The organism is Streptomyces yokosukanensis, assembly GCF_001514035.1.
Lineage (GTDB): Bacteria > Actinomycetota > Actinomycetes > Streptomycetales > Streptomycetaceae > Streptomyces > Streptomyces yokosukanensis.
In genome coordinates this window covers 111508-223654 of record NZ_KQ948208.1, presented here as the reverse complement: position 1 = coordinate 223654, position 112147 = coordinate 111508, and the positions used below count along the sequence as shown (strand labels likewise).

At 70.6% G+C, this 112147-nt stretch carries 106 protein-coding genes, 4 tRNA genes, 1 pseudogene and 1 riboswitch (2 of these 112 running past the window's edge); of the genes and pseudogenes, 38 read left to right on the top strand and 73 right to left on the bottom strand.

The window, feature by feature from the left end; all coding sequences use genetic code 11:
• Together secE and AQI95_RS07570 are read right to left on the bottom strand one after the other, a co-directional pair.
• Positions 1-25, bottom strand: the 5' end (the start) of a protein-coding gene (gene secE / locus AQI95_RS07575; RefSeq protein WP_067119395.1) for a preprotein translocase subunit SecE. It extends 263 nt beyond the left edge of the window; the window shows 25 of its 288 coding nt (coding positions 1-25); the start codon lies at positions 23-25; its stop codon lies beyond the left edge, outside the window.
• 106 nt (positions 26-131) lie between these two features.
• Positions 132-204, bottom strand: a tRNA-Trp gene (locus AQI95_RS07570).
• 262 nt (positions 205-466) lie between these two features.
• Between AQI95_RS07570 and AQI95_RS07565 the strand changes: the two genes are divergently transcribed.
• The gene (locus AQI95_RS07565; RefSeq protein ID WP_067120390.1) at positions 467-1693 is read left to right on the top strand and encodes a pyridoxal phosphate-dependent aminotransferase; all 1227 of its coding nucleotides are present in this window, start codon (positions 467-469) and stop codon (positions 1691-1693) included.
• Between the two features lie 174 nt (positions 1694-1867).
• Entirely contained in the window at positions 1868-2908 is a 1041-nt protein-coding gene (locus AQI95_RS07560) for an adenosine deaminase (RefSeq protein ID WP_067119392.1), read from the top strand.
• On the opposite strand, the gene AQI95_RS07555 is transcribed toward AQI95_RS07560, so the two are convergent.
• Positions 2853-3581 (bottom strand): hypothetical protein, encoded by a 729-nt coding sequence (locus AQI95_RS07555; RefSeq protein WP_067119389.1) that lies wholly within the window; start codon positions 3579-3581, stop codon positions 2853-2855. The genes AQI95_RS07560 and AQI95_RS07555 overlap by 56 nt on opposite strands.
• Before the next feature lie 45 nt (positions 3582-3626).
• The gene (locus AQI95_RS07550; protein ID WP_067119388.1) at positions 3627-4238 is read right to left on the bottom strand and encodes a TetR/AcrR family transcriptional regulator; all 612 of its coding nucleotides are present in this window, start codon (positions 4236-4238) and stop codon (positions 3627-3629) included.
• Positions 4239-4342: 104 nt separating this feature from the next.
• On the opposite strand from AQI95_RS07550, the gene AQI95_RS07545 reads away from it, so the two are divergent.
• Entirely contained in the window at positions 4343-4975 is a 633-nt protein-coding gene (locus AQI95_RS07545) for an NAD(P)-dependent oxidoreductase (protein WP_067119387.1), read from the top strand.
• A 104-nt stretch (positions 4976-5079) separates the two neighbouring features.
• Here the strand turns inward: AQI95_RS07545 and AQI95_RS07540 are convergent, their stop codons facing one another.
• The 9 genes from AQI95_RS07540 to AQI95_RS07505 all read right to left on the bottom strand — a co-directional run bounded on the left by AQI95_RS07540 (position 5080) and on the right by AQI95_RS07505 (position 10741).
• Complete coding sequence (locus AQI95_RS07540; RefSeq protein ID WP_067119386.1) at positions 5080-6135, bottom strand: UDP-N-acetylmuramate dehydrogenase; 1056 nt, start codon at positions 6133-6135, stop codon at positions 5080-5082.
• A gap of 378 nt (positions 6136-6513) precedes the next feature.
• The gene (locus tag AQI95_RS07535; protein ID WP_067119383.1) at positions 6514-6897 is read right to left on the bottom strand and encodes a DUF3291 domain-containing protein; all 384 of its coding nucleotides are present in this window, start codon (positions 6895-6897) and stop codon (positions 6514-6516) included.
• A gap of 28 nt (positions 6898-6925) precedes the next feature.
• Positions 6926-8410: a DHA2 family efflux MFS transporter permease subunit gene (locus tag AQI95_RS07530; protein WP_079071120.1), complete on the bottom strand. Its 1485-nt coding sequence runs from the start codon at positions 8408-8410 to the stop codon at positions 6926-6928.
• An 84-nt stretch (positions 8411-8494) separates the two neighbouring features.
• Entirely contained in the window at positions 8495-9064 is a 570-nt protein-coding gene (locus AQI95_RS07525) for a TetR/AcrR family transcriptional regulator (protein WP_208614099.1), read from the bottom strand.
• 147 nt (positions 9065-9211) lie between these two features.
• The gene (locus tag AQI95_RS07520) at positions 9212-9640 is read right to left on the bottom strand and encodes a MaoC family dehydratase (RefSeq protein ID WP_067119380.1); all 429 of its coding nucleotides are present in this window, start codon (positions 9638-9640) and stop codon (positions 9212-9214) included.
• 7 nt (positions 9641-9647) lie between these two features.
• Entirely contained in the window at positions 9648-10100 is a 453-nt protein-coding gene (locus AQI95_RS07515) for a MaoC family dehydratase N-terminal domain-containing protein (RefSeq protein ID WP_067119377.1), read from the bottom strand.
• 194 nt (positions 10101-10294) lie between these two features.
• Positions 10295-10459, bottom strand: a complete 165-nt coding sequence (gene rpmG, locus AQI95_RS44600; protein ID WP_003948671.1) for a 50S ribosomal protein L33 — start codon at positions 10457-10459, stop codon at positions 10295-10297.
• Between the two features lie 90 nt (positions 10460-10549).
• Positions 10550-10622: transfer RNA gene (locus tag AQI95_RS07510), tRNA-Met, on the bottom strand.
• A 46-nt stretch (positions 10623-10668) separates the two neighbouring features.
• Positions 10669-10741 (bottom strand) — tRNA-Thr (locus AQI95_RS07505).
• A 534-nt stretch (positions 10742-11275) separates the two neighbouring features.
• On the opposite strand from AQI95_RS07505, the gene AQI95_RS07500 reads away from it, so the two are divergent.
• Entirely contained in the window at positions 11276-12541 is a 1266-nt protein-coding gene (locus AQI95_RS07500) for an amidohydrolase family protein (RefSeq protein WP_067119373.1), read from the top strand.
• A gap of 340 nt (positions 12542-12881) precedes the next feature.
• Positions 12882-13538, top strand: coding sequence for an SDR family oxidoreductase (locus AQI95_RS07495; protein ID WP_067120384.1), 657 nt, complete (start codon positions 12882-12884; stop codon positions 13536-13538).
• A 122-nt stretch (positions 13539-13660) separates the two neighbouring features.
• Here the strand turns inward: AQI95_RS07495 and AQI95_RS44595 are convergent, their stop codons facing one another.
• On the bottom strand, positions 13661-13873 hold the full coding sequence (locus AQI95_RS44595) for a hypothetical protein (protein WP_079071119.1): 213 nt from the start codon (positions 13871-13873) through the stop codon (positions 13661-13663).
• Between the two features lie 41 nt (positions 13874-13914).
• Complete coding sequence (locus AQI95_RS07490) at positions 13915-14139, bottom strand: hypothetical protein (RefSeq protein ID WP_208614098.1); 225 nt, start codon at positions 14137-14139, stop codon at positions 13915-13917.
• Between the two features lie 259 nt (positions 14140-14398).
• Between AQI95_RS07490 and AQI95_RS07485 the strand changes: the two genes are divergently transcribed.
• On the top strand, positions 14399-14881 hold the full coding sequence (locus tag AQI95_RS07485; protein ID WP_067119370.1) for a carboxymuconolactone decarboxylase family protein: 483 nt from the start codon (positions 14399-14401) through the stop codon (positions 14879-14881).
• A 108-nt stretch (positions 14882-14989) separates the two neighbouring features.
• On the opposite strand, the gene AQI95_RS07480 is transcribed toward AQI95_RS07485, so the two are convergent.
• Positions 14990-15071: transfer RNA gene (locus AQI95_RS07480), tRNA-Tyr, on the bottom strand.
• Between the two features lie 225 nt (positions 15072-15296).
• On the opposite strand from AQI95_RS07480, the gene AQI95_RS07475 reads away from it, so the two are divergent.
• Complete coding sequence (locus AQI95_RS07475; protein WP_067119367.1) at positions 15297-15785, top strand: YajQ family cyclic di-GMP-binding protein; 489 nt, start codon at positions 15297-15299, stop codon at positions 15783-15785.
• 95 nt (positions 15786-15880) lie between these two features.
• Here AQI95_RS07475 and AQI95_RS07470 read toward each other — a convergent pair whose 3' ends face one another.
• Positions 15881-16147 (bottom strand): GlsB/YeaQ/YmgE family stress response membrane protein, encoded by a 267-nt coding sequence (locus AQI95_RS07470; protein WP_067119364.1) that lies wholly within the window; start codon positions 16145-16147, stop codon positions 15881-15883.
• A gap of 154 nt (positions 16148-16301) precedes the next feature.
• Between AQI95_RS07470 and AQI95_RS07465 the strand changes: the two genes are divergently transcribed.
• Complete coding sequence (locus AQI95_RS07465; RefSeq protein ID WP_067119361.1) at positions 16302-17552, top strand: APC family permease; 1251 nt, start codon at positions 16302-16304, stop codon at positions 17550-17552.
• A 64-nt stretch (positions 17553-17616) separates the two neighbouring features.
• Here AQI95_RS07465 and AQI95_RS07460 read toward each other — a convergent pair whose 3' ends face one another.
• The 12 genes from AQI95_RS07460 to AQI95_RS07405 all read right to left on the bottom strand — a co-directional run bounded on the left by AQI95_RS07460 (position 17617) and on the right by AQI95_RS07405 (position 29219).
• Positions 17617-18009 carry a YccF domain-containing protein gene (locus tag AQI95_RS07460; protein WP_067119358.1) on the bottom strand — a complete coding sequence of 131 codons (393 nt, stop codon included), beginning with the start codon at positions 18007-18009 and terminating at the stop codon, positions 17617-17619.
• The gene (htpX, locus tag AQI95_RS07455) at positions 18006-18869 is read right to left on the bottom strand and encodes a zinc metalloprotease HtpX (protein ID WP_067119357.1); all 864 of its coding nucleotides are present in this window, start codon (positions 18867-18869) and stop codon (positions 18006-18008) included. The genes AQI95_RS07460 and htpX overlap by 4 nt, the downstream gene beginning before the upstream one ends.
• Before the next feature lie 245 nt (positions 18870-19114).
• The gene (locus AQI95_RS07450; protein ID WP_067119355.1) at positions 19115-20632 is read right to left on the bottom strand and encodes an NADH-quinone oxidoreductase subunit N; all 1518 of its coding nucleotides are present in this window, start codon (positions 20630-20632) and stop codon (positions 19115-19117) included.
• Complete coding sequence (locus AQI95_RS07445; protein WP_067119349.1) at positions 20629-22203, bottom strand: NADH-quinone oxidoreductase subunit M; 1575 nt, start codon at positions 22201-22203, stop codon at positions 20629-20631. The genes AQI95_RS07450 and AQI95_RS07445 overlap by 4 nt, the downstream gene beginning before the upstream one ends.
• A 6-nt stretch (positions 22204-22209) precedes the next feature.
• Positions 22210-24231 (bottom strand): NADH-quinone oxidoreductase subunit 5 family protein, encoded by a 2022-nt coding sequence (locus tag AQI95_RS07440; protein WP_067119346.1) that lies wholly within the window; start codon positions 24229-24231, stop codon positions 22210-22212.
• Positions 24228-24602, bottom strand: a complete 375-nt coding sequence (gene nuoK / locus AQI95_RS07435; RefSeq protein ID WP_067119343.1) for an NADH-quinone oxidoreductase subunit NuoK — start codon at positions 24600-24602, stop codon at positions 24228-24230. The genes AQI95_RS07440 and nuoK (AQI95_RS07435) overlap by 4 nt, the downstream gene beginning before the upstream one ends.
• Entirely contained in the window at positions 24602-25288 is a 687-nt protein-coding gene (locus AQI95_RS07430; protein ID WP_067119341.1) for an NADH-quinone oxidoreductase subunit J family protein, read from the bottom strand. Before AQI95_RS07430 ends, nuoK (AQI95_RS07435) begins: the two co-directional genes overlap by 1 nt.
• Positions 25285-25779 (bottom strand): 4Fe-4S binding protein, encoded by a 495-nt coding sequence (locus tag AQI95_RS07425; protein WP_067120381.1) that lies wholly within the window; start codon positions 25777-25779, stop codon positions 25285-25287. Before AQI95_RS07425 ends, AQI95_RS07430 begins: the two co-directional genes overlap by 4 nt.
• Positions 25780-25859: 80 nt before the next feature.
• Positions 25860-26828, bottom strand: a complete 969-nt coding sequence (locus AQI95_RS07420) for a complex I subunit 1/NuoH family protein (protein ID WP_067119333.1) — start codon at positions 26826-26828, stop codon at positions 25860-25862.
• The gene (locus tag AQI95_RS07415; protein ID WP_067119331.1) at positions 26825-28138 is read right to left on the bottom strand and encodes an NADH-quinone oxidoreductase subunit C; all 1314 of its coding nucleotides are present in this window, start codon (positions 28136-28138) and stop codon (positions 26825-26827) included. The genes AQI95_RS07420 and AQI95_RS07415 overlap by 4 nt, the downstream gene beginning before the upstream one ends.
• The gene (locus AQI95_RS07410; protein ID WP_067119328.1) at positions 28135-28809 is read right to left on the bottom strand and encodes an NADH-quinone oxidoreductase subunit B; all 675 of its coding nucleotides are present in this window, start codon (positions 28807-28809) and stop codon (positions 28135-28137) included. Before AQI95_RS07410 ends, AQI95_RS07415 begins: the two co-directional genes overlap by 4 nt.
• On the bottom strand, positions 28800-29219 hold the full coding sequence (locus AQI95_RS07405; RefSeq protein ID WP_067119325.1) for an NADH-quinone oxidoreductase subunit A: 420 nt from the start codon (positions 29217-29219) through the stop codon (positions 28800-28802). The genes AQI95_RS07410 and AQI95_RS07405 overlap by 10 nt, the downstream gene beginning before the upstream one ends.
• Before the next feature lie 221 nt (positions 29220-29440).
• On the opposite strand from AQI95_RS07405, the gene AQI95_RS07400 reads away from it, so the two are divergent.
• The 5 genes from AQI95_RS07400 (at position 29441) to AQI95_RS07380 (ending at position 36382) form a co-directional block, all read left to right on the top strand.
• Complete coding sequence (locus AQI95_RS07400; RefSeq protein ID WP_067119323.1) at positions 29441-30640, top strand: sensor histidine kinase; 1200 nt, start codon at positions 29441-29443, stop codon at positions 30638-30640.
• Between the two features lie 231 nt (positions 30641-30871).
• Positions 30872-32215: a sensor histidine kinase gene (locus tag AQI95_RS07395; protein WP_067119320.1), complete on the top strand. Its 1344-nt coding sequence runs from the start codon at positions 30872-30874 to the stop codon at positions 32213-32215.
• Between the two features lie 213 nt (positions 32216-32428).
• Entirely contained in the window at positions 32429-33088 is a 660-nt protein-coding gene (locus AQI95_RS07390) for a LuxR C-terminal-related transcriptional regulator (protein WP_279616998.1), read from the top strand.
• 311 nt (positions 33089-33399) lie between these two features.
• A complete protein-coding gene (locus AQI95_RS07385; RefSeq protein ID WP_067119317.1) occupies positions 33400-35328 on the top strand; it encodes a 2-oxoacid:acceptor oxidoreductase subunit alpha in 1929 nt (642 codons plus the stop codon).
• Entirely contained in the window at positions 35321-36382 is a 1062-nt protein-coding gene (locus tag AQI95_RS07380; protein WP_067119314.1) for a 2-oxoacid:ferredoxin oxidoreductase subunit beta, read from the top strand. Before AQI95_RS07385 ends, AQI95_RS07380 begins: the two co-directional genes overlap by 8 nt.
• Before the next feature lie 31 nt (positions 36383-36413).
• Here the strand turns inward: AQI95_RS07380 and AQI95_RS07375 are convergent, their stop codons facing one another.
• Positions 36414-36818, bottom strand: coding sequence for a winged helix-turn-helix transcriptional regulator (locus AQI95_RS07375; RefSeq protein ID WP_067119311.1), 405 nt, complete (start codon positions 36816-36818; stop codon positions 36414-36416).
• A gap of 100 nt (positions 36819-36918) precedes the next feature.
• On the opposite strand from AQI95_RS07375, the gene AQI95_RS07370 reads away from it, so the two are divergent.
• The 3 genes from AQI95_RS07370 to AQI95_RS07360 all read left to right on the top strand — a co-directional run bounded on the left by AQI95_RS07370 (position 36919) and on the right by AQI95_RS07360 (position 39689).
• Positions 36919-37773 (top strand): SDR family oxidoreductase, encoded by an 855-nt coding sequence (locus tag AQI95_RS07370; RefSeq protein WP_067119308.1) that lies wholly within the window; start codon positions 36919-36921, stop codon positions 37771-37773.
• Between the two features lie 176 nt (positions 37774-37949).
• Positions 37950-38996, top strand: coding sequence for an EamA family transporter RarD (gene rarD, locus AQI95_RS07365; RefSeq protein ID WP_079071118.1), 1047 nt, complete (start codon positions 37950-37952; stop codon positions 38994-38996).
• Positions 38997-39209: 213 nt separating this feature from the next.
• Entirely contained in the window at positions 39210-39689 is a 480-nt protein-coding gene (locus AQI95_RS07360; protein WP_067120377.1) for a VOC family protein, read from the top strand.
• Positions 39690-39755: 66 nt separating this feature from the next.
• On the opposite strand, the gene AQI95_RS07355 is transcribed toward AQI95_RS07360, so the two are convergent.
• On the bottom strand, positions 39756-40979 hold the full coding sequence (locus AQI95_RS07355; protein WP_067119305.1) for a hypothetical protein: 1224 nt from the start codon (positions 40977-40979) through the stop codon (positions 39756-39758).
• Between the two features lie 198 nt (positions 40980-41177).
• Between AQI95_RS07355 and AQI95_RS07350 the strand changes: the two genes are divergently transcribed.
• On the top strand, positions 41178-41765 hold the full coding sequence (locus AQI95_RS07350) for a flavodoxin family protein (RefSeq protein WP_067119302.1): 588 nt from the start codon (positions 41178-41180) through the stop codon (positions 41763-41765).
• Between the two features lie 14 nt (positions 41766-41779).
• On the opposite strand, the gene AQI95_RS07345 is transcribed toward AQI95_RS07350, so the two are convergent.
• The 4 genes from AQI95_RS07345 to AQI95_RS07330 all read right to left on the bottom strand — a co-directional run bounded on the left by AQI95_RS07345 (position 41780) and on the right by AQI95_RS07330 (position 46364).
• Complete coding sequence (locus AQI95_RS07345) at positions 41780-42679, bottom strand: ABC transporter permease (RefSeq protein ID WP_067119299.1); 900 nt, start codon at positions 42677-42679, stop codon at positions 41780-41782.
• The gene (locus AQI95_RS07340) at positions 42666-43679 is read right to left on the bottom strand and encodes an ABC transporter ATP-binding protein (protein ID WP_067119297.1); all 1014 of its coding nucleotides are present in this window, start codon (positions 43677-43679) and stop codon (positions 42666-42668) included. Before AQI95_RS07340 ends, AQI95_RS07345 begins: the two co-directional genes overlap by 14 nt.
• Positions 43680-43769: 90 nt before the next feature.
• On the bottom strand, positions 43770-44963 hold the full coding sequence (locus AQI95_RS07335) for a LolA family protein (RefSeq protein WP_067119293.1): 1194 nt from the start codon (positions 44961-44963) through the stop codon (positions 43770-43772).
• Positions 44964-45353: 390 nt separating this feature from the next.
• Positions 45354-46364 carry a polyprenyl synthetase family protein gene (locus AQI95_RS07330; protein ID WP_067119289.1) on the bottom strand — a complete coding sequence of 337 codons (1011 nt, stop codon included), beginning with the start codon at positions 46362-46364 and terminating at the stop codon, positions 45354-45356.
• 590 nt (positions 46365-46954) lie between these two features.
• A riboswitch (cyclic di-AMP (ydaO/yuaA leader) is annotated at positions 46955-47135 on the top strand.
• Between the two features lie 4 nt (positions 47136-47139).
• Here AQI95_RS07330 and AQI95_RS07325 point away from each other — a divergent pair.
• Entirely contained in the window at positions 47140-47634 is a 495-nt protein-coding gene (locus AQI95_RS07325; RefSeq protein ID WP_067119286.1) for a transglycosylase SLT domain-containing protein, read from the top strand.
• 136 nt (positions 47635-47770) lie between these two features.
• On the opposite strand, the gene AQI95_RS07320 is transcribed toward AQI95_RS07325, so the two are convergent.
• From AQI95_RS07320 to AQI95_RS07310, 3 genes are all read right to left on the bottom strand, one after another.
• Complete coding sequence (locus tag AQI95_RS07320; protein WP_067119283.1) at positions 47771-48583, bottom strand: Cof-type HAD-IIB family hydrolase; 813 nt, start codon at positions 48581-48583, stop codon at positions 47771-47773.
• A gap of 213 nt (positions 48584-48796) precedes the next feature.
• A complete protein-coding gene (locus AQI95_RS07315) occupies positions 48797-49999 on the bottom strand; it encodes an FAD-dependent oxidoreductase (RefSeq protein ID WP_067120375.1) in 1203 nt (400 codons plus the stop codon).
• Positions 50000-50044: 45 nt separating this feature from the next.
• Positions 50045-51289 carry a carboxylate--amine ligase gene (locus AQI95_RS07310; protein WP_067120373.1) on the bottom strand — a complete coding sequence of 415 codons (1245 nt, stop codon included), beginning with the start codon at positions 51287-51289 and terminating at the stop codon, positions 50045-50047.
• A gap of 305 nt (positions 51290-51594) precedes the next feature.
• Between AQI95_RS07310 and fahA the strand changes: the two genes are divergently transcribed.
• The 10 genes from fahA (at position 51595) to AQI95_RS07260 (ending at position 62271) form a co-directional block, all read left to right on the top strand.
• The gene (gene fahA / locus AQI95_RS07305; protein ID WP_067119280.1) at positions 51595-52812 is read left to right on the top strand and encodes a fumarylacetoacetase; all 1218 of its coding nucleotides are present in this window, start codon (positions 51595-51597) and stop codon (positions 52810-52812) included.
• Positions 52813-52929: 117 nt separating this feature from the next.
• Positions 52930-53709: a hypothetical protein gene (locus tag AQI95_RS07300; RefSeq protein WP_067119277.1), complete on the top strand. Its 780-nt coding sequence runs from the start codon at positions 52930-52932 to the stop codon at positions 53707-53709.
• Positions 53706-54092, top strand: a complete 387-nt coding sequence (locus AQI95_RS07295) for a GntR family transcriptional regulator (RefSeq protein ID WP_067119274.1) — start codon at positions 53706-53708, stop codon at positions 54090-54092. Before AQI95_RS07300 ends, AQI95_RS07295 begins: the two co-directional genes overlap by 4 nt.
• A gap of 204 nt (positions 54093-54296) precedes the next feature.
• Complete coding sequence (locus tag AQI95_RS07290; protein ID WP_067119271.1) at positions 54297-55235, top strand: M56 family metallopeptidase; 939 nt, start codon at positions 54297-54299, stop codon at positions 55233-55235.
• Between the two features lie 132 nt (positions 55236-55367).
• Positions 55368-56156, top strand: a complete 789-nt coding sequence (locus AQI95_RS07285) for a GntR family transcriptional regulator (RefSeq protein WP_067119268.1) — start codon at positions 55368-55370, stop codon at positions 56154-56156.
• A gap of 48 nt (positions 56157-56204) precedes the next feature.
• Positions 56205-56432 (top strand): 4Fe-4S dicluster domain-containing protein, encoded by a 228-nt coding sequence (locus AQI95_RS07280; protein WP_067119265.1) that lies wholly within the window; start codon positions 56205-56207, stop codon positions 56430-56432.
• A gap of 14 nt (positions 56433-56446) precedes the next feature.
• On the top strand, positions 56447-57805 hold the full coding sequence (locus AQI95_RS07275; protein ID WP_067119261.1) for an ABC transporter substrate-binding protein: 1359 nt from the start codon (positions 56447-56449) through the stop codon (positions 57803-57805).
• The gene (locus tag AQI95_RS07270) at positions 57802-58716 is read left to right on the top strand and encodes an ABC transporter permease (protein ID WP_067119259.1); all 915 of its coding nucleotides are present in this window, start codon (positions 57802-57804) and stop codon (positions 58714-58716) included. Before AQI95_RS07275 ends, AQI95_RS07270 begins: the two co-directional genes overlap by 4 nt.
• Positions 58700-59491: an ABC transporter ATP-binding protein gene (locus AQI95_RS07265; protein ID WP_067119256.1), complete on the top strand. Its 792-nt coding sequence runs from the start codon at positions 58700-58702 to the stop codon at positions 59489-59491. Before AQI95_RS07270 ends, AQI95_RS07265 begins: the two co-directional genes overlap by 17 nt.
• An 11-nt stretch (positions 59492-59502) precedes the next feature.
• On the top strand, positions 59503-62271 hold the full coding sequence (locus AQI95_RS07260; RefSeq protein WP_067119253.1) for a fumarate reductase/succinate dehydrogenase flavoprotein subunit: 2769 nt from the start codon (positions 59503-59505) through the stop codon (positions 62269-62271).
• 45 nt (positions 62272-62316) lie between these two features.
• Here the strand turns inward: AQI95_RS07260 and recQ are convergent, their stop codons facing one another.
• The 15 genes from recQ to AQI95_RS07185 form a co-directional block, all read right to left on the bottom strand.
• Positions 62317-64293 carry a DNA helicase RecQ gene (gene recQ, locus AQI95_RS07255; RefSeq protein ID WP_067119249.1) on the bottom strand — a complete coding sequence of 659 codons (1977 nt, stop codon included), beginning with the start codon at positions 64291-64293 and terminating at the stop codon, positions 62317-62319.
• 218 nt (positions 64294-64511) lie between these two features.
• Entirely contained in the window at positions 64512-66161 is a 1650-nt protein-coding gene (nuoN, locus tag AQI95_RS07250; protein ID WP_067119246.1) for an NADH-quinone oxidoreductase subunit NuoN, read from the bottom strand.
• Complete coding sequence (locus AQI95_RS07245) at positions 66158-67729, bottom strand: NADH-quinone oxidoreductase subunit M (RefSeq protein ID WP_067119243.1); 1572 nt, start codon at positions 67727-67729, stop codon at positions 66158-66160. Before AQI95_RS07245 ends, nuoN begins: the two co-directional genes overlap by 4 nt.
• A 5-nt stretch (positions 67730-67734) precedes the next feature.
• A complete protein-coding gene (gene nuoL / locus AQI95_RS07240; protein ID WP_067119241.1) occupies positions 67735-69630 on the bottom strand; it encodes an NADH-quinone oxidoreductase subunit L in 1896 nt (631 codons plus the stop codon).
• Between the two features lie 15 nt (positions 69631-69645).
• Positions 69646-69945 (bottom strand): NADH-quinone oxidoreductase subunit NuoK, encoded by a 300-nt coding sequence (gene nuoK / locus AQI95_RS07235; protein WP_023547474.1) that lies wholly within the window; start codon positions 69943-69945, stop codon positions 69646-69648.
• Positions 69942-70784, bottom strand: a complete 843-nt coding sequence (locus AQI95_RS07230; RefSeq protein WP_067119238.1) for an NADH-quinone oxidoreductase subunit J — start codon at positions 70782-70784, stop codon at positions 69942-69944. The genes nuoK (AQI95_RS07235) and AQI95_RS07230 overlap by 4 nt, the downstream gene beginning before the upstream one ends.
• Positions 70781-71383, bottom strand: a complete 603-nt coding sequence (nuoI, locus tag AQI95_RS07225; protein WP_067119236.1) for an NADH-quinone oxidoreductase subunit NuoI — start codon at positions 71381-71383, stop codon at positions 70781-70783. The genes AQI95_RS07230 and nuoI overlap by 4 nt, the downstream gene beginning before the upstream one ends.
• On the bottom strand, positions 71376-72743 hold the full coding sequence (gene nuoH / locus AQI95_RS07220; RefSeq protein ID WP_067119233.1) for an NADH-quinone oxidoreductase subunit NuoH: 1368 nt from the start codon (positions 72741-72743) through the stop codon (positions 71376-71378). Before nuoH ends, nuoI begins: the two co-directional genes overlap by 8 nt.
• Positions 72740-75244 (bottom strand): NADH-quinone oxidoreductase subunit G, encoded by a 2505-nt coding sequence (locus AQI95_RS07215; RefSeq protein ID WP_067119230.1) that lies wholly within the window; start codon positions 75242-75244, stop codon positions 72740-72742. Before AQI95_RS07215 ends, nuoH begins: the two co-directional genes overlap by 4 nt.
• A complete protein-coding gene (gene nuoF, locus AQI95_RS07210; RefSeq protein WP_067119227.1) occupies positions 75241-76587 on the bottom strand; it encodes an NADH-quinone oxidoreductase subunit NuoF in 1347 nt (448 codons plus the stop codon). Before nuoF ends, AQI95_RS07215 begins: the two co-directional genes overlap by 4 nt.
• Positions 76587-77369, bottom strand: coding sequence for an NADH-quinone oxidoreductase subunit NuoE (nuoE, locus tag AQI95_RS07205; RefSeq protein ID WP_067119224.1), 783 nt, complete (start codon positions 77367-77369; stop codon positions 76587-76589). Before nuoE ends, nuoF begins: the two co-directional genes overlap by 1 nt.
• Positions 77366-78706, bottom strand: coding sequence for an NADH-quinone oxidoreductase subunit D (locus tag AQI95_RS07200; protein ID WP_067119221.1), 1341 nt, complete (start codon positions 78704-78706; stop codon positions 77366-77368). Before AQI95_RS07200 ends, nuoE begins: the two co-directional genes overlap by 4 nt.
• The gene (locus AQI95_RS07195; protein ID WP_067119217.1) at positions 78703-79467 is read right to left on the bottom strand and encodes an NADH-quinone oxidoreductase subunit C; all 765 of its coding nucleotides are present in this window, start codon (positions 79465-79467) and stop codon (positions 78703-78705) included. Before AQI95_RS07195 ends, AQI95_RS07200 begins: the two co-directional genes overlap by 4 nt.
• Positions 79464-80018, bottom strand: coding sequence for a NuoB/complex I 20 kDa subunit family protein (locus tag AQI95_RS07190; RefSeq protein ID WP_055493096.1), 555 nt, complete (start codon positions 80016-80018; stop codon positions 79464-79466). The genes AQI95_RS07195 and AQI95_RS07190 overlap by 4 nt, the downstream gene beginning before the upstream one ends.
• Before the next feature lie 15 nt (positions 80019-80033).
• Complete coding sequence (locus AQI95_RS07185; RefSeq protein ID WP_003992243.1) at positions 80034-80393, bottom strand: NADH-quinone oxidoreductase subunit A; 360 nt, start codon at positions 80391-80393, stop codon at positions 80034-80036.
• Positions 80394-81145: 752 nt separating this feature from the next.
• Between AQI95_RS07185 and AQI95_RS07180 the strand changes: the two genes are divergently transcribed.
• Both AQI95_RS07180 and def read left to right on the top strand, forming a co-directional pair.
• A complete protein-coding gene (locus AQI95_RS07180) occupies positions 81146-81970 on the top strand; it encodes a C40 family peptidase (protein WP_079071117.1) in 825 nt (274 codons plus the stop codon).
• Positions 81971-82122: 152 nt separating this feature from the next.
• Positions 82123-82749: a peptide deformylase gene (gene def / locus AQI95_RS07175; protein ID WP_067119213.1), complete on the top strand. Its 627-nt coding sequence runs from the start codon at positions 82123-82125 to the stop codon at positions 82747-82749.
• Positions 82750-82875: 126 nt separating this feature from the next.
• Here the strand turns inward: def and AQI95_RS07170 are convergent, their stop codons facing one another.
• The gene (locus AQI95_RS07170; RefSeq protein ID WP_067119210.1) at positions 82876-84168 is read right to left on the bottom strand and encodes a geranylgeranyl reductase family protein; all 1293 of its coding nucleotides are present in this window, start codon (positions 84166-84168) and stop codon (positions 82876-82878) included.
• A 97-nt stretch (positions 84169-84265) separates the two neighbouring features.
• On the opposite strand from AQI95_RS07170, the gene AQI95_RS07165 reads away from it, so the two are divergent.
• Together AQI95_RS07165 and AQI95_RS07160 are read left to right on the top strand one after the other, a co-directional pair.
• Positions 84266-84784: a GNAT family N-acetyltransferase gene (locus tag AQI95_RS07165; protein ID WP_067120370.1), complete on the top strand. Its 519-nt coding sequence runs from the start codon at positions 84266-84268 to the stop codon at positions 84782-84784.
• Positions 84785-84893: 109 nt separating this feature from the next.
• A complete protein-coding gene (locus AQI95_RS07160) occupies positions 84894-85202 on the top strand; it encodes a PASTA domain-containing protein (protein ID WP_244188666.1) in 309 nt (102 codons plus the stop codon).
• An 18-nt stretch (positions 85203-85220) separates the two neighbouring features.
• Here the strand turns inward: AQI95_RS07160 and AQI95_RS07155 are convergent, their stop codons facing one another.
• The 15 genes and pseudogenes from AQI95_RS07155 to AQI95_RS07085 all read right to left on the bottom strand — a co-directional run bounded on the left by AQI95_RS07155 (position 85221) and on the right by AQI95_RS07085 (position 99165).
• Positions 85221-85916 (bottom strand): demethylmenaquinone methyltransferase, encoded by a 696-nt coding sequence (locus tag AQI95_RS07155; protein WP_067119207.1) that lies wholly within the window; start codon positions 85914-85916, stop codon positions 85221-85223.
• A gap of 42 nt (positions 85917-85958) precedes the next feature.
• Positions 85959-86558, bottom strand: a complete 600-nt coding sequence (locus tag AQI95_RS07150) for a hypothetical protein (protein WP_067119203.1) — start codon at positions 86556-86558, stop codon at positions 85959-85961.
• 7 nt (positions 86559-86565) lie between these two features.
• Complete coding sequence (gene mqnC, locus AQI95_RS07145; RefSeq protein WP_067119200.1) at positions 86566-87765, bottom strand: cyclic dehypoxanthinyl futalosine synthase; 1200 nt, start codon at positions 87763-87765, stop codon at positions 86566-86568.
• An 84-nt stretch (positions 87766-87849) separates the two neighbouring features.
• Positions 87850-88302, bottom strand: coding sequence for a hypothetical protein (locus tag AQI95_RS07140; protein WP_067119198.1), 453 nt, complete (start codon positions 88300-88302; stop codon positions 87850-87852).
• Between the two features lie 121 nt (positions 88303-88423).
• The gene (locus AQI95_RS07135) at positions 88424-89233 is read right to left on the bottom strand and encodes a prepilin peptidase (RefSeq protein ID WP_067119194.1); all 810 of its coding nucleotides are present in this window, start codon (positions 89231-89233) and stop codon (positions 88424-88426) included.
• On the bottom strand, positions 89230-92172 hold the full coding sequence (locus tag AQI95_RS07130) for a bacterial transcriptional activator domain-containing protein (protein WP_067119190.1): 2943 nt from the start codon (positions 92170-92172) through the stop codon (positions 89230-89232). The genes AQI95_RS07135 and AQI95_RS07130 overlap by 4 nt, the downstream gene beginning before the upstream one ends.
• Before the next feature lie 252 nt (positions 92173-92424).
• Complete coding sequence (locus AQI95_RS07125) at positions 92425-92886, bottom strand: TadE/TadG family type IV pilus assembly protein (protein ID WP_067119169.1); 462 nt, start codon at positions 92884-92886, stop codon at positions 92425-92427.
• Positions 92883-93350: a TadE/TadG family type IV pilus assembly protein gene (locus tag AQI95_RS07120; RefSeq protein ID WP_079071115.1), complete on the bottom strand. Its 468-nt coding sequence runs from the start codon at positions 93348-93350 to the stop codon at positions 92883-92885. The genes AQI95_RS07125 and AQI95_RS07120 overlap by 4 nt, the downstream gene beginning before the upstream one ends.
• Positions 93350-93811 (bottom strand): TadE family protein, encoded by a 462-nt coding sequence (locus AQI95_RS07115; protein ID WP_067119166.1) that lies wholly within the window; start codon positions 93809-93811, stop codon positions 93350-93352. The genes AQI95_RS07120 and AQI95_RS07115 overlap by 1 nt, the downstream gene beginning before the upstream one ends.
• Before the next feature lie 67 nt (positions 93812-93878).
• Entirely contained in the window at positions 93879-94130 is a 252-nt protein-coding gene (locus tag AQI95_RS07110) for a hypothetical protein (RefSeq protein WP_067119164.1), read from the bottom strand.
• Between the two features lie 115 nt (positions 94131-94245).
• Positions 94246-95169 (bottom strand): type II secretion system F family protein, encoded by a 924-nt coding sequence (locus AQI95_RS07105; RefSeq protein WP_067119161.1) that lies wholly within the window; start codon positions 95167-95169, stop codon positions 94246-94248.
• Complete coding sequence (locus AQI95_RS07100; RefSeq protein ID WP_067119157.1) at positions 95166-96110, bottom strand: type II secretion system F family protein; 945 nt, start codon at positions 96108-96110, stop codon at positions 95166-95168. Before AQI95_RS07100 ends, AQI95_RS07105 begins: the two co-directional genes overlap by 4 nt.
• A 2-nt stretch (positions 96111-96112) precedes the next feature.
• Positions 96113-97420 carry a TadA family conjugal transfer-associated ATPase gene (locus tag AQI95_RS07095; RefSeq protein ID WP_067119154.1) on the bottom strand — a complete coding sequence of 436 codons (1308 nt, stop codon included), beginning with the start codon at positions 97418-97420 and terminating at the stop codon, positions 96113-96115.
• 119 nt (positions 97421-97539) lie between these two features.
• Positions 97540-98403: pseudogene (locus AQI95_RS07090) on the bottom strand (hypothetical protein); the annotation flags it as partial.
• Positions 98404-98421: 18 nt separating this feature from the next.
• The gene (locus tag AQI95_RS07085) at positions 98422-99165 is read right to left on the bottom strand and encodes a hypothetical protein (protein ID WP_067119150.1); all 744 of its coding nucleotides are present in this window, start codon (positions 99163-99165) and stop codon (positions 98422-98424) included.
• A gap of 539 nt (positions 99166-99704) precedes the next feature.
• On the opposite strand from AQI95_RS07085, the gene AQI95_RS07080 reads away from it, so the two are divergent.
• From AQI95_RS07080 to AQI95_RS07065, 4 genes are all read left to right on the top strand, one after another.
• Positions 99705-100160 carry a hypothetical protein gene (locus AQI95_RS07080; RefSeq protein ID WP_067119147.1) on the top strand — a complete coding sequence of 152 codons (456 nt, stop codon included), beginning with the start codon at positions 99705-99707 and terminating at the stop codon, positions 100158-100160.
• A 378-nt stretch (positions 100161-100538) separates the two neighbouring features.
• Positions 100539-101213, top strand: a complete 675-nt coding sequence (locus AQI95_RS07075; protein WP_067119144.1) for a hypothetical protein — start codon at positions 100539-100541, stop codon at positions 101211-101213.
• Entirely contained in the window at positions 101210-102244 is a 1035-nt protein-coding gene (locus tag AQI95_RS07070) for a hypothetical protein (protein WP_067119141.1), read from the top strand. Before AQI95_RS07075 ends, AQI95_RS07070 begins: the two co-directional genes overlap by 4 nt.
• Positions 102245-102369: 125 nt before the next feature.
• Entirely contained in the window at positions 102370-106833 is a 4464-nt protein-coding gene (locus tag AQI95_RS07065) for an FtsK/SpoIIIE domain-containing protein (RefSeq protein WP_067119138.1), read from the top strand.
• 105 nt (positions 106834-106938) lie between these two features.
• Here AQI95_RS07065 and AQI95_RS07060 read toward each other — a convergent pair whose 3' ends face one another.
• Positions 106939-107217, bottom strand: coding sequence for a WXG100 family type VII secretion target (locus tag AQI95_RS07060; RefSeq protein WP_067119136.1), 279 nt, complete (start codon positions 107215-107217; stop codon positions 106939-106941).
• A 202-nt stretch (positions 107218-107419) separates the two neighbouring features.
• Between AQI95_RS07060 and AQI95_RS47250 the strand changes: the two genes are divergently transcribed.
• Positions 107420-107746, top strand: a complete 327-nt coding sequence (locus AQI95_RS47250; protein ID WP_067119133.1) for a hypothetical protein — start codon at positions 107420-107422, stop codon at positions 107744-107746.
• An 82-nt stretch (positions 107747-107828) separates the two neighbouring features.
• A complete protein-coding gene (locus tag AQI95_RS07050) occupies positions 107829-109754 on the top strand; it encodes a hypothetical protein (protein WP_067119130.1) in 1926 nt (641 codons plus the stop codon).
• A gap of 25 nt (positions 109755-109779) precedes the next feature.
• Here AQI95_RS07050 and AQI95_RS47245 read toward each other — a convergent pair whose 3' ends face one another.
• The 3 genes from AQI95_RS47245 to AQI95_RS07040 form a co-directional block, all read right to left on the bottom strand.
• Positions 109780-110253, bottom strand: a complete 474-nt coding sequence (locus AQI95_RS47245; protein WP_159056482.1) for a hypothetical protein — start codon at positions 110251-110253, stop codon at positions 109780-109782.
• 835 nt (positions 110254-111088) lie between these two features.
• Positions 111089-112129: a hypothetical protein gene (locus tag AQI95_RS07045; RefSeq protein WP_067119127.1), complete on the bottom strand. Its 1041-nt coding sequence runs from the start codon at positions 112127-112129 to the stop codon at positions 111089-111091.
• Positions 112117-112147, bottom strand: partial view of a hypothetical protein gene (locus AQI95_RS07040; RefSeq protein ID WP_067119125.1) — the final stretch only. The gene runs 623 nt beyond the window's last position; the window shows 31 of its 654 coding nt (coding positions 624-654); its start codon lies beyond the right edge, outside the window — the gene reads right to left on this strand; its stop codon occupies positions 112117-112119. The genes AQI95_RS07045 and AQI95_RS07040 overlap by 13 nt, the downstream gene beginning before the upstream one ends.

Sequence of the window (112147 nt, the reverse complement as noted above, 5' to 3'; positions counted from 1 at the left end):
CGATGGAGCCCACGGCGTCCGTCATTCGTCCTCACCTGATCCCGGGTCGTGGCCGTGCCGCGCCCGGTTCCTGAGCCGCACGGCGTGCATTGCTGTACGTACCTGCGCACACATCCTGGCGGTGTGTGTAGCAGGGCCGGAGGGACTTGAACCCCCAACCGCCGGTTTTGGAGACCGGTGCTCTACCAATTGAGCTACGACCCTTTGTGTGTCCCCCAACGTACCGCATCCGGACGGGTGCACGGTGTGCACCGGTTTCGGCGGTGGCAGCTGAAGGCCAACGAGGTGAGAGTGTACGTGGTCCACGGCCCGGCGTCGAACAGAAAAGGCCTCTCCGAAGGCCTCCGGCCAAAGATCGTCCTGGCCGGGGCCCGGATTCGGACCCCTGTTCACGTCTCGCCCCCTGGCTGTTCAGTCCGTGAAACCCGCGTGCCGGGGATGTTTCGGGTCTGGAACGATGGGCTCCATGAGCGCTGCAACCCCTCCCACCGAGCGCCGGGTCTCCGCCCGAGTCGGCGCGATCTCCGAGTCCGCCACCCTCGCCGTGGACGCCAAGGCCAAGGCCCTGAAGGCCGCCGGGCGTCCGGTGATCGGCTTCGGCGCGGGTGAGCCCGACTTCCCGACCCCGGACTACATCGTCGAGGCGGCCGTCGAGGCCTGCAAAAACCCCAAGTACCACCGCTACACCCCGGCCGGCGGCCTGCCCGAGCTGAAGGCCGCCATCGCCGCGAAGACGCTGCGCGACTCCGGCTGGGAACCGGACGTCTCGCAGATCCTCGTCACCAACGGCGGCAAGCAGGCCATCTACGAGGCGTTCGCCGCGATCCTCGACCCGGGCGACGAGGTCATCGTCCCGGCGCCGTACTGGACCACGTACCCGGAGTCGATCCGGCTCGCGGGCGGTGTCCCGGTGGCGGTCGTGGCCGACGAGACGACCGGCTACCGGGTCACCGTCGAGCAGCTGGAGGCGGCCCGCACGGAGAAGACGAAGGTCGTCCTCTTCGTCTCCCCGTCCAACCCGACCGGCGCGGTCTACTCCGAGGCCGAGACCGAGGCGATCGGCCGCTGGGCCGTGGAGCACGGCCTGTGGGTGCTCACGGACGAGATCTACGAGCACCTGGTCTACGGCGACGCCACCGCGGTCTCCCTGCCGGCGCTGCTGCCCGAGCTGCGCGACAAGTGCATCGTGGTCAACGGCGTGGCGAAGACGTACGCCATGACCGGCTGGCGCGTGGGCTGGGTCATCGGCCCGAAGGACGTCGTCAAGGCCGCCACCAACCTGCAGTCGCACGCCACCTCGAACGTCTCCAACGTGGCCCAGGTGGCCGCCCTGGCCGCCGTCTCCGGCGGTCTGGAGGCCGTGGCGAAGATGCGCGAGGCCTTCGACCGGCGCCGCAAGAAGATCGTGGCCATGCTCAACGAGATCGACGGCGTGCTCTGCCCGGAGCCCGAGGGCGCCTTCTACGCCTACCCGTCGGTCAAGGGCCTGCTCGGCAAGGAGATCCGCGGCAAGCGCCCCCAGGACACGGTCGAGCTGGCCGCACTGATCCTGGAGGAGGCCGAGGTCGCGGTCGTTCCGGGTGAGGCCTTCGGCACGCCGGGCTATCTGCGGCTGTCGTACGCGCTCGGCGACGAGGACCTCGTCGAGGGCGTGAGCCGCATCCAGAAGCTGCTGGCGGAGGCGCGGGACTAGTCCCCGTTCGTTCTTCGCGTTCCACGCGTTCTCCCGCGCGTGCGGGCTTTTCGGACTCCACGCGTGCGTGCGGGCCGTTTCCCCCCGGGGAAGCGGCCCGCTTCTGCGTGCGAGCAAGACCACGAACGGGGAAACAGCTACCGGGAGGACACCTCCGTACGGCAGGATCCTGGGATGGAGCGTGTACGTGACCTCTCTGAGCTGCCGAAAGCCCATCTGCACCTGCACTTCACCGGTTCGATGCGACCGGGGACCGTCCTGGAGCTGGCCGACAAGTACGGCGTACGTCTGCCCGAGACCCTGACGGAAGCACTGACCAGCGGCGAACCGCCCAAACTGCGAGCCACGGACGAACGGGGCTGGTTCCGTTTCCAGCGGCTGTACGACGCGGCGCGCTCCTGCCTGCGCGAACCGGAGGACATCCAGCGCCTGGTCCGGGAGGCCGCCGAGGAGGACCTGAAGGACGGTTCGGGCTGGCTGGAGATCCAGGTGGACCCGACGTCGTACGCGCCCCGCCTGGGCGGGCTGCTCCCGGCGCTGGAGGTCATCCTGGACGCGGTGGACACGGCGTCCAGGGAGACCGGACTGGGCATGCGCGTACTGCTCGCCGCCAACCGCATGAAGCACCCGCTGGACGCGCGCACGCTGGCCCGCCTGGCGGTGCGGTACGCGGACCGGGGCGTGGTCGGCTTCGGCCTCTCCAACGACGAGCGGCGGGGCATGGCGCGGGACTTCGACCGGGCCTTCCACATCGCGCGCGAGGGTGGTCTGCTGTCGGCCCCGCACGGCGGCGAGCTGACCGGTCCGGCCTCGGTGCGCGACTGCATGGACGACCTGCACGCCTCGCGGATCGGGCACGGGGTGCGTGCGGCGGAGGACCCGCGGCTGCTGAAGCGGCTGGCCGACCGGCAGGTGACCTGCGAGGTGTGCCCGGCGTCGAACGTGGCCCTCGGTGTGTACGAGAAGCCCGAGGACGTGCCGTTGCGCACGCTCTTCGAAGCGGGCGTCCCGATGGCCCTCGGCGCCGACGACCCACTGCTGTTCGGCTCGCGGCTGGCGGCTCAGTACGAGATCGCGCGGCACTCGCACGGCTTCTCGGACGCCGAACTCGCGGAGCTGGCCCGGCAGTCGGTGCGGGCCTCGGCGGCGCCGGAAGACGTCAGGGCGCGGCTGCTGGCCGGCGTGGACGAGTGGCTGACCGGCCCGGCCTCCTGAAGGGCTCGCCCGGCCGTCTGAAGTGGGCGTAGGGCGGATAGGGCTTGAAGCAGATCAGGACGTCGAGGGGGTGCCCGCCGCCGGGCGGCTGCACCAGCGCCGGGATCTCGCCCATCAGCCTCGAGTACCCCTTGGCGACGTCCTTCTGGTACGGCCCGTGGCCGGCCGCGTGGGCGAACCAGGTGGCCGTCTCGGCGAAGACGTCCCGGCTGCCGAGGAGAAAGCAGGTACGCGCGTGTGTGGCCTGCCGCAGCACGTCCTTGAAGTCGGCACGGCCTGCGCGCTCGCGCCATGCGGCGGCGTCCCGCGCGGTGCGCGCCTCGTCGGTGCGTACGAGCAGCGGGGTCCCCGCGCGCAGCTTGCGGCGCAGTCCGGGCCAGGCCGAGGGGCGCAGGCCGAGCGAGTGGTGGACCAGGACGAGGTCGACCAGCTCGCCGAAGCCCTCGTCGGGCGGGACGCCGTCGCGCAGCGGCACGTGCACGACCGTGTGCCGGGAGTAGGCGGCGAAGGAGAACAGGCCCGCCAGCCTGTTCAGTCCGTCGTGGTCGCCGAGCAGCAGCCCGATCGGCTCGGGGGCGCTGAGCGAGGTGTGGCGCAGGGGGTGCCAGGGCTGGACGATCCGGTGTTCGTACGGCCCGGTGCGAGGCCGGAACTCACGCAGTCTCAGCCGCATACGGTCAGGATCCCCGGGATGTTCGTCATGCCCCCAGCCTGAAGGTCACGCGGGAGGCTGTGCAACGGAGATTCCGCCCAGCAGCGTCTTCGCGAGCCGTGCGGCGAACTCGTCCGCCGGCGGCCGTTCCCCCGCGTCGATCGCGTCGTAGGCGAACGCGCGCTGCGCGCAGGCGCCCAGCAGCAGCGAGGCGGCCGCGTAGGTGTCGGCGTCTGCGCGGACGCGACCGGCGGCCTGTTCGGCCCGGAGGTAGGCGTCGAGGTCCCGCAGGGGCCGGTGCGGGCCGGCACCGAGCTTGTGGAGGGCCTCGTAGTGCCGCTTCTTGAGCTGCGCCTCGGCGTACAGGGAGGCGGCGATCGGGAAGCTCTGCTCGTAGAAGAGGGCCGCCTCGCGGGCGATCTCGGTGAGGTTGCCCGCGAGGGTGCCCTGTCCGGGTTCCGCGGCGAGGCTGCCCAGCAGCGGGGTGAGGCGCGGCAGGCGCTCGGTGAGCACCCGCACGAACAGCTCTTCCTTGCTGTCGAAGTACTTGTAGAGGGCCGCTTCGGAGCAGCCGGCCGCGCGGGCGATCTCCTTGGTGGTGGCGCGGGCGAGTCCGACGGTGAGCATCAGCTCGTGGGCGGCGTCGAGGATGCGGACACGCGCCGGCTTCGGCTCCATGGGACGTCCAATCGGGCTTGACGAGTGGGTGAGTGCTTACCCACTCTAGAAGCAGACAGGGGTGAGTGAATACTCACCCACCAGTCCCGAGCACGGGAGCATTCATGAACCTCACCGTTTTCGGCGCCACCGGCGGCATCGGCCGGGAGATCGTGCGTCAGGCGCTCGGCGCCGGCCACCGGGTGACGGCGGTGGTCCGCGATCCGGCCCGGCTCGCCGTCACGGGCGAGGCGCTGGAGGTGTTCCGCGCCGACCTGACCGACCCCGAGGACCTGCGCGCCGCCGTCCGGGGCCGGGACGCGGTCCTGTCCGGGCTGGGCGCGCGCAGCCGCAAGGACGCCGGGGTCGCCACCCGGCTGACCGGTACGGTCCTGCGCGCCATGGAGGCGGAGGGCGTACGACGGCTGGTCGTGGTCAGCGCCGCTCCCGTCGGTCCCGCTCCCGAGGGCGACGGCCCCCTGGACCGCGCCGTGCTCGGCGTGGTGTCGGCCGTGCTGAAGGACGTCTACACGGACCTGCGCGGGATGGAAGCCGAGTTGGCCCGCAGCAGCACGGACTGGACCTCCGTACGGCCGCCGCGCCTGCAGGACAAGCCGCTCACCGGCCGCTACCGAAGCGTCGTCGGGGGCTTCCCGCGCAAGGGCCGCTTCATCGCCCGCGCGGACGTCGCGCACGCGATGCTGGCGATGGTCGACGACCAGGGCACGGTGAAGCAGGGCGTGGGAGTCGCGTACTAGCCGGGGCCTGTCCGGCGGATCGGGCGGCTGCCGAGGCCGGACCCCGCCCGGCCCTGCGCACCCGCCCCCACGGGCTCTGCGGGCTCGGCTTCCCCCACGGGGTCCTACAGGTCGACGCCCACCGTCACCGGCTCGTTGACGAGCGTGACCCCGAAGGCCTCGCGGACACCGGCGACCACCTCGCGGGCCAGCGCCAGCAGGTCCTCGGTGGTGGCCTCGCCCCGGTTGGTGAGGGCGAGGGTGTGCTTGGTGGAGATGCGGGCCGGTCCGGCGCCGTAGCCCTTGGTGAAGCCCGCCTTGTCGATCAGCCAGGCCGCGGACGTCTTCGTACGGCCCTCCCCCGCCGGGTAGGCGGGCGGCTCGGCGCCGTCGCCCAGCCGCTCGCGCACGCGCGCGTGGAACGCGGCGAACTGCTCGTCGGTGAGGATCGGGTTGGTGAAGAAGGACCCGGCCGACCAGGTGTCGTGGTCCTCGGGGTCGAGGACCATGCCCTTCCCGGCACGCAGCTTCAGCACGGTCGCGCGGGCGTCGGCGAGCGGCACCCGGTCGCCCGGCTCCACGCCGAGCGCGCGGGCCGCCTCGGCGTACTTGACGGGCGCGGACAGCCCGCCCGCGTCCTCCAGCTCGAAACGGACGCGCAGCACGACATGGCGCTCGGGGTCCGCCTTGAAGCGGCTGTGGCGGTACGAGAAGGCGCACTCCTCGTTCGTCAGCGTGACGGTCTCGCCGGTGCGCCGGTCGTAGGCGACGACCTCGGTGAGGGTGGAGGAGATCTCCTGGCCGTAGGCGCCCACGTTCTGGATCGGGGTGGCGCCCGCGGATCCGGGGATGCCGGCCAGGCACTCGATCCCGGCGAGCCCGGCCTCGACCGTGCGGGCGACGGCGTCCGTCCACACCTCGCCCGCCGCCAGCTCCAGCGTCGTGCCGCGCAACTCGACACCGCGCGTGGCGATGCGCACGGCGGTGCCTTCGAAGCCCTTGTCGCCGATGACCAGGTTCGATCCGCCGCCGATGACCAGCAGCGGCGTCCCGCTGTCGTCGGCCTCACGGACGGCGGCGATCACCTCGGCGTCGGTCACCGCGGTGACCAGACGCGTCGCGGGACCGCCCAGCCGGAAGGTGGTCAGCGGGGCAAGAGGGGCGTCGTGGAGTACCTGCACGGGCCCAAGACTACGAGACGGCTCCGACAGCACCGCACCCACGCGGGTGCCACGGAACGGTGTCGGCCACGGCACGTCGTGCGCCGATCGGTTTCGGGGGCGCCTACGGGGTACGGGCACGGGCACGCCGCTATGCCCACCGGGTACGGCCCCAGGGGATCCGGCTCGGCCGCACGCGCGCGTGGCGCAGGCGGGCACCGCGGATCCGGTGTCGGCCGCGCGCACGCGCGATCGGTGTCGGCCTCACATGCCCATCGCCCGCGCCTGCCCGTTCCGCGCCCGCCCTCCGGCGCCGTACGCGCGGACGCACGCGCGCGTGGCCTGGTGACGGGACCACGCGCGCGTGCGGCGAGGTGGGGCACACCGCTGTCCGGCGGGCTACTGCTTCAGCCGCTGCTCGGCCTCCGCCCAACTCGGCGGCAACCGGTCGCCGGCGGTCCGCCAGGTGGCGAAGGAGGCGTCGCGCATCTGGGGGGCCAGGGCGCGGGAGGTCGGCCGGTGGGCGCCGGAGTGCGCGAAGGCCTTCAGAGCGTCGGCGGACTCCCAGGCCGACAGCGTCCAGAAGGTCCGCCGCAGAGGCTGTGCCTTGAGCGTGGCGCCGTAGGCACCGCGCGCGCGGGCGATCTGGCGCCACACCCCAGGGGTACGGGCGAGGAAGCACAGGGCGCCCCACAGAGTGCGGGTCTCGAAGCGCGAGGCGAAGACGTACACCTCGGTGTCCCGCGGCGGAGCGGTCGGCACGACCCAGGGAAGAACGGGCATCACAGGCTCCCTGCGGCGGGGTTCCGGATCAACGGACCGAGGCTTCCAGAGCGGCGGCCTCCGGGGCGCCGGCTTCCAGGGCGTGGCCGGATGCCTGCTCCTCCCCCGCGCCGGCCCGGGCGGCGCTCCGCCGGGCCGGGATCACCAGGGCCGCGACCGCGGCGAGGGCGACCACCGCCGAGCCGGTGACCAGGGCGGGCCGCAGGCCGTCCACGAAGCTCTGCGCGCTCTCGTAGCCGCCCTGTGCGGAGAAGATCGACGACATGACCGCGATGCCGAGCGCACCGCCCACCTCGCGCAGTGCGTTGTTGGCGCCGGAGGCGATGCCCTGCTCCTGCGGGCGGACGCTGGACATCACGAGGTTGGCGGCCGGGGCGAAGTAGAGGGCCATGCCGATCCCGCTGATGATCAGGGCGGGCAGCTGGACGGCGTAGGAGGCGTCCACGGTGGCCACGACGGCCATGTAGCCGAGTCCGACGGCCTGCAGGAACAGGCCCGCGGCGACGACCGGCCGGCCGCCGATGCGGTCGGAGAGGATGCCGGCGACCGGCGCGACGAGCATCGGCATGCCGGTCCAGGGAAGCATCCTCAGGCCCGCCTCGGTGGGCGAGTTGCCGAGCACGCCCTGCATGTACTGGCTGAGCAGGAAGATCGAGCCGAACATGCCGACGAACATGAGCAGGCTGGCCGCGTTGATCCCGGAGAAGGCGCGGGACCGGAACAGCCTCATCGGCAGCATGGGGGCTGCCGCGCGGGAGCTGTACAGGATGAAGCCGAAGAGCAGCGCGGCGCCGGAGAACAGCGCGGTGAGCACCAGGATGTCGGTCCAGCCGTCGGCGGGCCCGCGGACCAGGCCGTAGACGATCCCGAAGAGCCCGCCGCTCGCGAGCAGGGTGCCGGGGACGTCGAGCCGGGCGCCGGCGCCGTAGGACTCGGCGAGGCGCAGGCGGGCGAGCGGCAGCGCGATCAGGCCGAGCGGGACGTTCAGCCAGAAGATCCAGTGCCAGGAGACATGCTCGGTGAGGCTGCCGCCGATGAGCGGTCCGGAGGCGACGGCGAGCCCGTTGACGGCGCCCCAGATGCCGTACACGGTCCCGCGCCTGGCGGCGGGCACGGCCGCCGTCAGCAGGGTCAGCGTGAGCGGCATCATCACGGCCGCGCCGACGCCTTGGACCGCGCGGGCGGCGATCAGCGAGCCGATGCCGGGTGCCATGGCCGCCGCGGCGGAGGCACCGGTGAAGACGGTCAGCCCGGCTATGAAGAGCCGGCGGCGTCCGAAGCGGTCACCGAGCGCGGCGCCGAACATCAGCAGGACGGCGAAGGTGAGCGTGTAGGCGCTCACGGTCCACTCGAGGTCGTCCAGCGCGCCGCCGAGGTCCTTGCGGATGGAGGGCAGGGCGGTGGTGACGACGAGGTTGTCGAGGGCCGCCATGAACCCGGCGACGCTGGTGATGACGAGAGCCCACGCGGCGCCTCCGCGCCGCGCGCTGTGCTGTGCGTTCTGTTCCGACATCTCTCCCCCAGAGAGCACTTCTAGTTAGTTATTGATGACTAACTTCTGCGGACAGGAAAGAGGCGGGAACACCGCCTCGATTCGCTACTTCTCCAGCCGCCCGGTGGTCCGGGCCGACGGATACATCCCCTGCCAGACCCGGTGTTCGGGCGGGAATCCCATGGCGGCGAGGGTGTTGATGAGCATTCCGTACGCCAGGAAGGTCGTGGTCTCGCCGTCGTCGGCTCCCAGCGGCAGGTGAACCGTGTCCCAGAGCTTCATCCAGGCCGCCCGCACGGCCTCTCCGAACTCGTGGTCGCCCTCCGCCTCGGCGGCCGCGACCGTGATGTACGTCTGCATCTGCATCTGGAGGTTCTCGGGCCGCTCCGTGATCAGCCGCACATAGGCGTTCGCCATGGCATACAGAGCCTCCTCGCCCTGCAGCCCCTCGGTCGCCTCCTCGAAGACCCGGCGGGTGTCCTCCACGCACCGGAGCGCCGCCTCGGCGAAGATCGCCTTCTTGCCCGCGAAGAGCCGGAAGAGGTACGGCTGCGAGACGCCCACGCGGGCTGCGATCGCCTCCGTGGAAGTGCCGTAGAAGCCCCTCTGCGCGAACTCGGCGATCGCCGCGCGGATGACGCTCTCGCGTCGCTCTTCTGCGCTCATCCTGACCATGCGGAGAAAGTTAGTGCTCAATCACTAATTTGGCAAGAGGCGCGCTGGGGCGCGGACACGCGTAAGGGGCGCCTCTCTAGGGAGGACGCCCCTTACATCAGCACTTCTTGGCTCGGCACCGCTTGCCGCAGCCCTTCGCGCGCCCCGTCAGGCCAGTCGTACGACCGCCCGGGACATGCCCAGCACCTTCTGGCCGGCGCTGGTAGCCGTCAGATCCACGCGCACGGTGTTGTCGTCCAGCTTGGCCGCGACCTTGCCGCTGACCTCGATCAGGGCGCCCTGGTCGTCGTTGGGCACGACGACGGGCTTGGTGAAGCGGACGCCGTACTCCACGACCGCGCCCGGGTCCCCGGTCCAGTCGGTGACCACGCGGATCGCCTCGGCCATGGTGAACATGCCGTGCGCGATGACGTCCGGCAGACCCACCTCCTTGGCGAACTTCTCGTTCCAGTGGATCGGGTTGAAGTCCCCGGAGGCGCCCGCGTACCGCACGAGCGTGGCACGGGTCACGGGGAAGGTCTGCGCCGGCAGTTCGGTGCCGACCTCGACGTCGTCGTACGCGATGTTCGCCGTCATCAGATCCTCACGCCCCCTCGGCCGCGCGGGCCACGAGCTTCGTCCAGGCGGTCACGACGTGCTCGCCCGCCTCGTCGTGCACCTCACCGCGGATGTCCAGGATGTCGTTGCCCGCGAGGGACTTGATCGCGTCGATGGTGGAGGTGACCGTGAGCCGGTCACCGGCGCGCACAGGGCGGCGGTAGGCGAACTTCTGGTCGCCGTGCACCACGCGGCTGTAGTCGAGGCCGAGTTGCGGGTCCTCGACGACCTGTCCCGCGGCCCGGAAGGTGATGGAGAACACGAAGGTCGGCGGGGCGATCACATCGGGGTGACCGAACGTCTTCGCCACCTCGGGGTCCGTGTACACCGGGTTGGTCTCACCCACCGCCTCGGCGAACTCGCGGATCTTCTCCCGGCCCACCTCGTAGGGCGCGGTGGGCGGGTAGGTCCGTCCAACGAAGGACTGGTCGAGCGCCATGGCCCGGCACCTCCTGGTGTCTGCTGTGATTGCCCCAAATTAGCCCGAACCCAGCCGGGAATTGCGCGGGGGGACGGGTGGCCGCCCAGCGGGTGTGCCGGTGATCGATCAACGGGGGAATCGATCATGGGTGAGCAGGTGAAACGACACGAGGCCGCCCCCTCGGAAGGGGACGGCCTCGTGTACGAGCCTGTTTATCGCGTTTCGCGGTGCGCAGTATGCGCGTTGCAACGCGGGCAGTGCTTCTTCATCTCAAGGCGATCCGGGTTGTTACGCCGGTTCTTCTTGGTGATGTAGTTCCGCTCCTTGCACTCCACGCAGGCCAGCGTGATCTTCGGGCGGACGTCGGTGGCAGCCACGTGAGTGCTCCTAAGACGAACGGATGGGCTAATTCAACGCAAGAAAGAGTAGCCGATCGAAGGACCGACCCCGCAATCGGCTACTGTCAGTAGCGGTGACCGGACTTGAACCGGTGACACAGCGATTATGAGCCGCTTGCTCTACCGACTGAGCTACACCGCTACGATGCGATCAGACCCCGCCTTTCGACGGAAACCTCACGCACCAGAGCCCCAAAACGGAATCGAACCGTTGACCTTCTCCTTACCATGGAGACGCTCTGCCGACTGAGCTATTGGGGCGAGCGATGAAGACATTACACGGTCCGCCGCCGTTCACCCAAATCCGTATCCGGCCGCCCTCCGCACCCCTCATCCCGTCCCCCGCAGCGGCCTCATGAGCCGCAGTGAGGGGTGAGGGAAGGCGCGGAGGAAGACGCCCGACGCTCGGCACGCGCGTGGACGTCACGGGAAGGGCGGGCGCCACGCGGGCGGGCGTAGCGAGGCGGGCGGCGGCCGCCATGCGGGTGGGCGTCCTCCGCGAGCAGGAACCCCGCGCGGGTGGGCGCCGTGGCGGCGCACCGGAGCGACGCAGGGGGCGTCGTGGAAGCAGGCCGGCGCGACGCAGGGGGCTCCGTCGAGGCTCGCCGGGGCCGCACGGATGGGCGACATGCGTGCCACCAAGGGCGGACCACACCGGTACGACTATTGCGCTCCTGCGCGTCCTGCGCGGCTCGCCAGCCTAGGCTCGACCCGATCTGCATGATCTTGGGGCGCACGCGCCCCGATCCGTCAGGCGGGCCCGCCCCGAGCCCCCAGTACCGACCCTGGAGCGCGATGCCCGACAGCCAGCCGCAGCCCCACCCGCCGTCGAACTCATCGGGATCCTCGGGACAGTCCGACCCGGCCGCCCTGCTGTTGTGCGGAGCGCGGCTCACCGACGGCCGGACCGTGGACGTACGGCTGGGCGGCGGACGCATCGAGGCGGTGGGCACGGCCGGGAGTCTGGCGCCCGGTCCGGCCCGGACGGGCGCCACGCGCGTGGACCTGAGCGGCTACCTGCTCCTGCCGGCCCCGGCCGAACCGCACGGCCACGGTGACACCGCGCTGTCCGCCGAACAGCCCGGCCCGGTGTCGTACGCCCCGGACGACGTCCAGCGCCGGGCCACGGAGGCGGCTCTGCTGCAGCTCGGGCACGGAGCGACCGCCGTACGCGCGCACGTGCGCGTGGGCGACGTCCAGGGACTCGGCGCGCTGGGCGCCGTTCTGCACGCCCGGCGCTCGCTGCGGGGGCTCGCCGAGCTGACGACGGTGGCGATGCCACGGCTGCTGACCGGCGCGGCGGGGGCGGACGGGCTGGCGATGCTGCGCGACGCGGTCAAGATGGGCGCCTCCGTGGTCGGCGGCTGCCCCGACCTGGACCCCGATCCCACGGGCTACGTCGAAGCCGTCCTGGAGGTGGCCTCCGAACACGGCTGCCCGGTGGACCTGCACACGGACGCCTCCGACCCGGCCCGGTTGTCCCGGCTCGCGGCCATGGCTGGCGGTTTGCGCCCCGGCGTGACGATCGGACCGTGCGCCGGTCTCGCGCGCCTGCCCTCCGAGGCCGCGTCACGTGCCGTGGACCAGCTCGCCGCGGCCGGCGTGACGGTCGTGTGTCTGCCTCAGGGCGGCTGTTGCGGCGCCGACCGCCGGGGCGCCGCTCCGGTACGGCTGCTGCGCGCGGCCGGGGTGCGCGTGGCGGCCGGCAGCGGCGCCCTGCGCGACGCCTCCAACCCCGTCGGCCGCGGAGACCCCCTGGAGGCGGCCTATCTCCTCGCGTCCGCCCACGGACTGCGCCCGGAGGATGCCTACGAGGCCGTGAGCGCCTCGGCCCGCAGGGTGTTGGGCCTGCCGGAGGTACGCGTGGAAGCGGGCTTCCCCGCCGACCTCCTGGCCGTGCGCGGCGACCGCCTGGCCGGCGCCCTGTCCCTCGCCTACAGCCGGATCGTGGTCCACCGGGGCCGGGTGGTGGCGCGCACGAGCGCGGTGCGGGAGTACTGCAACTCGGCGGCCACGGTGGAACTCGGGCTGCCGCGCCAGGGACGCGGCGAGTTGTCGTGAGAGAGCCGGGGTGTCGGTGGCGCGCGCTGGGCGCATGACCGGAGGTGCGCGCCAGGCGCACCTCCACTGACACACACCCGGCGTGCGCCCTTCTCACCGCGCTGGGCTCGCACCTCGCCCGCGCGCCGGGCTCACAGCGGCGTCCGCGCACCGGATCATGTATGCGTTCGCACGCGGGGCGCGTAGCAGTGCTCATGCGCCGAGCACGCGATCCAGAGCGCGCGCCCCGCGCATGTCTGCGCACGCCGGGCGCGTACCCGCACGAGTGAGCCCGGCGCGCTCCGGCCATGCCAGTGAACTCGTGCGGCGAATGCGCCCCTTCCGGCGTACGGTCGGATTCATGCGCATTGTCATCGCTGGTGGTCATGGTCAGATCGCGCTGCGGCTCGAGCGCCTGCTCTCCGCGCGCGGAGATGAGGTCGCGGGGATCATCCGCAAGGCGGAGCAGGGTGACGATCTGCGGGCGGCCGGTGCCGAACCGGTCCTGCTCGACCTGGAGTCCGCCTCGGTGGAGGCGGTCGCGGCGCACCTCCAGGGCGCCGACGCGGCGGTCTTCGCGGCCGGTGCGGGCCCGGGCAGTGGTGTGGGCCGCAAGGAGACGGTGGACAGGGGTGCGGCGGTGCTGTTCGCGGACGCGGCTGTCCGCGCGGGCGTGCGTCGCTTCGTGGTCGTGTCCTCGATGGGCGCCGATCCCGCGCATCAGGGCGACGACGTCTTCGACGCGTACCTGCGGGCCAAGGGCGAGGCGGACGTGTACGTCACCCGCCAGGAGGCTCTGGACTGGACGATCCTGCGCCCCGGCTCGCTCACGGACGACGCGGGCAAAGGCCTGGTCCGCCTGGAGGCGCACACCGGGCGCGGGGCGATCCCTCGGGACGATGTGGCGGCCGTCCTCGCGGAATTGGTCGACACCCCGGCGACGACCGGCCTGACGCTGGAGCTGATCAGCGGATCGACCCCGGTGTCGGTCGCGGTGAAGTCGGTGGCCGGGAACTGAGGAGTGCCACCGGCCGTTGAACGGTCGATGGCACCATCAAGGCCTCCAGCACCGCCCGTTGGCGCCCCGCCGGATCCCGTCGCCCGGCCTCCCCGGCCCGTCCTCCCTCGCCCCTCCGTCATTCAGAACAGCGGCAGCTGCCCGGGAAACTCCGGTACGGCGTATCCGTCCAACGCTGGCTGGATCGCCCCGAGTTGTGCCTGTCGGCGCGATCCGGCGCAGGAGACGAGTTCTCCGCTCTCCCGCGCCCCGGGCGGGTCGTGTCGCGCGAAGCGGCCCGCGACGACGGCGATGTCGCGGCGGCACACGGGACAGGTTCTGCGTCGGGAGGACATGCCGCCAGTGTGCCCGCAGTCGAGACGGCGGCGACACCGCGTCAGGTGCGGGTCTCGGCTTCCCAGCGGTCGGGGCCCACCCCGCGCCAGTCGATCAGCGGGGAGTCGGCGACCTGCTCCGGCTCGATCTCCAGCCCCGCGCGCCGCAGGAACTCCACGAGGTCCCGCACGCTGTGCGCCAGGCCGAGGATCTCGCCGTCCACCCGCACCCGGCGGCCGCCGGTCGAGGACGGCAGATGCACGACGATGGGTCGCTTCCCGGCCATGGCTCCAGCATCGTCCGAACCGCCCCGACCCGCACCCGGACCCGGGCCGGTCGTTCCGGAGCCCCCGGCGTGGCACCGGGGCGGCACAACGGGCATGTGGGGGCTCCCCCTTCGGCGAGCACGCCTGCCGCCAGGCGGCGCCGCCGACCACTTCCATCACTGAGACGCAGGTCACACCGACCGCTGTCACAGCGTGCGCGGCTGTTCTGTCCAAGAGGGCGAAGCCATCGGACATCGAACAACGACGCAGGAGCACACCGTGGAAGCTCGTCTGAACGTCATGGCCAGCCCGGTCGCCGCCAAGGCGATGAAGCACATCATCGCCGCGGGAATGGCCCTCTCGGAATCCACCGTGCCGGCCTCGACACGCGAACTGGTGATGCTCCGCGCCAGCCAGATCAACGGCTGCGCCGGATGCATCGACATGCACACCAAGGAAGCGACCGCGGCCGGGGAGACCGCCGTACGCCTCCACCTGGTCGCCGCCTGGCGGGAGGCCAAGGTCTTCACCGACGCCGAGCGCGCCGCCCTGGAACTGGCCGAGCAGGGCACCCGTATCGCGGACGCGGCCGGCGGCGTCCCGGACGAGGTCTGGGCGAACGCGGCCAAGCACTACGACGAGGACCAGCTCGCCGACCTGGTGACCCAGATCGCAGTCATCAACGCCTTCAACCGCGGAAACGTCATCACCCAGCAGCCCGCCGGCGACTACGAGGCCGGTATGGCCGCCAAGTTCCACTGACGGTTCCGTCCCGCACGGCCGGTGCACTCGACCGGCCGTGCGGGACGACAACCAACGACGAGAGCCCCGTGATCTGTTCTCACAGATCACGGGGCTCTCGTTCCCGTGTGGCGGCGCCAGGATTCGAACCTGGGAAGGCGAAGCCGGCAGATTTACAGTCTGCTCCCTTTGGCCGCTCGGGCACACCGCCGGGTTGGCCACCAGACCGGACCGCTTTGGGGCGGCGCTTCCTGGCGACGTCGTAAACGATACCCGATACACAGGGGTGCTTCGCCACCCGGTTGATCTCCACCCCTTGGCTCGTGGGGTGGCTAGGCTGGTGCGGATGCGGCCCGGCGTATGCCGGACCCGGCAGCCGCCGCCGCGCACGCCGGCACGCACCCGATTCGCACCCCGATACAAGGAGCCACAGGACATGGCCGACTCCAGTTTCGACATCGTCTCGAAGGTCGAGCGGCAGGAGGTCGACAACGCCCTCAACCAGGCCGCCAAGGAGATCTCGCAGCGCTACGACTTCAAGGGCGTGGGTGCCTCGATCGCCTGGTCCGGCGAGAAGATCGAGATGCGTGCGAACTCCGAGGAGCGGGTCAAGGCCGTCCTCGACGTCTTCGAGTCCAAGCTGATCAAGCGCGGTATCTCGCTGAAGGCGCTGGACGCGGGCGAACCGCAGCTTTCCGGCAAGGAGCACAAGATCTTCGCGTCGATCCAGGAGGGCATCTCCCAGGAGAACGCGAAGAAGGTGGCGAAGATCATCCGCGACGAGGGCCCGAAGGCCGTGAAGGCCCAGGTCCAGGGCGACGAGCTGCGCGTCTCCTCCAAGAGCCGTGACGATCTGCAGGCCGTGATCGCGCTGCTCAAGGGCAAGGACTTCGACTTCGCGCTGCAGTTCGTGAACTACCGGTAAGAGACCGGCAGGACATCGGCAAGAGGTATGCCGAGAGGCACGAAGGGTGGGCACCCCCGAGCGGTGCCCACCCTTGTGCGCTGCCGGCGCCGCGCTCAGTCCCGCGAGTTGCCGAACAGGATGCGATAGACGATCAGCAGCACCAGGGAGCCGCCGATGGCCGCGGCCCAGGTGGCGCCGTCGTAGAAGCTCTTGGTGACCGGGTGGTGCAGCCAACGCGCGGAGATCCAGCCGCCGATGAAAGCTCCCGCTACGCCGATGAGGGTCGTGCCGATGAAGCCACCGGGGTCGCGGCCCGGTAGGAGAAGCTTGGCGATGGCTCCGGCCAGCAGTCCCAGGATGATCCAAGCGATGATGCTCATGCCGTGAACCTGCCCTTCCGTGCTGTGTCCGCACTGCTTGGCCGCTGAGAATCCGGTGAGGACCTGCCGCCCACGCGCGCGTGTTCGTGCTGTGTCGGTGGAGAGGACGCCACGGATCCACCACATGGTTGCCGCGCTCAGTAGGGTGCGGCGCATGACGCCTTCCGGTACCGAACTGCGCCGCACCCTGGGCGTACGGGACGCCGTGGTCGTAGGCCTCGGATCGATGGTGGGGGCCGGTGTCTTCTCGGCTCTGGGACCGGCCGCGCGTGCGGCCGGGACGGGGCTGCTGCCCGGGCTGGCGCTCGCGGCCGTGGTGGCCTACTGCAATGCCATGTCCTCGGCGCGTCTCGCGGCCCGCCATCCGGCCTCCGGCGGGACGTACGTGTTCGGGCGGGAGCGGCTGGGCCCTTTCTGGGGGTATCTCGCGGGCTGGGCCTTCGTGGTCGGCAAGACGGCGTCCTGCGCGGCCATGGCGCTCACCGTGGGCGCGTACGTCTGGCCGGGGCAGGCGCACACGGTGGCGGTCGCGGCCGTGGTGGCCCTGACAGCCGTGAACTACGGCGGTGTGCAGAAGTCGGCCTGGCTGACGCGCGTGATCGTGGCGGTGGTGCTGGCCGTTCTCGCGGCCGTGGTGGTCGTGTGCCTGGCCTCCGGACGGGCCAACGCCGGGCGACTGGACGTCGGGCTGTCGTCGGGCGCCGGCGGGGTGCTCCAGGCCGCGGGACTGCTGTTCTTCGCGTTCGCCGGGTACGCGCGGATCGCGACCCTCGGGGAGGAGGTGCGTGATCCGGCGCGCACGATTCCGCGCGCGATCCCGCTGGCCCTGGGGATCGCACTCGTGGTGTACGCGTGCGTGGCCGTCGCGGTGCTGGGCGTCCTCGGCGCGGACCGGCTCGGGCACACGGCGGCTCCGCTGGCCGACGCGGTACGGGCGGCCGGTGCTCCGGGGCTCGTGCCCGTGGTGCGGGCCGGGGCGGCGGTGGCGGCCCTCGGTTCGCTGCTGGCGCTGATCCTCGGCGTGTCCCGTACGACGCTCGCCATGGCCCGGGACGGGCATCTGCCGGGGGCGCTCGCGGCCGTGCACCCCCGCTTCCGGGTGCCGCACCGGGCCGAGCTGGCCGTGGGCGCGGTGGTCGCCGTGCTGGCCGCGACGGTGGACGTGCGCGGCGCGATCGGCTTCTCCTCGTTCGGGGTGCTCGCCTACTACGCCGTCGCCAACGCTTCCGCGTGGACGCTGAGTCCGGCTCCGTCGGCCCGTGCAGTGCCCGTGGTGGGCCTCCTGGGCTGCGCCGTGCTGGCGTTCGCGCTGCCCACCGCCTCGGTGGCCGTAGGGGCCGCAGTGCTGGCGGTGGGCGTCGCGGCCTATGGCGTACGGCTACGGGCGCGACGCCGCGGCGAGTGACGTGCCGTCAGCGCGGCTGGGACCGTCCGCGCCACCGGTGCGGCCCGGCGTCCCGCCGGAGTGCTCAGCGGGACGCGAACGGCTGGTCCGTGGGGACGATTTCGCGGCCCAGCGGCAGCAGGGAGACCGGGATCAGCTTGAAGTTGGCGATGCCGAACGGGATGCCGATGATCGTGATGCACAGGGCGATGCCGGTGACGATGTGGGCGAGCGCCAGCCACCAGCCGGCCAGGATCAGCCACAGGACGTTGCCGACGCAGGAGGCTGCTCCGGCGTCCCGGCGCTCGACCGTGGTGTACCCGAAGGGCCACAGGGCGTAGAGGCCGATGCGGAAGGCCGCTATGCCGAACGGGATGCCGATGACGGTGATGCAGAGCAGGACACCGGCGAACAGATAGCCGAGGAACAGCCAGAAGCCGCTCAGGACGAGCCAAATGACGTTCAGGATGGTCTTCACCGGGTGCGTCCTGCCATCTTCTCTAGCCGGGCGATGCGATCCGCCATCGGCGGGTGTGTGGAGAACATCTTCGTCAGTCCTTGGCCCGCGCGGAAGGGGTTCGCGATCATCATGTGGCTGGCGGTCTCGATCCGGGGCTCGGGCGGGAGCGGAAGCTGCTGGGTGCCCGCCTCCAGCTTGCGCAGGGCACTGGCGAGGGCCAGCGGGTCGCCGGTGAGCTGGGCGCCGGAGGCGTCCGCCTCGTACTCGCGGGAGCGGCTGACCGCCAGCTGGATGAGGGTGGCGGCGAGCGGCCCGAGGATCATGATCAGGAGCATGCCGAGCAGGCCGGGGCCGTCGTCGTCGTCCGAGCGGCCGATCGGGATCAGCCAGGCGAAGTTCACGAGGAACATGATCACCGAGGCGAGGGCGCCGGCGACCGAGGAGATGAGGATGTCCCGGTTGTAGACATGGCTCAGCTCATGGCCGATGACGCCGCGCAGCTCGCGCTCGTCCAGCAGGCGCAGGATGCCCTCGGTGCAGCACACGGCCGCGTTGCGGGGGTTGCGGCCCGTGGCGAAGGCGTTGGGGGCCTCTGTGGGCGAGATGTACAGCCGGGGCATGGGCTGGCGGGCCTGCGTCGACAGCTCGCGGACCATCCGGTAGAGCGCCGGGGCCTCGAACTCGCTGACCGGGCGGGCGCGCATCGCGCGGAGCGCCAGCTTGTCGCTGTTCCAGTACGCGTACGCGTTCGTACCGAGCGCTACCAGGACCGCGACGACGAGTCCGGTGCGGCCGAAGAAGCTGCCGATGACGATGATGAGTGCGGACAGTCCCCCGAGGAGTACTGCGGTCCTGAGCCCGTTGTGCCGGCGGTGCACCGTGCGCCCTCCAAATCGTGCAGCTGGGGAACACTTTGGTCCAGTGGACCCTCCCACTTGTGACAACGCCAGGCGGCGGTCACGAGTTCCCTGTCGGCTGCGTGGGCACCGGTCGGCCGTACGGGTGACGTGCTCGTTCGCGTGCCCGCGCGCGTGACGGCACGGATGCGCCACGCGCGCGGGCCGGCTTTCCTCGGCGGTCCGGCGTGCGTCGGGAACGGCCCGGTGGCCTTGGCGGATCAGGCTCAGAACAGACCGGTGGCCGCGAAGCGGAGGACCAGCTGGGGTGCTCCGGACAGGGCGACACCGAGTACGCCGGTGAGGGCGAGGGCGGCCGTGAGAGGGGCCGGGACGCGGTGGCGGGCGGTCTCGCCCTCGGGGGCGCGGAACAGCAGCGCCGTCCACTGCAGGTAGTAGAAGAGGGCGATCACCACATTGACGGCCATGACGACGGCGAGCCATCCGAGGCCCGCGTCGACGGCCGCCGAGAACACGGTGACCTTGGCGAACAGCCCGATGATCCCCGGCGGCAGCCCGGCCAGGCACAGCAGGAAGAACGCCAGCAGAAGCGCGGCGAGCGGGTTGGTCGTGTACAGGCCCCGGTAGTCGCTGATCCGGTTGAGGGTCCGGTTGCGGCCCACCAGGGCGGCCACCGTGAACGCACCGAGGTTCACGGCGGCGTACATCAGCGCGTAGGCCACCGTGGAGCCGATCGCCTTCTGCGGGTCCTTGGCGTAGCCGGCGGCGGCGATCGGCACCAGCAGATAGCCGGCCTGGCCGACGGAGGACCAGGCGAGCAGCCGTACGGCGCTGTACGCGCGCGTGGCCTCCTGGCGCAGGGCGCCGACGTTGCCGACGGTCATGGTGAGAGCGGCCAGCGCGGCGAGCGCGGGCCCCCAGACATCGGCGTACGAGGGGAACGCGACGACGGTGACGAGGATCAGGCCGGAGAAGCCGACCGCCTTGCCGACGACCGACAGGTAGGCGGCGACGGGCAGCGGCGCGCCGACGTAGGTGTCGGGCACCCAGAAGTGGAAGGGGACGGCGGCCGTCTTGAAGGCGAAGCCGATCAGGGTGAGGACGACACCTGTCTGAGCCAGCGTGTGCAGCTGGCTGTCGACGTGTGCAAGACGCTGGGCCACCTGGGTGAGGTAGAGCGTGCCGGTGGAGGCGTAGACGAAGCTGATGCCCATCAGGCTGACCGCGGTGGCGGTCACCGAGGACAGGAAGAACTTCAGGGCGGCCTCGGAGGACCGCTTGTCGCCGTGCCGGATGCCGACGAGGGCGAAGGCGGGCAGGGAGGCGACCTCCAGGGCGACGATCAGGGTGGCCAGGTCGCGGGAGGCGGGCAGCAGCGCGGCGCCGGCCGCGGAGGACAGCAGCAGGAACCAGAACTCGCCCGGCGGGACGCGCCGCTCGTCGTCCTTGAGGTTCGTGACGGACAGCAGGGCTGCGAGCAGGGCGCCGCCGAGGACGAGGTACTGGATGACGAGCGTGAAGTGGTCGGCGGTGTAGCTGCACGCGCGCGTGGCGCCGTTCACGCAGAAGGTGCTGCGGTCGCCGTCCAGGAGGGGCAGGAGCATCAGTGCGGCCGCGGCGAGGCCGGCGACCGAGATCCAGCCCAGGACGGCCTTGCGGGCCTCGGGCAGGAACAGGTCGGCGACCAGGACGACGAGCCCCACCGCGGCGGCGATGGTCGGCGGGGCGACGGCGAGCCAGTCGACGGACTGCACGAGCGACTCGGCGAGGGGCTGGGCGCTCATCGGGTGCCTCCTGCGAGGAGCTGGTGCACGGCCGGGTCGGTCAGGCCGAGCAGCGCCCTCGGCCACAGTCCGGCGAGGACGGTGAGGGCGACGAGCGGGGTCCAGGCGGCGAATTCGTAGCCGTGGACGTCGGCGAGCTTCGGGGCCTCCTGCTCGACGCCGCCCATGCAGACGCGGCGGACCACGATCAGCATGTACGCGGCCGTCAGCAGGGTGCCGAAGGCGCCGATCGCCATGAAGGTGAGGAATGCGGGCCGGCTGAGGTCGGCGGCGGGCTTGAAGGCGCCGAACAGGGCCAGCATCTCGCCCCAGAACCCGGCGAGGCCGGGCAGACCGAGTGAGGCGACGGCACCGAAGGCGAGCAGCCCGCCGAGACGCGGAGCCTTGCCGTACAGGGCGGCGCCGGTCTCCTCGGCGAGAGTGTCGAGGTCGCTGGTGCCGGTGCGGTCCTTCAATGCGCCGACCAGGAAGAACAGGAGGCCGGTGATGAGTCCGTGGGCGATGTTGGCGAACAGGGCGCCGTTGACGCCGGTCGGGGTCATGGTGGCGATGCCGAGCAGGACGAAGCCCATGTGGCCGACGGAGGAGTAGGCGATCAGCCGCTTGAGGTCGCCCTTCGCGCCCCGCTTGGCCAGGGCCAGGCAGGCCAGGGATCCGTAGATGATCCCGACCACGGCGAACGCGGCGAGGTACGGCGCGAAGGTGTGGAAGCCGTGAGGGGCGATCGGCAGCAGAATCCGGACGAACCCGTACGTACCCATCTTCAGCAGAACGCCGGCCAGCAGGACCGAGCCGACGGTCGGCGCGGCGGTGTGGGCGTCGGGCAGCCAACTGTGCAGCGGCCACATCGGCGCCTTCACCGCGAGCCCGATCCCGATCGCCAGAACGGCGATGACCTGCACGGATGAGGTCAGCGACCGGCCGTTGTCAGTGGCGAGTGCCACCATGTCGAACGTGCCCGCCTTGATTCCGATCAGGAGCAGGCCGAGCAGCATGACGACGGAGCCGAGCAGCGTGAACAGGATGAACTTCCACGCGGCCCGGGTCCGACCCTCGCCGCCCCAGCGGGCGATGAGGAAGTACATCGGGATGAGCACCATCTCGAACGCGAGGAAGAACAGCAGCAGGTCGAGGACGGCGAAGGTCGCGAGGGTACCGGACTCGAGCAGGAGCAGCAGCGCGACGAACGCCTTCGGGGAGCCGCCCGCGGGCGGCTTGAAGTAGGAGTACAGCGCGCAGAGGAAGGTCAGGAGCGCGGTCAGGACCAGAAGGGGGAGGGAGATGCCGTCGATGCCGAGGTGGATCCGCACATCGAGTGCGGGGATCCAGCTGATGTCGGTCGTGGCCTGCATCTTCGACGGATGGGCGTGGTCGAAGCCGAGCGCGAGGGCGATCGCGGCGATGAGGATCGCGCCGGTCACGGTCACGCCGTGCCGCAGCACGGCCTGCTCGGGCGACTTCCCCTTCAGCCCGGGCGGGGCGGGCAGGAGAGCGGCGACGGCGCCGAGGAGCGGGCCGACGACGACGAATGCCAGAAGGAACTGCATCACGGACTCGTTGATATCGATCACGTCTGCTCACGCTCCCGCGGCGACGAGGACGACGGCGACCGCCAGGACGACGGTGCCGGCGAGCAGCGCGCTCACATAGGTCTGCACATTGCCGGTCTGCGCCCGCCGTACGGCGGCCCCGAGCAGCCGGGGCAGGGCCGCCGCGCCGCGTACGTAGGTGTCGACGACCGCGCTGTCGAGGAAGCGGACGAGACTCGCCGCGGCCTGGACGGGGCGGACGAACAGCGCCGCGTACACGGCGTCCAGGTGGAAGCCGGCGGCCGCGGGCCGGTACAGCGGGCCGAGCAGCAGCCGGCCGGGGTCGGCCGTGCGGACGAGGTCGCGGTAGGCCGGCCCGTGGCCGGCGAGGGCGTGGGCCTCGACCAGGCTGGCGTCACCCTCCGGGTGCGCGGCGGCCTCGCCCTGGAGGCGCTCCCACTCGAAGGAGGGCGCGGGCGCCGCCGGGACGCGGGCGGACAGTGCGCTGGTGCGCTGCCAGGCGCCGTAGGCGAGCAGCCCCCCGACCAGGGCGAGGCCCGTGCTGAGGATGGAGGTGAGCAGGGTCGGGGTCAGATCGCGGCCGTCGAACCAGCCGGGCAGCGAGCGGTAGGCGAGCCCGCCGAAGGCGAGGGACGGCACGGCGAGGACCCAGAGCACCACGGTCATCGTCAGCGGCTGGCGACCGTGGTCGGGGGCCTCGGCACCCCGGCCGCGGAAGGCCAGCAGCCACAGCCGGGTCGCGTAGGCAGCGGTGAGCAGGGCGGTGAACAGGCCTGCGACGAGGACGATCCAGCCGGCGGCGCCGGGCGCGTGGTCGGTGCTCCCCGTGACGACGTGCTCGGCGGCGCCCAGGACGGACTCCTTGGAGAAGAAGCCGCTGAACGGCGGGATCGCGGCGAGCGCGAGGAGCGCCACGGTCATCGTCCAGTAGGCGTCCGGGACGCGGTCGCGCAGGCCGCGCATGCGGGACATGGCGGCCAGCGAGTTGGTGCCGGCGGCGTGGATGATCACGCCGGCCGCGAGGAAGAGCAGCGCCTTGAAGGCGCCGTGCGAGAGGAGGTGGAAGACGGCGGCGCCGCGGTCGCCGACGGCGAGGGCGCCGGTCATGTAGCCGAGCTGACCGATCGTCGAGTAGGCGAGGACGCGCTTGATGTCGTCCTGGGCGAGCGCTGCGAGACCGGAGCCCGTCATGGTCACGGCGGCCATCACGGCGAGCACCACCATCGCGGCCGAGGAGGCCTCGAAGACGGGAAGGAGACGGGCGATGAAGTAGACACCGGCGGCGACCATCGTCGCGGCGTGGATCAGCGCCGAGACGGGCGTCGGGCCCGCCATCGCGTCCGGGAGCCAGGTGTGCAGCGGGAACTGCGCCGACTTGCCCGCGACGCCCGCGAGGAGCAGCAGGGCGATCAGCGTCGGGTGGTGCAGGTCGCCGCTCGCGACGGCGCCGAGGACGCGGGTGACGCGGAAGGACCCGGCGTCGGTGGCCAGCGCGAACAGGCCGATGAGGAACGGCACGTCACCGAGCTTGGTGACGAGGAAGGCCTTCAGTGAGGCGGCGCGGGCCTCGGGGGTCTCCCAGTAGTGGCCGACCAGGAAGTAGGAGCAGATGCCCATGACTTCCCAGCCGACCAGCAGCACGATCAGGTCGCCGGAGTAGACGACCAGGAGCATCGCGGAGGTGAACAGGGAGACGAGGGCGGCGTAGGAGGGGTAGCGCGGGTCGTCCCGCAGATAGCCCGTCGAGTAGATCTGCACGCAGGTCGCGACGAACGCGACCAGGATCGCGACGAGCGCGGCGAAGCCGTCGATGTGCAGGGCCAGCTCGATCGGGACCGAGCCGGTGGGCGTCAGCTCGGTGTGGGCGTCGACGGCCTGGCCGCCGCCCTGGCGTACGGCGACCAGCGCGGCCAGGACGAGCGAGGCCAGCGGCGGCAGCACGGCGAGCGGGCGGACGAACCCGGGCGCGGTGCGGCCGAGCAGCAGTCCGGCCGCGGCACCCAGGAACGGCAGGAGGGGGACGAGGGCGGCGAGGGCGGTCGTGGTCACGCGGTGGCCTCAGCCTTCTCCGCCTCGGAGGAGTCGGGGCCGCCGGTCTCGGGGCCCTCGGCGGTGTCGCGGAGCTTGTCGATGTCGGAGGTGCCGCGGTTGCGGTAGACGGCGAGCACGATCGCCAGGCCGATGCCGATCTCGGCGGCGGCGATGGCGATGGTGAACAGGGTCAGGGCCTGACCGGAGTGCAGGGTCTCCTGCGCGGCCCGGCTGAGCCAGACGTCGAAGGCGACCAGGTTGAGGTTGACGGCGTTGAGCATCAGCTCGACCGACATCAGGACCAGGATCGCGTTGCGGCGGGCGAGGACGCCGTACAGGCCGGTGCAGAAGAGGAGGGCGGAGAGGACGGCGGGATAGGCGAGGTGCATCAGCGGGCGCCTTCCTTCTCGCCGGGACGGGCCACGGGGGTGTCCGCGGTGGCCTTCGGGCCGGAGGTCGCGCCGGGCCCGGCCGCCGCGCCGGCCGTGGGCCCGGCCGTGGGGCCGGAGGCATCCGCGTCCGCCGTCGCCTTGCGGGACAGCACGATCGCGCCGACCAGGGCCGCGAGGAGGAGGACGGAGAGGGCCTCGAAGGGCAGGACCCAGTGCCGGAAGAGGCTCTCGCCGGTGACCCGGGTGGTGCCGGCGGGCGGGCCGTCCAGGTCGATCCAGGTGGCGCGGAAGGCGTCGACGACCACCCACACCAGGGCGACGGCGGCGGCGACCGCGACGGTCAGGGCGGCCCAGCGGTTGCCGGAGTCGGCGTCCGGGGAGCGGCCGATGGGCGCCTTGGTGAGCATCAGACCGAACAGGAGGAGGACGACGACGGAACCGACGTAGATCAGGACCTGGACCCAGGCGATGAACTCGGCCGTGAGCAGCAGGTACTCCACGGCGAGGCCACCGAGCGCGACCACGAGCCACAGGGCCGCGTGCACCAGCTGGCGGGTCGTGACGGTGACCAGTGCCGCGCCGAAGGTGACCAGGCCGACGAGGAGGAAGGCGATCTCGACGCCGGTCGGGGACAGGAAGCCGTGCTGGGCCGCGGCCGGGTTCAGGGACGAGGCGAGTCTCATGAGTCGCCCTCCTGCGGTTCGGCCTGCGCGGCCGCCAGTTTCTCGGCGGTCTTGCGGGCGGCGGCGATCTCCTTGGGCTCCTCGGCGGCGGGGTCCAGGGCGGGTGGGGCCGGGACGGTCCACATCCACTCGCGGAGCTTGTCCCGCTCGTGGGTGAGGTCGTGGATGTCGGTCTCGGCGTACTCGAACTCCGGGGACCAGAACAGCGCGTCGAAAGGACAGACCTCGATGCAGATACCGCAGTACATGCACAGGGAGAAGTCGATGGCGAACCGGTCGAGGACGTTGCGGCTGCGCTCACGGCCGCCGGGGGCGGCGGGCGGGACGGTCTCCTTGTGGGAGTCGATGTAGATGCACCAGTCCGGGCACTCGCGGGCGCAGAGCATGCAGACGGTGCAGTTCTCCTCGAACAGGCCGATCACACCGCGGGTGCGGGGCGGCAGTTCGGGCTGGGCGTCCGGGTACTGCTCGGTGACCGACTTCCGGGTCATCGTGCGCAGGGTGACGGCCAGGCCCTTGGCCAGGCCGCTGCCGGGGAAGCGGGGCCGGGTGGGCGGGAGTGGCTCGGCCACTAGGAGATCACCACCTTGACGATGCCGGTGAGGGCGATCTGGGCGAGGGAGAGGGGGACGAGGAGGGTCCAGGAGAGCTTCTGGAGCTGGTCCTCGCGCAGCCGCGGATAGGTGACGCGGAGCCAGATGACGACGAAGGCGAGGATCGCGGCCTTCAGCAGGGTCCAGACCCAGCCGAGGCCGTCGGCGCCCCAGGGACCGTGCCAGCCGCCCAGGAAGAGGACGGTGGTCAGGCCGCACAGGACGACGATGCCGGCGTACTCGGAGAGCAGGAACAGGGCGAAACGCAGACCTGTGTACTCGGTGTACGCGCCGAAGATGATCTCCGAGTCGGCGACGGGCATGTCGAACGGCGGGCGCTGCAGTTCGGCGAGTCCGGCGACGAAGAAGACGACGGCGCCGACGATCTGCCAGGGCACCCACCACCAGTGGAAGGCGTGCAGGATGCCCGGCAGGGAGACGGTGCCGGCGGCCATGGCGACCGAGGCCGCGGCGAGCAGCATCGGGAGTTCGTAGGCGAGCAGCTGAGCGGCCGTGCGCAGGCCGCCGAGCAGGGAGAACTTGTTCGCGCTGGCCCAGCCGGCCATGAGCGAGCCGAGCACGCCGACGCCCATCACGGCGAGCACGAAGAACACGCCCGCGTCGAGGACCTGGCCGACGGCGCCCTCGCTCGGGCCGATCGGGATGGCGAGCAGGACGAGGAGGTACGGCAGCAGGGCGACGGCGGGGGCGAGTTGGAAGACGCGGCGGTCGGCGCCGGCCGGGACCACGTCCTCCTTCTGCGCGAACTTCACGCCGTCCGCGATGAGCTGGGCCCAGCCGTGGAAGCCGCCCGCGTACATCGGGCCGAGGCGGCCCTGCATATGGGCCATCACCTTGTGCTCGGTCTGGCCGACGATCAGCGGGAAGGTGAGGAAGACGACGAACACGACGAGGAGTCGCAGGGCGACGTCCAGCGCGTCGTTCACTGCGGGCCTCCTGTGGGGTCGTCGTCGGGGGTTTCAGGCGTGTCGGTGCGGTCGGCGCCGGTGGCGGGCTCGTTGGGTTGCTGCACGGTCCGCTCGGATTCCGTCGACTCGTCGAAGGCCGGGCGGGCGTGGTGCCACGGCGCGTCCGAGCTGCGTGGGGCCGTGCTCCGGCGGGCGGGGCGGGCCGCACTGTCCGGTGCGGTCGGTTCGGCCGGAGGCTGCGCCGTCGGTTCGGCCGGAGGCTGCGCCGTGGGCTCGGCCGGAGCTTGTGCCGTCGGTTCGGCCGACGTCGGCTCCTGAGGCCCCGGCCGCTGCGAGGCCGAGCCCTCCGAGGCACTGCGCGCGCGCCGCGCACGTGCCGGTGCCGGGCCGGGCGTGGGCGCCGGGGAGGCCGCGTCCGCAGAGCCTTCCGCCGCCTGGCCGACGGCGTCCTCGCCACCCGCCGCCGTCTGGCTCACCGAGCCCTGGCTCGCGCTTCTCGTCCGACGCGGACGGGCAGCCGCACCCGTACCGGTACCAGCACCACTACCGGCGGCGCCAGCACCCGGAACTCCCGCCGCACCCGCGACAGCCTCGTCGGTCGGCTCGGTCGGTGTGGGTTGCTGTGGCGCCTGGCTCGCGGAGCCTTCCGCCGCCGTACGGGCGCGTCGTACCGGGCGCTCCCCGGCGGCACGGGCCGGGCGCTCCCCGGCCGCGCGGGCCGCCGCCGCACCCCGCGCCGGGCGGGCCGGGGCGGGCGGGAGCTGGCCCTTGAGGGGGCCCCACTCGTTGGGGTCGGGCACGCCCGGGGGCAGCATCTGCCGGCGCTTGGGGCCACCGTGTTCCGATTCGCCGGGCTCCTTCGCGCCGGGCCAGGCCTTGGCGACGCGGGCGGCGAGGACGAAGTCCTTGCGCAGCGGGTGCCCCTCGAAGTTCTCGGGGAGAAGGAGGTGCTCCAGCGACGGGTGGCCCTCGAAGCGGACGCCGAACATCTCGTGGGTCTCGCGCTCGTGCCAGGCGGCGCCCGCGTAGACGCCGACGGCGGAGGGCAGCGTCGGCGCGTCGTGCGGGACGGTCGTGCGGACGAGGAGACGGCGGACCGGGTGCAGGGCGACGACGTGGGCCGAGACGCGAAAGCCCGTGCCCGGTTCGTCGACCGCGCTCAGCCAGTCGAAGTAGGTGCAGCCCAGGGTCGTACGGGCCGTCTCCAGGGCGGTGAGCCAGGAGGACGGGGTGACGTCCACGGTCAGGAGGTCGTACGACTCCTCGGCCGTGGCGTCCGTGCCGAAGAGGTCCTCGACCGGGGCGGGCAGCCAGCCGACGGTACTCATCGGGGGTCCCCCTCCCCGCCCGCAGCAGAACCCGAAGCAGAGCCCGAAGCCGAACCCGGCGCCGGAGACGAAGGAGGAGCCGAAGCCGGGGTCGGGGCCGGGGGCTGCACCAGGTCGCTGGTCAGGGCGGCTGCCGACGGCCGGGCGGGCCCGGTGCCGTAGCGCTCCCCGAGCGACTCTCGGGCGATCTTCTCCTGGAGCTTGAGGATGCCCTGCAGCAGGGCCTCGGGGCGCGGCGGGCAGCCGGGGACGTACACGTCCACCGGGATGATCTGGTCGACGCCCTTGGTGACGGAGTACGAGTCCCAGTAGGGGCCGCCGCAGTTGGAGCAGGCGCCGAAGGAGATGACGTACTTCGGCTCGGGCATCTGCTCGTACAGGCGCTTCACGGCCGGGGCCATCTTGTCCGTCACCGTGCCCGACACCACCATCAGGTCGGCCTGACGGGGTCCGGGCGCGAACGGGATCACGCCGAGGCGGATGAAGTCGTGGCGGGCCATCGACGCGGCGATGAACTCGATCGCGCAGCAGGCGAGGCCGAAGTTGAAGACCCAGAGCGAGTACCGGCGGCCCCAGTTCAGGACCACCTTCATCGGCTCGGGGGCGAGCCTGGCCAGCGCGCCCAGCTTCTTCGGCTCCGGCAGGTGGACGGGGTCCGGGTTCACGTCCATGCCAGGACGCCCTTCTTGTATGCGTACAGCAGGCCCACGGCGAGGAAGCCGAGGAAGACGAACATCTCCACCAGCGTGGTCGCGCCGTAGCCGGGGGCGGCGAAGACCGTCGCCCAGGGGAACAGGAAGATCGAGTCGACCGCGAAGATCACGTACAGGAAGGCGTAGACGTAGTAGCGGACCTGGGTGTGGGCCCAGCCCTCGCCGACGGGGTCGACACCGCACTCGTACGTCAGGAGTTTCTCGGGGGTCGGCACGATCGGGCGCAGCAGCCGGCCGGCGCCGAAGGCCACCGCGACGAACAGCACGCCGACGAGGGCGAGCAGGCCCACCACCGAGTACGACCGGAAGTAGCCGGCCGCGATGGCATGCGCCGCTGTGGCCGTCGAGTCCCCCAACGTCTCCCGCACCGTCCGACCTCGCTCTCTGACCTCGTGATCCCAGTGAACCCTGTAATGCAACGTGATTCGACGATCTGTACGCACGGGAGTCTAGGCCCTGATAAAGAACTGGTAAGCAGCCCGTCACGGCGTGAGACCGGTGAGGAGCGCGGGGGTGGGGTTTTCCCCCGTCGGCGGAGGGCGGCATACCGCATGGCGCGCAGGGCACCGGGCACGGCAGGCTGACCGGTATGACCGCTACCAGCAGCTCCGCCCCGGGCCGGGGCGACGGCACCGACCGGCTGCCGCCGATCCGGCCGCCGTACGACGCGCACACGTGGAGGGAGATCCTTCATCTCCTGCTGAACCTGCCGGTGACGGTGCTCGGCTTCGTCTACGCGATCACCGCGCTGGCCGTCGGCGGCGCCCTGACGGTCACCGTCGTCGGGCTCCCGCTGCTCGCGCTCGCTCTGCTGGGCGCCCGACAGCTGGGGAAGCTGGAGCGGGCCCGCGCCCGATGGCTGCTCGGGGTGCATGTGGAGGAGCCGACACCGCTGCCGCTCGCGAGGAGCGGCGGGCCGCTGCAGCGGCTCTGGATGGCGCTGAAGGATCCGGTGGGCTGGCGGACGCTGCTGTACGACGTCATCCGGCTGCCCTGGGGCATCCTCACCTTCTGCACGGTGCTGATCTCGCTGATCGTGCTGTGGCCGGCGCTGCCGTACCTGGCGCGGGGCCTCGCCAACGTGGACCGCTTCATGGTGCGCGGACTGCTGTCGCCCTCGGACGAGCTGGAACGGCGCATCGCCGAACTGGAGTCGGACCGGGGGGTCGTCGTCGACACGGCCGCCGCCGACCTGCGACGCATCGAGCGGGACCTGCACGACGGGGCGCAGGCCCGGCTGGTCAACCTGGCCATGGGGCTCGGTCTGGCCAAGGAGAAGCTGCTGGAGGACCCCGACTCGGCGGCCGAGATGGTGGCGGAGGCCCACGGCGAGGTGAAGCTGGCCCTGCAGGAGCTGCGCGATCTCGCCCGCGGCATCCATCCGGCCGTGCTCACGGACCGGGGCCTGGACGCGGCCCTGTCCTCGGTGGCCTCGCGCTGCACGGTCCCGGTGAAGGTCACCGTGGACCTGCCGGACCGCCCGGCCCCCGCCATCGAGGGCATCGCCTACTTCACCGTCTCCGAACTGCTGCAGAACATCAGCAAGCACAGCCGGGCCCGCTCCGCGTCGGTGGACGTGTGGCGCACGGAGGACCGGCTGCTCATCCAGGTCCAGGACGACGGCCGGGGCGGCGCCCGGCTGGAGGGCGGCACGGGCATGCGCGGCCTGGCGGACCGGCTGGGCGCGGTGGACGGCCTGTTCGTGCTCGACTCGCCGCCCGGCGGCCCGACGGTGGTCACAGCCGAGCTGCCCTGGCGGAACCGGACGGAGACGGACACCTCCGCATAGGGGCGCGGGGAACTGCGCGACCGGCCACGCCCCCCACACGCACCTACGACGCACCCACATCGACATCCGCGCCCGCGCCCACAGCGAACCCCGGCCGACCCGCCGGAGGCCGAGGTGGGGATAACCCCCGCCCCAAGACGCCGACGGACTCCATGTCCCCCGCGCACCGCCACGCACGACTCTGGACACACGGCTGAACCGCCGCTCGAACAAGGAAAACGGGACGAGACGATGACCACGGAGTACGGACACGGGTACGGATACGGGCGGGGGGACGGCAGGTCCGCCGGAGCCGGCCATCGACTGCCCGCCGCGCTGCGGGCGCCGTTCGAGGCACGCAGCTGGCGCGAGTTCGGCTATGTCCTGCTGAGCCTGCCGCTCTCGATCACGCTGTTCACCTGGACGGTGACCATGGTGTCGCTCGGCGCCGGCCTCCTGGTGACCTTCATCGGCATCCCCGTGCTCGCGGCGGCGCTCGCCGGCTGCCGGGGCTTCGCCGCGCTGGAGCGGGCGCGGGCCCGCGGACTGCTGCGGCTGGACGTGGCCGAGCCGGAACCGCTGCGGATGCGCGGGCCGGGCGCGACGGCCTGGATCGGCGCGGTGCTCAAGAGCGGTACTTCTTGGCGGAACGTGCTGTACGCGCTGGTGCAGTTCCCCTGGGCGGTGTTCTCGTTCACGGTGGCGGTGACCCTGTGGACGACGGGCTGGGCACTGCTGACGTACCCGCTGTGGTTCTGGGTCTTCCCGACGTACGCCGGCCAGGGCGGCCTGCAGCTGTACGGCGACGAGCACCACAGCGTCTATCTGGACAACCCGTTCGAGATCACCGTGACCGCGCTGGTCGGACTGCTGTTCACGCTGGCCACGCCGTGGATCGTGCGGGCCCTGACGACGGTGGACGCGGTGCTGGTCCGGGGGCTTCTGGGGCCGTCGCTGCTGACGGCGCGGGTGGTGGAGCTGGAGTCGGACCGGGGGGTCGTCGTCGACACGGCCGCCGCCGACCTGCGGCGCATCGAGCGGGATCTGCACGACGGGGCGCAGGCCCGGCTGGTCAGCCTGGCCATGGATCTGGGGCTGGCGAAGGAGAAGCTCCAGGAGGATCCGCAGGCGGCGGCGCGGATGGTGGACGAGGCGCACGGCGAGGTGAAGACGGCGCTGCAGGAGCTGCGCGATCTCGCCCGCGGCATCCATCCGGCGGTGCTGACCGACCGCGGCCTGGACGCGGCGCTGTCCGCGGTGGCCTCCCGGTGCGCGGTCCCGGTGCGGGTCGAGGTCGAGCTGCCGGCCCGCCCTGCCCCGGCCATCGAGGGCATCGCCTACTTCACCGTCTCCGAACTGCTGCAGAACATCAGCAAGCACAGCCGGGCCCGCTCCGCTTCGGTGGACGTGTGGCACACGGAGGACCGGCTGATGCTGCAGGTGATCGACGACGGCGTGGGCGGCGCGGACGTCTCCCGCGGCTCGGGCCTGGCCGGCCTCGCCGGACGCCTGGACGCCGTGGACGGCGTCCTCGTGGTGGACTCCCCCGAAGGTGGCCCCACCCGGGTGATCGCGGAACTGCCCTGGCGAGCCTGACGGCACACGGCGACATCCCCCCGCCGGCCGCGGCCCCGGCCCGCACCCCCCTAGAACCCCCTCCTTGGAGGTGGGGTTCCCAGGCGGGGCGGCGGGCCGGGGCGATTGCTGGAATGCTTGACCTCCGTACGGACGGCGCGCTCGACGCGGACGGACGGACGTCGTCGCGGAGCGGGATCGGGCTTGGGGGGCCGGAAGATCGTGGAGGACAGGGTGCGGGTGGTCATCGCCGAGGATTCAGTGCTGCTCAGAGAGGGCCTGACCCGACTGCTGACCGACCGCGGGCTCGACGTCGTGGCCGGTGTGGGTGACGCGGAGGCGCTGGTGAAGACCGTCGCCGACCTGCAGGCGCAGGGCACGCCGCCGGACGTGGTCGTGGCGGACGTACGGATGCCGCCGACACACACCGACGAGGGCGTACGGGCGGCCGTACGGCTGCGGAAGGCGCACCCGGGGCTCGGGGTACTGGTGCTGTCGCAGTACGTGGAGGAGCGGTACGCCACCGAGCTGCTGGCCGGTTCCAGCCGGGGCGTGGGCTATCTGCTCAAGGACCGGGTCGCCGAGGTGCGCGAGTTCGTGGACGCGGTGGTGCGGGTGGCCGAGGGCGGTACGGCGCTGGACCCGGAGGTGGTCGCGCAGCTGCTCGGCCGCAGCCGCAAGCAGGACGTGCTCGCGGGGCTGACACCGCGCGAGCGCGAGGTGCTCGGGCTGATGGCCGAGGGCCGGACGAACTCGGCGATCGCCCGGCAGCTGGTGGTCAGCGACGGGGCGGTGGAGAAGCACGTCAGCAACATCTTCCTGAAGCTCGGCCTGACCCCCAGTGACGGGGATCACCGGCGTGTTCTGGCCGTACTGACCTATCTGAACTCGTGACGGACTGACACCGTGTCAGCAGGAGGTCAGCCCGTCCGGCGCCCGCGGGCGGCCGGGGCTCGCGTCTTCGAGTCAGTTGCGAGGGGGGCGGGAAATCATGGGGGACCGATCCGGTACCTCATGAGAAGCCGGCTTGAAAGATCACCTAGGAATCGCGAAAGACCCTCTCAGAAACACGAAAGGCCGTCTCAGAAAGCCGTCCATCATACGGATGGCCTCGGGAAGGCGACCCTAACCGACGTAGGGTTGATCCTGGGATGGTCCGTGGGACGACCACGCCCGGACAGCCGCCTCGAAGGAGGTCCAGTTCAGTGACCAGCCAGGTCAGCAGCCCAGCGGAGCAAGCCGACGAAACCGTCGTGGGAGAGCAGCGAGCACCGGGCGGCGCGAAGGACGTGCGGCGCCTGGACCGGGTGATCATCCGGTTCGCGGGGGACTCGGGTGACGGTATGCAGCTCACCGGGGACCGGTTCACCTCGGAGACCGCTTCTTTCGGCAACGACCTCTCCACCCTGCCGAACTTCCCCGCCGAGATCCGCGCGCCCGCCGGCACCCTGCCCGGCGTCTCCAGCTTCCAGCTGCACTTCGCCGACCACGACATCCTCACCCCGGGCGACGCGCCGAACGTGCTGGTCGCGATGAACCCGGCCGCGCTGAAGGCGAACATCGGCGACCTGCCGCGCGGCGCCGAGATCATCGTCAACACCGACGAGTTCACCAAGCGCGCCCTGCAGAAGGTCGGCTACGACGCCTCCCCCCTGGAGGACGGCTCGCTGGACGGCTACAACCTCCATCCGGTGCCGCTGACCACCCTCACGGTGGAGGCGCTGAAGGAGTTCGACCTGTCCCGCAAGGAGGCCGAGCGCAGCAAGAACATGTTCGCGCTGGGTCTGCTGTCGTGGATGTACCACCGGCCCACCGAGGGCACCGAGAAGTTCCTGAAGTCGAAGTTCGCGAAGAAGCCTCAGATCATGGCGGCGAACATCGCCGCGTTCCGGGCGGGCTGGAACTTCGGCGAGACGACGGAGGACTTCGCGGTCTCCTACGAGGTCGCCCCGGCCGCCAAGGCCTTCCCCGTGGGCACCTACCGCAACATCTCCGGCAACCTCGCCCTGGCCTACGGCCTGATCAGCGCGTCCCGGCAGGCGGACCTGCCGCTGTTCCTGGGCTCGTACCCGATCACCCCGGCCTCGGACATCCTGCACGAGCTGAGCCGCCACAAGAACTTCGGTGTGCGCACCTTCCAGGCGGAGGACGAGATCGCGGGCATCGGCGCCGCGCTGGGCGCGGCCTTCGGCGGCTCGCTCGCGGTGACCACGACCTCCGGGCCCGGTGTCGCGCTGAAGAGCGAGACGATCGGCCTCGCGGTGTCGCTGGAGCTGCCGCTGCTGGTGGTGGACATCCAGCGCGGCGGCCCGTCCACGGGTCTGCCGACCAAGACCGAGCAGGCGGACCTGCTGCAGGCGATGTTCGGCCGCAACGGCGAGGCGCCGGTGCCGATCGTCGCCCCGCGCACCCCGGCGGACTGCTTCGACGCGGCGCTGGAGGCGGCACGGATCGCGCTGACGTACCGCACGCCGGTGATGCTGCTCTCCGACGGCTACCTGGCCAACGGCTCCGAGCCGTGGCGGATCCCGGACCTGGACGAACTGCCCGACCTGCGCGTGCAGTTCGCCTCCGGCCCCAACCACGCCCTCGCGGACGGCACCGAGGTCTTCTGGCCCTACAAGCGCGACCCGCAGACCCTCGCGCGGCCGTGGGCCGTCCCGGGCACCCCGGGTCTGGAGCACCGCATCGGCGGCATCGAGAAGCAGGACGGCACGGGCAACATCTCCTACGACCCGGCCAACCACGACTTCATGGTCCGCACCCGCCAGGCCAAGATCGACGGCATCCAGGTCCCGGACATCGAGGTCGACGACCCCGACGGCGCGAAGACGCTGGTCCTGGGCTGGGGCTCGACGTACGGACCGATCACCGCGGCGGTACGGCGGCTGCGCCGGGCCGGCGAGAAGATCGCACAGGCACACCTGCGCCACATCAATCCCTTCCCGGCCAATCTCGGCGAGGTCCTGGCGCGCTACGACAAGGTCGTGATCCCCGAGATGAACCTCGGCCAGCTCGCCACCCTCGTCCGGGCGAAGTACCTGGTCGACGCCCACTCCTACAACCAGGTCAACGGCATGCCGTTCAAGGCGGAACAGCTCGCCTCGGCGCTGAAGGAGGCCATCGATGACTGACACCGGCAACGGACTGCTGCAGCTGGTCCCCAAGGCCGAGGCCAAGCAGTCGATGAAGGACTTCAAGTCGGACCAGGAGGTGCGCTGGTGCCCCGGCTGCGGTGACTACGCGATCCTCGCCGCCGTCCAGGGCTTCATGCCGGAGCTGGGGCTGGCCAAGGAGAACATCGTCTTCGTCTCCGGCATCGGCTGCTCCTCCCGCTTCCCGTACTACATGAACACCTACGGGATGCACTCCATCCACGGCCGCGCCCCGGCCATCGCCACCGGACTCGCCACCAGCAGGCGGGACCTGTCGGTGTGGGTCGTCACCGGTGACGGCGACGCTCTCTCCATCGGCGGCAACCACCTGATCCACGCCCTGCGCCGCAACGTCAACCTCAAGATCCTCCTGTTCAACAACCGGATCTACGGCCTGACCAAGGGCCAGTACTCGCCCACGTCCGAGGTCGGCAAGATCACCAAGTCGACCCCGATGGGCTCCCTCGACGCACCGTTCAACCCCGTGTCGCTGGCGATCGGCGCCGAGGCCTCCTTCGTCGCCCGCACCATCGACTCCGACCGCAAACACCTCACCGAGGTACTGCGCCAGGCCGCCGATCACCCCGGCACGGCCCTGGTCGAGATCTACCAGAACTGCAACATCTTCAACGACGGCGCCTTCGATGCCCTGAAGGACAAGCAGCAGGCCGAGGAGGCGCTGATCCGCCTCGAGCACGGCCGGCCCATCCGCTTCGGCACCGACGGCGCGCGCGGCGTCGTACGCAACCGGACCACCGGAGACCTGGAGGTCGTCACCGTGACCGGGGACAACGAGGCGGACATCCTGGTCCACGACGCGCACTCGGCGTCCCCGATCACCGCCTTCGCCCTCTCCCGGCTCGCCGACCCCGACACCCTCCACCACACCCCCATCGGCGTCTTCCGCAACGTCGAACGGCCGGTCTACGACACGGCCATGGCGGAGCAGCTGGACACCGCCATCGAGGAGAAGGGCAAGGGCGACCTCGCCGCCCTGCTCGCCGGCGGCGACACCTGGACCGTCGTCGGCTGAGACTTCTTCGGCTGAGACTTCTTCGGTTCGCCTACGAGGCCCGGGACTGGATTTCCCGGGCCTCGTCGTATGCCTGGCGGGCCTCCTCCACGTCGTCCATGCGGTCGCGCGTCCACTGGGCGAGGGAACGGACCTGCTCCGCCGCCTCGCGGCCGAGGTCGGTGATCGAGTAGTCGACACGGGGCGGGATGACCGGCTTGGCGTCCCGGTGGACCAGGCCGTCGCGCTCCAGGGTCTGCAGGGTCTGGGTGAGCATCTTCTCGCTGACGGTCCGCCCGCCGAGGCAGCTGACCGCCCGCCGCAGTTCGCTGAACCGGTACGGCCGCTCCATCAGCTCGATCAGCACGAGCACACCCCAGCGGCTGGTGACGTGCTCCAGCACGAGCCGGTAGGGGCACATGGCCTCGGCGCTCGCCTGATCCTTGCTTACCATCATGCCAGTACCTTACTTCAAAGTGGGTACTTTCGCATGGTTAGTGCAGCTCCTAGGGTGAGTGCCGTACGGCAGAGGGCACCCCACAAGGAGTTTGTGAACCATGAGCATCGTCGTCACCGGAGCCACCGGACACCTCGGCCGCCACGTCGTGGAGCAGCTGCTGGAGAAGGTTCCGGCCGAGCAGATCACCGCCGTCGTGCGCGACGAGCACAAGGCCGCCGACTTCGCCGCCCGCGGCGTGCGGACGGCCCTCGCCGACTACAACGCGCCCGAGACCTTCGAGGGCCTGTTCGCCGCCGGTGACAAGGTCCTGCTGATCTCCGGCAATGAGTTCGACAAGGGCCGCGTCGGTCAGCACCAGGTCGTCATCGACGCCGCGAAGGCCGCCGGTGTGGCGTTGCTCGCCTACACCAGCGCGCCGGGCAGCCTCACGGCCGCGCTGGCGGACGACCACCGGGCGACGGAGGAGGTGCTGCTCGCCTCCGGCCTGCCGTACACCCTGCTGCGCAACGGCTGGTACCACGAGAACTACACCGAGAACCTGGCCCCGGTGCTGGAGCACCACGCGCTCGTCCATGCCGCGGGCGGCGGCCGTCTCTCCTCGGCGTCCCGCGCCGACTACGCCGCCGCCGCGGTCGCGGTGCTGACCGGCGAGGGCCACGAGAACGCGACGTACGAGCTGGGCGGCGACGAGGCGTGGGGCTTCGCCGAGTTCGCGGCCGAGCTGAGCCGGCAGACCGGCGAGGAGATCGTCTACGACGCGGTGTCCGTCGAGGCCGTCACCGGCATTCTCACCGGCGCCGGGCTGCCCGGACCGCTGGCCGCGATCCTGGCCGGTGTGGACGCCTCGATCGAGAAGGGCGAGCTGGAGATCTCCTCCGGCGACCTGTCGCGCCTGACGGGCCGCCCGACCACACCGCTGGCCGAGGCGATCACCGCCGCGCTCAAGGGCTGACCGCCGGGCCTCATCGGCCGACCCGTCGGGACCCAAGGGCCGACTTGCCGGGACTCAAGGGCCGACCTGTCGGACGCCTCCGCCTGTCATGACCGTATGCCGATACACACATGACAGTCGGGGGCACCCGGCGCTACCTTCGTACTCGCGTGCCTGATGCGAGAGGGAGGGGTCTGGTGGCCGAGAAGTCCAAGGGCGAGCACCGGATAGGCCTGTTGAACGGCTTCGCCGCGTACGGCATGTGGGGCCTCGTGCCCCTCTTCTGGCCCCTGCTCAAGCCCGCCGGGGCGCTGGAGATCCTCGCCCACCGCATGGTGTGGTCCCTCGTCGTCGTCGGCATCGCCCTGCTCTTCGTACGGCGCTGGGCCTGGGCCGGGGAGCTGCTGCGCCAGCCGCGCCGGCTCGCGCTGATCACCGTGGCCGCCGCCGTCATCACCGTGAACTGGGGCGTCTACATCTGGGCCGTGAACTCCGGCCACGTCGTCGAGTCCTCCCTCGGGTACTTCATCAATCCTCTGGTGACCATCGCGATGGGGGTGCTGCTGCTGAAGGAGCGGCTGCGGCCCGTGCAGTGGGTCGCGGTCGCAACGGGCCTCGCCGCCGTCGTCGTCCTGACCGTCGGCTACGGCCGGCCGCCCTGGATCTCGCTGGTCCTCGCCTTCTCCTTCGCCACGTACGGCCTGGTCAAGAAGAAGGTCGGCCTCGGCGGCGTCGAGTCGCTGGCCGCCGAGACCGCCATCCAGTTCCTGCCCGCGCTCGGCTTTCTGCTGTGGCTGGTCGCCCACGGCGAGGCCGGCTTCGTGAACGACGGCGCCGGGCATGCCGCGCTGCTCGCCTCCACCGGCCTGGTCACCGCGCTGCCCCTGGTCTGTTTCGGCGCGGCGGCCATCCGCGTGCCGCTGTCCACGCTGGGCCTGCTGCAGTACCTGGCACCCGTCTTCCAGTTCCTGCTCGGCATCCTCTACTTCGACGAGGCCATGCCGCCCGAGCGCTGGGCCGGGTTCGCGCTGGTCTGGCTGGCGCTGCTGCTGCTCACGGGGGACGCGCTGCGCTCCGCGCGCCGGGCCGCCCGTGCGCTCGCGAGGGCGACCGGCGCGCCCGGCACCACCACGTCGACCGGAACGGCCAGGGCCCTACGGAACGCGGAGAGCGGGCCGGTACGGAAGAACGCGGAGAGCGTGCCCTGCGGGCCGGAGGCGGACCCCGAGGCCGTGAGGCCGTGAGGCCGTGAGGCCGTGAGGCCGTGAGGCCGTGAGGCCGTGAGGCCGTGAGGCCGTGAGGCCGTGAGGCCGTGAGGCCGTGAGGCCGTGAGGCCGTGAGGCCGTGAGGCGGTAGACGGCGGTCACCGCAGAGATCCCGGCAGGGGTGAGCCGACTCCCGCCGCAGCGGCGCGGAATCAGCGCGTCCGGCGCGGGCCGCGGCTATATGTGGTCACCATGACCACCCAGACACCCGGATCCACGCCCGCCCCGCTGCACTGGAAGCTCGTCATCGACGCGGCCGACCCGCACACCCAGGCCGACTTCTGGGCCGCCGCGTTGCACTACACGGCCGAGGACAACAGCGCCCTGATCGAACGCCTGCTGGCCGCCGGCGCGCTGGCGGGCGAGGCCACGGTCGAGTACCACGGCCGCCCCGCCTTCCGCGACCTGATCGCCGTACGACACCCCGACGACCCGTACGACCCGCAGACCGGCACCGGACTGGGCCGGCGGCTGCTCTTCCAGCGCGTCCCGGAGCCGAAGACGGTCAAGAACCGGCTCCACCTGGATCTGCACGCGGGCCCGGAGCGACGCACGGCGGAGCTGGCCCGGCTTCAGGCGCTGGGCGCGCAGGTCGTACGCGAGGTGAAGGAGCCCGGCGGGGAGTGGCTGGTGCTGACGGATCCCGAGGGGAACGAGTTCTGCCTGCAGTGAGTCCTGCGGCAGGTTCTGTGCCGAATCCTGCGGTGAGTCCTGCGGTGAGTGGCGGGACGGTCGCGGTCACGCGCGTGCGGCGCGGGCCGCCCGGTCGGTGAGGCGGACCATACGGGCGCGGGCGGACTCCAGCGGGTGCGGGTCATCCGCGGCGGGACCCGGCTCGGTGGTGAGTTCCGTCCACAGCTCGATCAGGTCGCGGCCCAGCCGCAGGCCCTCCTCGGGATCACGCACCGCACGCCAGGCGGTCGCCGCGCTCTCCACGTTGCCGTAGGCGGCCTCCGCGTCCCGGGCCTGCCGGCGCAGCCGGGCGAGGTCCATGGACAGCTCGAAGGCGCGGACCGGCTCGCCCGCCAAGTAGGCGATGTAGGCGGACAGTTCACGAAGGTGCAGCACCTCGGCATGGCCGGAGCCCAGCAGGGTGGCCGCCTCGGCGACCGTACGGTCGGCGAGTTCCGCCGCCGCCTCGATACGGCCCGCACGCACGGCCTCGTTGATCCGCAGCATCGGCTCGGTGAGCAGTTCGGCCCCTTCCGCGGTCTCGGTCAAGGGCCCGTCCCCGAGCACCTCCTCGGCAACGGCGTCGAAGCCTCGGGCCGGGGTGTGGGTGGGGCCGGGGTCGAAGGCGGAGGCCACGGCTTCCCGCTCGGCCGCGGACTTCAGGGCGGCGGTGCGAGTGCGATCGGAGGCGGAGGTGAGGGTGGAGGCGAGGATCGCGGGCGCCGACCCGGGGATCGGAGCGGGGGCGGGCGGAAAGGCGGGGGCCGCGGGCGCCGACCCGGGGATCGGGGCGGGGGCAGGGGCCGTGGCGCTCGGCCCGGGGGCCGGGGCGCCGGTGGTGGATGTCGGCGTCCGCCTGGACGGCATGACCGGCGCGGGTCCGAACTGCCCCGTCGGCGCCTGCACCGTCCCGGCCGGCACCCGCTTCGGGGTTGCGGCCGGGGGTACGTCCCGCGCGCCCGTGGGCGAGGGCACCTTCGTCACACCCGCCGGCGAAGCCACCCGTACAGGCTCCCCCGTCACCCGGCTGGAGCCGTCCGCCGAGACCTCCAGCGGAACCACACAGCCGGCGCGGTCGTCATGGATCGTGGCACGTATGGGGGCGCCAAGGCTGATGGCGAGGCGCTGGAGGTGGTTGAGGACGGTCTGCTGGATCTCCTCGCCCGGTGCCGCCACCACCGACGTCCCGCCCACCGACGCGCCGCCCGCGCCGAACACCCGGACCGCTACCACGGCCGGATGCGCAGCGGGCTCCTGCGCCCGCTTCTTCTCGAAGCTGAGTCGAGACATCGGTGTTTCCCTCACTCCCCCGGCGCCGCGATCCGGTCGTACGCGTCCTGCCAACCAGTGTGTCGGCTCCCGTAGCCTTCCACGTCACCGCAGCGTCACAGCCTCGCACCAGCCGCACCCTGGTCAAAATTGATTGCGTATGCATAAAATGCACATGCGTTTATTCGTCGTACGCGGCAGCACTCACCTGGGGGACCCATGAGCCGTCGTTTCCTCTTCGTCCTGGGCAGCGCCCGTGCCGAGGGCAACACCGAGCTGCTGGCCCGCGCGGCCGCCGAGCAGCTCCCCGATGACGTCGAGCAGCGCTGGATCCGTCTGGCGGACCACCCGCTGCCCGACTTCGTCGACCTGCGCCACGGCAGTGAGTACGTACGGCCGCCGGCGGACAGCACCACCGGTCTGCTGATGGAGGCCACGCTCGCGGCCACGGACATCGTGATCGCCTCACCGCTGTACTGGTACTCGGTGTCCAGCCTCACCAAGCGCTACCTGGACCACTGGTCCAGCTGGCTGCGCACCCCCGGCCTGGACTTCAAGGCGACCCTGGCCGGCCGCACGCTCTGGGGCGTCGCCGCGCTCGCCGGCACCGAGCCGTCGGTCGCCGACCCTTACGCCGGCACACTCAACAACTCGGCCGCCTACATGGGGATGCGCTTCGGCGGGGTGCTGCTGGGCAACGGCAGCGGACCGGGCGACGTAGAGAAGGACGCCGACGCGCTCGCGCGTGCGAAGACGTTCTTCGCCCAGGACGCTCCTCTCGCCCGCTTCCCGCACCAGGCCGCCTGAGGGCGTCCCAGGGGTCAGGCGCTGATGTCCTTCGCCGTGAAGCGCGCCCAGGCCGCCGAGCCGAACACGGCCGCGTACAACGCCTGGAGGCCGAGGTTCTTCGTCAGGTCGTCCCAGTAGACGGGATCGCGCATCAGGTCGGCGAAGGACAGCCAGTAGTGCGAGAAGAAGTACGGCTGGAGCGCGTGCAACTGGGGTATCTGGTCGAGGATCTGAACCGTGATGACCAATCCGACGGTGGTCGCCATCGCCGCGATGCCGCTGCCCGTGAGCGTCGACACGAACAGGCCGAGCGCCGCAACGCCGACCAGTGAGGCGGCGACCACCAGGGCGATCAGCAGGGCCCGGCCGAGGCCCTCGCCGAAGCTGATCCGGGTGCCGGAGATGGTCGTGAGGTCACCCAGCGGGAAGAGCAGGGCGCCGACGATCAGCGCCGAGACGGTGACGACCAGGGTGGCCAGCAGGCAGAAGGCCAGCACGGTCGTGTACTTGGTGAGCAGCAGCCGGGTGCGCCCGGCCGGGGCGACCAGCAGATAGCGCAGGGTGCCCGAGCCGGCCTCGCCCGCGATCGCGTCGCCGGCGACGACCCCGACGGCCATCGGCAGGAAGAACGGCAGGGTCGCGGCCAGCGCCGTGAACACCAGGAACAGGCCGTTGTTGGTGATCTGGGAGATGAACGCCGGGCCCTGGCCGCCGTGGCCCACGTCCCCGCCGCCCCGCGTCTCGATCTTCACCGCGATCCCGACCAGCACCGGCACCGCGGCGAGCACCGCGAGCAGGGCGAGCGTGCGCCAGCGGCGGACGGTCGTGACGAGTTCGCTGCGCAGCAGTCCGAAGGTCCACAGGGGGCTCGGCCGGCGCCCGGCGGAGCCGGGGACCGTCTCGGACAGGGGAACCGGCTCAGCCCGCGACATCGAAGCCCTCCCCCGTCAGCGCCACGAACGCGTCCTCCAGCGAGGCCCGTTCGACCGTGAGGCCCCGGACCCGCACTCCCGACGTGACCAGGGCCGCGTTCACCTCGGCGAGGTCCCGCGCGGGTGGTTCGCCGGTGACCCGGTCACCGTCGGCGGTCACGTCCGCGACGCCCTGCTCCTTCAGCACCCGGGCCGCCTCGGCGGGATCCGGGGTGGTCACCACCAGCCGCCCGCGCGCCCCGGCCGCCAGATCGGCCACGGCGCCCTGGACGACGAGCCGGCCCCGCGCCATGACCGCCGCGTGCGTGCACACCTGCTCGATCTCGTCGAGGAGGTGTGAGGAGAGGAAGACCGTGGTGCCGTCGGCCGCCAACTCCCTGATCAGGGTGCGGATCTCGCGCATGCCCTGTGGGTCGAGCCCGTTGGTGGGCTCGTCCAGGACGAGCAGCCGGCGCGGCTGGAGCAGCGCGGCGGCAAGGCCCAGCCGCTGTTTCATACCGAGCGAGTACGCCTTTGCCTTCTTGCTCGCCGCCGCCGTCAGGCCCACCCGGTCCAGGGCGGCGGCGACGCGGAGGCGCCGGGTGCGGGGGTCGGCGGTCGGGTCGGCGGCGTCGTAGCGCAGCAGGTTGTCGCGGCCGGAGAGGAAGCCGTACAGGGCCGGGCCCTCGATGAGCGCGCCGACCTGCGGGAGAACGGCACGGGCCGCCCGGGGCATCGGGCGGCCCAGCACGCGGGCCGTGCCCCTTGTCGGCTCGATCAGGCCCATCAGCATGCGGATGGTGGTGGTCTTGCCCGAGCCGTTCGGACCGAGGAAGCCGAAGACGCTGCCCGCCGGAACGGTCAGGTCCAGGCCGTCGACGGCGAGCTGCCCGCCGCGATAGCGCTTGGTGAGGCCGCGCGTGACGATGACGCCCTCCCGCGCCCGCCCCGGAGCCGGGGCGCGCCCCTCGGCGCCCCCCGCCTCCCCCGCGTCCCGCTCCATGGCGGACGGTTCGCCCATCGGCTCCCCCCTCGATCCTCCGGAACCCCTCGATTCGCTCTGCCCCCGAAGGGTCAACGCACGATCACGCCCCGTGGTGCCCGGGAGCGGTCACTTCCCGGCGTCGGCCGCCTTCACCAGGGCGTCCTTGGTCACCGCACCGGCGTACACCTTGCCGTCGTCGGTGATCAGGGCGTTGACCAGGCGGGTGGAGAAGACCGTGCCCTTGCCGAACTTGCCGGAGACCTTCTCGCCGAGCGAGCCGACGAAGCCGCCGAGGTCGCCGCCCTTGGAACCGGTCGGCAGGCCACCCTTGGAACCGGTGTCGAAGGTCGCCACGGACGTCCAGCCCTTGCCGAGGACGCCGCCGCCTTCCATGCCCTTGGCGAAGCCCTTGCCGGACTCGCTGTGCTTCCGGGCCGCGGGGTCCTGCTTCTCCTGCGTCACCTTCGCGCCCTTGGGCGGGGTGAAGTCGAAGGTGGAGGCGGTCGGCCGAGCGAAGGAGACCTGGGTGAAACCCACGTCGAGGACGGCGGCGCCGCCGCTCTTCGGCGTCAGCGTGAACTTCAGCGGCATGCCCGTCTTCGCGTCGACAGCGACGCTGATCGCGCCGACCGTGGTGCCGGACTGCCGCGGCTTGATCAGCAGCTTGTAGGCGTCGCGGCCGGCGACCTGCTCGGTGCCGTCGACGGTGACGGACGTGGTGTCGTCCACCGACTTCAGCGCCTGGTCGGCGAAGTCCTTCGGCGTGGCCGGCGGCTCGGCCCTGTGGTCCTTGCCCGCGTCGGCCGAGGCGGAGTGGTAGACCTCGTTGCTCTTGCTGTCGTAGCCCCACACGTCCTTGCCGTTGTGGATCAGGCTGTACTCGGAGCCGCTCTCCAGCAGCGACAGCTTCTGCCTCTGCGGGCCGTCGGCGGCGACGCGCAGCGTGTGCGCGCCGGAGACCAGCGAGGTGAGCTGGGACTGCGGGTCGGCGGAGGAGGCGCCGGAGCCCTTGGCGGCGCCGGAGGCCAGGGAGTTCTCCATGCCGCCGAGGTTGGGCAGGCCGAGGTCTGTGTTGATCTTCACGGTGCCGGACAGCTGCTGCACGTCCGACTTGGCGATCTTCTCGATGAGATGCTGGGCAGTGATCTTGGGCAGGTCCGGGTCACCGGAAGCGGCGAGTGCCGGGACCAGCCCGATCGTGGCCGCCGCCACCCCCACCACCGCGACCGGGACCGCGTAGCGGGCGGCCTTGCGGCGCCCGGCGTGCGGGGCTTCGTCCCGCGCGGCGTCCACTGCGTCGTCGGATTCGTACGGTGCCATGTGTGCCTTACCTCCGTCGTCGGCGGCGGCTGTCCTCACGCTGGTCCACCAGAGCCGCCATTCTCACCCGAATCGGTGAGTGCTGGTGATTTCCGTGGCTTCCATCTCACCAAATCGACCTTGAGGAAGCGTCAGACCTCGGAGCCAACTGCGTGTACGCCTGCGGTATGACACGTAGGGGCGAAGACTCCCCCGACCCGTAAGGGTCTCACCGGAACGGACGGGCCCGTAAGAGGGCGTACACGGCCGTACGGCTGGCCGTAAGGCTGGTCGTACGGGAGGTCGAACGGGAGGTGCGGATCACCCTCCGCGAAGGGCGATCCGCACAGTCGGCCGGAGGACGTGATCCGTGGGACCGGCCGGAGGGGTGGACCGTGGGGCGGCTGGGTGTCAGCCGGCGCGGTGCACCACCGCGTCGCACAGTTCCAGCAGTGCCGCCTTGGCGTCGCACTCCCTGAGCGGCACCAGCGCGGCGCGGGCCTCTTCCGCGTACCGGACGGTGTCGCGGCGGGCCTGCTCCAGCGCGGGATGCGCGCGCAGCGCGGCCAGCGCCTCGGCGTGCCGGGCGTCGTCGCTGAGGTCGGAGTCGAGCAGGCGGCACAGCGCTGCGTCCTCGGGCAGCCCCAGCCGGGCCGCCCGCTCGCGCAGCCGCAGCACGGGCAGCGTCGGGATGCCCTCGCGCAGGTCGGTGCCCGGGGTCTTGCCGGACTCGTGCGAGTCGGAGGCGATGTCCAGGACGTCGTCGGCGAGCTGGAAGGCGACCCCGAGCCGCTCGCCGTACTGGGTGAGTACGTCGACGACCGTCTCGTCGGCGCCCGACATCATCGCACCGAACCGGCACGAGACCGCCACCAGCGAGCCCGTCTTGCCGCCGAGCACGTCCAGGTAGTGCTCGACCGGGTCGCGGCCGTCCGAGGGGCCGGCGGTCTCCAGGATCTGGCCCGTGACCAGCCGCTCGAACGCGAGGGCCTGCACCCGGACCGCCTCGGGGCCGAGGTCGGCGAGGATCTGGGAGGCGCGGGCGAAGAGGAAGTCGCCGGTCAGGACCGCGACGGAGTTGCCCCAGCGGGTGTTGGCACTGTCCACACCGCGCCGCACGGCTGCCTCGTCCATGACGTCGTCGTGGTACAGCGTGGCCAGGTGGGTCAGCTCCACGACCACGGCGGACGGCACGACACCCGGCGCGTAAGGATCGCCGAACTGGGCCGCGAGCATCACGAGCAGCGGCCGGAACCGCTTCCCGCCGGCCCGCACGAGGTGCTGAGCGGCCTCCGTGATGAACGGGACCTCGCTCTTGGTGGCCTCGAGCAAGCCTTCCTCGACAGCCGCCAATCCGGCCTGGACATCGGCTTCCAGAGCCTGGTCCCGCACGCTCAGCCCGAACGGCCCGACGACGGTCACGAGGGGTCTCCTGTCTGCTGGTGTCTGCTGGCGATTACACGGTTTGTCGATAGGTCGTTGCCATCACTCAAGTCAGCGTATCCGGTCCTGTTTCGATCACCGATAGCGCCCACCGGTCCAGCCCGGGCGGTACCGGATCATGACCGGTATGTTTTTGATCAAGTGGTAAGAGCGGACATTTGTCGACTTAACAGGAACCCGTCCGGTTTGTCGCGAACCAAGAGGCGAGCGGAGTAATACGCACACCCCGCCTCCTGCACACGACCGCGATCACTACGACAACGACGACCGCGGCTCCACGGGTTCCACCGCTCACCCGAACCACCCGAATCCCCTATGCCCGATTTGCTTATATTTGCTATTTCGTGAGTTGGGTCACGGTGCCCACCTGGACCCCACTCCGGCCAATCACCCCTTCCCCCCTTGCTCGGCCGACGAGTTGAGGATTGGCAACCGCAAAGGATCAAGTGCCTCATAGGGTGTAGACCAAGGTCAAATGGTGCGTTGTGTGAATCCGGCACTTGTTCCCGACATGTGCTCTCGCATACGTTCCCGGCCACCGGGCGGACGCCGAATCCTGCCGCCGCCCGCGAAACCCATCGACGAACTCATTTCGTACGGCAGGAGCGGGGGACCCAGGTAAGTCGCCGGACCGGACGACACACGTCGCACCGGAACGGCTAGGGGTGAAGCCGTGCCTTTCCCGAGGCACGGCCGGGCACCTCCCCGCCCGAACCCGACAGCTCACCTCGTAGGCGACGGAGAGGACTTCCCCATGCCTGCTTCCGCTCAGCCCCGCCGTACCCGCAACAACCGCCTCTTCCGCACCCTCGCCGTCGCCGGCACCGGTGCCGCCGTCCTCGCCCTGCCGCTCATCGGCGCCACCAGCGCCTCCGCGGCCACGGGTACGACGACCACCACGACGGCCTCCACCACCACCGTCGGGTACCCGAACACCCTCGACGGCTGGATCCGTCACTCGCTCGCGATCATGGCCCAGAAGAGCATCCCGGGTACCTACAACGGCATTTACCGCAACATCATGCGGGAGTCCTCCGGCAACCCGCTGGCCATCAACAACTGGGACTCCAACGCCGCCGCGGGCACCCCGTCCAAGGGCCTGCTGCAGGTGATCGACCCGACCTTCAACGCCTACCACGTGACCGGCACGGCGTTCGACCCGTACGACCCGGTCGCCAACATCACGGCGGCCTGCAACTACGCCGCCGCGCGCTACGGCTCCATCGACAACGTCAACAGCGCGTACTGACGTTCCCCGCCGGCCCGGCGCACCGGAGTGACATCGGCCGTCCGGCACGCACCCGTACCTGACGGACGGGGGCGTGCCGGGCGGCCGCCGGGCATCCACCGGGCCGGTCACGGACGGCCGCGTACTGATGTGCCGGTCAGTCGGTCGGGAACAGCCTTTCGAGGACGACGGCGATGCCGTCGTCCTCGTTCGACAAGGTGATCTCATCGGCCACCGCCTTCAGTTCGGGATGTGCGCCGGCCATGGCGACCCCGCGCCCGGCCCACTCGAACATCGGGATGTCGTTGGGCATGTCGCCGAACGCCAGGGCCTCCTGCGCGCCGACACCGAGGCGCTCGGCCGCCAGCGCCAGACCCGTCGCCTTGGTCACCCCGGACGGCTGGAGTTCCACGGTCCCCGGCCCCGACATGGTGACCGTCGCCAGCGAGCCCACCACCGCGCGCGCGATGGCCGCCAACTCGTCGTCGGACAGGGCGGCATGGCGCAGCAGCACCTTGCTGATGGGCTCGCGCCACAGGTCGTCACGCCTGTCCACCCGCACCGCGGGCAGCGTCGGGTGCGGCATCAGGTAGCCGGGCTCGATGAGTGTGAGCCCGTCGACGCCGTCCTGGTCGACGGCCGCGTACACCTGCCCCACTTCCGCCTCGATCTTGCCGAGCGCGGTCTCGGCCAGCTCCCGGTCCAGCCGGACCGACCACAACAGGCGCCCGGATCCGGCGTCGTAGACCTGTGCGCCCTGCCCGCACACCGCGAGCCCCGTGCAGCCGAGGCGTGCGAGGAGGGGCCGTACCCGCGGGGCCGGCCGGCCCGTCACCACCAGGTGGCGGGCACCGGCCCGCGCCACCCGCGCGAGCGCGGCGAGCGAGCGTTCGGAGACGCTGTCGTCGCCGCGCAGCAGCGTTCCGTCCAGGTCGGTGGCGATCAGTGCATACGCGGGGGAAGCTGCCATGATCAGAGAATACGGATACCGCGCCCTCCCGACTCATCTTGTCGTCCTGCGTACTTACGTACTGATCATCCCCAAGTGGTGCCCGACGGCCCCTTGATGGTGGTGTTGACGCGGTTGAGCATGATGGGACATGTGGAGGCCGCGGCTGTGGGCGGTCGCAGGGTGTGCCGGGTGTGCCGGGTGTTCCGTCGGCCGCGGGGTGCCGCCCGGTGTTCAGCCGTGGGCCGCCGCCAGGTGTTTCGCCAGCCGGGGCGAGGCGAACTCCGTGCCGCAGACGAAGCGCATCACCGGGCCGTACGACGACGCCGCCGGCAGGCCCGTGAAGTACAGGCCGGGCACGGAGGAGACGTAGCCGGGGCCGAGCTTGGGCGTGCCACGGCTCACCGCGAGCCTGGTACGCAGTTCGTGGCCGAGGAAGTCCATCGCCGCGATGTCGACGCGGTAGCCGGTGGCGGCGATGACATGGTCGGCGCCGAGCCGCTCGGTACGCCCGCCGTGCGTGCGGACCGTGAGGACGGGGCTGCCGTCAGGGGCCTCGGCGGCCACGACCCGTTCCACGTCCTGCACCTGCACGGCGGTCTCGAAGCGCTCGCGCAGCCACCAGGCCCCGAGCGGTCCGAGGACGCGCCGGACCAGGTAGTGGCGGGTCGCCTCGGGCAGGTAGCGGTAGGGGTGCGGGTAGTAACTGAGCGCCCACAGCGACCAGGCGTTGCCGAAGGGGGACTCGGGGCGCAGCTTCGGCTGGTCCCAGGGCGGGGCTCCGAAGGCGACCCGGCCGCGACCGCGCGCGATCACACGCACGCGTGCCCCCGCTTCGGCGGCGAGCGCCGCCGTCTCCAGGGCGGACTGGCCGGCGCCGATCACGATCAGCTCCTTGCCTTCGAACCGGCCGAGGCCGTGATGCTGGGAGCTGTGCGAGACCGGGCTTGTGGGCGCCGGTCCGTCGGCGGCGGCCCCCTTGAGCTCCGCCGGCAGGTGCGCGAGGCCCGACAGCCCGGTGGCCACGACGACCGCACGCGCGGTGAACGTCTCGCCCGAGTCCAGCTTCAGTTCGAAGCCGCCGCTCTTGTCGCGGTCCACGGCGACGACCCGCACCTGCTCCAGGCCGGGGACCAGCCTCTGCTGGAACCACTCGCCGTAGCCGATGAACGTCTCCGCCGGGATGATGTCCTCGTCGGCCACCAGGCGGCGGATCCCGGCCGCGTCGCAGTAGTCCGCGAGGGTGTGGCCGGGCTGCGGGCAGTCGAAGTTCGATGCCGCGGGTGTCGATTTCAGGAGCATGCCCTCGGGCATGTGGTCGCGCCAGCTGACCATGGGGTCGCCGAAGACGCGGACGGGGATGCCGCGGGCCCGCAGATGGGCGGCGGTGGACAGGCCGAACGGCCCGGCCCCGATGACTGCAACCGGTCGAGTCACGAAGTCCCTCCCCAGGACACGGTGCGCCACTCTTGGTGGCCTTGCCTACTTCGTGGAGGTGCTGCTGCCGCGGCGGTTGGTCCGCCACAGCTGATAGAGGTGCTTCGCGCCCGGGCGCACGAAGCGGGCGAGCATCGTGAGGAACGGCAGCGGGTCGTCACCCGCGAGCCATGCCAGCTCCGTCCCGCTCGCCCTGGCCGGCGCGTGCGGCGTCGTATAGCCGCTGCGGCGGTAGGCGAGGAGGGCGGGGAGGTCGATGTTCTCCACGATGTATCGGTGGCCGGTGCGTTGTTCCCCCTCCGGTACGGCGCGGCCGGTCAGATTCAGATGCATGGCGCGTACGACGTCCACACCCGACTCGTTCTCGAAGAGCCGGAACTGGGCGCCCATGCGGGGGTTGAAGTCCAGGAGCTTGTACTGCCCGTCGCGCCGGTCGAAGCGCAGATCGAGGTCGATGATGCCGCTGTAGCCGATCTGTTTGATGAAACGCGCGGCGAGGTCGGTGAGTTCCGGGTTGTCGACGACGTAGGCGTTCGCCGTCATGCCGGCGTGCGGCGGCCACGAGCGGACCTTGACGCCGGTGAACAGTGCCACGGGGTTGGAGTCCTGGTCGAAGCAGGCGTGCACGATCCAGTCCTCGGCCTCCTCGCGCGGCAGGTACTCCTGGAGGATCACGCCCGGCCGCGCGCCCCAGTCGCGGGCGAGGGCGAGCAGGCCCTCGCGGGTGGCGATCCTCGTGGTGCCGCCCACCGCCGGGCGTTCGCGCCGGACGAACGCCTCGCGGTTCTTGGCCACCACCGGGAAGCGGGCCGTGCCGGCGAAGGCGACGATGTCCTCGTACGACTCCGGGAACGCCGACGCGGGGCTCGCGATGCCGTGCTCCACACACAGTTCGTGCAGGCCCTGCTTGCTGGCGAGCCGGCGCGGCAGCGCGGGGTCGACACGCGGAAAGAGAAAAGATCCGGCCAGATCGTCCTGGTGCTCGGCGATCAGTACGGCGGCCTCCTCGTCGGTCGGGACCAGGACGGTGGGGCGGCCGATGCGACGGCCGATGCGCAGCAGGCCCTCGACCAGGTGGCCGGGGTCCTCCGCGCCGGTCGTCGGCCACACGAAGGCCTTCTTCAGATAGCGCGAGGAGGCCGCGGGCGTGTACGCGTCCTCGGTGACGGCGTACATCGGCACGCCGAGCCGGCCCAGGCTGCGGATCGCTCCGACGCCGCCGTGGTGCAGCGGATAGTCGCCGAACTTGACGATCAGTCCGGGCACTTCACGGTCCACCTCGAACGGCACAGCCATGCCACTTTCGGCCACGGGTCCCCCCACGTGTCCCCCATTGGAACGGACCCACCCCGTCCGTGTCCCCAAAGGACGCTAAGCCGGAATTGCCGCCTCCGACAAGGCCTATTCGGACATTGCGAACTCTTTAGACAGGGTGCGAGCAACCTTTCGAAGCTTCTCCTTCACACGCCTTTCGGACACCTCTGGAGGTGCCGATCAAGGCACTGCCCAAGACACGCATCCCGGCCGTAACGTGTGGCGCGATCACATGGAACGCATCGCCACGCACGGCCTGGATGAGAGTGAGGCAGTACCCCATGCCCCCCTTCGACGTCCCCGAGGGCGACCCCTTCGGCCCGGACAACCTTCCCTATGGCGTGTTCTCGCCCTCCGGCAGCACGGAACGTAGGGTCGGCGTCCGGATCGGGGACCACGTCCTCGACGCAGGCGCCGCGGCCGCCGCCCTGGGCTCGCCGCACCACTCGCTGCTCGCGCGGCCCACCCTCAACCCGCTGCTCGCGGCCGGGCGCACGACCTGGTCGGACGTACGGCGCGCGATCACGTCCTGGATCACCGACCCCGCGCACCACGAGGCGGTCGAGCCGCTGTTCCGCCACCTCTCCGAGGTGACCCTGCACCTGCCCTTCGAGGTGGCGGACTACGTCGACTTCTACGCCTCGGAGAACCACGCGCGAAACGTCGGCCAGATCTTCCGCCCGGACGCCGCGGACTCCCTCACGCCCAACTGGAAGCACCTGCCGATCGGCTACCACGGCCGCTCCGGCACGGTGGTGGTCTCCGGCACGGACGTCGTACGGCCGTCCGGGCAGCGCAAGGCGCCGGCCGACCCGGCCCCCGTCTTCGGCCCCTCGATCCGGCTGGACATCGAGGCTGAGGTCGGCTTCGTCGTGGGCGCGCCTTCCGCACCGGGCAGCCCGGTCGCGCTGGCCGACTTCCGCGACCACGTCTTCGGCCTCTGCCTCCTGAACGACTGGTCCGCGCGGGACATCCAGGCCTGGGAGTACGTCCCGCTCGGCCCCTTCCTCGGCAAGTCCTTCGCCACCTCGGTGTCGGCGTGGATCACCCCGCTGGAGGCTCTCGAGCACGCGCGCGTGGCGCCCCCGGAGCGCACGGACCCGCTGCTGCCCTACCTGGACGACTCGGCGCCCGGCATCGAGCCCGGCGGCTACGACCTGCGCATCTCCGTGGCGATCAACGGCCATGTGGTCTCCGAGCCGCCCTTTTCGACCATGTACTGGACCGCCGCCCAGCAACTCGCCCACATGACGGTGAACGGCGCCTCCCTGCGCACCGGCGACCTGTACGGCTCGGGCACGGTGAGCGGCCCCGAGGAGCGACAGCGCGGCTCCCTGCTGGAGCTGACCTGGAACGGCCGCGACCCCCTCGAACTCCCGGACGGCAAGCGGGCCTTCCTGGAGGACGGAGATGTGGTGACCCTGTCGGCCTGGGCCCCCGGGGCGGACGGCCGCCGGATCGGGCTGGGTGAGGTCAGCGGCCGGGTCGTGACCCGGTGAGCCGGGCGAGCGGCCTCTTGTAGCAAGAGATTGACACAAGCCCGCCGGAGCAAGCATCTTGTACTCACCGCTTGATACAAGCGGTGAGTACAAGACGTGCTTCCACGGGGGACTTCCATGACCCACCTCGATCTGACCACCCCGGCGACCGCGTCCCGAGGAGCGGTCGACCGCTACGCCCGCTGGACAGGGGTCGCCGCAGGCGCCCTGGCAGCCGCCTGGCTGTCCGCACTCGACCACGGCAACGGCGTCCTGTACGCCATCCCGGCCTTCGGTCTGTGCGCGGTCGTCGGCGTCCTGGTCGGCGACGCGCTGACCGCGCCGGCCCGGGGAGCCGTCCGCACCGCGGGGCTCGCACCGCGCCGGGTCCGCGACCACGTACCGCCCCGGACGACCTGGCTCCTGGTCGTCCTTGCGGTGGCCCTGGTGGCACTACTGGTGACGGCGGGCGCGGTGGCCTCGCCGGACGACCTGGGGCGGGCGGGCCGCCAACTGGCCCTGACCTGCAACGGGCGGACCGAGGCGCACAGCCCCTTTCCCGGCCTCTACTACGGCCTGCCCATGCTGGCCTCCCTCGCCCTCGCCACGGGCGCGTGCGGCTGGTCCCTGCGCCGGATCGCCACCCGGCCGGGCGACGAGCAGTCCCGCCGCGACCGCTCGCTGGCGATCGTGGCCGCGTGGGGGATCGTCGTCTCCACCTCACTGCTGGGCGCGGCCTCGACGGCCTCGGCCGCCCTGACCGCAACGACCTGCGACGGCACCGCGGGCACCGTCGCCAACGCGGTTCTGCTGCCGCTGGCGCTGATCTCGCTGGTGACCGCGCCCTGGATGCTCTTCACCGTCTGCTCGCCGCGGGCCGGACGGCTCCGGCAGACCGACCGGGGAGTACGCCGGTGAGCGGCGCCGCCGTCCGGGTCGACACGACCAGCCCCGTCCCGCCCTACGAGCAGATCCGCGCCCAGCTCGCCGCCCTGATCAGCGTCGGGCGGCTGACAGAGGGCGAACGGCTGCCGACGGTACGGCAACTGGCGGCGGACCTCGGCCTCGCGGCGGGCACCGTGGCTCGCGCCTACCGCGAGCTGGAAGCGGCGTCGCTGATCCGGACCCGGCGCGGCGCGGGGACGCGGGTGGCTCCGTTGCCGCCCGGCGTGCGCCGCCGCGACATCGCGGAACTCGCCGACGGGACCGGGGACTTCGTGTCCTGGGCACTGGCTCTGGGGTTCGGCGAGGACGACGTGCTGGAGGCCGTCCGACGGGCTCTGCGGGAACGGGGGACATAGGGCCGCCCGGCCCAGAGACCGGGCAAGGCGGGCGTGCCGTAAAGCGGGCGGTCGAAGGCGCGGAACGGATCGCCTCCGGGACCTGACTCCTGCCGCCCCGCACCGTCATACTGGGCGGGCACACACCGCGCGACGCGCCCTCGGCGCAACGCCCCGCACCACCGACACCCGCACAACTCTCCGACCAGGAACCGGAGCCCCGGCATGACCGTCTGCCTGCTCCTGCTGAGCGTCGTCGCCCTGACGGCCGCCCTGCCGGCACCGCGCGCGCTGACCCGTGCCGCCTGGCCCGAGCGGGACCCCGTGGTCGCGCTGTGGGTGTGGCAGTGCCTGGTCGCCACCGTCCTGCTGTGCTGCCTGGCCGCCCTGATCCTGGGTACGGCAGCCGTCTTCCACACCGTCCGCGACCGCGTGTTCGCCCCCGCGCCACCCTCCGTCACCGCCGCCTACGACCTCTCCTCCGCACCGGCGTGGGCCGCCACCCTCACCGTTCTGCTGGCCTGCGGCGCGGCCTGGACGACGGCGATGCTGGCCCGGGAACTCGTCGAGGCCCGCCGCAGCCGCGGCCAGGCCCGCGCCCAGCTGCGCGAGCGCGCCCCCGACCTGCCGGCCGGGCTGCCCGCGGCGCGCGGTCCCATGCTGGTGCTGGAGGACGATTACCCGGACGCCTGGTGGATGCCGGGACACCCGCCGCAGCTGGTCGTCACGACGGGGGCGCTGCAGCGCCTGACCGACCACCAGCTGGACGCCGTCCTCACCCACGAACGCGGGCACGCGCGCGCCCACCACGACTGGCTGCTCCACCTGTCCACCGCGCTCGCCACGGGCTTCCCGCGCGTGCCGCTGTTCGCGCACTTCTGCGACCAGACGCACCGCCTGGTCGAGCTGGCCGCAGACGACACGGCGTCCCGGCGCTGCGGACACCTCACAACAGCCCTGGCGCTGATCGAGCTGAACCAGCACCGGGGCGTACTGTCCTGCGCCTCCAGCCGACGCCTCCTCGGCGAGCGCGTGGACCGCCTCCTGGAGCCGCCGCCGCGGCTGCTGCGCCGGCACCGGGCCCTGACGACGACGGTGGCCGCGCTGGTGCCGCTGCTGCCGCTCCTGATCACGTTCGCACCGGGGCTTACGGCACTGAACTGACCGGCCCGCCGGGTGGCAGATCTTGCCGCCGAGGCAGAGAAACCCCAGCTCAGCGACGTACTCAACGCCCCCTCACCTGGCGCAACACTCCAGCAACACGCCTTTCCCTACCGCATCGGTATGGTTCCAGCCATGCCACCCACCGACCGCCCCCGCGACCACGCCGGTCAGGGCGCCGCGACCACCGTCGCCGCCCACCGCACGCGTCGCCGGCTGCGTGCGGACCGGGCCCGGCAGCTCGCCGACCTGCTGCGCCACCAGATCCTCACCGGCGCCTTCCAGGACGGCTCCCTCCCCCACGAGTCGACACTCGCCACCGACTACCGCGCCTCCCGCAACACCGTCCGCCAGGCCCTGGACCTGCTCCGGGCCGAGGGCCTGGTGGAACGGCTGCCCGGAGTCGGCACCGTGGTCGTCGCCCGGAAGTACCCGCACGGGCTCGACCGCCTGATGGGCCTCGCGGAAACCCTTCGCGAACACGGCCGCGTCACCAACGAGGTCCGCACCATGGGCCCCGCCCCCGCGCCCGCCCCGGTCGCCGACCGCCTCCACGTCCCCGCCGGCGCGGACGTCCTCTACATCGAGCGCCTGCGCCGCCTGAACGGCCTCCCCCTCTCGCTCGACCTCACCTACGTACCGCTCGACATCGGCACCGCCCTGCTCGGCGCCGACCTGGAGAACACCGATGTCTTCCGCCTCCTGGAAGGCATCACCGGCCAGCGCCTCGGCCACGCCGAGATCACCCTGGAGGCGGTGAACGCGGACACCCATTCCGCCGCCGTCCTCCAAGCCCCGCGCGGTGCCGCCGTACTGATGCTGGAACGCCTGACACACCTCGCCGACGGCCGCCCCGTCGACCTGGAGTTCATCCGCTTCCGCGGCGACCGAATCGCCATGAGCGGCCTGCTCCACCGGTCGTAGCCACCCCGCCGACACCCATCCCTGCCTGCACGTTTCCTGGAGACAGCCATGCCCTTGGCGCCCCAGCGGGCCGACGTGCCCGTGACCATCGACGAGTCGAAGTGCATCGACGGCTGCACCCTCTGCGTGGACATGTGCCCGCTGGACTCCCTCGCCATCGACGAGACCAGCGGCAAGGCGTACATGCACGTCGACGAGTGCTGGTACTGCGGCCCCTGCGCGGCCCGCTGCCCCACCGGGGCCGTCACGGTCAACATGCCCTACCTGCTGCGGTGAGAGGGACGACCACCATGAAACGAACAGCAGCCACCGCATCCGCAGCCGCCGCGCTGCTCCTGCCCCTGCCCCTGTCCCTGTCCGCCTGCGGCGCCAGCGCCGAAGCCGGCAGCGGCTCCACGGTCACCGTGACCGTCGGATACCAGTCCAAAACCATCAACACCGTCACCGCAGGCACACTGCTGCGATCCCTCGGCTCCTTCGAGAAGCAGCTCGACTCCCTGCACGACGGCCACACCTACAAGGTCGACTGGCAGGACTACGCCACCGGCGCCCCGATCACCGCCCAGATGACCGCAGGCAAGATCGACATCGGCTCCATAGGCGACTTCCCGCTGCTGCTCAATGCCGCCCGCGGCACCCAGCTCGGCCGCCCCACCCGCCTGGTCTCGGTGACCGGCTACAACCTGCGCGGCGGCCTCAACACCGTCGTCACCGCACCCGATTCCCAACTCGCCAGCCTGAAGGACCTGAAGGGCAAGAAGGTCTCCACGAGCATCGGCTCCGCCGCCGACGGCACCCTCGTACGGGCTCTGCAGCGCGCCGGCATCAACCCGGACAAGGGCATCTCCAAACTCAACCAGCAGCCCGCCGTGGGTGCTTCGGCGCTCACCTCCGGCAGCGTGGACGCCCTGTCGCAGTTCGTCGCCTGGCCCGGCCTGCTCGCCTACGAAGGCAAAGCGAAGGCCCTGTACGACGGCGCCCAGCTGAACCTGCCCACCTTCCACGGCGTCACAGCCCGCGAGGACTTCGCCCAGCAGCACCCGTCCGTCCTGGAAGCCTTCCTCAAGGCCCAGGCGGAGGCGACGGACTACCTCAACACCCACCCCGTCGCCGCCGCCGAGAAGGTAGCCGAGACCACCGGCCTGCCCGCCGAGGTCGTCTACCTCTACAACGGCGCACACGGCATCGCCACCTTCGACCCGGCCGTCAAGCCGCGGCTCGTCGACGCGCTGAAGCAGGACGTGTCCGTGCTGAAGGCCGCCAAGCTGACCGGCGACATCGACGTGGACTCCTTCGTCGACGACCGGTACGTCAAGAGGGCCCTCGGCGCCTCCTACACCCGACGCCTCGACGCGGCACCCGCACCGGTCGCGAGCGAGGTGTGGCCCAAGGGCAGCGAGAAGACCGTCTCCTTCAAGTCCGCGAAGGAACTTCTGGCCTACCTGGCCGGGCACCGCAACGGGATCCGCGCCGCGTACGTGCCGGACGCAGCCACCGGCACCCTGTGGTTCGCCGACAGGGCGGTCTGGGTGACCGACGGCAACCAGCTGCTCCCCTTCGTCACCCCGGCGAGCGCACAGGCCTACGTCACCGCCCACGGCGGCGCTCGTACCGTCTCGTACCGCGAGGCTCTGGAGCGGGCGTCATGACCCGGCGGCCCCTGGCCCGGTATGCGCTCCGGACTGCTTCCCTGGCCGCCTTCCTCGGCCTGTGGCAGGTGCTGACCAGCCTGGACGTCGACGTGTGGCTGCGTTTCTCGCAGTTCCCGACGGTCACCGATGTGGCTCACGCTTTCACCGGCCGGCTCTCCGGCAGCGACTACTGGACCGACCTCTACGACAGCCTCACCCGGATCCTCACCGGCTTCGCGCTCGCCGCCGTCCTGGGCGTGGCGACCGGCGTGCTCGTGGCGCGCTCGCGCCTCGCCGAGGATCTGCTCGGCCCGGTCCTGGAAGTGATCCGCCCGATCCCGGCGATCGCCCTCGTCCCGGTGGCGATCCTCCTGTTCCCCTCCAACGAGCAGGGCATCGTCTTCATCACCTGCACCGCCGCCTTCTTTCCGGTGCTGGTCTCCACGCGGCACGCGGTCCGCGCCCTGACCCCCATGTGGGAGGAAGCGGTGCGCACCATGGGTGGCGGCCGGATGCGGATCCTCGGCTCGGTCGTGCTGCCGGGCGCGCTGCCCGGCATCTTCGGCGGGCTGTCGGTGGGCATCGGCGTGTCCTGGATCTGCGTGATCTCCGCCGAGATGATCTCCGGCCAGTACGGGGTCGGCTACCGCACCTGGCAGGACTACACGGTGGTGAACTACCCCGGCGTCTTCGTCGGCATGGTCACGATCGGAGTCCTCGGCTGGGTCACCTCCACGGCCGTGGAACTCCTCGGCCGACGCCTGACCCGCTGGCTGCCCCGTACCTCGTACATCCCCGGTGGCCGCACCCACGTGCCCCGGCCTGTCGCCGCCCCCGTGCGTGCCGACGGCGATTCCGAGCACCAGGCCCAGCCCGAGCAGCAGGGCCAGAAGGACACCGAGGAGGCCCGCGATGAGCACCTCGTCTGAGACCGCGGCCGTTCCCACCGCCGCTGCGCCGTCCGCGACGGCACGCGGCACCCGGCTCTCCTTCCGAGCCGCCGTACTCGGCCGCCCGGACGCGCCGGTGCTGCACGACGTCGACCTGGATGTCTCGCCCGGCGAGATCCTCACCGTCGTCGGCCCTTCCGGCTGCGGCAAGTCCACGCTGCTGCGCACCCTCGCCGGGCTGCTGGCGCCACTGGGGGGCTCAGTCGAGGTGGACGGTGCCCCGCTGAGAAGGCCGTCGGCCGACCGTACGCTGGTCTTCCAGGAGGACGCGCTGCTGCCCTGGCGCACCTTGCGCGGGAACGTCGAACTTCCGCTCGCCATCAGCGGCGTGCCCCGCTCCGCACGCCGTGCCCGGGCCGAGTCCTGGCTCGCCCGCGTCGGAGTCAGTGCGCAGGCGGGGCAGTTGCCGCACCGGGTGTCCGGCGGGCAGCGCCAGCGCGCCCAGTTGGCCCGCGCGCTGGCCGACAGTCCGCGCGCCGTCCTCATGGACGAGCCCTTCGGCGCGCTGGACGCCCAGACCCGCTCCGGCATGCAGGACCTGCTGGTGGAGGTGTTGGGCGGCACGGGCGCGACCGTCGTCTTCGTCACGCACGACGTGGACGAGGCCCTCTTCCTCGGCGACCGTGTGGCCCTGCTCGGCTCCGGCCGGGTGGCCGCGGTACGCGACGTCCCCGGTCCGCGCGACCGCGGAGCCGTCGACGCCCCCGCCCGTGCGGCCCTGCGCCGCGACATCCTCACCTCGCTCGGCTCGTGAAAGGCACCCCGGTGACCACCCCCGCGTCCACTTCCCCGGAGATTCCCGCCGTCACCGACGCCGAGGAGCTGAGCTGCGACGTCCTCGTCATCGGCGGCGGCACCGCCGGCACCATGGCGGCGCTGACCGCCGCCGAGCGCGGCGCGAACGTGCTGTTGCTGGAGAAGGCCCACGTCCGCCACTCCGGCGCGCTCGCCATGGGCATGGACGGCGTCAACAACGCGGTCGTCCCCGGCCGCGCCGAGCCCGACGACTACGTCGCCGAGATCACCCGCGCCAACGACGGCATCGTCGACCAGTCCACCGTTCGCCAGACCGCGACCCGCGGTTTCGCGATGGTCCAGCGGCTGGAGTCGTACGGGGTCAAGTTCGAGAAGGACGAGCACGGTGAGTACGCGGTCCGCCAGGTCCATCGCTCCGGCTCGTACGTACTGCCGATGCCAGAGGGCAAGGACGTCAAAAAGGTCCTGTACCGGCAGTTGCGGCGGCGCGAGATGCGGGAGCGGATCCGGATCGAGAACCGGGTGATGCCGGTCCGGGTCCTGACCGCCGGGGGGCGGGCCGTGGGCGCCGCCGGCTTCCACACGCGCACCGGCGCCTTCGTCACCGTCCGCGCGGGCGCGGTGATCCTCGCGACCGGTGCCTGCGGCCGGCTCGGCCTGCCCGCCTCCGGCTACCTCTACGGCACCTACGAGAACCCCACCAACGCCGGCGACGGGTACGCCATGGCCTACCACGCGGGCGCCGAGCTGACCGGCATCGAGTGCTTCCAGATCAACCCGCTGATCAAGGACTACAACGGGCCGGCCTGCGCCTACGTCGCCAACCCCTTCGGGGGCTACCAGGTCAACCGGCACGGCGAGCGCTTCGTCGACTCCGACTACTGGTCCGGGCAGATGATGGCCGAGTTCGCCGCCGAGGTCGCCGGCGACCGCGGTCCGGTCTACCTCAAGCTCAGCCATCTCCCCGAGGAGTCGATCTCCGCTCTGGAGTCGATCCTGCACTCCACCGAGCGCCCCACCCGGGGCACCTTCCACGCCGGGCGCGGGCACGACTACCGCACCCACGACGTCGAGATGCACATCTCCGAGATCGGCCTGTGCGGCGGCCACTCCGCCTCCGGCGTCCGCGTCGACGACCACGCCCGTACGACCGTCCCCCGCCTGTACGCCGCCGGCGACCTCGCCTGCGTCCCGCACAACTACATGATCGGCGCGTTCGTCTTCGGCGACCTCGCGGGGGCGGACGCCGCCCAGTACACGGCGTACGAGGGCGTACTTCCCGCGGACCAGGTCCGCGAGGCGCACGAACTGATCTACCGCCCGCTGCGCCACCCGGACGGCCCGCCGCAGCCCCAGGTCGAGTACAAGCTGCGCCGTTTCGTGAACGACTACGTCGCACCGCCGAAGTCCGGTGCACGGCTCTCCCTCGCCCTGGAGGCCTTCGAGCGGATGCGTTGCGACATCGCCGCCATGGGTGCCCGCACCCCGCACGAGCTGATGCGCTGCGCCGAGGTCACCTTCATCCGGGACTGTGCGGAGATGGCCGCCCGCTCCTCCCTCGCCCGCACCGAGTCCCGCTGGGGTCTCTATCACGACCGTCTCGACCACCCCGGCCGTGACGACGTCTCCTGGTTCCACCATCTCGATCTGCACAAGTCCCCCTCTGGTGCGATGGAGTTCACGGCCCGTCCCGTGGCTCCGTATCTGGTCCCGGTCGAGGAGTTCACGCCGGTGGGCGGTCCCTCCCGGCGGTTGGGCGAGGTCCGTCCCGAGGACGTGGACACGGCCGGGCCCCGTGAGGTGGCACCGGTCGCCGCAGGACCGACGTCCGCGCGTGCCGCCGACTCCACCGACCCGGCGGGCACACCGGGCGGCTCCGCCTCGCCCCGGCTGCTGGAACTGCTGGCTCTGGCCGAGGCGGAACCCGAACTCGACCTGGTCCAGCCGTACTTGACCGACCCGGACCCCGCCGTCCGTCGCACGGCCGTCTCGGTCCTCACCGAGACCGTGCCGCCCGGCACCGGACGGGCCCTGGCCGGAGCCCTGTCCGATCCCGACACCGGCGTCCGCGCCGGCGCGGCGGCCTCGCTGCGTGAACTGGTCGAGGCCCTGCCGCCCGAGCCGGACCTGGGCCGCGACCTCACCGGCGCCCTCACCGCCGACGACCCCGTGGTGCGTGCCGCCGCTCTCGATGTGCTGCGTGCCCTGCGACTCGGCGAGGCCGGGGTGTTCTCGGTGGCGCTGGACGACCCCGACATCGCCGTCCGTACCGAGGCGGTACGGGCGCTCGTGTCCGTCGACGCGGTCCGGCCGCTGGCGGGGGCCGCGGACGATCCCTCCCGGGAGGTCCGGGTCGCCGTGGCCAAGGCCCTGGCCTCCGTCGGCTCGGCGCCCGTGACCGAAGCCGATCGTGAGTTGCTCATCGCCGCCCTGGACCGGCTCACCGAGGACGTCGATCCGCTGGTGCGCGGCGCGGCGCTCGCCGCGCTGGCCGGCACCGGCTGCCCAGCCCCGCTCGCCGCCCGCGCCGTGGCCGCACTGTCCGATCCGGCCTGGCAGGTCCGCTCCGGTGCCGCCACCGCGCTGTCGGTCGCGTACTCCGAAGCCGCCGTCCCCGCCCTGGCCGAGGCACTCGCCGACGCGAACGCCGACGTGCGCAAAGCGGCGGTGCTGGCCCTGAGCCGGCACCGGGCCACGGAGGAGGCCCGCGCGGCCCTCGCCGCGGCGACGGCCGACCCCGACGCGGACGTCAGGGCCTACGCGGCGCGGGGTCTGTGACGGTCCTCCCTATCGCCTCCGGCCGGCTCGCCTACAGCCAGTCGTCTATATCCACTCGTCGGGCTCCGGCTCCTCGTCCGGCTCCGGCCAGTCGGCGTCCTGCGAGTCACCGGCGGCCGGGGCCGGCCCGCCCAGGGAGGCCAGCACCGTCAGCACGCCCTCGCCGTACATCGCCAGCTTCTTCTCGCCGACGCCGCTCACCGTGCCCAGGTCGCCCACCGAGGCGGGTTTCAGGGTGACGATCCCGCGCAGGGTGGCGTCGTTGAAGATGATGTACGGCGGGACGCCCTGCTCGCGGGCCTGTTCGGCGCGCCAGGCGCGCAGTGCCTCGAAGGCGGGCAGCAGTTCGTCGGGCAGCTCGGCCGCGGCGGCCTTGGCCTTGCCGCCGCCGGAGCCGCCCGAACGCGTCCTGGCGGCGGCCGGCTTCTTCGGCTCCTTGCGCAGCGGCACCTCCCGCTCGCGCCGCAGCACGGTGCCGCTCGCCTCGGTGAGCGCCAGAGTGCCGTACTCCCCCTCCACCGCGAGCAGTCCCTGTGCCAGCAACTGCCGGATGACGCCCCGCCATTCGGTCTCGGTCAAGTCGGTTCCGATACCGAAGACGGACAGCTGGTCGTGGTCGAACTGGATGACCTTGCCGGTGCGCTTGCCGAGCAGGATGTCGACGATCTGCACGGCGCCGAACTTCTGCCCGCGCTCGCGCTGCAGCCGTACCACCGTCGACAGGGCCTTCTGCGCGGCGATCGTGCCGTCCCAGGTCTCCGGCGGGGTGAGGCAGGTGTCGCAGTTGCCGCAGCCCGCCGCGTCGGGGGCCTGGTCGAAGTAGACGAGCAGCTGGCCGCGGCGGCACTGGGCCGTCTCGCACAGCGCGAGCATGGCGTCGACGTGGGCGGCGGCCCGCCGGCGGAACGCCTCGTCGCCCTCGCCGGACTGGATCAGCTTGCGTTGCTGTATGACGTCGTTCAGGCCGTACGCCATCCAGGCCGTCGACGCGAGCCCGTCGCGGCCCGCGCGGCCGGTTTCCTGGTAGTAGCCCTCGATCGACTTGGGCAGGTCCAGGTGGGCGACGAACCGTACGTCCGGCTTGTCGATGCCCATGCCGAAGGCGATGGTCGCCACCACGACCAGGCCCTCCTCGCGCAGGAACCGGGATTGGTGTGCCGCGCGGACGCGCGCGTCCAGGCCCGCGTGGTACGGCACCGCCTCGATGCCGTTGGCGGTCAGGAACTCCGCCGTCCGCTCCACGGAATTGCGCGAGAGGCAGTACACGATGCCGGCGTCGCCCGCGTGCTCCTCCCTGAGGAAGGCGAGCAGTTGCTTCTTGGGGTCGGCCTTGGGCACGATCCGGTATTGGATGTTGGGCCGGTCGAAACTGGCGACGAAGTGGCGGGCCGTCGGCAGGTTCAGCCGCTGGGTGATCTCCTGGTGCGTGGCGCGGGTGGCCGTGGCGGTGAGGGCGATGCGCGGGACGTCCGGCCAGCGCTCGCCGAGGAGGGACAGCGCGAGGTAGTCGGGGCGGAAGTCGTGGCCCCACTGGGAGACGCAGTGTGCCTCGTCGATCGCGAAGACGGAGATCTTGCCGCGGGAGAGCAGGTCGAGCGTGGTGTCCAGGCGCAGCCGCTCGGGTGCCAGGTACAGCAGATCCAGCTCGCCGGCCAGGAACTCGGCCTCGACCAGGCGCCGCTCGTCGAAGTCCTGCGTGGAGTTGACGAAGCCGGCTCGCACGCCGAGGGCGCGCAGGGCGTCCACCTGGTCCTGCATCAGGGCGATCAACGGGGAGATCACCACGCCCGTACCGGCTCTGACCAGGGCAGGGATCTGATAGCACAGCGACTTTCCGCCACCGGTCGGCATGAGGACGAGGGCGTCTCCGCCCGCCACCACATGCTCGATGATCTCTTCCTGCTCACCCCGGAAGGCTTCGTATCCGAAGACCCGGTGCAGCGTGGCCAGCGCCTCGCTGTCGGCCGTGCCCGGCCCCTCGGTCACCTGTGGCATCTCGCTGATCCCGCCCATCGCGCCCATCGTCCTGTCCCCCGTCGGTCCCCCGTGTGTCGTCTCTCGACCGCTGCCTCCACGATAGGGGTCCGGAGCGACAGCCTCAGAGTTATCCACAGGTCCGGTCGGTTCTCCTGCGTAACCGGGCGCTCACCGGAAGCGACCAGTCCGACTCGCCACACCCTGCGCACGCCGCTGCCCGGCACCTCGAGGGGTGCCGGGCAGCGGCAGGTACGAGAAGTGCGTCAGCGCACGAACACGCCCGCCTGGCTCGCCAGGTTCAGGAAGTACTGCGGTGCCACACCGAGGACCAGGGTCACCGCCACGCCCATGGCGATCGCCGCCATGGTCAGCGGGGACGGTACGGCCACGGTCGGGCCCTCCGGCCTCGGCTCGCTGAAGAACATGAGCACGATCACACGGATGTAGAAGAACGCGGCGATCGCCGAGGAGATCACACCGACCACGACCAGCGGGGCCGCACCGCCGTCCGCCGCCGCCTTGAACACGGCGAACTTCCCCGCGAAGCCCGAGGTCAGCGGGATGCCTGCGAAGGCCAGCAGGAACACCGCGAAAACGGCCGCCACCAACGGGGAGCGCCGGCCAAGACCCGCCCACTTCGACAGGTGCGTCGCCTCGCCGCCCGCGTCACGCACCAGGGTGACCACCGCGAAGGCGCCGATCGTCACGAAGGAGTAGCCGGCCAGGTAGAACAGGACCGACGAGACGCCGTCCTTCGATGTGGCGATGACACCCGCGAGGATGAATCCGGCGTGCGCGATGGACGAGTACGCCAGCAGCCGCTTGATGTCGGTCTGGGTGATCGCGACGATCGCACCGCCGAGCATGGTGATGATCGCCACCGCCCACATGACCGGCCGCCAGTCCCAGCGCATCCCGGGCAGGACGACGTACAGCAGGCGCAGCAGCGCGCCGAACGCGGCCACCTTCGTCGCCGCCGCCATGAAGCCGGTCACGGGTGTCGGCGCGCCCTGGTAGACGTCCGGCGTCCACATGTGGAACGGCACCGCGCCCACCTTGAACAGCAGGCCCATCACGATCAGCGCGCTGCCGAGCAGCAGCAGCGCGTCGTTGCCCATGGTGTTGGCCAGCGCCGGGTCGACGTTGGTGACCGTGCCGTCGACGACCTGGGCGATGCGCGCGTACGACACGGAGCCCGCGTAGCCGTACAGCAGGGCGATGCCGAACAGGGTGAAGGCGGAGGCGAACGCGCCGAGCAGGAAGTACTTGACCGCGGCTTCCTGCGACATCAGTCGCTTGCGGCGAGCCAGCGCGCACATCAGGTACAGCGGCAGGGAGAAGACCTCCAGGGCCACGAAAAGCGTCAGCAGGTCGTTGGCCGAGGGGAACACCAGCATGCCGGCGATCGCGAAGAGGAGGAGCGGGAAGACCTCCGTCGTGGTGAAGCCGGCCTTGACCGCCGCCTTCTCGCTGTCGCTGCCAGGTACGGAGGCGGCCTGCGCGGCGAAGGAGTCGACGCGGTTGCCGTGCGCGGCCGGGTCCAGGCGCCGCTCGGCGAAGGTGAAGAGGCCGACCAGGCCGGCCAGCAGGATGGTGCCCTGCAGGAAGAGGGACGGCCCGTCGACCGCGATCGCTCCCATGGCCGCGATGTGCGCCTTCGTGGTGCCGTAGCCGTCGGCCGCGAGCGCGACCACCGCGGCGAAAGCGGCGCACAGGGCGACGACGGACACGAACACCTGGGCGTAGTAGCGGGACTTGCGCGGGATGAACGCCTCGATGAGCACCCCGACCAGTGCGGCGCCGACGACGATCAGCGTCGGCGACAATTGTCCGTATTCGATCTTCGGCGCCGGGATCTTCGAGATCGGGTCGGCCGCGGTTGTCCACAGGCTGTGGACGGCTGTTGTGCTCACTTGGCCGCCTCCACCGAGGGCTTGGGGTCGGTCTTGTGTACGTCGGACATGGTCTGCTTGACCGCCGGGTTGACGATGTCCGTGACGGGCTTCGGATAGACGCCCAGGAAGATCAGCAGCACGATCAGCGGGGCGACGACCACGAGTTCACGCGCGCGGAGGTCGGGCATCGCCGACACCTCGGGCTTCACCGGGCCCGTCATCGTCCGCTGGTAGAGGACGAGGGTGTAGAGCGCGGCGAGGACGATGCCGAAGGTGGCGATGATGCCGATCACCGGATAGCGCGAGAACGTGCCGACCAGGACCAGGAACTCGCTCACGAACGGGGCGAGTCCGGGCAGGGAGAGGGTGGCGAGGCCGCCGATCAGGAAGGTGCCGGCGAGCACCGGGGCGACCTTCTGCACGCCTCCGTAGTCGGCGATGAGGCGCGAGCCGCGCCGGGAGATCAGGAATCCGGCGACCAGCATCAACGCGGCCGTCGAGATGCCGTGGTTGACCATGTAGAGCGTCGCGCCGGACTGGCCCTGGCTGGTCATCGCGAAGATGCCCATGATGATGAAGCCGAAGTGCGAGATCGACGCGTACGCCACCAGGCGCTTGATGTCCCGCTGGCCGACGGCGAGCAGCGCGCCGTAGACGATGCTGATCAGGGACAGGACCAGGATGGCGGGCGTCGCCCACTTGCTGGCCTCCGGGAACAGCTGGAGGCAGAAGCGGAGCATCGCGAAGGTGCCCACCTTGTCGACGACCGCGGTGATGAGGACGGCGACCGGGGCGGTGGACTCCTGCATGGCGTTGGGCAGCCAGGTGTGCAGCGGCCACAGCGGCGCCTTGACCGCGAAGGCGAAGAAGAAGCCCAGGAACAGCCAGCGTTCGGTGCTTGTCGCCATGTGCAGCGAGCCGCTCGCCCGGGCCTGAACGATCTCCTGGAGGCTGAAGTTTCCGGCCACTACGTAGAGGCCGATCACCGCGGCCAGCATGATCAGGCCGCCGACCAGGTTGTAGAGGAGGAACTTCACGGCCGCGTACGACCGCTGCGTCGAGGCCGCCGCCTCGCCCTGTGCGTGGGCGCGGTCTCCGAAGCCGCCGATGAGGAAGTACATCGGGATGAGCATGGCTTCGAAGAAGATGTAGAACAGGAAGACGTCGGTGGCCTCGAAGGAGATGACCACCATCGCCTCGACGGCGAGGATCAGGCCGAAGAAGCCCTGGGTGGGCCGCCAGCGGCGGCTGCCGGTCTCCAGTGGGTCGGCGTCGTGCCAGCCGGCGAGGATGATGAACGGGATCAACAGGGCGGTCAGCGCGATCAGTGCCACCGCGATGCCGTCCACGCCCAGCTCGTATCGCACCCCGAAGTCCGCGATCCAGGCGTGGGACTCGGTGAGCTGGTAGCGGGCGCCGCCCGGGTCGAAGCGGACCAGGACGGTGATCGCCAGGGCGAGCGTGGCGAGCGAGACGAGGAGCGCCAGCCACTTGGCGGCAGTGCGCCGCGCGGCCGGTACGGCGGCCGTCGCCACGGCCCCTACGGCCGGGAGCGCCGCCGTCGCTGTCAGCAGAGGAAAGGACATCGGTATCAGACCGCCCTCATCAGCAGGGTCGCGGCGACCAGAAGTGCCGCGCCGCCGAACATCGAGACCGCGTAGGAGCGGGCGAAGCCGTTCTGGAGTCGGCGCAGCCGTCCGGACAGGCCGCCGAAGCCGGCCGCCGTGCCGTTGACGACACCGTCGACCAGGGTGTGGTCGACGTAGACCAGGGAGCGCGTCAGGTGCTCGCCGCCGCGGACCAGGACCACGTGGTTGAAGTCGTCCTGGAGCAGGTCGCGGCGTGCCGCGCGGGTGAGCAGCGAGCCGCGCGGGGCGACGGCGGGGACGGGCTTGCGGCCGTACTGGGCCCAGGCGATGCCCACGCCGATGAGCAGGCACACCATGGTCGCGCCGGTGACCGTCCAGGCGCCTACCGGGGAGTGGCCCTCGCTGTGTCCGGTGACCGGCTCCAGCCAGTGCAGGAATCGGTCGCCGATGCTGAAGAAGGCGCCACCGAAGACCGAACCCACGGCGAGCACGATCATCGGGATCGTCATGACCCTCGGGGACTCGTGCGGGTGCGGCTCGTTGCCGTTCTCGTCCGGCTGCCAGCGCTTCTCGCCGAAGAACGTCATCAGCATCACGCGTGTCATGTAGAAGGCGGTGATGGCCGCGCCGAGCAGGGCCGCGCCGCCGAGGATCCAGCCCTCGGTGCCGCCCTTGGCGAAGGCCGCCTCGATGATCTTGTCCTTGGAGAAGAAGCCGGACAGGCCCGGGAAGCCGATGATGGCGAGGTAGCCGAGGCCGAAGGTGATGAACGTGACCGGCATGTACGTGCGCAGGCCGCCGTACTTGCGCATGTCGACCTCGTCGTTCATGCCGTGCATGACGGAGCCGGCGCCGAGGAACAGCCCGGCCTTGAAGAAGCCGTGCGTCACCAGGTGCATGATCGCGAAGACGTAGCCGATGGGGCCGAGTCCGGCGGCCAGCACCATGTAGCCGATCTGCGACATGGTCGAGCCGGCCAGCGCCTTCTTGATGTCGTCCTTGGCGCAACCGACGATCGCACCGAACAGGAGCGTGACCGCGCCGACGACGGTGACGGCGAGCTGGGCGTCGGGGGCCGCGTTGAAGATGGCTCCCGAGCGGACGATGAGGTACACGCCCGCGGTCACCATGGTGGCCGCGTGGATCAGGGCCGAGACCGGGGTCGGGCCCTCCATGGCGTCACCGAGCCAGGACTGCAGCGGCACCTGGGCGGACTTGCCGCAGGCGGCGAGCAGCAGCATCAGGCCGATGGCGGTGAGCTTGCCCTCGGAGGCCTCGGTCGCGTGGCTGAGGACCGGGCCGAAGGCGAAGCCGCCGAAGGTGGTGAACATCAGCATGATCGCGATCGACAGGCCCATGTCGCCGACGCGGTTGACCAGGAAGGCCTTCTTCGCGGCCGTCGCGGCGCTGGGCTTGTGCTGCCAGAAGCCGATCAGCAGGTACGAGGCGAGACCGACGCCCTCCCAGCCGACGTACAGCAGCAGGTAGTTGTCGGCGAGGACGAGCAGCAGCATCGCCGCGAGGAACAGGTTCAGATAGCCGAAGAAGCGGCGGCGCCGCTCGTCGTGCTCCATGTACCCGACCGAGTAGAGGTGGATCAGGGAGCCGACGCCGGTGATGAGCAGGACGAACGTCATCGACAGCTGGTCCAGGCGGAAGGTGACGTCCGCTTGGAAGCCGGCCACCGGGACCCAGGTGAACAGGTGCTTGATCAGGGTGCGGTGTTCGGCGTTCTTGCCGAGCAGGTCGACGAAGAGGATCAGGCCGAACACGAAGGATGTGGCCGACAGGAGCGTGCCGACCCAGTGGCCGACGCGGTCCAGGCGCCGGCCGCCGACCAACAGGACGGCCGCTCCGAGCAGGGGCGCCGCGATGAGCAGCGCGATCAGGTTCTCCACGATTCTTCCGACCCCTTACAGCTTCATCAGGCTGGCGTCGTCGACCGAGGCCGAGTGGCGGGTACGGAACAGCGACACGATGATCGCGAGGCCCACCACGACCTCCGCGGCGGCGACGACCATCGTGAAGAAGGCGATGATCTGGCCGTCGAGGTTGCCGTGCATCCGGGAGAAGGTGACGAACGCGAGGTTGCAGGCGTTCAGCATCAGCTCGATGCACATGAAGACCACGATGGCGTTGCGCCGGATCAGGACGCCGGTCGCACCGATCGTGAACAACAGGGCGGCGAGGTAGAGATAGTTGACCGGGTTCACTTCGACGCCTCCTCGGGCCGCTTGAACGTCGCCGGTTCGATCTCCGTGCGCTCCAGGCGTTCCTCGGATCGCTGTTCCAGGGCACGCAGCTCGCCCAACGCCTCGGCGGACACGTCACGGATCTGGCCGCGCTCACGCAGCGTCTTGTTGACGGTCAGCTCGGACGGGGTGCCGTCGGGGAGCAGGCCCGCGATGTCCACGGCGTTGTGCCGGGCGTAGACACCGGGGGCGGGCAGCGGCGGTACGTGCGTGCCCTCGCGGACGCGCTGCTCGGACAGCTCGCGCTGGGTCTTGGCGCGCTCGGTGCGCTCGCGGTGGGTGAGCACCATGGCGCCGACGGCGGCCGTGATCAGCAGGGCGCCGGTGATTTCGAAGGCGAAGACGTACTTGGTGAAGATGAGGGAGGCGAGGCCTTCCACATTGCCGTTCGCGTTCGCCCGGCCGGTGCCGGTGAACTCCTTCAGGGAAGCGTTCCCGATGCCCACGAGCAGCAGGACACCGAAGCCCACCCCGCACAGAAGGGCCAGCCAGCGCTGGCCCTTGATGGTCTCCTTCAAGGAGTCGGCGGCCGTGACGCCGACGAGCATCACCACGAACAGGAACAGCATCATGATCGCGCCGGTGTAGACGACGATCTGCACGATTCCCAGGAAGTAGGCGCCGTTGGCGAGGTAGAACACCGCCAGGACGATCATGGTTCCGGCGAGGCAGAGCGCGCTGTGCACGGCCTTCTTCATGAAGACGGTGCACAGGGCGCCGATCACCGCGACGGTGCCGAGGACCCAGAACTGGAAGGCCTCACCGGTGGAGGTGGTGTAGGCGGCGAGCTGCGCGCTCATGCGTCCGCCTCCTGGTCTTCCGGCTTCTCGCCCTTGGACACGGGCACCTGCCGTACGGTGCCGGGCGCGGCCTGGGTGACCAGACCGCGGTAGTAGTCCTGCTCGTCCGTCCCCGGGAAGATCGCGTGGGGCGTGTCGACCATGCCCTCTTCGAGGCCGGCCAGGAGCTGTTCCTTGGTGTAGATGAGGTTGGCGCGGCTGGAGTCGGCCAGTTCGAACTCGTTGGTCATCGTCAGCGCGCGCGTGGGGCACGCCTCGATGCACAGTCCGCACAGGATGCAGCGGGCGTAGTTGATCTGGTAGACGCGGCCGTACCGCTCGCCCGGCGAGTAGCGTTCCTCGTCGGTGTTGTCGGCGCCCTCCACGTAGATGGCGTCGGCGGGGCAGGCCCAGGCGCACAGCTCGCAGCCGACGCACTTCTCCAGGCCGTCCGGATGGCGGTTGAGCTGGTGCCGTCCGTGGAACCGCGGGGCCGTGGTCTTCTTCTGCTCCGGGTACTGCTCGGTCAGCCGCCGCTTGAACATGGCCTTGAAGGTCACGCCGAAGCCGGCTACGGGGTTCTGGAAACCGGGCTTGGTCTCCTTGGGCTCCTCAGCCATCGGACGCCTTCTTTCCATCCGAAGATCCGTCACTGACAGTGTCCGTCCCACCACTGACAATCAGCTCCCGCTCTCCCCATCGCGGGCGGCGCCTCGGCACCGGTGGCAGCTCCTGCCCGGGCAGCGGCGGTACCGGGAACCCGCCGGCCATCGGGTCGAATCCGGCCTCTTGGGCGGCGGACCGCCCGGCCGTGTCGGCCTTCTCCCGGAACATGTCGGCGACGAAGGAGATCAGCAGCAGGGCCAGGACTCCGCCGCCCACGTAGAGGGCGATGTCGGCGAAGTCGTAGTGCTCGTTGCGCAGGGCCCGTACGGTCGCCACCAGCATCAGCCAGGTCACGGAGACCGGGATGAGGACCTTCCAGCCGAGCTTCATCAGCTGGTCGTAGCGGACCCGCGGGAGCGTGCCGCGCAGCCAGATGAAGAAGAACAGCAGCAGCTGGACCTTGATCACGAACCAGAGCAGCGGCCACCAGCCGTGGTTCGCGCCCGCCCAGAAGGCGCTGATCGGCCAGGGGGCGCGCCAGCCGCCGAGGAACAGGGTGGTCGACACGGCCGAGACTGTCACCATGTTCACGTACTCGGCGAGCATGAACATCGCGAACTTGATGGACGAGTACTCGGTGTTGAAGCCGCCGACCAGGTCGCCCTCGGACTCCGGCATGTCGAAGGGGGCGCGGTTGGTCTCGCCGACCATCGTGATGATGTAGAGGATGAAGGAGACCGGCAGCAGCAGGATGTACCAGCGGTCGTGCTGCTGCTCCACGATCGTGGACGTCGACATCGACCCCGAGTAGAGGAACACGGAGGCGAACGCGGCGCCCATGGCGATCTCGTAGGAGATCATCTGCGCGCAGGAGCGCAGGCCGCCGAGGAGCGGGTAGGTGGATCCGGAACTCCAGCCCGCCAGCACGATGCCGTAGATGCCGACGGAGGCGACCGCGAGGATGTAGAGCATCGCGATCGGCAGGTCGGTGAGTTGCATCGTGGTGCGGTGGCCGAAGATCGAGATCTCGTTGCCGGCCGGGCCGAAGGGGATCACCGCGATCGCCATGAAGGCCGGGACGGCCGCGACGATCGGCGCGAGGATGTAGACGACCTTGTCCGCGCGCTTGACGATGATGTCTTCCTTGAGCATCAGCTTCACGCCGTCGGCGAGCGACTGGAGCATGCCCCAGGGGCCGTGCCGGTTGGGGCCGATGCGCAGCTGCATCCAGGCGACGACCTTGCGCTCCCAGACGATGGAGAACAGCACGGTCACCATCAGGAAGGCGAAGCAGAACACGGCCTTGACGACGACCAGCCACCAGGGGTCGCGGCCGAACATCGAGAGGTCTTCAGCTGCGAGGTACGGGCTCATGCCTCCACCTCCTTGGGGGCCGGTTCGGCGAGTGCCGACGGGCCGATGCGGACGAGGGAGCCGGGCTGTGCCCCGGTGTCGGAGGCGACGCCGGCACCGACGGAGTTCAGCGGGAGCCAGACCACCCGGTCGGGCATCTCGGTGATCTGCAGCGGGAGTTCGACCGAGCCGGCCGGTCCCGTGACGGCGAAGAGGTCGCCGTCCGCCACGCCCGCCTCGGCGGCCGTAGCGGCGGACACGCGCGCGCGGGCGGCGTGCCGGGTGCCTGCGAGCGCCTCGTCGCCCTCCTGAAGGACGCCGTGGTCGAGCAGCAGCCGGTGCCCGGCGAGTACGGCCTCGCCGGCGGCCGGGCGGGCCAGTGCGCCCGCGGACTCCTGGGGCTCGGTGGCGCGCGGGCCGTCCCAGGAGCCGAGCCGGTCGATCTCCGCGCGCGTGGTGCGCAGATCCGGCAGGCCCAGGTGGACGTCCATGGCGTCGGCGAGCATCTGCAGCACGCGCGCGTCGGTCGGTGCCAGGCGGCGGGTCATCTGGTCGGGCTTGAGCGCGGCGTCGAAGAAGCGCGCCCTGCCCTCCCAGTTGAGGAAGGTGCCCGCCTTCTCGGCGACCGCGGCGACCGGCAGGACGACGTCGGCGTGCTCGGTGACCTCGCTGGGCCGCAGTTCCAGCGACACCAGGAAGCCGACGCTGTCGAGCGCTTCACGCGCGCGTGCCGGGTCGGGCAGGTCGGCGACCTCGACGCCGGCGACGACGAGCGCCGACAGTTCACCGGTGGCGGCGGCCTCCACGATGTGGTGGGTGTCGCGGCCGTAGTGCAGCGGGAGTTCGGCGAGACCCCAGGCGGTGGCCACCTCGTCCCGCGCGCGCGGGTCGGTCGCCGGGCGGCCGCCCGGCAGCAGCGACGGCAGCGCGCCCACCTCGACGGCGCCGCGCTCACCGGCCCGGCGTGGGATCCACACCAGCTGGGCGCCGGTCGCGGTGGCGGCGCGTACGGCGGCGGTGAGGCCGCCGACGACGCTGGCGAGCCGCTCTCCGACGACGATGACCGCGCCTTCGGTGCGCAGCGCCTCGGCGGCGCGGGCGCCGAGTTCCTCCAGGCCGACGCCGCTCGCGAGGGCGTCGAGCCATTCGGTCTCGGTGCCCGGCGCGGCCGGCAGCAGTGTGCCGCCCGCCTTCTGAAGGCCCCGGGTGGTGTGCGTGGCCAAGCCGAACACCTGCTGCTTGTGCTTGCGCCAGGCCTTGCGCAGCCGCAGGAAGACGCCGGGCGCCTCCTCCTCCGACTCGAGGCCGACCAGCAGAACGGCGGGCGCCTTCTCCAGGGACGTGTACGTGACGCCCGTACCGTCGAGGTCACGGCCGCGGCCGGCCACCTCGCAGGCCAGGAAGTCGGCTTCCTCGCCGCTGTGCACGCGCGCGCGGAAGTCGATGTCGTTCGTGTCGAGCGCCACGCGCGCGAACTTGCTGTACGCGTAGGCGTCCTCGACGGTCAGCCTGCCACCGATCAGGACGCCGGCCCGGGAGCGGGCCGTGCCCAGTCCCCGCGCGGCCGCGTCCAGCGCCTCCGGCCAGGAAGCCGGCTCCAGGACGCCGTCGGCGTTGCGGACGAGCGGGGTGTCGAGGCGGTCCTTGAGCTGCGCGTAGCGGAACGCGAAGCGTCCCTTGTCGCAGATCCACTCCTCGTTGACCTCGGGGTCGTTGGCGGCGAGCCGTCGCATGACCTTGCCGCGCCGGTGGTCGGTGCGGGTGGCGCAGCCGCCGGAGCAGTGCTCGCAGACCGAGGGCGAGGAGACCAGGTCGAAGGGCCGGGAGCGGAAGCGGTAGGCCGCCGAGGTCAGCGCGCCGACCGGGCAGATCTGGATGGTGTTGCCGGAGAAGTACGACTCGAACGGGTCGCCCTCGCCGGTGCCGACCTGCTGGAGCGCGCCCCGCTCGATCAGCTCGATCATCGGGTCGCCCGCGATCTGGTTGGAGAACCGGGTGCAGCGGGCGCACAGCACGCATCGCTCGCGGTCCAGGAGCACCTGGGTGGAGATCGGTACGGGCTTTTCGTAGGTGCGCTTCTTGCCCTCGAAGCGGGAGTCGGCGTTGCCGTGCGACATGGCCTGGTTCTGCAGCGGGCACTCGCCGCCCTTGTCGCAGACCGGGCAGTCCAGCGGGTGGTTGATGAGCAGCAGCTCCATCACACCGTGCTGGGCCTTCTCGGCGACCGGCGAGGTGAGCTGGGTCTTGACCACCATGCCGTCGGTGCAGGTGATGGTGCAGGACGCCATGGGCTTGCGCTGGCCCTCGACCTCGACGATGCACTGCCGGCAGGCGCCGGCGGGGTCGAGCAGGGGGTGGTCGCAGAACCGGGGGACCTCGATGCCGAGCTGCTCGGCGGCCCGGATGACCAGGGTGCCCTTGGGCACGCTGATCTCGAGGCCGTCGATCGTCAGCGCGACGAGGTCCTCCGGCGGGACCGCCGCCTCTCCCCCGCCCGAGGGAGCACTGGTGGTCACGGTCATGCGTTCACCTCCGGGCGGTCCGCCCAGGCCGTCGACTTGGCCGGGTCGAAGGGGCAGCCCCGGCCCGTGATGTGCTGCGCGTACTCCTCACGGAAGTACTTCAGCGAGGAGAAGATCGGGGACGCGGCGCCGTCGCCGAGGGCGCAGAAGGACTTGCCGTTGATGTTGTCGGCGATGTCGGCGAGCTTGTCGAGGTCGGACATGACGCCCTTGCCGGCCTCGATGTCCCGCAGCAACTGCACCAGCCAGTACGTTCCTTCGCGGCAGGGCGTGCACTTGCCGCAGGACTCGTGGGCGTAGAACTCGGTCCAGCGGGTCACCGCCCGCACCACGCAGGTCGTCTCGTCGAAGCACTGCAGGGCCTTCGTACCGAGCATGGAACCCGCGGCGCCCACCCCTTCGTAGTCGAGGGGGACGTCGAGGTGCTCGTCGGTGAACATCGGTGTCGAGGAGCCGCCCGGCGTCCAGAACTTCAGGCGGTGGCCGGGGCGCATCCCGCCGCTCATGTCGAGCAGCTGGCGGAGTGTGATGCCGAGCGGGGCCTCGTACTGGCCTGGGCTGGCGACGTGGCCGCTGAGCGAGTAGAGCGTGAAGCCCGGGGACTTCTCGCTGCCCATCGACCTGAACCATTCTTTCCCGTTTTGCAGGATCGCGGGAACCGACGCGATCGACTCGACGTTATTCACCACAGTCGGACAGGCGTAGAGGCCTTCCACCGCAGGGAAGGGGGGACGCAGCCGCGGTTGACCACGGCGGCCTTCGAGCGAGTCGAGCAGTGCGGTCTCCTCACCGCAGATGTACGCGCCGGCGCCCGCGTGCACGGTGAGATGGAGGTCGAGCCCGCTGCCCAGGATGTTCTCGCCGAGGTAGCCCGCCGCGTAGGCCTCGCGCACGGCCTCGTGCAACCGCCGCAGAACGGGGACGACTTCACCACGCAGATAGATGAAGGCATGCGACGACCTGATGGCATAGCACGCGATCACCATGCCCTCGATGAGGCTATGCGGGTTCGCGAAGAGGAGCGGGATGTCCTTGCACGTCCCGGGCTCCGATTCGTCGGCGTTGACAACTAGATAGTGCGGTTTTCCATCTCCCTGCGGAATGAACTGCCACTTCATTCCGGTCGGGAATCCCGCGCCTCCGCGGCCGCGCAGACCGGAGTCCTTGACGTACGCGATCACGTCGTCGGGCGACATGGCGAGCGCCTTGCGGAGCCCCTCGTACCCCTCGTGCCTCCGGTAGACGTCCAGAGTCCAGGACCGGTCCTCGTCCCAGAAGGCCGACAGCACGGGTGCGAGCAGCTTCTCGGGGCTGGTGTCCTTGAGTTCAGGTGTCACGGTCATCACTCCCCCTCCTCTTCGGCCTGGCCCGCGGAAGGCGCGTCCTGGGGTTCCTGCGCACGCGGATGGACCACGCGCGCGGGTGCGGCCTCTCCCCTTGCCAGGCGAAGGCCCACCAGCGACGGCGGTCCCGCACTGCCGCCCTCCTCGACGGCCCCGGGCCGCTCGTCGGGGAAGCCGGCCAGGATCCGCGCGGTCTCCTTGAACGTGCACAGCCGCGCTCCACGCGTGGGTTGCACGGGCCGTCCCGCGCGCAGATCGTCGACCAGGCTCTTGGCGCTGCCCGGCGTCTGGTTGTCGAAGAACTCCCAGTTGACCATCACGACCGGCGCGAAGTCGCAGGCCGCGTTGCACTCGATGTGCTCCAGGGTGACCTTGCCGTCGTCGGTGGTCTCGCCGTTGCCGACGCCGAGGTGCTCCTGAAGGGTCTCGAAGATCGCGTCTCCGCCCATCACCGCGCACAGGGTGTTGGTGCACACACCGACCTGGTAGTCGCCGGAAGGCCGGCGCCGGTACATGGTGTAGAAGGTCGCGACGGCGGTGACCTCGGCCGTGGTCAGGTCCAGCATGTCCGCGCAGAACTGCATTCCGGTGCGCGTGACATGGCCCTCCTGCGACTGCACGAGGTGGAGCAGCGGGAGCAGGGCGGACCGGGAGTCCGGGTAGCGCGCGACGACCTCGCGCGCGTCCGCCTCCAGCCGGGCCCGGACGTCGTCCGGGTACGCGGGCGCGGGCAGTTCGGGCATGCCCAGGCTGACGCCCCGCTCCGAAGAAGAGGTGGTCACCGGTCGACGCCTCCCATCACGGGGTCGATGGACGCGACGGCGACGATGACGTCGGCGACCTGGCCGCCTTCGCACATCGCCGCCATGGCCTGCAGGTTGGTGAAGGACGGGTCGCGGAAGTGGACCCGGTAGGGGCGGGTGCCACCGTCGGAGACGACGTGCACGCCCAGCTCGCCCTTGGGGGACTCGACGGCCGCGTACGCCTGTCCGGGCGGGACGCGGAAGCCCTCGGTGACGAGCTTGAAGTGGTGGATCAGGGCCTCCATGGAGGTGCCCATGATCTTCTTGATGTGGTCGAGGGAGTTGCCGAGTCCGTCCGGTCCCAGGGCGAGCTGGGCGGGCCAGGCGATCTTCTTGTCGGCGACCATGACCGGGCCGGGCTGGAGCCGGTCCAGGCACTGCTCGACGATCCTGAGCGACTGGCGCATCTCCTCCAGGCGGACGAGGAAGCGGCCGTAGGAGTCGCAGGTGTCGGCGGTCGGGATGTCGAAGTCGTACGTCTCGTAGTCGCAGTACGGCTGCGCCTTGCGCAGGTCGTGCGGCAGGCCGGTGGAGCGCAGGATCGGTCCGGTGGCGCCGAGGGCCATGCAGCCGGCCAGGTCGAGATAGCCGACGTCCTGCATGCGGGCCTTGAAGATGGGGTTCCCGGTGGCGAGCTTGTCGTACTCCGGGAGGTTCTTCTTCATCTTCTTCACGAACTCGCGGATCTGGTCCACCGCTCCGGGCGGCAGGTCCTGGGCGAGTCCGCCCGGCCGGATGTACGCGTGGTTCATCCTGAGGCCGGTGATCAGCTCGTAGAGGTCGAGAATCATTTCACGATCACGGAAGCCGTAGATCATGATCGTGGTGGCGCCCAGCTCCATGCCGCCTGTGGCGATGCACACCAGGTGGGAGGACATCCGGTTCAGCTCCATCAGGAGCACCCGGATGATCTTGGCGCGCTCGGTGATCTGGTCCTCGATGCCGAGGAGTTTCTCGACGGCGAGGCAGTAGGCGGTCTCGTTGAAGAAGGACGTCAGGTAGTCCATGCGCGTGACGAAGGTGGTGCCCTGCGTCCACGTGCGGAACTCGAGGTTCTTCTCGATGCCGGTGTGCAGATAGCCGATGCCGCAGCGGGCCTCGGTGACCGTCTCGCCCTCGATCTCCAGGATCAGACGGAGCACTCCGTGGGTGGAGGGGTGCTGGGGACCCATGTTGACGACGATGCGTTCGTCGTCGGCGCGGGTCGCGGACTGGACGATCTCGTCCCAGTCGCCGCCGGTGACCGTATATACGGTGCCCTCGGTGGTCTCGCGTGTCGATGCGGCCGACGCGGCGTCTGCTGACTGCGTGCTCACGAGTACGACCTCCGCTGGTCCGGAGCCGGGATCTGGGCGCCCTTGTACTCGACGGGGATGCCGCCGAGGGGGTAGTCCTTGCGCTGCGGATGGCCCTGCCAGTCGTCCGGCATCATGATCCGCGTCAGGGCCGGGTGACCGTCGAAGACGATGCCGAAGAAGTCGTAGGTCTCGCGCTCGTGCCAGTCGTTCGTCGGGAAGACGGGGACGAGGGACGGGATGCGCGGGTCGGCGTCGGGGGCGCTGACTTCGAGGCGGATCAGCCGGTTGTGGGTGATCGAGCGCAGGTGGTAGACGGCGTGCAGCTCGCGGCCCTTGTCGTGCGGGTAGTGGACGCCGCTGACGCCGGTGCACAGCTCGAAGCGCAGAGCCGGGTCGTCGCGCAGGGTGCGGGCGACGCGCACCAGGTGCTCGCGTTCGACGTGGAAGGTCAGCTCGCCGCGGTCGACGACCGTCTTCTCGACGGCGTTGCCGGGGAGGAGTCCCTGTTCCTCCAGGGCGCCTTCGAGTTCGTCGGCGACCTCGTCGAACCAGCCGCCGTACGGCCTGCTCGCCGGTCCCGGAAGTCGGACCGAACGGACGAGACCGCCGTAGCCGGAGGTGTCGCCGCCGTTGTCGGCGCCGAACATCCCGCGCTGGACGCGGATCTCCTCGCCGCCCTGGCCACGCTGGCCGGGGAGGTTGGAAGCGGAGAGGTCCTTCTCGGGGTTCACCCCGTTCGCGGACCCGTTCGCGCCGTTGGTGCCGTTCGCGTCGCTCACCGCAGCAGCCCCTTCATCTCGATCGTGGGCAGGGCCTTGAGCGCCGCCTCCTCCGCCTCGCGGGCGGCCTCCTCGGCGTTGACGCCGAGCTTGGAGGTCTGGATCTTGTGGTGGAGCTTGAGGATCGCGTCCATCAGCATCTCGGGGCGGGGCGGACAGCCCGGCAGGTAGATGTCGACCGGGACGATGTGGTCGACGCCCTGGACGATCGCGTAGTTGTTGAACATGCCGCCCGAGGAGGCGCAGACGCCCATGGAGATCACCCATTTCGGGCTGGGCATCTGGTCGTAGACCTGCCTGAGCACCGGCGCCATCTTCTGGCTGACCCGGCCGGCGACGATCATCAGGTCCGCCTGGCGCGGCGAGCCGCGGAAGACCTCCATGCCGAAGCGCGCCAGGTCGTATCGGCCGGCGCCGGTGGTCATCATCTCGATGGCGCAGCAGGCGAGGCCGAAGGTGGCCGGGAAGACGGACGCCTTGCGCACCCAGCCCGCGGCCTGCTCGACGGTGGTCAGCAGGAAGCCGCTCGGCAGCTTTTCTTCGAGTCCCATGTCTCTAAAGGCCCCTCAGTCCCATTCCAGGCCGCCGCGCCGCCATACGTACGCGTACGCGACGAAGACGGTGAGCACGAAGAGCAGCATCTCCACGAGCCCGAAAATCCCCAGGGCGTCGAAGGTGACGGCCCAGGGGTAGAGGAAGACGATCTCGATGTCGAAGACGATGAAGAGCATCGCCGTCAGGTAGTACTTGATGGGGAAGCGCCCGCCACCGGCCGGCGTGGGGGTCGGCTCGATGCCGCACTCGTAGGCCTCGAGCTTGGCGCGGTTGTACCGCTTCGGACCGATCAGCGTGGCCATGACCACGGAGAAGATCGCAAAGCCTGCCCCGAGGGCTCCCAGTACGAGGATGGGCGCATACGCGTTCACCGCTCCTCGCTCCTCTCAGTCGGCGCTGACTGCTGGCGGTTGCACTGGTGCACCGGGCCCACATCCGCCTCACCGGTCCCACGAGCCCCGCTCGTCCCGGGCGAAGATCGAGAACATGTGAAGCAGGTCACAAGCCCAGCTGCCACGCATCTTATGCCCGCCGCTCTGTGATCTGCGACACGGCGTATTCCACAAGCTTTGTGATCTCCACCACCTGACGAAGGATCATGAAGTCGGATGATGGGTGATCTTCATACGCGAAGCGTTCAGTTGATCACCAGAAGTGACATTCTGGCTCGTCATCGCAGGCCGGAGGGGGCGTCTCAATATCAAGAGAGTTCCGCTGCATGCAAATTGGCGCTGGACGGCACTGCCTGGTAGAGGGCTCCGTTCACACGTCGGAGGGAGGTGTCGAGCGCGATGTGGACGCGGTGTGGGTGCGTGCACGCGTTCACGAGCTCCGCGCGCACGGGACGCCGCGGTTCCGGTAACCGTTCCGTGACCTCCGCCACATCGATGAGAGCCTCATGAGAACCGGGCTTGGCCAACCATCTCAACCAGTGGTAGGCGGGGGGCAATTCGGACGTAATGATCAAAGGGCGTGATCAAGGGCTTGATCACCGACGTCCGCAATGTCCGTTACGGCGTCAATAAAGAGCGACGCGCCCGGGATTCATGGTCTCGATTGAGCAACTGTGGCGCAGCACACGTTTCTTGAAGATATGAAGGAGCCCCTGGTACCGGTTGTTCCCATGTCCCACACCGCTCACATACGCAGCCACCGGAAGCCCCGCCGCAGCGCGTCGACCCTCGCGATGCGGGCCGGAGTTGCCGGTGGCGTCCTCAGCACCCTGGCAGTCGCCGGGGCGTCCGGCTCGGCGAACGCGGCCGAGCCTGTGACGCAGACCCTCGAGCTGCCCACCCTGACGGCCGACTTGGCCGCCCAGGCGGCCAAGTCGGCGGACGCCACGCAGCAGGCCGCCGCGAACTACCAGCTGCAGGCCGAACGCGACGCAGCCGCCACAAAGGCCGCGAAGCAGGCCAAGACGGACCTCGCCGAGGCCAAGCAGAAGGCCGCGGAGGCCAAGAAGAAGGCCGAGGAGGCCGCCCGCAAGGCCGCCGCCGCCCGCGCCTCGCGCACCACGGAGCGCACGACGCTCTCCGCGACGTCGGACTCCGGCAGCACCTCCACGAGCACGTCCACCGGCTCGTCCACGGCGACCGGCTCGGCCGCGGCCGTCATCTCGTTCGTGAAGGCGCAGCTCGGCAAGTCCTACGTCCTGGGCGCCTCCGGCCCGAGCGCCTACGACTGCTCCGGCCTGGTGCAGGCCGCCTTCAAGCAGATCGGCGTCAGCCTGCCGCGCGTCTCCCAGGACCAGTCGACCGCCGGCACGCAGGTCTCGCTGAGCAACCTGCAGCCGGGCGACGTCCTCTACTGGGGCGGCGCCGGCAGCGCGTACCACGTGGCGGTGTACGTGGGCGACGGCATGTTCGTCGGCGCGCAGAACCCGTCCACCGGCATCGTCGAGAAGCCGCTGTCGTACGACCCGCCGACCGGCGCGGTGCGGGTGCTCTGAGCACTCCGCACGCCGCATCACGCACGTAGGGGCCGCAGCCGCTCGGGGGCAGCGGCCCTTGCGTCGTTCCCGGCGCGCCGGGGCGCCGCTCCTGACATGCTCGGCGCGGGCCGCCGCTCGGCGGTCCGTCCACGAGCGAAGGAGACCGCGCGATGCCACGCGTGTTCGTACAGGGCAGGCCCGCCGACCACTACCCCCGCCATGCCCCCGAGGCCCTGCGCGGTGCCGTGCGCCGGGTCACCGAGGTCGGCGAGGAGATCCTGCACAAGCCGTGCCGGGACGTCACGGAGTTCGGGCCCGACCTCGCCGCACTCGTCGACGACATGTTCCGCACGCTGTACGTCGCCGAAGGGGCGGGACTGGCGGCGAATCAGGTCGGGGTCGATCTACGACTGTTCGTGTACGACTGCCCCGACGATCACGGTGTCCGACATGTCGGACACATCGTCAATCCAGTGCTCGAAACGCCCACGAGCGGGCGACGGTTGCTGGACGAGGACGAGGGCTGCCTGTCGGTGCCGGGTGCCGTGATGGCCGTAGCGCGGCCGGACCGGGCCGTCGTGCGCGGGCAGGACAGGGGCGGTCGGCCGGTCGCCGTCGAGGGCACGGGGTACTTCGCGCGCTGCCTCGCACACGAGACCGACCACACGAACGGGCACATCTACCTCGATCGACTCTCCAAGCGGGAGAAAAAGGACGCACTGCGGCAGATGGCGGACCGGCGCGACGAGGTGTTCACCCGCCGGGCCGCCCGGGCCGAGGAGCCGATCCGCGCGTAGCCGCGCCGGAAGGGGTGCGAGGCCACCGTCGCTCGTCTGCGGCGCCGTCGCGGGCGCAGGTACCCGCGGGCGGCAGCCGGACGTCCGACGCGGTCCTGCGCCCCTCCAGGGCCCTTCACGGCGCCTTCACGCCTTCGGGGCCACCTTGCTCAGACCGTTGATGATGCGGTCCATCGCGTCGCCGCCGGTGGGGTCGGTGAGGTTCGCGAGGAGCTTGAGGGTGAACTTCATCAGCAGCGGGTGGGTGAGGCCGCGCTGGGCGGCGATCTGCATGACCTTCGGGTTGCCGATGAGCTTCACGAAGGCGCGGCCGAGGGTGTAGTAGCCGCCGTAGGTGTCCTTCAGGACGCGCGGGTAGCGCTGCAGGGCGATCTCGCGCTGGGCGGGCGTGGCCCGCGCGTGGGCCTGGACGATGACGTCGGCGGCGATCTGGCCGGACTCCATGGCGTAGGCGATGCCCTCGCCGTTGAAGGGGTTCACCAGGCCGCCGGCGTCGCCGACGAGCAGCAGTCCGCGCGTGTAGTGCGGCTGGCGGTTGAAGGCCATGGGCAGGGCGGCGCCGCGGATCGGGCCGGTCATGTTCTCGGGGGTGTAGCCCCAGTCCTCCGGCATGGAGGCGCACCAGGCCTTGAGGACCTCGCGCCAGTCCAGCTCCTTGAAGGAGGCGGAGGTGTTCAGCACGCCGAGTCCCACGTTGGACGTGCCGTCGCCCATGCCGAAGACCCAGCCGTAGCCGGGCAGCAGACGGTCCTGGGAGCCGCGGCGGTCCCACAGCTCCAGCCAGGACTCCAGGTAGTCGTCGTCGTGGCGGGGCGAGGTGAAGTAGGTGCGCACGGCGACGCCCATGGGGCGGTCCTCGCGGCGGTGCAGGCCCATCGCGAGGGACAGCCGGGTGGAGTTGCCGTCGGCGGCGACGACGAGCGGCGCGTGGAAGGTGACCTCGCGCTTCTCCTCGCCGAGCTTGGCGGTGACGCCGGTGATGCGGCCGGTGCGGTCGTCGACGACGGCACCGGAGACGTTGCAGCGCTCGAAGAGCCGGGCACCGGCCTTCTGGGCGTTGCGGGCGAGCTGCTCGTCGAAGTCGTCGCGCCTGCGGACGAGGCCGTAGTTCGGATAGGCGGCGAGATCCGGCCAGTCCAGCTGGAGGCGGGAGCCGCCGCCGATGATGCGCAGGCCCTTGTTGCGCAGCCAGCCGGCCTCCTCGGAGATGTCGATGCCCATGGCCACGAGCTGCTTCACCGCGCGCGGGGTGAGGCCGTCTCCGCAGACCTTCTCCCGCGGGAACTCGGTCTTCTCCAGAAGCAGGACGTCGAGGCCCGCCTTGGCGAGGTGGTAGGCGGTCGTGGAGCCGGCCGGCCCCGCGCCGACGACGATCACGTCGGCGGTGTTCTCGGAGAGGGGCTCCTTCACGACGGTCACGGCGGGATCTCCCCAAGTTCGAAATCTGCGTGCCGACCGGCACTGGACATGGGCAGTCTATTCAGCAGAATTGATCACCCGGCTGAAGGGCTGCCCTGTGAACCGACCCCTCCCCGCAGTACGGCTGCGCGTCCCCACCCATGAGGACGCGGTCGCCTGGCACCGGGCCTTCGACGACCCCGAGGTCATGGAGTTCTACGGCGGCAAGGCGGCCTCGCTGTCGGTCTACGAGGAGCTCACCGCGCGGCAGCGGCGGCACGACGCCGAACTCGGCTTCTGCCTGTGGACCATGCTGGACGAGTCCGGCGAGGTGATCGGCTTCACCGGGGCGCAGCCCTGGCGGCCCGGCTGGGGCCCGGTCGGCGACATCGAGATCGGCTGGCGACTCGCTCGCCCGCACTGGGGCAGGGGGTATGTCAGCGCGGCCGCACGCGAGACGCTCCGGCGGGTGCGGGCGGCCGGGGTGCGGCAGGTGGTGGCGATGGTCCGGCCGGGCAACGAGCGGTCGATCGCGGTGGCCCAACGGCTCGGCATGGAGCCGGCGGAGACGTACCCGCATCCCACGCTGGACGAGCGGGCCCTCTGCTTCCGACTCGCCCTTGATGACGGAGAGTAGCCGTCTGTCACAGAAAGACACCGGCGCCTTCCGGCTGGGACGTACGGGAGTTACGCTTCCAGTACCGCTGGGGGTGACATCTGTGCGCATAACACCCAAAACACCTGAAGTGCGCGTGCCACGGCTGGTCGGACTGATGGCCGTGGACGCGCGCGAAACGGCCCGGGCGCAGGGCTTGTTCCTCAATGCGCCCGACCGCCCGGACTTCCACCTCACGGTCGTCGACTACGTCGTACGCCAGTACCCGCAGCCCGGCGCCGAGGTGCCGCGGGAGTCGATGGTGTACGTGTGGTTCGACTTCGGCGAAGGAGAGGGCGGCGGGGGCGTGCGCGAGCCACGCATCCCACGGCCGCCCACGGGCGGGCTGCAGCGCGAACTCGGGGAGCCCGGTGACGCCTTCGAGATGATCAACCGGTGAGCCGCCGCACCGCCGGTGTCAGCTCTCCTTGAAGCCCCGGTGCAGCGCGACCACACCACCGGTGAGATCACGCCAGGCCACCTTCGACCAGCCCGCCTTGCGCAGCCGTTCGGCGAGGGCGGGCTGGTCGGGCCAGGCCCGGATGGACTCGGCGAGGTAGACGTAGGCGTCCGGGTTCGAGGACACCGCGCGCGCGACCGGGGGCAGCGCCCGCATCAGGTACTCGGTGTAGACGGTGCGGAACGGCGCCCACGTCGGCGTGGAGAACTCGCAGATCACCACGCGTCCGCCGGGCCGGGTCACCCGGTACATCTCGCGCAGCGCCGTGTCCGTGTCCTGGACGTTGCGCAGCCCGAAGGAGATCGTGACGGCGTCGAAGGTGTCGTCCTTGAACGGCAGCTTCGTCGCGTCCCCGGCCGTGAACGGCAGCCAGGTGTGCTTCTTCTTGCCGACCTGGAGCATCCCGACCGAGAAGTCGCAGGGGACGACGTAGGCGCCCGTCCGCGCGAAGGGCAGCGAGGAGGTCGCCGTACCGGCCGCGAGGTCGAGGACCTTCTGCGCGGGGCGCGCGTCGACCGCGGCCGCCACCTCCTTGCGCCAGCGCCGGTCCTGGCCGAGCGACAGCACGGCGTTCGTCAGGTCGTACCGTTCCGCCACGTCGTCGAACATCGAGGCGACTTCGTGCGGCTGCTTGTTCAGGGAGGCGCGGGTCACCCGCCCATTGTGGCAGCCCCGGTTCAGGGGACCGCGCGCGGCTCAGCGGCCCCGGTACACCAATCGCCCGCCGATCACGGTCGCCACGCAGGTTCCGGCGCCGCGGCGGACCAGATCGGCGCGGTCCTCGACGTCGAACACGGCGAAGCGGGCGGGCCCGCCCGGGACGAGGGGCGGCAGCAGGACCAGCGGGGTCGGGGACAGCGCTGCCGGGCCCGGCAGGCGGTCGGGCCGCTGCCCCACCGCGAGCCCGGCCCTGCGCACCGCGTCGGCCACCGCCCGCGACCGCAGCTCCCCGGCCACCGCCACCGTGCCGTGCGCCAGCATCCGCTGCACCCCGCGTCGCGCGCTCGCGCCGAGGCGCGCGGGATCACCACGGAAGATCTCCTTCGCCCGCGCCCCGCCGATGGGTTCGGTGCCGAGGACGTCGGCCTCACGCGGGTCGGGATGGTAGGTGGCCTCCAGCAGCTCCGGACCGTACGGGTTCAGCAGCCCCGGGGTGAGGATGCCGGGCCAGCGCCGCACCCTCGCCCGGGGCTCGGCGGCGGCCAGTTCCTCGTACGCGCCGACGGCGGCGACGGACGCCCCGTCGACCAGGACAGCCGCCTCGGGAGAGCGCTCGGCGACATGAAGGGTCAGCACGGCAGGCTCAGTTGGACGTCAGCAGCTTCAGCTCGGGGTGAGCCGTGCCGCCCTCGATGGCCGTGGAGGAGATGTGGGAGACCACGCGGTCGTCGACGGGGTCGTTCGCCGGGTCGTCGTGCACGACGAGGTGCTCGTACGTCGTGGCGCGCTGCGCCGGCACGCGGCCCGCCTTGCGGATCAGGTCGATGATCTCCAGCCGGTTGGAGCGGTGCTTGGCACCGGCCGAGGAGACCACGTTCTCCTCCAGCATGATCGAGCCGAGGTCGTCCGCGCCGTAGTGCAGGGACAGCTGGCCGACCTCCTTGCCGGTGGTCAGCCACGAGCCCTGGATGTGCTGGACGTTGTCCAGGAAGAGGCGGGCGATCGCGATCATCCGCAGGTACTCGAAGAGCGTGGCCTGGGTGCGGCCCTTCAGATGGTTGTTCTCGGGCTGGTAGGTGTACGGGATGAAGGCGCGGAAGCCGCCCGTGCGGTCCTGGACGTCCCGGATCATCCGCAGGTGCTCGATGCGCTCGGCGTTCGTCTCGCCCGTGCCCATGAGCATGGTGGAGGTGGACTCCACGCCCAGCTTGTGCGCGGTCTCCATGATCTCCAGCCAGCGCTCGCCGGACTCCTTCAGCGGCGCGATGGCCTTGCGGGGGCGCTCGGGGAGGAGTTCCGCGCCGGCGCCCGCGAAGGAGTCGAGACCCGCCTCGTGGATCCGGGTGATGGCCTCCTCGACCGAGACGCCGGAGATCCGGGCCATGTGCTCGACCTCGGAGGCGCCCAGCGAGTGGATCACCAGCTGGGGGAAGGCGTCCTTGATGGCCTTGAAGTGCTTCTCGTAGTACTCGACGCCGAAGTCCGGGTGGTGGCCGCCCTGGAACATGATCTGGGTGCCGCCCAGCTCGACGGTCTCCGCGCAGCGGCGCAGGATGTCGTCGAGGTCGCGGGTCCAGCCCTTGTCCTTGTCCTTGGGGGCCGCGTAGAAGGCGCAGAACTTGCACGCCGTGACGCACACGTTCGTGTAGTTGATGTTGCGCTCGATGATGTACGTCGCGATGTGCTCGATACCGGCGTACCTGCGGCGGCGTACGGCGTCGGCGGCGGCGCCCAGCGCGTGCAGCGGGGCGTCGCGGTAGAGGACGAGCGCCTCCTCGGACGTGATGCGTCCGCCCTCTGCGGCGCGGTCGAGGACAGACTGGAGGTCGGCCTTCTCGGTCACCAGGGCGTCCCTTTCGTCAAGGAAATCAAAGGGTGGACGGGCCTGACCAGCGTACGCCAGGGGCTTCGGCGTCACGGAGCCGGATCACGGCTCCTGGTCCGGGAGCCGTGGCAGGTCGGTCCCGGCGCGGCCGAGGACGATCTGGTCGAAGAGGGCGCCGCCGCCGTCCGTGCGCACGGCGGGCTGGGTGATCTTCATCGATCCCGGACCGCGCCCCCACAGGGTCCACAGGTCCGGGCGCACGACCTGCCAGTGGAGCGGGACCGCCCCGACCGTGCGTGACGGCCTGTGCCGAGTGCCCGCTGGGGGCGAAGCGCTGGCGCGTACCGTCCGGCCGCAGTCGTGCGCCCGGCCGTCGGGCCGGCCGGGGACGACCAGGTGGACGTTCCCGTCCCGGCCGAACCCCATGGGCATGAGCCGGACGTCGATGACGGGGCTGTACCGGGACACGACCTGCTCGGCCTTCCGTGCGCCGGCCTGCTGTGCCTCGGCCGTCTGTGGGGTGGTCTGCTGTGCGTCGGTCTCACGTGCGGCCACTGCGGCTCTCCCCCGCCCGCGCGGCACGCGACGTGCCCGTACCCAGGTTCACCAGGATCGCGAGGCGCTCGGAACGGCCGCAATCACCTGAGCGGGTGAGGTGTACGCACCCCTGTCCGGGCTATGCCGCGTACGCCCCCGCCAGCAGTCCCAGGAACGCTCCCGCGATCAGGAACGGCCCGAACGCGATCGCCGTCTTGCGCCCGGCCCGCCGTACGACGACGAGCGCACCGCCGTACAGCGCGCCGAGCAGGAAGCCGGCGAAGGTGCCGAGCAGCAGGGTGGACCAGCCGTACCAGCCGAGTACGGCGCCCATGCCGACGGCCAGCTTCACGTCGCCGAAGCCCATGCCGGAGGGGTTGACGAGGAACAGCACGAGATAGCCGGCGCCGAGGGCGAGGGCTCCGTACAACGCGGTGAGCCAGTGCCCGGCGTGCTCGGGCAGCAGCGCGGCGAGGCCCAGCAGGGCGAGGGCGACCGCGGCCAGCGGCAGCGTCAACGGGTCGGGCAGCCGCTGCACCCGGAAGTCGATCACGGCCAGCAACACGCCGACGGGCACGAGCACCAGCCAGACCCCCAGCTCCGGCCGGGTCCCGGTGGCCGCGGCGACCGCGACGCACAGCAGGGCGGTGACGGCGGCGAGGAGCGGGGCGAAGGAAGCCTTCGGCGGCTCGGCGGCGGCGCTGGGGGCCTGCGGCGGCTCGGCCTCGGCGGAGAGGGCCTGCGGCGGCACTGGGCGGCGGGCGGTGCCCCGCGGGCACTCGGCGCAGGGCGTCGGGCCGAGCCAGCCCCGCAGGGCGTGTCCGTGCGGGCACCGGTCTCGCCAGCCCTCCCCCGCCGGGACGGTGAAGCGGTAGGCGGCCCTGGGGAGCATCGCGCCCGCCACCGCACCCCACAGCGCGGCGACGGCCCACAGCAGTACGTCGCTCATCCGGCCGCGGGGACGCCCTCGCGCCAGGTCGGCAGGAGCTCGTCGAGGAGGGCCTCGGTGCGCGGCGGGAGACCGCGGGCGCCGCTGCGGGACAGGAGGTCGGCGGCGCGGGCGCGCAGGCGGTCGGGGTCGCCGGTGGCGTGGGTGGCGCGCAGCAGCTCGTTCCACAGGCGCTCGTCCGCCGGGGCCGTCCTCAGGGCCGCCTCCAGTGCCTCGATCGCCTTCGGCGCGCGGTCCTTCTCCAGATGGAACGCCGAGAGCGCGAGACCGATGTCCGCGACCAGCAGCGGGAGTTGGGCGTCCACGATCTCGTGGCTGAGCCAGCCGTACCGGCTCTCGGGGCGGCCTTCGAGAAGCGAGCCGCGTACGAGTCCCAGCGCGTCGGTGAGCAGCCGACCGCGCACCGCGCGGTTGTCGACGCCCTTGCCCTGGGTGGCCTCGTGGTAGAGGGAGCGCAGCACGTCCAGGTCGGAGACGACGGACTCGGCGAGGATGAGCCGACCGGTCGCGTCGGCCCGCATCCGTACGCTGCCGTCGGGGTCGGTGCCCAGCCAGGCGCGCAGCCGCTCGACGAGGGCGTCGCGGACGTCCTCGGTCACGCCACGCGGCCACAGCGCGGCGGCGAGCACGCGCGGGTGCACGCCCTCCCGGTGCATGAGCAGCAGTGCGAGCGCCTCCTGGAGCAGGGCGCCGCGGTCGTCCTCCGGGGTGTCGAGGCCGATGATCTCGTACGGCCCGACGAGACGCGCGTACACCGCGGGGCGGCCCTGCTCGGTGATGTCGACGAGGAAGGGCGGGGTGGTGGTCGGCCCGTCCGGGTCGCGGTCCGGGTCGGCCTGGGCGAACAGCTCCACGACCGCGCGCTGCTGGGCGGCCGGCAGCAGTTGGGCGTCCAGCTCCAGCCCGAGGAGCGGTGCGAGCAGCCTGCCTTCGCGGGTGATCTGCAACTCCCAGGCGGCGCCGGGCAGTTCGTCGCTCTCCGTGCCGACGAGGTAGCCGATGCCGAGGCGGCTGGCGTCGGCGGCGAGTTCGGCGAGTCTGCGCGCGTCCTCGGCGGAGGGCCGGGCCGCCAGCAGGACCAGGTGGGGGGCCCAACGGGTGTGCTGGGCAGGGCCGGTGCGGCCGGTGAGGACGGAGTCGTGGCCGGCGGCGCCGAGCGCGCCGCGCCGCTGTCGGGTCTCGGCCTCCATGGTCTCGACGAGCGCCTCGATGCCGTCGAGGTGGCGCAGCCGGTTGGGCGCGAGCGCGGTGAGGTCCTCGCCGAAGCCGACGAGGGTGATGGTCATGCGGTCCGACCAGCCGTTGGTGGCGAGTTCGGCGGCGACCGAGGCGAACACGGCGGCCCGGTCGGACTCGCGGCCGCTCAGCGAGACGATGCCGGGCACCGCCTCGAGGTTGAGCAGCAACCGGGAGTCGTCCATGGTGCCGAGGCTGACCAGGCCGGGGTAGGGAGCGGCGGTGTCGATGTCGTCGTAGCGCTCGGCGTCCGCGCGGGACAGCATCCAGAAGGTCTGTTCCTGCCCCGGCCGCCAGGGCGCCGGCGGCTTTCCGGCGGGCTGGGCGAGCTGCAGGTGCAGATCGCCGCGGGTGAGCCAGGCGGCGTAGACGACGGGCAGCGGGCGGGACTCGGCGGCGAGGGCGGCGGCGAGCCCGCGCATCGACCGGTCCAGGAGCCGTACGGCCTCGGGGTCGGCGCCGACGAACAGCGCGTCCTGGACGTTCTGGGCGTCGCCGATCGGCGTGGGCGGTTCCATGCCGCGCCGGCCGCCGACGGCGGCGAGCGCGGACTGCCACAGCGCCTGCCGGCGCCGGCGGCCGAGGGCGGCGAGCAGACCCGCGGCGAGCAGGGGGGCGCCGACGAGCGCCTCGGACAGGCCGAAGGAGTGCTCCTGGGAAGCGGTGGCGTGCTGCCGGCCGTGCTCGGCGGGTCCGTCGGCACCCGTGACCGCGCCGGTGGCCGGCCCTCGCTGCGCGGGCAGGGACGCGTGGCCGCCGCCCTGGGCGTGCTGCCCCTGTCCGTGGGCGTGGTGACCGCTCTTGTCGTACTGCTGGATCTGCTTCTGCGCGGCCGGGGAGATGTGCGCGTCGGGCATCTCGACGAGTTCGCCGCCATGGGCGTCGCCGGGCATCTCCATGATCCAGCCGGGACGGATCAGGCTGGCCTCGGTGAGGCGGGAGCCGTCGGCCTGGAGACGGTCCTTGTTGAGTTCGTAGATCTCCTTGTACCGGCGGCCGTCGCCGAGGTGGCGCTGGGCTATCTCCCACAGGGAGTCGTGGTGACGGCCCTCGGGCGGCTGGATCCGGTAGAACTTGGTGGCTCCGTGCCTGCCGTTGCCGGACCGCGCCTGCGCGGCGACGTGGTCCGCCTGTTCGGCCACGGCCGCCGCGGTGGCCTTGGCCTGCTGCGGGGAGAGCAGCCCCGGGGTCTGCTGGGCCGCGGCGACCGTGCCCTTGTGGTTGCCCTCCGGAGCGGCGCTGTGCCCGAGCTGCGAGAGCCCCGGCGTGAGGCTGGCGGCGGTGGCGCCGACCAGGAGCAGCGCGGTGACGAGCTGCCGCGCGAGCAGCTGGCTGGGACCGGCGCCGGGGACCCGGCCCGGCAGGCCCACGCCGGAGAGGGCGGCCCTGATCTCCACGAGCACACAGGCGGTGAACTGGGCCCAGGCGAACCAGACGACGACGGTGAGGACGTGCAGGAAGGTCTGCACGGTGATCTCCTGCGTCAGCCAGTCCCGCGACGGCATCCCGTGCGGCAGCGGCCAGCCGACGAAGACGGCCAGCGCGCCGGGCACGCCGACCACGAGGGCGAGCAGGGCGACGAACGCGAGGAACGCCATGACGAAGTCCCCGAACGAGCGTCGGCGCACACGCACCGGCTGGGGTGTCCGATTCCGCGGGCCCGTCGGGCTTCCCGTCGAGCCTGATGTGGTGCGTCGCGCCATGGCGGGTGTCCTGGGTCGTATGGGCTGAGGATGTGTTCGGGGTGTGCTGAGAGCCTACAGAGATCCTATGGACTCGCACTGACAGCGTCGAAGGGGCGGACGGCCGGGCGATGCGAACTCGCGCCCGCGCGGGCGGCGTTCGCACCGGTCGCGTGCCGACCCTGCACACCTTCCACACAACCCCCCGCTCGTCCCCGAGTCGTTGTCATACCCCGCTGATACGTTCGTCCCCTGCAGCTCTCGGCCGGTCTCTCAGCCGACCTCGTTCTTCGCGACCGAACGGCCGTGGACGACGACGTCGCCGCCGTAGAACAGGCCTGTGAACACGGGCTGGTAGGTCAGCTGGACCTCGACCTCCACCTGCTGGGCGTCGGCCGTGACGCAGTGGGTCGCGCCGACGTCCGCGGCGCTCATGCCCATCTCGCGCGCGAACGCCTTCACCCGGGCGTCGCAGTCCTGGTACTTGATCGGCGCCACACCGCCCTCGTTCTCGTACAGGGCGTTCTTGTCGATGTCCTGGGCGGCGTACCGGGCGGCCTGTTCCGCGATGTCGGCGGCGCGTTCCCGCTTGGAGATGGACAGACCGCCGTCGATGACGAAGGCCGCCAGGGAGAGGAAGACCAGGGCGAAGATGATGACCGCGCCGGCGCCCGAGCCCCGGTCGTCCAGGCTGCTTCGGCGCGCGGCCCACCAGGTGCGTACGACGTCTCTCACGCCGCCCTCCGATAGGGGTCCAGCGGGGAGGAGAAGTGTGCGGACAGATGGGTCGGCACGTCGAGGCCGAGCATGGCGAGGCCTCTGACCTGGCAGCTGACCTCCACCGTGAAGAACGGGTCGACGTCCGGGTTGAAACCGCTGCTCGTCTGGACCACCGAGACCGGGCCTGAGCAGACGTCCGCCAGATCCGACTCCGCGGCCCTGCGCGCCTCCGACATCGCGAGCGCATGGTCCTTCTGGATGGAGCCGGCCCGTGCCGCGTCCCGGGCCGCGCCGTCGATCGCGCCCCGCCCGTCGACGAGTTGCCCGAAGGCCACCAGCACCAGGATGAAGAGGATCATCACGGGGGCCAGGATGACCACCTCGACCGTGGACAGACCCCGGTCGGCGGCCGGCCCGCGGCAGGCGGCGCGGCGCCTTCGCAGCCAGGAGTGCACCGGCTCTGTCAGCCCGGCGGGCATCAGTTCCCGTCCTCCTTCACGAACCGCTCCACCGGACCCACCGACTGCGCGTGGACGGTGAGGTCCAGGCCCGGGAACACCGTCGGTATGCGCGCGGAGATCTCCACCCCGACCGTGTGCTGCTCGGGCTGGATCATCCGCACGTCCGGTGAGAGCACCAGCTGCGGACCGAGCTGGTGGATGTAGGAGTCGACCACGTCCCTCGCCTCACCACGCCACGCGCCGGGCTGCTCGTCGGCCGTGGCGCGGGCCTTGCGCGCCCCCGCCTGGGCCGCGGCCTGAGCCACGTGGTCCGCGAAGAAGTACAGGGCGAACTGCACGGTCGCGAAGATCAGGAAGAAGAGGACCGGCGTGAGCAGCACGAACTCGATCGCGGTCATACCGGAGTCGGCGGTACGGCCGCGTGCGGCCTCCGCCCGCCGGCGCATCCAGCTGCCGAGGCTCACCACTACCCCCGTCATCCCCGTTCCGTCCTACGACCGCTCGTCCCAGGACCGCTTGCCCTGCGACCGCCTGCCCTGCGACCGCTCAGCAGGTCTTGTCCGCGCTCGCGCCCTTGATGCAGTCACCGACCTTGGTGGCGCCGCCCTTCAGGGCCTCGTTGATGATCGCCGCCACCACACCCACGATCGCCACGACGACCGCGGAGATGATGACCCACTCCACCGCCGAGGCACCGCGGTCCAGTTCGCCGCTGCGGGCGCGCTCCACGCGACCGCGCAGGAAGGTGACCAGGAAGTCCAGCGCCGGGATCCCGGTGTTGAAGTCCCGCGTTTTCATTGTGGGTCGTCCCCCTTTGTCGTCTCGTTGTTCTCTCGGTACAAGCAGTTGGCAGTAGATTCACGCGCCTGGGCCGCGCCTGGGCCGCGCCTGGGCCGCGCCCGGGCAGGACGGCTCACACCTGGAACACCCGCATCGCCGCCGGAAAGATCAGGAACACCAGGAAGCCGGCGCACAGCAGCAGCTGTGCCACGAGCATCGACTGGGACTTCTCGCCCGCACTGCCCTCGATCTCGGCGAGTTCGCGGTGCCGCATGGTCTCGGCGCGGGAGGCGAGCGACTCGCGCACCTTGGCACCGTCGTCCTGGACCAGTGCCAGCGAGGCGGAGAGGTCCTTCAGCTCCTCCACGCCCAGCTCCTCGCCGAGCATCCCCAGGGCGTGCCACTGGCTGTGCCCCGTGATCCGGGCGTCGGCCAGGGCGTTGCGGATGCGCTGGTTGGCCCAGCCGTCGGAGATCTCGGCCGCCGCCATCAGCGCCTCCGGCAGACCGCGTCCGCCGGCCAGGCTCATCGACACCAGGTCCAGGTACGCGCCGATGACCCGGCGCAGGTCCCGGCGCTTGTCGGCCGCGTCGCGCCGTACCTCCAGGTCGGGCAGGAAGAAGAACAGTGCCGCGCAGAGCAGGGCCAGCCAGACCGGAATGACCGGGCTGGAGCCGAAGCCCATCGTCCAGACCACGGCGAAGAGGAACGGCCCGAAGATCAGACCGGTCGTCCCCAACAGCACCTTGGTCGCAAGGAAATTCTCCCAACTCCGTTCCAGGACGGCCAGATCGGCGCGGAGCGAGCGCTGCTCCCAGCCCTGCTGGAGGTAGAACTCGCAGACGCGGGCGCCGACACGGGCACGCAGCGAGCCGAACCGGCCCTGGGCCTCCTTCGTCTGGCGCGCGGACTCGTACGCCGTTCCGCGCGCCCGCAGCGCGTCGATCCGCGCGACCTGGGCGACCGCGCTGCGCCTGGTCGGCATCAGGGCACGGATCAGGGCGTAGACGCCGAGGCCGAAGACGACGCCGACGACGATCGGGAGCGTGAGACTCATCCCCGAACCCCTTCCTCCTGGGCCACCGGGGTGCGTGGCCGCACGAACAGCACCGCCGACTCGTCCCGGACCAGGAAGCGTTCGGGCGTCTCGATGGTGGACAGCTTGCGCAGCCACCAGAAGCCGAGCGCGAACAGGGCGCAGACCAGGGCGAGCACGAGCTGGCCGACAGGGGTGCCGTACGGCGCGACGAAGTCCCGGTTGAAGACGGCGAGTCCGAGGACGAACGCGACCGACACGGCGACGACGATCTGCACCGAGCGCCGGGTCGAGGCGCGTTGGGCCATCACGCGCTGGCGCATGTCGACCTCCTCGCGTGCGGACTTGGCGAGCGCGCCGAGCACCTGCCGCAGACCGGGACCGCGCAGCCGGGCGTTGAGGATCAGCGCGGCCACGATGATGTCGGCGGACGCGTCGTCGATCTCGTCGGCGAGCATCTGCAGCGCGTCGGGCAGCGGGGTGCGGGCGCGCAACCGGTCCACGAGCCCGTCGAGATGGGGCCGCAGGACGGGGGCGGCCGCCCGCGCGGACGCGGGGATGGCCTGCTCCAGGCCGACGGCGCCGGCGATGGTGTCGCGCAGGGACTCGGTCCAGGAGGCGAGGGCCTCCACGCGGCGCATGGCGGCGCGCTCCTCGGCGGCGCCGCCGAAGAGCCGGTCCCAGAAGAAGACGAGGACGCCCGCGGCGATGCCGGCCACCGCCCAGCGGGTCAGCAGCAGCACGGCGAGGCCGACGATGACGGCGAGCGAGCCGCGCTGACCGGCGAACCGGAGCAGTTCGGCGGCGCGTTCGTCGGCGCGCTGCTTCTCGTGCTCGGGCTTCGCGGGCAGGCCGCGGATCGCGATCAGCAGCAGCGCGAGTCCGCCCCCGACGGCGACGCCGCTGCCGATGGAGTACAGGACCGTGGTCGAGAACAGGGCACCGAGTGCGCCGAAGTCCATGGTCACCCCCAGTTTCCGTGGGGCCGGTAGCCGTAGGCCATCAGGTCCTCCAGGCAGGCGATGGGCGCATGCGGTACGACCCGTCCGTCCGCGGCCTCGGCGAAGACCTCGCTGGACAGGACGCGGCCGTCGACGCCGTTGACCTCACGGACGGAGGTGACCATGCGCTGGAGCCGGCCTCCGGTCTGGTAGTCGTTGCGCCGCTGGATGAAGATGACGAAGTTGACCGCGCCCGCGATCAGCATCTGGCTGGCCTCGATGGGCAGCCGCTCGGTCGCCTGCAGCGCGTACGTCGAGATGCGGTTGAAGACCTCGCTGGAGCTGTTGGCGTGGATCGTGGACAGCGAGCCGTCGTTGCCCTGCGACATCGCGTTCAGCATGGTGACGATCTCGTCGCCCAGCACCTCACCGACGATGACGCGGGACGGGTTCATACGCAGCGACCTGCGCACCAGCTCCGCCATGGGAATGGCGCCCTGCCCCTCGGAGTTGGGCAGCCGCTCCTCGAACGCGACGACGTTCGGGTGCAGGTCGGGGAAGGTGTCGAGGCCCAGTTCCAGGGCGCGTTCGACGGTGACGAGCCGCTCGTGCGGCGGGATCTCGTTGGCGAGCGCCCGCAGCAGGGTGGTCTTTCCGGCGTTGGTGGCCCCGGCGATCATGATGTTCTTGCGGGCGCGGACCGCGCAGGCCATGAAGTGGGCGACCTCCGGCGTCAGCGTGCCGTTGCCCACGAGGTCGGATATGAACACCTTGCCCATGCGGGCGCGTCGGATGGACAGCGCGGGCCGCCGGGCGACGTCCATGACGGCGGAGAGCCGGGAGCCGTCCGGCAGCCGCAGGTCCAGCTGCGGGTTGGCGGAGTCGAAGGGCCGCGAGGACAGGCCGGAGTAGGCGCCGAGCACCTGGATCAGCTCGATGAGTTCCTCGTCGGACTCGGCGACGGGCTCACCCCTGACCTCGCGCCCGTCGGCGTAGCCGACGAAGACCTGGTCGCAGCCGTTGATGTCGATGTTCTCGACGTCGGGGTCGTCCAGCAGCGGCTGCAGCCGTCCCACGCCGAACAGCGCCGCGTGCACGGCGGCGGCGTACTGCTCCTCGGTCTCCGCGTCCAGCGGCGCCCGGCCCGCGTTGATCTCGGCGCGGGCGTACTCCTCCAGGATCTGCGCGATCACCGCGCGGGCGTACTGCCGCTCGTCCTCCGTGGACATCGGCGCGACACCGCTGACCTGGTCCAGCCGCCGCTGCTCGGCGATACGGTCACCGGCGTCCTGCCGGAACCGCTTGACCAGCTGGTGGTCGACAGCGGTCATCGGTCGGCCCCCGCGTGGCCCTGCTGGGGCTGGTACGGCGGCTGCGACCGGCCCTGCTGAGCCGCCGGCTGGGACTGGTGAGCCTGCTGGTACTGAGCTTGGTGGGCCTGCTGAGCCTGATGGGTCTGCTGAGCCTGATGGGCCTGCTGAGCCTGGTGGGCCTGCTGAGCCTGGGCGGAGACGGCCCAGGCGGCGCCGTACTGCTGGTTCAGGTCGGCGGCGACCTTGCGGGCCGAGCGGACCAGCAGCGACTTGTCGAGACGGCCCCGCTTGCGGCCGGCCAGCATGTCGGCGCCGGCCGGGTCGTCCGCGAGGGTGCCGACGACCCGGGCGCCGGTCTGGGCGTGCACCAGCATGTCGTTGACCTGGTTGACGAGCTTGCCGGAGCCGGCCGGGTCGGCGATCAGTACGACGCCGATGAGCGGGGTGGCGAGGGCGGCGGCACCACGTGCCCCGCCGTGCAGCCGCGTCGACAGATGGGCGGCCCGGTCCCGGACCCGGGCCAGCGCCTCCGGTTCGGTACGGGAGAGGAGCAGCACGAGCGCCGCGTGCGGGAACAGCTCCACGGCCGGGGTGTCGCCGCTGATGCGCCCGCAGTCGGCGACGACGTCGGCGGGCGCGTGGGGCGAGTCCGCGAGGGAGGCGAAGGAGTGTCCGAGGGTGGGCCACAGGCTGGCGAGCCCGGCTGCCTGTTCGGCGACACCGAGCCCCACGAGCACCTCCAGCCCACCGCTCAACGGCTGGACGTGGTCCCAGAGCTGGTCGGGCACCAGCCCGCGCCGGGCGGTCGCGGCTATCGACAGCAGGCCGGTGTTGGGGTTGAGCGGCCCACCGTGCGCGGCGGTGCTGCGGTACACGAGGTCACCGCCCGCCGGGTCGGTCTCGGCAAGCAGGACGCGGCGCGGCCAGACGGCGGCGAGGGCGACGGCCGCCGTGGTGACACCGGGGGAACCCTTGTCGGCGGCGAGAGCGATGAGCGCCATGGGGTGGGGAGCCGCCTTCTAGTTGCCGGAGCCGGAGACGTGCACGACGGCGATCGACTGGTCGGAGGCGGCGCGTGCCACGGCGGCGGCGTCGGACTGGTCGACGATCAGGGACAGCGACAGATTGCCGGTGCTGACGGTCGCGTCGCCGCCGTCCTTCTTGTCACCGACCTTGGCGGTGGTGATGAGGTCACCGGAGGAACCGGAAGAGGAGCCGGTGCCGTTGCTCGCACCCGTGCCCGTGCCGGTCTTGCTCGAACCGGAGCTGCCGCCACCGACGTTGTAGACGGCGACCGTGTCTCCGCCCTGGATGTCCAGCGGGTACTGGCCCTCCTTGAGGGACACACCGACGACGGCCTTGCCGGCCGGCAGCACATTGCCCTTGGTGAACATCTGCCCCACGACGATCGTGCCCGGATAGATCGTGGTCCGCGCCTTGTAACCCTTCAAGGCGCCCAACTGGTCCCACCGGACGTAGTCGATGCCGCTGTCGTCGGCGACCATCACGGACGTGGAGTTGTCCTGGTTGACCGACTGGCCGACCTGGATCGGCTGCGTCACCTTGACGACCTCGATCCGGTTCCCGGCACGCAGCACGAGCGTGGTCGCGCCCAGCGCACCGAGCAGGATCAGCAGCACCGCGAGCGCGGCCAGGGCGGGCTTGCGCTCCCGAGGCGGCGTGGGAAGCCGGTCGCCGACCGGCGCCTGAGCCGGAGCGGCGGAACGACCGGCGCCCGCCCCCGTACGCTCTTGGATCTTCACGCAACCGCTCCCCGTACGCCCAAGAAAGTCTGGCCTGTCACTTTCCGCCCATATCCCGCTCGCAACCGGGCCGTTCACGACACCGGGGCACTTCGCCGACTCGGCGTGTGCGGATATCCAGCACCGGGGCGAGTGTCAAGCCATCGCACCGTATCAGCCGCACATAAGCCCCTCAAGGCGCGTCCCAACTCCTTGCGCACGTAGGTGAAACGGGGGCGCGTCCCTCACGCATCGCCCATCAGGCCTGCACAGTTCACTCACGGAAGCAGGGGTCCCGCTCGTGCCGAGCCGGTCCGGCACCTGTCACCCAGGGGCGGCGGCCGAACAACTCAAGCAGCGGCAAAGGTAGAGTCAAATCGTCCGCTCGATGCGCAAGCCTGACGGGCGATCCACGATGCCCTGGACGCGGCACGGGGGGCGTACGACAAGATCCTGCAGGGCGTGCAGGACGAAGAAGAGCAAGAAGAAGGCCGGCGCCACGAAGTAGGTTGCCGTGCAGAACCTTTCCCGCAGGACACGGCCGTTCCCGAGGTTCCCTGATGACTGCTGCGAACTCACCCGTCTACGAGGCACACTTCGTCCGGACGCCTTTCCAGCTGCTCGGCGGCATGAAGTGGAAGAAACTGGTTGCCCTGCGTGTCGACGGGGAAGGCGTACTGCTCGGGGGCGCCCCCGCGCGCTACGAGCGCCAACTCGCCTTTGTGCCGTGGCAGGACATCACGTCCATCGTGGTGTGGCATCAGCGCACCGCCGGAAACGGGGTCAACCACATCGGAGTGCAGCGCAAGCCCGGCGCGCCCGCCCTGCCCGGGATGAACAGCGGCGTCAGTCGAGAGACGGCCGCGATGCTGGCCCCGCATGTGGACTACGAGTTGCTCCTGGCGAGCCGCCCCATCAACTTCTGGCGACTCGCCCCAGAGCGGCTCCAGGCGGCGGTGGACGCGTTTGCGCCTCACGTTCCCGTACTGGTCTATTCCCAGCCACACCTGTCGTAGGTCCCGAGGACCTCTGCCCCTCGGGAGTCCATCGCGAGCCGCCGGTCCGTGCCCGTCGCCGACGCCGAACGACGCATCGATGCCACGAACTACGCCCTCTCCCAGGCGGCTGGCCCTCACCGGGACGACTCGCTCAACCACATGCCTGCTGAAGAACGCCAAGGGCGCCTGGCGGACAAGCACTCTCCGTAGCGACAGGGACCGTCGTGGCAGGTGCCACCGCCCTCGCCTGCACTGTGTTCACACCGAGCGCACCCACAAGGGTCGGTATATCCGAATTAGCCGTCCCCTCAAGAGAGTTCGCTCTGGCGAAACCGAGAACCCCACCGATACCGTCTGTGGTCTTGACTGAACTTCTGTCTCACGGGGGAGTCCACTGTGAAGCGCCGCACTTTGCCCGTCGCCGCCGCGCTCGCCGTAACTGCAGCCCTGCTGCTGACGGCTTGCGGCGGCGGGGACGACGGCTCCAAGGACAACGACAAGATCGCCGGGGCTGACGCCGGCGGCACGAAGACGTCGGCATCGCCGAGCGCATCGGACGCCGCAAGGAACATCGACCGTCCGACGATGAAGTTCCCCTCGGATTTCAAGATGGTGTTCGACCGCACCGAACCGTCCGACGCCAAGAATGCCGCGGTACTCGGCGACGCCGAGAACTTCGTTCGCGCCATCAACTACGGCGTCGTCCAGCAGAACGCCGAGGACGGGGCGTACAAGTTCTACTCCACACCTGACGGCACCGCTCAGGCATACGCCAGGAAACAGATCAAGCAGTACGTCGACGGCGGCTGGACCGTCACCGGAGTCCAGCGCTACTCGCGCGCCAAGGTCGACATGACCAGCGGCGGCAATCGCGCATCGGTCTCCTTCTGCGACGACGACTCGAAGTTCTACGGCAAGGAAGTCAAGTCCAAGAAGATCCTCAAGACCAAGCCGAGCGACAAGGACTACTACTTCTTCGAAATCGTGATGACGGCCTCCAAGGGGGCCAAGGGCCTGTGGACCGCCGAGGACATCGAGGTACAGAAGGAGGCCACGCAGTGCAAAGGATGAAGCGCGGCAGCCTCTGCGTTGCGGGTGTGACTGCCGCCCTGATCCTCGCATCGGCACCCAGCTCATTCGCCGGCGGCCCTATCGACAAGGGAACGACCGACGCAGATTCCGACGCCGGCCTCACGAACAACAAGCTATACGCGGCGGTCTCGTACGACACCACGAAGAACGGCTCCGGTTCGTCCGTGGGCCCTGTCTCGGTCACCGGAAGTTCCTGGGCGCCACCGGCCTGCTGGCTGGCCCCCAGCTGGACTTCGAAGCAGTTCGCGAAGCAAGTAGAATCCGACTACAAGCAGGTGACAACCGACCCCAACCAGCCGGAATACGCGAGGCATGCCACGTATGACTTCCGGCAGAATTACAAGGACGGCGAATACAAGAACTACAATCTCGACAAGCAAGATGAGGGAATGTGGTGGGGGGCCGTCGAGAATCCGAACGCTCCTATTCTCGAACGGACCGCCTGCAACACGACACTGCCCTTCTGGGTCAAGAACGGTGAAACCCCCCACGTCAAGAACGCCATCACTCCGGAGATCCTGGCCGGGCTCGCCTACGAGCAGATCAAGGTCCCGAGCACCAAGGTGTCGCTCGCTCCCGACGACACCACCAAGGTCAACCTCCGCACGTGGGCTTGGCTGGACAAAGCTGAGTTCAAGCCCGTTTCCGTCACGGCATCAATCACCGCACCGGGCCTGAATCTCCAGGCCACCACCGTGGCCAAGCCGGTGTCCCTGAAGCTCCAGCCCGGAACAGGGGACGCCGAGACCTATCCCGCATCCGGCGAGTGCGCGATCAACGACGACGGATCGATCGGGGAGCCGTACGCAAACGGCAAGGCCGATGAGACCCCACCCTGCGGCATCAGGTACCTCCGCTCCTCCGGCGACGCCACCTTCCCATTGAAGGCAACCATCACCTGGCAGATCACGTGGACGGGAACCGGTGGAGCGGGCGGCGACCTACCCGATGGCACGTTCGGCAACGAACAGGACGTGAAAGTCCAGGAGATCCAGACCGTGAACCGCTGAGGTGCACCCATGTGTGGTCGTCCTGCGAAGGCCGCTGGCACCCAAGCACCACCGGCTGCACCGTATAGCCTTTGCGGGCATGTCAACGTGGCGATGCCACGGTTCCCCAGGAAGGAACACGGTCGATGCGGCTGTCCGTGACGGTGGTCCGCCAAGGCACGGATCCACAGGACGTCATCCTCGACTTCGGTGAGGACGCGAGCGTCGCCGAGGTGGCCAAGGCACTGGCCCACGCGGCCGTCTCCGCCCCTGCTCCCGTCCCCACCACCGTCACCACACTGCCGCACAGTCGGCACGGCGCGCACGACAGACGGCTCGGCGATGCGCTCGCACCCACCGCAGCGGGACTGTGGGCCGACGGGCGGCACTGCGACCCGGACGTACCGGCGGGCGACGTGCTCCGCGACGGCATGCGGATAACCGTCGACGACTCCATCGGTCCGTATCTGCGGGCGGGCGAACCCTCCGGGCGGTACGAACTGCGGGTCACCGCGGGCCCCGGCGCCGGCCGGGTCGCCCGGCTGGCCGCGGGTGTGACCACGATCGGGTCGGGGCCCGGCTGCACCATCACCGTCCCCGACGCCCGCCTCCCCCACGAGGCCCTGCGCGTGAGCGTCGCCGTCGACGGCCGGGTCACCCTGGCGCCCGGACCGGCAGGTGCGCAGGTGCTCCTCGACGGCGAGGCCGTCGCCGAGGAGCGCGAGTGGCCACAGGGCGCGCTCGTCTCCTGCGGCAGCTCCCAGCTGGTCCTCGACCATCCGGTCGCGCCCGACGCGCACCTGGCACCGATGGGAGAGGGAGGACTGGCCTACAACCGCCCGCCCCGGCTGAGTTCACTGCCGCCGCGGGCGAGGCTGGTGGTACCGGAGGCTCCCGGCAAGGCCGAGCGCCATCGCTTCCAACTGATCGCCTCCATCACCCCGTTGATCTTCGGGGTAGTCATGTACCTCATGACCAAGCAGACGTACACGCTTCTGTTCTGCTTGATGAGCCCGGTGATGATGGCCGGCGAATGGGTCAGCCAGAACCGCGAGGGCAAGAAGAAGCACCGCACCACGGTGAAGGACTACAAGGCCCAGAAGGCCAAGTACGACGAGGACTTGGCCCGTCTGTGCGCAGCGGATCAGCGGGCCCGGCGCGACGCCTACCCGGATGCCGCCTCCCTCCTGCTGTTCGCGACCGGACCACGGCGCCGCCTGTGGGAGCGCAGGCTGACCGACCCCGACGCCCTGGCGCTGCGCGTCGGCGTCGCCGACCTCCCTGCCAACATCGAGCTCGCCGGCTCTCGGACGAAGAACGACGATGGGCCGCCCGCCCCGCCGATCGTGCACGACGTACCGGTCCCGCTGCCGTTCACCGAACTGGGTGTGGTGGGTCTGGCCGGAGCGCGCTTTCAGGCGCTCGCCAGCGCCCGCTGGCTCACGGTCCAGTCTGCCGTCCTGCACAGCCCGCGCGATCTGTCGGTCGTGGTGCTCTCCTCCGCCCCGGACGCCGGGGACGCCTGGAACTGGGCGCACTGGCTGCCTCACACCGCGCCGCGCGACGGACAGGAATGCGTCTCGCTCATCGGCACGGACTCCGAGACCATCGGGCGACGCGTCACGGAACTGCTCAACGAACTCAATCGCCGCAAGGCGGCCGCCGCCCCGGCCGGCGCCATGGGGCAGCTGCGGCCCGACCCGCATGTCCTGATCGTTCTGGACGGGGCCCGGCTGCTCCGCCGGGTGCCGGGCGTTCCCCAGCTGCTGCAGGAGGGACCGCTGTACGGCATGTTCGCGCTGTGCGTGGACGAGGACGAGCGGCTGCTGCCCGAGGAGTGCCGCGTCGCGATCGGCTGGCCGATGGGCTCCGCCGACCGCGTGGTGCTGCGCGGCGCGCGGCTCGACGCACTGGGCGAGGTGCTGGCCGACCAGGTGTCCGGCGAGTGGTGCGAGCTGGTGGCCCGCTCGCTGGCCCCCGTGCGAGACGTCAGCCGCGACGACGCGGACAGTGCACTGCCGTCGGCGGCACGCCTGCTCAACCTGCTGCAGATGCCCGATCCCACGGGCGCCGCCATCGAGCTGATGTGGCGGTCCGGCGGTGCCTCCACCCGCTTCCCGGTCGGCATCGGGGCCGAGGGAACCTTCTCCCTCGATCTCCGGCTGGACGGGCCGCACGGGCTCGTCGCCGGCACCACGGGTGCCGGTAAGTCCGAGCTGCTGCAGACGCTCATCACCTCGCTGGCCGTCCACAACCGGCCCGACGCCCTGAACTTCGTCCTGATCGACTACAAAGGCGGCGCCGCGTTCCTTGACTGTGCGCGGCTCCCGCACACCGTCGGCATGGTCAGCGACCTCGACGCGCATCTGACGGAGCGCGCTCTGGCCTCACTCGCCGCCGAGCTGAGGCGGCGCGAGGAACTCCTGCTCAGCGCCGCGCCGGCGAAGGACATCGAGGACTACACCGACGCCCGGCGGCTGCGGCCCGAACTGGAGCCGATGCCCCGCCTGGTCATCATCATCGACGAATTCGCCGCGCTGGTGGCCGAGTTGCCCGACTTCGTCACCGGTCTGGTCGACATCGCACGCCGAGGACGTTCTCTCGGCGTCCACCTCATTCTCGCCACGCAGCGTCCGGCAGGTGTCGTCAGCCAGGACATCCGCGCCAACACGAACCTGCGCATCGCGCTGCGCGTGACCAACAGGGACGAGTCCGCGGACGTCATCGAGGCCCCGGACGCCGGGAGCATCGCGAAGTCCACCCCGGGCCGGATGTACGTACGCTCGGGCGCGAACGCGCTGGTGGCGGTCCAGTCGGCACGCATCGGCGGCCGGCGGCCCGGGCTGTCGTCACGCCCTGCCGTCAACCTCGTCCCACTGCCCTGGAACGCGGTCGGCCGTCCCCTGCCGAAGGCGGCCGACGACGGCGACGACGGCACCCTGGTGACGGATCTCGCGGTGCTGGTGGACGCCATCGCGGACGGTTCACGCCGCATGGGCTTCGGCGAACCGCACAGGCCGTGGCTGCCTCCGCTGCCCGAGCACATCACGGTCGCCGACCTGAGTCAGGAAGCCGGTCCCGGGTACGGTGACCTGCCGCCGGCTGTCTTCGGCGTCATCGACGTCCCCGCCCGCCAGGCCCGATCACCGCTCGCCCTGGACCTGGTGAACGGCGAGCACCTGCTGATCGTCGGTGGCCCCCGCTCCGGACGCTCGACCGCGCTGCGCACGATCGCCGCCTCGGTGGCCAGGACCACGTCCCCGTCCGACGCGCACCTGTACGGCATCGACTGCGGAGCCAACGTCCTCCTGCCGCTGACCCGGCTGCCGCAGTGCGGCGGCATCGTCACCCGGGACGAGTCCGAACGTCTGGTACGGCTGCTGGGCCGTCTCCAGGGCGAGGTGACCCGGCGCCAGCAACTCCTCGCCCATCTCGGCGTCTCCAGCGTCGCGGAGCAGCGGGCATCGGCCCACGGCGAGGAGAGGCTGCCGTACATGGTGCTGCTCCTGGACGGCTGGGAGGGGTACGTCTCGACCTTCGAGGGCTACGACTACGGCAAGCTGATCGAAGCCGTCACACGGCTCTTCCGCGAGGGCCCCGCCGTCGGCCTGCGCGTGGTGATGACCACGGACCGCAGCGGCATGACCGGCCCCGTGACCAGCTCTTTCGGCGAGCGTCTGATCCTGCGGCTCACCGACCCCAACGACTACGGCATGGCCGGCATCAATCCGCGTTCCGTGCCCAAGGACATGCCACCCGGGCGGGCTCTGCGTCTCACGGACGACGGGGTCCAGGAATGCCAGCTGGCCCTGCTGGCCGCCGACCCGGCCGGCAAGGCCCAGGTGGAGGCATTGCAGCAGATCGCCACCGAGGCCGCCCGCAGCCACCCGCGGCCGCCGCGACGGCTCCGGCCGATGCGCGTGGACGCCCTGCCCATCCGGTGCACGGCGGAGGAAGCGCTGGCCCTGGAACCGGAGTTCGGCCCCACCTCGGACCTCTGGGCCCTGGTGGGCGTCGGCGGCGACGAACTGGCCCCGCTGGGCGCCGATCTGTCGGAGGCCGGCCCTGGCTTCGTCATCGCCGGGCCGCCGAAGTCGGGCCGGTCGAGCACCCTGATCACGATGGCCCGGTCGATGACCCGCCGCGGCCTGCCCGTCGTACTGATCACCCCGAAGCGCTCACCGTTGAAGAACCTGGAGGGCGAACCCGGCGTCCTCGGCGTCCTGAACGGGGACGCCTCCCAGCACGACCTCACCGACCTTCTGTCACCGGTGTCGACCGAGCGCTACGCGGTCCTCGTGGACGACGCGGAACTGCTCTACGACTCCGCGCTGGCCGAGGGGCTGGAGGAGGTCGTCCGCAGTGGACTGGACGGCGACCACGCCGTCATCGCGGCGGGTTCGGCCGAGACCCTGGGATCCCAGTACCGCGGCTTCGTGGTCGAGGCACGACGCAACCGCCTCGGTCTGCTCCTCGCCCCCACCCCGGACGCCGGTGAACAACTCTTCGGCATCCGCCTGCCCCGCACGGCCTCGGCGGGCCCTGCGGGCCGGGGCATTCTCGTCCAGGGCGGCTCGGTGACTCAGGTGCAGGCGGTCATCGATGACTGAGCAGGCCTGAGAAGCTCGTGACACGAAAACAGCCCGGGGCGGGTTGTCCGACGTTTCGGACAAGCCGCCCCGGGCCGTAACTACCGGCTCCTTGCACCCCGTCGGTCAGTGACCGTGGGTGGCCCGGTGGATGTTCTGGTGGTTGGTGTGCGAGGCCTGGTGGGCCTCGTGCAGCAGGTCCACGATCTTCTGAAGGTGCGGCTTCATCGAGGCCCACTCGTGACGGAACTTGTCCGCCAGCGGACCCGTCCAGTACGCCTGGCTCTCGTCAGAAGCGGAGTTCAGACCGGAGAACACCGACTCCAGGTTCATCTTCTGGCTCTTGAAGTGATTGACCAGCTTGTTCAGCGCCTCGAGATCGGCACCACTGATATTGGACGCCATGGCTAACCGCTCCTCCCCGTATCACGAACTCTTGTCACGGGCCGTCCGCCCGCAGGTGGCACCGTACTCTACGCCACCCCGGAAACATCCGTACCGATGCCTTCGCCAACAACACACACCATCCGCACCCCAGTTGGTTCCCCCGTGCCATCATGTTGCTTCGACGCGGCCCGTGTGGATGTGACGAAGGCGGGGAGAACTCATGGGGGATCCGGCAGCACAGCAGAAGGTCGACAATCCCTGGCGAACAGCGCTGGTGTCACTGAAGAACGACCTCACATCGGAAACCGAACGCCTGAAAGGCCTGCTGGCAAAGGCAGACGCCGACATGCAGGGCAAAAAGGTATGGACCAGTGAAGCCGGCGGAGTCGCCGCGAACTTCCGGGACGACCTTCATGGAAAAAAGCAACGGATCGGGACATTGGTAGGCAAGCTGATTCCGGCCGTGCAGGCCGAAATTGCCAAGTGTCCGGAGAAGGTCTCGCCGGGCGAGGCGAAGATGATGCATATGCAGATGGAAGGCTACTGAGCCCGCCATCGAAAAATCTTCCAAAAACACTCCAACGGGGAAGTAAAAAATGGGCGAGTTCTCAGGAGTCGACCCAAAGGCCATGTTGAGCCTGATCAAGTCCTACACACAGGACAAGGGAGATCTCCGCAACAGCGCGACCAACCTCAAGTCACGCTTCGACCGCTTCGGCATCGACAGCGGCGATCTGACGCAGATCCTGAGCATCTGTACGTGGCTCGACGACCAGCTACCCGCCCTCACCCGCCACCAGGCCCTCGGGGCGGCTCTGGAGCGGGAGCACCCCGGGCTGCAGATGGTCCAAGTGCCCGAGCCGGTTATCAGCGCCGCCCAAGCCCGCAAGGACGGCAAGGACCTGGCCGACGAGTTCTCCAAGAACACGAGCGGCGACAAGAAGGCCGGCGAGAAGTACCACGAGTTGGCCGAGAAGCTGGCCGCCTACAAGGACGATCCAGACTTCTGCTCTTCGTTCTACGCCAATCTCCACCCACCGGTCCAAGCAGAGACTCTCCCCAGCCTCCTTGCCAGTACCGGCAGCTCGACAGCCAGCGAGGACCTCAAGGCGTACAGTCACGCGTTCGGTGTGGCCGTCAGTGCAGACTCTCCGGCGCCAGGATTCGACAAGATCAAGAAGATGTACGTCCAGCCGGTACCCAAGGGGGCGTACCCCTTGGGCTGGGATCGTGGGGCCATGTTGCGCTACGGCGACTTCCCCTCCTCCTTCCTCGCCCAATCCACTCGCGCCAACGTCCTCGATCAGGTCGCCAAGGACAAGGAGCAAGATTTTCGTGGCGGCGGCGAGAACGCGCGCATTCTGGGCCTGCCGGACGATACGGTCGCCCTCAACCTGGAGGCGCTCGGCGACAACCAGCGGGCCGTATTCGACGCCCTTGCACAGATGGGCGACGAGAAGAATCCGAACCTTCAAGAGCATTTGAAGCTGCTCCTGGAGTACAGCAAGATGAACAACGACGCCCAGACGGCTCTGGGTCACGCCATCGACGTCGGTTCCGGGGTTCGCGGACAGGAGGATGCAAGCGGGAACTGGCATGTCGATGCAGGCAAGCACGATGCCTGGGAGAGCACTTTCGCCTTCGACGCAATAATTGCCGCGGGCCACGCCGAGACAGATGAATTCAACGGCGTATTCAAGAAAGACATGGGAAGGCTTGCGGCTTCCTACGCGCCCGAGATACTGATCGGCGGACATAACGTCGACGAAAACAGCGGCGACTCATCCTTTGGTTCGCCGATCGAGTACGACAACATACCGGGCGTCGACCCAGCCTTCTATCTCAGCCCACAAGACACGTACCGGTTCATGAAAACGTTCAGCGATGACGACGGGATGACAGCCCCCTTCGATGAAGCGATGGGCAAACTCCAGCACGACGTGCTCATCAAAGCGGCCCAAGCTGATCATGACTCGATCGCAGCCGGCAAGGGGGATCCGCGCAGCTACGATTTCGCGGCGAAAGCCTTCGGCAACACTCAACGTCTCGAATATGACGCCGAGATGAAGATTCGCGGCGAAATGGATGAGTCGGAGAAGGCTTTCAAGGAGCACCTCAAGCAGGCTGCGATCTTGGGGTCGGAAGTGGTCGGCGAGCCCGAGCTTCCCGCGGCCTGGACGCTGGCCTGGCGTGGCGGCATGTTCGCCCTCAAGGAGTACGGCGGTGGCGCATACGTTGAATCTGGACCTGAGCGGACCGAGCAAGTCAACGAGCGCAATTTCGAAATGGTTGCTCAAGCCCGGTACACGATGGCCACGACGCTCATGGACGGGGGCTGGAAGACCACACCCCTACCCAACGATCTCAAGGGCGAGGACGGAAAACTCAAGCCTTTCGAGGAACTAGCGAAGGATCACCAACTCGAAGCCTTCAACGATTGGGCGAACGAGCAGCGAGAAGGCGAGGTCTCCTTCCACACGAAGCAAGTCCTTTCAGCCGGCGAGCTGAGCAATCAGGATGCTGACGTGTACGTCAAGGAAGCAGAAGGGGAGTAGAGCCAAGCAGTCGAGCGGCTGCACCTCAAAGACAATCCGTCGTTCCCATCAACACGTAGTCAAGAGTTGGCGCACCATGAGCCATCAGTGTGACGGTGATGTGAGTGTGCGCCTTCTCGTTGGTCATCGCTTCGACGTACTTGTTGTCACTTTTGCGTACTTGGCCTGCGCCGGTGTCCAGCTTGTATCCACGTGCCCCGAGGAGACCACTGGCGTCGCCCGAGTCGAGTACCAGGGCATTATGAGCGTTCGGCGAGGCTGGGACTTTCATGTGCGCAGCGAAAGTCCGCTTCTGCTTGCCACTGCCACATTTCCTGTCCGTGGAACCATCATCCGTGACGGTGTACCGCTCCGGCGCTTTCAAGGACTTTTGCATTGAATCCAGGAGCCACATGGCATCCTTTGACATGTGTGCACCAGCCTCGCCACTGGTCGGCCCGCCGGACGAACTACATGCAGCAAGGGCTGTCGATGCCCCGATGGCGATCAGGCACGACATCACCCGTCCGATCCTTCGCTCGCCTGTCAACCACATTGGTACGTCACCTCTCGGCTCACTGAGAATGTGGGCCTCTCATTACCGCCACACGGTTCGTCGTGGAGGCGCCAATCGAATTCTTCTCCGCATAAGAGCATCAAGATCTCACCAAAGGCAGCCCATTGACATCGTCGAGCGTGCCCTACGAGAAGGCCGGAACACAACCGGCGCAGGGGTATGTTGGTCAAATTGAGGGCAGTTCGTGACACGACTCAGGTCAGCCGTGACGTGGGCCTGCGCGGACCATGGCGGCGCCTTCGGTACGTGCGCATGGTGGGCATGCCCCTTGTCGTAGGCGTGTACCGCCCATCCGATCGTACAGATCACGACAGCAACGAGGCCCACCCAGGCCTGGCAGCCCGTCTGCGCTTCTTTGCTCTGAATGTAACGGATATCCGGATTTTCCTCCGCCAGGTTTCTGAGGGACCGTCTCCATGACCTACGCGGGTTGATCAACATCTGGATAGCCAATGGAACAATGCAGATCCACGCCAGGATCAACCACCATGGGGGCCAATACATACCCATTCCTCCTTCCGCGCCACTGCTGCACCCCACCTCAACTTGCAGAGATCCTGCAGACCATTCTGCTCAACTACGCAGCAAGATCAATGGTGTTGGACGGTTTGGCGGGGCAGGGCCGGAGCCTCGGAGAATGCGCACTCGCTTGCGCAGCAAACGCCTGAGACGGCAACACCCGAAGAGCCTGACGCTGTGACCGAGCAAGCCAAGGCCGCCGCGCTCTCAGACGGCCGGCCAGGGGCTCCGCGCACTCACTTCAGCTCAGGTCTCGTCTTCAGCGATTGACCGCCTGGGCCTCTTCGACGACAACGTTCTGGGTCTTCCCGAACGCACCGTCGGGCAGGCCGGTCGGGTTCGGGTGGCCCGTTCCGGTCCAGGTGACCTGCCAGGTGATCGTCGCCTTCAGGGGGAAGGACCCGCCGGCTGACGAACGCAGGTACTTGATGCCGCAGGGCGGGTCCTGATCCCCGAGTCCCGGGGCCCACGCCTTGCCAATGGTGCCGTCGTCATTGAACGTGCACTCGCCGCCGGCCGGGTAGGTCGTCGCATCCGGCGTGCCGGGCTCCAACTTGAGCGAGATCGGCTTGGCCGTCGTGGTGGCCTGGAGGTTCCACCCCGGTACGTTCAGCTCGGCAGTCACCGACACCGGCTTGAAGTTCTTCTTGTCCAGCCACGCCCAGGTCGCCAGGTTCACCTTGGTGGGACCTGACGGCGCGAGCGTCACGCGCGTATCCGGCAACCGGAGCCTGCTGTAGGCAAGTTGGGCCAGCACCTCGGGGGTGACGGCGTTCTTGACGGTGGGCGTCTGCCCGCTCTTCACCCAGAACGTGGCGGTGTCACAGGCGAACGCCGCCGGATCACCAGCCTTCTCCCGTGCCGGATCCCGCACCGCGTCCCACCACATGCCCTTGCCGGTCTCGGACTTGTTGAAGTCCTTGTACGGCTTTCCATTCTGGAAGTGGTCCTTGGCCATGTTGTACGCCTCGCCGACCCCACTGGCTGTGGGGATGTTCCACTCCTTCTGGAAGTGCTTCGCGAACTCGTCGGGGTTCCACTTCGGCTCGTACCAGCACGCGGGCGGTGACCAGTCGGTCACCGGCGCCAGGCCGCCGGAGTCACCGCCGCCGGAACCGCGGGTCGCCCCGTGGAAGGAGATGCGCGAGCCGATGGTCTGGCTCTTGCCCTGCTGGTTCTCACCCGACAGGTCGAACTGGGAACCACCCGGTCCCGTGGCGAACGCCAGGCCGGGTGCGAGAGCACCGGCGAATACGAACGCGCCGACGAGCAGCGTGACGGAACGCTTCAGCGCATGCATGACTGGCTTCCCCTCACG

What these genes read in the sequence shown, in the direction of transcription:
- AQI95_RS07565 (WP_067120390.1), top strand. Translation starts at nt 467, where the DNA reads ATGAGCGCTGCAACCCCTCCCACCGAGCGCCGGGTCTCCGCCCGAGTC.
- AQI95_RS07560 (WP_067119392.1), top strand. Translation starts at nt 1,868, where the DNA reads ATGGAGCGTGTACGTGACCTCTCTGAGCTGCCGAAAGCCCATCTGCAC.
- AQI95_RS07555 (WP_067119389.1), bottom strand. Translation starts at nt 3,581, where the DNA reads ATGCGGCTGAGACTGCGTGAGTTCCGGCCTCGCACCGGGCCGTACGAA.
- AQI95_RS07550 (WP_067119388.1), bottom strand. Translation starts at nt 4,238, where the DNA reads ATGGAGCCGAAGCCGGCGCGTGTCCGCATCCTCGACGCCGCCCACGAG.
- AQI95_RS07545 (WP_067119387.1), top strand. Translation starts at nt 4,343, where the DNA reads ATGAACCTCACCGTTTTCGGCGCCACCGGCGGCATCGGCCGGGAGATC.
- AQI95_RS07535 (WP_067119383.1), bottom strand. Translation starts at nt 6,897, where the DNA reads ATGCCCGTTCTTCCCTGGGTCGTGCCGACCGCTCCGCCGCGGGACACC.
- AQI95_RS07530 (WP_079071120.1), bottom strand. Translation starts at nt 8,410, where the DNA reads ATGTCGGAACAGAACGCACAGCACAGCGCGCGGCGCGGAGGCGCCGCG.
- AQI95_RS07525 (WP_208614099.1), bottom strand. Translation starts at nt 9,064, where the DNA reads ATGGTCAGGATGAGCGCAGAAGAGCGACGCGAGAGCGTCATCCGCGCG.
- AQI95_RS07520 (WP_067119380.1), bottom strand. Translation starts at nt 9,640, where the DNA reads ATGACGGCGAACATCGCGTACGACGACGTCGAGGTCGGCACCGAACTG.
- AQI95_RS07515 (WP_067119377.1), bottom strand. Translation starts at nt 10,100, where the DNA reads ATGGCGCTCGACCAGTCCTTCGTTGGACGGACCTACCCGCCCACCGCG.
- AQI95_RS07500 (WP_067119373.1), top strand. Translation starts at nt 11,276, where the DNA reads ATGCCCGACAGCCAGCCGCAGCCCCACCCGCCGTCGAACTCATCGGGA.
- AQI95_RS07495 (WP_067120384.1), top strand. Translation starts at nt 12,882, where the DNA reads ATGCGCATTGTCATCGCTGGTGGTCATGGTCAGATCGCGCTGCGGCTC.
- AQI95_RS44595 (WP_079071119.1), bottom strand. Translation starts at nt 13,873, where the DNA reads ATGTCCTCCCGACGCAGAACCTGTCCCGTGTGCCGCCGCGACATCGCC.
- AQI95_RS07490 (WP_208614098.1), bottom strand. Translation starts at nt 14,139, where the DNA reads ATGGCCGGGAAGCGACCCATCGTCGTGCATCTGCCGTCCTCGACCGGC.
- AQI95_RS07475 (WP_067119367.1), top strand. Translation starts at nt 15,297, where the DNA reads ATGGCCGACTCCAGTTTCGACATCGTCTCGAAGGTCGAGCGGCAGGAG.
- AQI95_RS07470 (WP_067119364.1), bottom strand. Translation starts at nt 16,147, where the DNA reads ATGAGCATCATCGCTTGGATCATCCTGGGACTGCTGGCCGGAGCCATC.
- AQI95_RS07465 (WP_067119361.1), top strand. Translation starts at nt 16,302, where the DNA reads ATGACGCCTTCCGGTACCGAACTGCGCCGCACCCTGGGCGTACGGGAC.
- AQI95_RS07450 (WP_067119355.1), bottom strand. Translation starts at nt 20,632, where the DNA reads ATGAGCGCCCAGCCCCTCGCCGAGTCGCTCGTGCAGTCCGTCGACTGG.
- nuoK (WP_067119343.1), bottom strand. Translation starts at nt 24,602, where the DNA reads ATGCACCTCGCCTATCCCGCCGTCCTCTCCGCCCTCCTCTTCTGCACC.
- AQI95_RS07430 (WP_067119341.1), bottom strand. Translation starts at nt 25,288, where the DNA reads ATGAGACTCGCCTCGTCCCTGAACCCGGCCGCGGCCCAGCACGGCTTC.
- AQI95_RS07425 (WP_067120381.1), bottom strand. Translation starts at nt 25,779, where the DNA reads ATGACCCGGAAGTCGGTCACCGAGCAGTACCCGGACGCCCAGCCCGAA.
- AQI95_RS07415 (WP_067119331.1), bottom strand. Translation starts at nt 28,138, where the DNA reads ATGAGTACCGTCGGCTGGCTGCCCGCCCCGGTCGAGGACCTCTTCGGC.
- AQI95_RS07410 (WP_067119328.1), bottom strand. Translation starts at nt 28,809, where the DNA reads ATGGACGTGAACCCGGACCCCGTCCACCTGCCGGAGCCGAAGAAGCTG.
- AQI95_RS07400 (WP_067119323.1), top strand. Translation starts at nt 29,441, where the DNA reads ATGACCGCTACCAGCAGCTCCGCCCCGGGCCGGGGCGACGGCACCGAC.
- AQI95_RS07395 (WP_067119320.1), top strand. Translation starts at nt 30,872, where the DNA reads ATGACCACGGAGTACGGACACGGGTACGGATACGGGCGGGGGGACGGC.
- AQI95_RS07380 (WP_067119314.1), top strand. Translation starts at nt 35,321, where the DNA reads ATGACTGACACCGGCAACGGACTGCTGCAGCTGGTCCCCAAGGCCGAG.
- AQI95_RS07375 (WP_067119311.1), bottom strand. Translation starts at nt 36,818, where the DNA reads ATGATGGTAAGCAAGGATCAGGCGAGCGCCGAGGCCATGTGCCCCTAC.
- AQI95_RS07370 (WP_067119308.1), top strand. Translation starts at nt 36,919, where the DNA reads ATGAGCATCGTCGTCACCGGAGCCACCGGACACCTCGGCCGCCACGTC.
- AQI95_RS07360 (WP_067120377.1), top strand. Translation starts at nt 39,210, where the DNA reads ATGACCACCCAGACACCCGGATCCACGCCCGCCCCGCTGCACTGGAAG.
- AQI95_RS07355 (WP_067119305.1), bottom strand. Translation starts at nt 40,979, where the DNA reads ATGTCTCGACTCAGCTTCGAGAAGAAGCGGGCGCAGGAGCCCGCTGCG.
- AQI95_RS07350 (WP_067119302.1), top strand. Translation starts at nt 41,178, where the DNA reads ATGAGCCGTCGTTTCCTCTTCGTCCTGGGCAGCGCCCGTGCCGAGGGC.
- AQI95_RS07345 (WP_067119299.1), bottom strand. Translation starts at nt 42,679, where the DNA reads ATGTCGCGGGCTGAGCCGGTTCCCCTGTCCGAGACGGTCCCCGGCTCC.
- AQI95_RS07340 (WP_067119297.1), bottom strand. Translation starts at nt 43,679, where the DNA reads ATGGGCGAACCGTCCGCCATGGAGCGGGACGCGGGGGAGGCGGGGGGC.
- AQI95_RS07335 (WP_067119293.1), bottom strand. Translation starts at nt 44,963, where the DNA reads ATGGCACCGTACGAATCCGACGACGCAGTGGACGCCGCGCGGGACGAA.
- AQI95_RS07325 (WP_067119286.1), top strand. Translation starts at nt 47,140, where the DNA reads ATGCCTGCTTCCGCTCAGCCCCGCCGTACCCGCAACAACCGCCTCTTC.
- AQI95_RS07320 (WP_067119283.1), bottom strand. Translation starts at nt 48,583, where the DNA reads ATGGCAGCTTCCCCCGCGTATGCACTGATCGCCACCGACCTGGACGGA.
- fahA (WP_067119280.1), top strand. Translation starts at nt 51,595, where the DNA reads ATGCCCCCCTTCGACGTCCCCGAGGGCGACCCCTTCGGCCCGGACAAC.
- AQI95_RS07300 (WP_067119277.1), top strand. Translation starts at nt 52,930, where the DNA reads ATGACCCACCTCGATCTGACCACCCCGGCGACCGCGTCCCGAGGAGCG.
- AQI95_RS07290 (WP_067119271.1), top strand. Translation starts at nt 54,297, where the DNA reads ATGACCGTCTGCCTGCTCCTGCTGAGCGTCGTCGCCCTGACGGCCGCC.
- AQI95_RS07285 (WP_067119268.1), top strand. Translation starts at nt 55,368, where the DNA reads ATGCCACCCACCGACCGCCCCCGCGACCACGCCGGTCAGGGCGCCGCG.
- AQI95_RS07280 (WP_067119265.1), top strand. Translation starts at nt 56,205, where the DNA reads ATGCCCTTGGCGCCCCAGCGGGCCGACGTGCCCGTGACCATCGACGAG.
- AQI95_RS07275 (WP_067119261.1), top strand. Translation starts at nt 56,447, where the DNA reads ATGAAACGAACAGCAGCCACCGCATCCGCAGCCGCCGCGCTGCTCCTG.
- AQI95_RS07270 (WP_067119259.1), top strand. Translation starts at nt 57,802, where the DNA reads ATGACCCGGCGGCCCCTGGCCCGGTATGCGCTCCGGACTGCTTCCCTG.
- AQI95_RS07265 (WP_067119256.1), top strand. Translation starts at nt 58,700, where the DNA reads ATGAGCACCTCGTCTGAGACCGCGGCCGTTCCCACCGCCGCTGCGCCG.
- recQ (WP_067119249.1), bottom strand. Translation starts at nt 64,293, where the DNA reads ATGGGCGCGATGGGCGGGATCAGCGAGATGCCACAGGTGACCGAGGGG.
- AQI95_RS07245 (WP_067119243.1), bottom strand. Translation starts at nt 67,729, where the DNA reads ATGTCCTTTCCTCTGCTGACAGCGACGGCGGCGCTCCCGGCCGTAGGG.
- AQI95_RS07230 (WP_067119238.1), bottom strand. Translation starts at nt 70,784, where the DNA reads ATGAGCGCGCAGCTCGCCGCCTACACCACCTCCACCGGTGAGGCCTTC.
- nuoI (WP_067119236.1), bottom strand. Translation starts at nt 71,383, where the DNA reads ATGGCTGAGGAGCCCAAGGAGACCAAGCCCGGTTTCCAGAACCCCGTA.
- nuoH (WP_067119233.1), bottom strand. Translation starts at nt 72,743, where the DNA reads ATGAGCCCGTACCTCGCAGCTGAAGACCTCTCGATGTTCGGCCGCGAC.
- AQI95_RS07215 (WP_067119230.1), bottom strand. Translation starts at nt 75,244, where the DNA reads ATGACCGTGACCACCAGTGCTCCCTCGGGCGGGGGAGAGGCGGCGGTC.
- nuoF (WP_067119227.1), bottom strand. Translation starts at nt 76,587, where the DNA reads ATGACCGTGACACCTGAACTCAAGGACACCAGCCCCGAGAAGCTGCTC.
- AQI95_RS07190 (WP_055493096.1), bottom strand. Translation starts at nt 80,018, where the DNA reads ATGGGACTCGAAGAAAAGCTGCCGAGCGGCTTCCTGCTGACCACCGTC.
- AQI95_RS07180 (WP_079071117.1), top strand. Translation starts at nt 81,146, where the DNA reads ATGTCCCACACCGCTCACATACGCAGCCACCGGAAGCCCCGCCGCAGC.
- def (WP_067119213.1), top strand. Translation starts at nt 82,123, where the DNA reads ATGCCACGCGTGTTCGTACAGGGCAGGCCCGCCGACCACTACCCCCGC.
- AQI95_RS07135 (WP_067119194.1), bottom strand. Translation starts at nt 89,233, where the DNA reads ATGAGCGACGTACTGCTGTGGGCCGTCGCCGCGCTGTGGGGTGCGGTG.
- AQI95_RS07130 (WP_067119190.1), bottom strand. Translation starts at nt 92,172, where the DNA reads ATGGCGCGACGCACCACATCAGGCTCGACGGGAAGCCCGACGGGCCCG.
- AQI95_RS07120 (WP_079071115.1), bottom strand. Translation starts at nt 93,350, where the DNA reads ATGCCCGCCGGGCTGACAGAGCCGGTGCACTCCTGGCTGCGAAGGCGC.
- AQI95_RS07115 (WP_067119166.1), bottom strand. Translation starts at nt 93,811, where the DNA reads ATGACGGGGGTAGTGGTGAGCCTCGGCAGCTGGATGCGCCGGCGGGCG.
- AQI95_RS07110 (WP_067119164.1), bottom strand. Translation starts at nt 94,130, where the DNA reads ATGAAAACGCGGGACTTCAACACCGGGATCCCGGCGCTGGACTTCCTG.
- AQI95_RS07105 (WP_067119161.1), bottom strand. Translation starts at nt 95,169, where the DNA reads ATGAGTCTCACGCTCCCGATCGTCGTCGGCGTCGTCTTCGGCCTCGGC.
- AQI95_RS07100 (WP_067119157.1), bottom strand. Translation starts at nt 96,110, where the DNA reads ATGGACTTCGGCGCACTCGGTGCCCTGTTCTCGACCACGGTCCTGTAC.
- AQI95_RS07095 (WP_067119154.1), bottom strand. Translation starts at nt 97,420, where the DNA reads ATGACCGCTGTCGACCACCAGCTGGTCAAGCGGTTCCGGCAGGACGCC.
- AQI95_RS07080 (WP_067119147.1), top strand. Translation starts at nt 99,705, where the DNA reads ATGACTGCTGCGAACTCACCCGTCTACGAGGCACACTTCGTCCGGACG.
- AQI95_RS07070 (WP_067119141.1), top strand. Translation starts at nt 101,210, where the DNA reads ATGAAGCGCGGCAGCCTCTGCGTTGCGGGTGTGACTGCCGCCCTGATC.
- AQI95_RS07065 (WP_067119138.1), top strand. Translation starts at nt 102,370, where the DNA reads ATGCGGCTGTCCGTGACGGTGGTCCGCCAAGGCACGGATCCACAGGAC.
- AQI95_RS07060 (WP_067119136.1), bottom strand. Translation starts at nt 107,217, where the DNA reads ATGGCGTCCAATATCAGTGGTGCCGATCTCGAGGCGCTGAACAAGCTG.
- AQI95_RS47250 (WP_067119133.1), top strand. Translation starts at nt 107,420, where the DNA reads ATGGGGGATCCGGCAGCACAGCAGAAGGTCGACAATCCCTGGCGAACA.
- AQI95_RS07050 (WP_067119130.1), top strand. Translation starts at nt 107,829, where the DNA reads ATGTTGAGCCTGATCAAGTCCTACACACAGGACAAGGGAGATCTCCGC.
- AQI95_RS47245 (WP_159056482.1), bottom strand. Translation starts at nt 110,253, where the DNA reads ATGTCGTGCCTGATCGCCATCGGGGCATCGACAGCCCTTGCTGCATGT.
- AQI95_RS07045 (WP_067119127.1), bottom strand. Translation starts at nt 112,129, where the DNA reads ATGCATGCGCTGAAGCGTTCCGTCACGCTGCTCGTCGGCGCGTTCGTA.